The organism is Nocardioides sp. SYSU D00038 (assembly GCF_016924665.1).
GTDB lineage: Bacteria > Actinomycetota > Actinomycetes > Propionibacteriales > Nocardioidaceae > Nocardioides.
Window position 1 is genome coordinate 1 of sequence record NZ_JAFFJT010000026.1, and the last position, 113,650, is coordinate 113,650.

A 113,650-nucleotide genomic window follows, 5' to 3' on the forward strand; every position below is an offset into this window, starting at 1 on the left:
CGCCGATGTCCGGCGGCGGGTCTCGCTGGTGCTCGGCGACAGCCGCGAGGAGGTCGACGTCGTCGAGGTCGGGGCCGCGACCCGGGCCCGCGGGGGGGGGGGCGGGGGGGGGGGGGGCGGCGCCCGCCGGGGGGGGGGGGGGGGGGGGGGCCCCCCCCCGGGCCGGGGGGCGGGGGGGGGGGCCCCCCCCGCCGCCCGGGCAGCGGTGGGTGAGCCCCGGTCGAACGGCGGCGTGCTCACCGCTGCCCGCCCCGCCGCCCGGGCAGCGGTCAGCCCCCTCCGAACCCCGTCGAACGGCGGCGTGCTCACCGCGGCCCGACCCGCGCCCGGGCGCGAGTCGCCTCGCCACCCCCAACAGGGCCGGCCGCCGTGTCAGCCCCGCAGCCAGGTCAGCACGGCCGAGACCCGGCGGTCCGAGGCAGGGTCGAGGTCGAGCTTGGCGAAGATCCCGCCGACGTGCTTGCGCACGGCCGCCTCGCTCACCACGAGCTGCTCGGCGATCGAGCCGTTGGTCCGTCCCTCGGCCATCAGCGCCAGGACCTCGCGCTCGCGCTCGGTCAGCGCGGCGAGCGGGCCGTCGGCCCGACGACGGCCGAGCAGCTGGCGGACCACCTGGGGGTCGACGACGGTGCCGCCCTCGGCGACCCGGTCGAGGCTCTCGAGGAACTCGCGGACGTGCCCGACCCGGTCCTTGAGCAGGTAGCCCACTCCCCCGCCGGGGGTGGAGTCGAGCAGGTCGGCGACGTAGGCGTCGGCGACGTAGGCCGACAGCACCAGGATGGCCGTGCCCGGGTGGCGGAGCCGGATCGTGGCCGCTGCGCGCAGGCCCTCGTCGGAGTGGTCGGGCGGCATGCGGATGTCCGTGACCACCACGTCGGGCCGGGCGTGGGCCACGTGCGCGAGCAGGGCCTCGGCGTCGCCGACGGCCGCGACCACCTCGTGGCCGGCACGTTCGAGGATGCCGACGAGTCCCTCGCGCAGCAGCGCGCCGTCCTCGGCCAGCACGATCCTCAGGGCGCGTGCAGCGGGCACTCCATCCTCACCTCCGTCGGGCCACCGGCGGGGCTGGCGACGTCGAGCCGGCCGTCGAGCGCCTCGAGCCGCAGGGCCAGCCCCGCGAGCCCGGTGCCGCGCGCGGGGTCGGCGCCGCCGACCCCGTCGTCGCCGACGGTGAGCACCAGCCTGCCCTGCTCGACCCACGCGTGCACCTGCGCGCTGCGGGCGCCGGAGTGGCGGGCGACGTTGGTCAGCGCCTCGCTGACCACGAAGTACGCCGCCGCCTCGACCGCCGGCGGGAGCCGGCCGGGCAGGACCAGCCGGGTGTCGACCGGCACCGGCGAGCGGTCCGCGACCTCGTGGACCGCCGCGACCAGCCCGTGGTCGACCAGCACCCGGGGGTGGATCCCGCGGATGGTGGTCCGCAGCTCCTCGAGCGCGTCCTCGGCCTGGCGGTGCGCGGCCCGCACCAGGTCCAGCCCGGGGCCGTCGGGCACGTCGAGCTCGGCCCGGCCCAGGGTCATCGTCAGCGCGACCATCCGCTGCTGGACGCCGTCGTGGAGGTCGCGCTCGATCCGGCGCCGCTCGGTCTCGAAGGCGTCGACCAGGTCGACCCGCGACCGGCGCAGCTCGGCGACGGCGGCGCTGAGCCGGGCCTCCTGCGGGTCGAGGAGCACGCGCGCGAGAGCGGCCTGCCCGACCGCCAGGCCGGTGACCAGGTAGGCGCTCGCGGTGAGCGCCACCAGCCCCGGTCCGAGGGCGGCGAACCAGGCCTCGCCCGGGGTGTCGATCTGCCAGCCCAGCATCGCGAGCCGGTCGACGCGGGAGAGCCAGGGGGCGGCGAGGAGCACGACCGGGACGGTCACGCAGAACAGCACCACGACGGCGTCCACCGCCCAGAGCACGACGGCCAGCAGCACCAGGTGGCCCACCTCGCGCCAGGCCACCGGCAGGCTCCGACGCGCGCGGAGCAGGGTGCGCAACGACGGCACCTGCGCCTCTCCCGGTCGGGGCAGCACCAGCCGCAGCCGACGGCGCTCCAGGGCCGCCACCACCGCGGCGAGCAGCGGCACCCCGGCCAGCACCAGCACGCCGACCACGACCACGAGCGTCAGCAGCCCGACCCCGAGCACCAGCAGCAGCACCACGAGCGAGACCAGGCCCACGGGCACGGTCGTCACGAGGTAGGCCAGCGCGCGCCACGGCCACCGCGACAGCACGAGCCGCCAGGGGCGGCCGCGCAGGGCGGCCCAGGCGTCGTCGTGGGTCGTCACCTCCCGAACCCTAGGAGGATCGCGGCGTCCGCGGGGTAGCGCACGCGCTACCCCGGGAGTCGCGCGCGGACCAGTGCTGTTCGGGCGGCCACCCGGTGGGCTGGTCGCATGACCACCGCACCCCTCCCTCCACCGGCCCCGACCCCCCACGGCGTCCCCCACGGCGACCCCCACGGCGACCCCCGGTACGCCGAGGTGGCCGTCGCCCTCGACGGCGTCACCCGCACCTACCGCTCGCGGGGCGGCGACGTCGCCGCGCTGCGCGGCGTGACCCACGCGTTCCGGCGGGGCACGTTCACCGCCGTGATGGGCCCGTCGGGGTCGGGCAAGTCGACGCTGCTCCAGGTCGCCGCGGGGCTCGACCGGCCCACCCGCGGCCGGGTGACCGTCGCCGGCACCGCCCTCGACGGGCTCGACGAGACCGCCCTCACCCGGCTCCGGCGCAGCACCATGGGCTTCGTCTTCCAGGCCTACAACCTGCTCGACGCGCTCACCGCCCACGACAACGTCGCCCTGCCCGCGCGGCTGGCGGGGCTCCCGGTCCGCCGCGAGGCCGTGCTCGCCGCGCTCGAGCGGGTCGGCCTGCGCGACGTGGCCCGGCGCCGGCCCCCGGAGCTCTCCGGCGGCCAGCAGCAGCGGGTCGCGATCGCCCGGGCGCTGCACGCGCGTCCGGCCGTGCTGTTCGCCGACGAGCCCACCGGCGCCCTCGACCGCGCCTCGGGCCGTGCGGTCCTCGAGCTGATGCGCGGGGTCGTCGACGACGAGGCTCAGACCGTCGTGATGGTCACCCACGACCCGTTGGCGGCGTCGTACGCCGACGAGGTGCTCTTCCTCGGCGACGGGCTGGTCGTCGGGCGGCTGCAGGGTGCCGACGCCACCCGGATCGCCGCGGCGATGAGCGAGCTCGAGCGATGATGCGCCACGTGAGCCGGCACACCGTGCGCCGGTCGTGGCAGCCCTACGCCGGCGCGTTCGTCGCGCTGACGCTCGGCATCGTGCTCATCGGCCTGACCGCCTCGGTCATCGCCGCCGTGGAGGCCACCCGCGGCGCCGCCGGGGTCGGACCCGAGGACCGGCTGGAGCTCGAGGACCTCTCGGCGCTGTTCGGCATCATGTCGGCGGTCGCGCTGTTCATGGCGCTCTTCGTGGTCGGCAGCACCTTCGGGTTCGTGGTCGCCACCCGTCACCGCGAGCTCGGGCTGCTCCGGCTCCTGGGAGCGACCCCCCGGCAGGTGCGGCGCACCGTGCTGGGCGAGGCTGTGGTGGTCGCGGTCCCGGCCTCGGTGGTCGGCTGCCTGGCGGCCACCGTGCTGACCCCGGGGGCGCTCTGGCTGCTGCGCGACCGCGGCGTGACCTCGCTCGCGCTGGAGGCGCCGGCCCCGTGGATCGCCTGGGTGGCGGCGGTGCCCAGCGGGGTGGTGGTCGCCCTGCTCGGCGCACACCGGTCCTCCCGTCGGGCCGCGCGGATCGCGCCCGGCGCGGCGCTGCTCGAGGCGTCCGTGGAGCGGCGCCGGCCGAGCTGGACGCAGCTGGTCGTGGCGGCGCTCTGCGCCGGGGCGGTGGCCGTGCCGGTCGTGCTGGCCTCGTCGATGGCGCCGCTGTTCGCCCTGGTCACCTCGGTGCTGCTGCCCGAGGTGGTCGTCGTCGGCGTGATGTGCGTCGGCGGCCTCGTCTTCCCTGCGCTCGCCGGCCTGCTCGGCCGCCCGTTCGCCGGCCGCGACGTCGCCGCCCGGCTGGCCCGCGACCACGTCCGGACCGCGGTGCGCACGCCCGCTGCACTGGCCGCACCGGTGCTCGCGATCTCGGCGATCGGCGGCTCGATGATCGTCGCGCTCAGCTTCACGGCCGACTGGACCACGGCGCTCAACCGCGAGCAGCTGCGCGCGGCGCTGGTGGTCGACACCGCCGACCCCGCGACCACGGCCGCCGTCGGACGGACGCCCGGGGTCGACGTCGCCGATGTCCGGCGGCGGGTCTCGCTGGTGCTCGGCGACAGCCGCGAGGAGGTCGACGTCGTCGAGGTCGGGGCCGCGACCCGGGCCCGCGGGCTGGTGGCCGTGCGCGGCGACCTCGCCGCGCTCCGGGGCAGGGCGGTCGCCGTCTCCGAGACCTGGGCGACCGACTCGGGCACGGGGCTCGGCGAGACCGTGCGGGCCCGGGTCGACGGACGGCGGGTGCCGCTCCGCGTGGTCGCGGTGGTCCGCGACGCCCCGGACCTCTACGGCGACGTGGTCGTGCCGCCCACGGTCGCCGACGGCGCCCCTACGGCGAGCGGCCCGGTGTACGTCGTGCCGACCCCGGGCACCGACCTCGCCGCGCTCGCGCGCACGCTCGCCACCGACCTCCGCGGGCCGGACCGGGTGCTCACCGCGGAGACCTGGATCGAGGAGACCGACCGGGCGGCGCGCAGCGGCAACGCCCTGGGCCTGTGGGTCCTGCTGGGGCCGGCCGGGCTCTACGCCGGGATCGCGATCGTGAACGCCGTGCTGATCGGCGCCTCCCAGCGGCGACGGCAGCTGCGCGTCGTCCACCTGCTCGGCGCCACCCGCGACCAGGTGCGGCGGGCCGCCGTGTGGGAGGCGGCGCTGGCGGGCGGGGCCGGCCTGCTCGTCGGCGCTGCGGTGGTCGTCCTCGTGGGGTGGCTGGTGCGGCACGCGACCACCCGCGACGTCGGCGGGGTGGCGATGACCGTGCCGTGGCTGCCGCTGGGAGCGGTGGCCCTGACCTGTGCGGTGCTCGTCGTGGCCGCGGCCCTGGTCGGGGCGCGGGCCGCCACCCGCGCGCCCGGGCACGGGCTCAGAACATGACGGTCGAAAACCGGGCCGTCTCGTGGAAGCCGGCCCGGGCGTAGGCGGCGCGGGCCGGGGTGTTCCACTCGTTGACGTAGAGCGAGACCACCGGGGCGATCTCGGCGCGCACCAGCGCGGCGACCGCGGCCATCCCCCCAACGGCGAGGCCCTCGCCGCGGCGGTCGGCCGGCACGAAGACGCCCTGGATCTGGGCGGCGTGGGGTGAGGCGCAGGCCACCTCGGCCTTGAACACCAACCGGCCCTCGTCGAAGCGGGCGAACGACCAGCCCCGGTTGATCAGCTGGAGCACCCGTGCGCGGTAGAGCTCGGCGCCACCGCCGACCTCCGGCGAGACGCCGACCTCCTCGGTGTACATCGCGACGCAGGCGGGGTAGACCTCGTCGAGGTCGGCGCGGGTGGTGCGTCGCACCTGGGGGTCGGGCGCGACCAGCGGGTCGGCGTCGAGCACGAGGTGGGGCTGGCGCCAGCGCAGGTCGCGAGGCCGGTCCCAGCTCTCCGCGACGGTGTGCCAGAACGCGTCGACCGCGTCGTGCGGGCCGACGATCGTCGACACCGTGCGGCCGCGGGTCAGCGCCCGCTCGGCGAACGCGCGGGCGTCGTCGGGCCCGGCCTGCACCGGCACCAGGTTGGCGCCGACGTGGCAGGCCGCGACCAGCTCGCCGCCCTCGAACCGGCCCCACACCTCCCCTCCGAGCCAGCGCGGCTCGAGGTTGGTGGTGCGGGCGCGGTGCTCGGCGAAGACGTTGACCACCGGGTCGCGAGCGGTCAGCTCGAGGAAGGCGTCGAGGTCGGACGCCCCCAGGGGGCGCACCCCGTGGCGGGTGGTCAGCACGGGGCGAGCCTACGGCCCCGGCACCACAGCGTCACCAGACCGCGGGCCGGCTGTGGACGCCGGCGCGTCAGCCGACGGTGACCTGGGCCTCGGCGCCGTCGACGGCCTCCATGCCCTCGGCGATCCGCATGGCCTCCTCGATCAGGGTCTCCACGATCTGCGACTCCGGCACGGTCTTGATGACCTCGCCCTTGACGAAGATCTGGCCCTTGCCGTTGCCGGAGGCGACGCCGAGGTCGGCCTCGCGGGCCTCGCCGGGGCCGTTGACGACGCAGCCCATCACGGCGACCCGGAGCGGCACCTCGAGGCCGTCGAGCCCGGCGGTCACCTGCTCGGCCAGCGTGTAGACGTCGACCTGCGCGCGGCCGCACGAGGGGCACGAGACGATCTCGAGGCGGCGCGGCCGGAGGTTGAGCGACTCGAGGATCTGCAGTCCGACCTTGACCTCCTCGACCGGAGGCGCGGAGAGCGAGACCCGGATGGTGTCACCGATGCCCTTGCTGAGCAGCGCGCCGAAGGCGGTGGCCGACTTGATGGTGCCCTGGAACGCCGGGCCGGCCTCGGTGACGCCGAGGTGCAGCGGCCAGTCGCCCCGCTCGGCGAGCATCTCGTAGGCCCGCACCATCACGACCGGGTCGTTGTGCTTCACCGAGATCTTGAAGTCGTGGAAGTCGTGCTCCTCGAACAGCGACGCCTCCCACACCGCCGACTCGACCAGCGCCTCCGGCGTGGCCTTGCCGTAGCGCTCCAGCAGGCGCTTGTCGAGGGAGCCGGCGTTGACGCCGATCCGGATCGAGGTGCCGCGGTCCTTGGCGGCCCGGGCGATCTCCTTGACCTGGTCGTCGAACTGCCGGATGTTGCCGGGATTGACCCGCACCGCCGCGCAGCCGGCGTCGATGGCCGCGAAGACGTACTTGGGCTGGAAGTGGATGTCGGCGATCACCGGGATCTGCGAGTGCTGGGCGATGGCCGGCAGCGCGTCGGCGTCGTCCTGGCTCGGGCAGGCCACCCGCACGATGTCGCAGCCCGAGGCGGTCAGCTCGGCGATCTGCTGGAGGGTGCTGTTGACGTCGGAGGTCAGCGTCGTCGTCATCGACTGCACCGAGATCGGGTGGTCGCTGCCGACCCCGACCTTGCCCACCTGGATCTGGCGGGTACGGCGGCGGGGGGCGAGCACCGGCGGCGGGGCCGCGGGCATGCCCAGGCTGATCTCGGTCATGCCCCAAGGCTACTGGCGGGGTGTCGGCCGGGCAGAACCGGCGACGGCGGCCGGCAGGCTCAGAAGCCGAGCTTCACCGGCACCACGATGTCGCCGATGATCAGCACGCCGCCCATCGCGATCATGGCGAGCGCGACGACGTAGGCGACCGGCAGCAGCTTGGCGGCGTCGACGTAGCCGGGGTCGGGACGCCGGCGCAGCCGGGCCCAGCCGCGCCGGGCGGCCTCGAACAGCGCGCTGGCGATGTGGCCGCCGTCGAGCGGCAGCAGCGGCAGGAAGTTGAACATGCCGATGAAGAAGTTGAAGCCGGCCACCAGGGTGGCGAAGAACACCACCTTCTCGGGCACGTCGATCTCGTCGTGGGCGGCGACCTCGCCGGCCAGGCGGCTGCCACCGACGATGCTGACCGGGCTGTCCTCGGCGCGCTCCTCGACCCCCACGATCGCCTTGGCGACGCCCCAGACCTTGACGGGCAGCTGGGTCAGCGCCTGGGCGACGTCGACCGTCATGTGGCCCATCTGGCCCAGCGTGTACAGCGGGCCTCCGGTGACCCGGTGGGTGGTCGGCACCACGCCGAGGAAGCCGACCTCGACCAGGGTCTCGTCGGTCTCCGACTCCGGCCGGAGCTCGACGGTGGTGCTGGTGCGGCCGGTGCGCTCCTGGCCGTCGCGCAGGTAGGTGATCACCGCGTCGCCGTCGGCGTTGTCGCGGATCAGGCCGCGCAGCTGGCCCCAGCTCTCGACGTCGGTGCCGTTGAACGCGGTGATCACGTCGCCTCGCTGCAGCCCGGCCTCCGACGCCGGGCTGGGCCGGTCGCCGGGCTCGCACACGGTGCGCTGCTCGCGGTAGGGGATGACGCAGTCGGAGACCTGGTCGACGACCGGGCGGCCCTCGTCCGCCTCCACCTCGCCGGGGTTGCCGTAGAGGCTGAAGACGAGCAGGTAGCAGACGAACGCGATGAGGATGTTCACCGTCGGGCCGCCGCCCATGACGACGACCTTCTTCCACCACGGCATCTTGTAGAACAGCCGGTCGGCGTCGTCGGCCCCCACCAGCTCCCACTCCGCAGCGCGGGCGTCGGAGATCAGCTGGGTGAACATGCCGGTGTTGGACTTGCGCACCCGGGTGACGGGGTTGCCGTCGGCGTCGTAGGTGACCTCGTCGGCGAGGTCGGCGGCCGCGGGCGGCAGCATGCCGACGATCTTGACGTAGCCGCCGAGCGGGATCGCCTTGACGCCGTACTCGGTCTCGCCGACCTGCCGGCTCCACACGGTCGGGCCGAACCCGATGAAGTACTGGGTGACCTTCCCACCGAACCGCTTGGCCGGGATCATGTGCCCGAGCTCGTGCAGGCCGATCGAGACGAGGATGGCGACCAGGAAGAACGCGGCTCCCAGGAACCACACCAGCGCGTCCATCTACGTCTCCTCCAGGCCGAGCAGCTCGGCCGCCGTCGCTCGTGCCCACGCGTCCGCGGTGAGCACGTCGTCGACGGTCAGGGACCCGGGCTCCCCCGAGGGTACGTCGTGACGGGTGAGCACGTCGGCGATCGTCGGGACGATCCGGTCGAAGCCGAGCCGGCCGGAGCGGAACGCCTCGACGCACACCTCGTTGGCGGCGTTGTAGACCGCCGGGGCGGTGCCGCCGCGGGTGCCGGCCTCGCGGGCCAGCGCGACCGCCGGGAACGCCTCGTCGTCGAGCGGGTGGAACTCCCACGTCTCCGGCCGGGTCCAGTCGACCGGCGGTGCGGTGTCGGGCACCCGGTCGGGCCACGCCAGCCCCAGCGCGATCGGGATCAGCATGGTGGGCGGGCTGGCCTGCACCAGCGTCGAGCCGTCGACGAACTCCACCATCGAGTGCACGACGCTCGTGGGGTGCACCACGACCTCGATCCGGTCGAAGGGGATCCCGAAGAGCAGGTGGGCCTCGATGACCTCCAGGCCCTTGTTGACCAGGGTCGCGGAGTTGATGGTCACGACCGGGCCCATGTCCCACGTGGGGTGGGCCAGCGCCTGCTCCGGGGTGACGCCCGCGAGCTCGTCGCGGGAGCGGCCGCGGAACGGTCCCCCGCTGGCGGTCAGCACCAGGCGCCGTACCTCCTCCGGGGCCCCGCCCCGCAGGCACTGGGCCAGCGCCGAGTGCTCGGAGTCGACCGGCACGATCTGACCGGGCACGGCCCGCTCGAGCACCAGCGGACCGCCGATGATCAGTGACTCCTTGTTGGCCAGGGCCAGGGTGCGGCCGGCCTCGAGGGCGGCCAGGGTGGGGCGCAGGCCGACGGCGCCGGTGATGCCGTTGAGCACGACGTCGCAGGGGCGGGCCGCGGCCTCGGTGGAGGCCACCCCACCCAGCCCGGCGAACAGGTCGGGGCAGCCCGGCGCGAACTCCGCGACCTGGGCCTCGAACAGCTCGCGGTTGCCCCCGCCGGCGGTCAGCCCGACGACCCGGAACCGGTCGGGATTGGCGCGGACCACGTCGAGGGCCTGGGTGCCGACCGACCCGGTCGACCCGAGCACCACGACGTCACGGCGAGCTGTCACGGGGACGATCCTCTCAACCCGGCCGGCCGCGGTGCACACCGCGGGGCACGGGGGCCTACCGTGTGCGCATGAGCGGCGGACCCACCCTTCCCCAGCAGCGCAGGATCGTCACCGAGATCCCCGGCCCGGGGTCGCGGGCCAGGCTGGAGCGCAAGCGCACCCACGTCGCCGACGGCGTCGGCACCGTGCTCCCCGTGTTCGTCGTCGAGGCCGGCGGCGGGGTGCTGGTCGACGTCGACGGCAACGCGCTCATCGACCTCGGCTCGGGCATCGCCGTCACCACGGTCGGCAACGCCGCCCCGGCGGTGGTCGAGCGGGTGGTGGCCCAGGCGGCGTCGTTCACCCACACCTGCTTCATGGTCACGCCCTACGACGGCTACGTCGACGTGTGCGCCGAGCTGGCCGGGCTGACCCCCGGCGACCACCCCAAGAAGTCGGCGCTGTTCAACTCCGGGGCCGAGGCGGTCGAGAACGCCGTCAAGGTGGCCCGGGTCGCCACCGGCCGCGACGCCGTGGCGGTCTTCGACCACGCCTACCACGGTCGCACCAACCTCACGATGGCGATGACGGCCAAGAACATGCCCTACAAGAACGGCTTCGGGCCGTTCGCCGGCGAGGTCTACCGCGCCCCGATGTCGTACCCGTTCCGCGACGCCCTCAGCGGCCCCGACGCGGCGGCACGCGCGATCGACGTGCTGGAGAAGCAGGTCGGGGCGGGCAACCTCGCCTGCGTGGTCATCGAGCCGGTGCAGGGCGAGGGCGGCTTCGTGGTGCCGGCCGAGGGCTTCCTGCCGGCGGTCTCGCGGTGGTGCACCGACAACGGCGTGCTGCTGGTGGCCGACGAGATCCAGACCGGCTTCTGCCGCACCGGCGACTGGTTCGCCTGCGACCACGAGGGCGTCGTGCCCGACCTGGTCACCACCGCCAAGGGGATGGCCGGCGGGCTCCCGCTCGCCGCGGTCACCGGTCGGGCGGAGCTGATGGACGCCGTCCACGCCGGCGGCCTCGGCGGCACCTACGGCGGCAACCCGGTCGCCTGCGCCGCCGCGCTCGGCGCGATCGAGGAGATGCGCAGCCACGACCTGGTGGGCCGGGCCCGGGCGGTCGGCGAGCGGTTGGGCGCGCGGCTGCGCGCCATCGCCGAGGAGCACGACGTCGTCGCCGACGTCCGGGGCCGCGGCGCGATGATGGCCGTCGAGCTCTGCCGGCCCGGCACCACCGAGCCCGACGCCGCGCGCACCGCCGCGGTCGCCGCCCACTGCCACGCCCAGGGGGTGGTCACGCTGACCTGCGGCACCTGGGGGAACGTGATCCGGTTCCTCCCGCCGCTGGCGATCACCGACGAGCTGCTCGACGAGGGACTCGCCGTGGTGGCCGAGGCGTTCGCCGCCACCGCCTGACCCGGCCCGGCTCCGGGCCTGGCCTCCGGCCGACCCGAGGTACTTGACGCGCGTCAATCCGGGCGGTTCCATCACGGGGTGACCTACGACACGATCCTCCGCGACGGCCTGTGGTTCGACGGCACCGGCGCCGCCCCGCAGCGGCGTCACCTCGGCATCCGCGACGGCCGGGTGGCGACCGTGTCGTCGGCGCCGCTCGACGAGACCGGTTGCCCCGACGTCGTCGACGCCGCCGGCCGGTGGGTGCTCCCGGGGATGGTCGACATCCACACCCACTACGACGTCGAGGTGCTCGAGGGGCCCGCGCTCGAGGAGTCGCTGAGGCACGGCGTCACCACGATCCTGCTGGGCTCGTGCTCGCTCTCGACCGTGCACGTGGGGCCGGTCGACGCCGGCGACCTGTTCGGCCGGGTCGAGGCGATCCCCCGCCAGCACGTGATCCGCTCGGTGCAGGCCCACCAGACCTGGCGCAGCGCCGGCGAGTACGTCGACGCGCTCGAGCGGTTGCCGCTCGGGCCCAACCTCGCCGCCTTCGTCGGCCACTCCGACCTGCGCACGGCCACGATGGGCCTGGACCGGGCGACCCGCAAGGAGGTCCGCCCGTCCGGCGGCGAGCAGGCCCGCATGGAGCAGCTGCTCACCGAGGCCCTCGACGCGGGCTTCGTCGGCATGTCGGCCCAGCAGCTGCTGTTCGACAAGCTCGACGGCGACGCCTGCCGCTCGCGCACCCTGCCGTCGACGTACGCGAGGAGCCGCGAGATGCGGCGGCTGCGCTCGATCCTGCGCCGGCGGCGCCGGGTGCTGCAGGCCGGCCCCGACGCCAGCCACCCGCACACGATCCTGACCCAGGCGCTCGGATCGGTGGGGCTGTGGCGCCGGCCGCTGAAGACCAGCCTGCTCTCGGCCGCCGACATCAAGGCGATCCCGTTCGTGATCCACCTGATGCGCGGCCTGGCCGCCCTCGTCAACCGGCTGGGCGCGGACTTCCGGTGGCAGCACCTGCCGGTGCCGTTCGAGGTCTACGCCGACGGCATCGACCTGGTGATCTTCGAGGAGTTCGGCTCGGGCGCGGCCGCCCTGCACCTGCAGGAGAAGCTGGCCCGCGACCAGCTGATGCGCGACCCGGCGTACCGCGCCCGGTTCCGCAAGGACTACGAGAGCAAGTACGGCCCGCGGGTCTGGCACCGCGACTTCTTCGACGCCGAGATCGTCGCGTGCCCCGACGCCTCGGTGGTCGGCAAGTCGTTCGGCCAGGTGGGGGTGGAGCGCGGCGGGCAGCACCCGGTCGACGCGTTCCTCGACCTGGTGCTCGAGCACGGCACCGCGGTGCGGTGGCGCACCACGATCTCCAACCACCGCCCGGCGCTGCTGCGCCGGATCGCCCGCGAGCCCGGCATCCAGATGGGCTTCTCCGACGCTGGCGCCCACCTGCGCAACATGGCCTTCTACAACTTCGGCCTGCGGCTGCTCAAGCACGTTGTCGACGCCCAGCGCGAGGGCCGGCCGTTCATGACCGTCGAGCACGCCGTGCACCGGCTCACCGGCGAGCTCGCCGACTGGTACGGCCTCGACGCCGGCCACCTGCGCGAGGGCGACCGGGCCGACCTGTTCCTGCTCGACCCCGGCCGGCTCGACGACAGCCTCACCGACTACGCCGAGTCGCCGGTCGACCAGTACGACGGGCTCTCGCGGATGGTCAACCGCAACGACGCCACGGTGCCGCTGGTGATGGTCGGCGGCCGGGTGGTGCGCCGCGACGGGGCGGCCACCGACGTGCTCGGCCGCGAGCGCACCGGCCGGTTCCTGCGCCACGGCGAGGTCTCCCGCGACCCGCTCCCCCGCCGGGCGCGCCGGGTGCCCGCCTCGTGACCGCGCTCCCGGCCGATCCGGTGACGCGCTCGCCCGAGGAGGCGGTGCGGGGCCTGTGGCGCACCCTCTCGGACCGCGACTACGACGGCATCGCCGGCTGGGTCACCGACGACTGCATCTACCTCGACGTGCCGGTCGGGCCGACCCTGGCCGCCCGCGGACCCGGCGACATCGCCGCGCGGCTGCGCGTCGGCTGGGGCGAGCTCGCCGGCTACGAGAACCACGACGGGCTGCTGGTCGCCGACGGCGAGCACGTCATCTACGAGCACTCCGAGACCTGGACCTTCGTCTCGGGCGAGGTGCTGACCCTGCCGTTCTGCAGCGTCCACCGGGTGCGCGAGGGCCGGGTCAGCCTCTGGAAGGACTACTGGGACTACGGCGCGGTGATGAGCCAGGCCCCCGCCTCGTGGGTCGAGGGCCTCGCCACCGCCGACACGTCCTGGGTCTTCGACGCCACCGGCCTGGTCTGACCCGCGGGCTCCTCGCCGACCCGGCGCTTGTCGACGTCGCGGAACGCCGACCCGGCGTCCATCGACGCCGGGTCGGCGAGCCCTGGCCGCACCTGGCGCCGGGTCGGCGGCGGACGGGCGGGACCGTCAGAGCTCCTGGGTGCCGCAGGGACTGCCGTACTCGGTGAGCAGGTCCAGGAACGGCACGGCGTCGAACGCCTCCGGGCCCAGCACACCGGCTCCCGACCAGGTACCGCGGGCCAGCAGCTCGAGCGCGACCACGGGGTTGACCGCGGTCTGCCAGACCACGCACTGGTGGCCGTACTCGCGCATCGTCCACTCGTTGTCGACCACGTGGTAGAGGTACGTCGACCGCTCGGCACCGTCCTTGCCGCGGCCGGTGACCCACAGGCCGGCGCAGGTCTTGCCCCGCATCCGCGGGCCGACGGTGGCCGGGTCGGGCAGCACCGCGGCCACCACGTCGCGCGGCGAGACCTCGACGCCCTTGACCCGGACCTTCTCGGTGCGGTCCAGGCCGAGCGTGTGCAGCACCTTGAGGATGGTGATGAACTCCTCGCCGAGGCCGTACTTGAAGGTGGCCCGCTTGCAGTCCACCCAGCGCGGCATCAGCAGCACCTCCTCGTGCTCGACGTTGACGCACTCCACCGGGCCGATGCCCTCGGGGAAGTCGAAGACCTCCGGCTCGCTGAACGGCGCGGTGGTGTGCCAGTCGCCGTTGCCCTTGCCGTCGCCGGCCCAGATCACCGGCGGGTTGAGGCACTCCTCGATCGTGGTCCACATCGAGAACGACGGCGCGAAGATCTCGTTGCCGTCGTCGTCGGTGACCACGAGGTTCGCGCCGTCGCGGGTGCCGAGCTCGTCGATCTCGGAGAACAGGTGGTCGGCCGCGTAGCGCGCGAACACGTCGGAGAGGCCGGGCTCGACGCCCATGCCCACCAGCGCGAGGCGGCCGGCGGCCTCCCACTCCCCGGCCACGGCGAACTGCTCGTCGCCGAGCTTGACCCCGCACAGCTCGTGGGGCCGCTCCGGGTGCGGCTTCGACAGCGACATCGCCATGTCGAGGTAGTCGGCGCCCGCCTCGAAGGCACCGGTGAAGACCGGCATGTTGAAGACCGGGTCGACGGCGTTCATCACGTGGGTGATGCCGTGCTCGCGGCACAGGGCGGTCACCGACGCAGCGTCGGAGGCGTCGACCTGCGCAGCGACGTAGCGCGGGTCGGTGGCGGCCGCCCGCTCCGCCCGCGCCAGGTCGTAGTCGGCGACCACGAGCGCCTCGAAGAAGTCGCGCCGGGCCGCGATGGCCGTGAACGCGCCTCCGACGCCGCCGGCGCCGATGAGCAGGATCTTCATGAACAGGTTGCCTTTCGTCTCGCTGGGTCTCAGTCGGCCCGATACGACCGCGTTCGTCGGTTGTGGTCGCCGGCTCGATGCTCGCTGAGCGTCGTGAGATCGGTGTGCTGCCAAGGCGGAGGCACGAAGGCGGCCTTGGAGCGGAGCGGGCCGTCGAGTGCCGACAACGCCGGCAGCGCGCCGAGACCGCGGCGCTCAGTCGCCGATGTAGGACATGACATGCTTGATCCGGGTGTAGTCCTCGAGGCCGTACATGGAGAGGTCCTTGCCGTGGCCGGAGTGCTTGAAGCCGCCGTGGGGCATCTCCGCGACCAGCGGGATGTGGGTGTTGATCCACACGCAGCCGAAGTCGAGCTTGCGCGCCATCCGCATGGCCCGCCCGTGGTCGGTGGTCCACACGCTGGAGGCGAGGCCGTACTCGACGCCGTTGGCCCAGGCCAGCGCCTCGGCCTCGTCGGAGAACCGCTGCACGGTGATCACCGGGCCGAAGATCTCCTGCTGCACCTGCTCGTCGTCCTGGCGCAGCCCGGCGAGCACGGTGGGCTCGTAGAAGTAGCCGCGGTCGCCCTGCCGCCGGCCGCCGGCCTCGACTGTCGCGTGGTCGGGCAGCCGGTCGACCATGCCGGTGACCCGGTCGAGCTGGTCGGCGTTGTTGAGCGCGCCGTAGAGCACGTCCTCGTCGTCGGGCATGCCGGTGCGGGTCTCCTTGGCCTGCTCGGTGATCGCGTCGACGAAGTCGCGGTAGACCCCAGGCCCGGCGAGCACCCGGGTGGCGGCGGTGCAGTCCTGCCCGGCGTTGAAGTAGCCGGCCTCGGCGATGCCGGCCGCGGCCTTCTCGACGTCGGCGTCGTCGAAGACCACCACCGGCGCCTTGCCGCCGAGCTCGAGGTGGGTGCGCTTGAGGTCGCGGGCGGCCGACGACGCGACCTCCATGCCGGCCCGCACCGAGCCGGTGATCGAGACCAGCTGGGGCGTCGGGTGCTCGACCAGCGCGCGACCGGTGTCGCGGTCGCCGCACACGACGTTGAGCACGCCGGGCGGCAGGAACTCCTGGCACAGCTCGCCGAGCACGGTCGAGCTCGCGGGCGTGGTGTCGCTGGGCTTGAGCACCACGGTGTTGCCGGCGGCCAGGGCCGGCGCGATCTTCCAGATCATCATCATCAGCGGGTAGTTCCACGGCGTCACCTGGCCCACCACGCCGATCGGCTCGCGGCGCACGAACGACGTGTGGTCGCTCATGTACTCCGCCGCCGACCGGCCCTCCAGCACCCGCGCGGCGCCGGCGAAGAAGCGCACGTGGTCGACCAGTACGTCGAGCTCCTCGCTGCGGGTCAGCCCGAGCGGCTTGCCGGTGTCGCGCGACTCGACCGCGGTCAGCTCGTCGGCCCGCGCCTCGATCGCGTCGGCGATGCGGAGCAGCGCGCGCTGCCGGTCCTTGGGCGTGGAGTCGCTCCAGGTCTCGAAGGCGTCGGCGGCGGCGCGGTAGGCGCGGTCGACGTCCTCGGCGCCGGACATCGGCGCGGTCGCGTAGACCTCGCCGGTCGTGGGGTCGACGACGTCGTACGTCGCGCCGTCGGCCGCGGCCACGCGCTCACCGGCGACGATGTTGTGGAAGGTCTGGTCGGCCATGACCCGACCCTAGGGGGCCGGAGCCGCGGTCGGGAGCCCCGGGAGCCGGGATTGACGACGAAATCCGCAACAAATCGCGCCTGCTGCCACGGATCCATGCGCCTTCGGCTTGCTGGACCGCCGGTCGGGCGCGCACGATGACGCCATGACGCTCGACCACGACCACCTCCAGCGGGCCGCCAAGGACCACCTGTGGATGCACTTCACCCGGCACGGCTCCTACGCCGGGCCGGACGCCGCCGACGTGCCGGTCATGGTGCGTGGCGACGGGGTCCACCTCTACGACAGCCAGGGCCGGCGCTACCTCGACGGGCTCGCCGGACTGTTCGTCTCCCAGCTCGGGCACGGCCGCACCGACCTCGCCGAGGCCGCGGCCCGCCAGGCCGCCGAGCTGGCCTTCATGCCGCTGTGGTCCTACGCCCACCCCTCGGCGATCGAGCTCGCCGAGCGGGTCGCGGCGTACGCCCCCGGGGACCTCGACCGGGTCTTCTTCACCAGCGGCGGCGGCGAGGCCGTGGAGTCGGCGTGGAAGCTCGCCAAGAACTACTTCAAGCTCGTGGGCAAGCCGATGAAGCACAAGGTGATCAGCCGGAGCATCGCCTACCACGGCACCACCCACGGCGCGCTGTCGATCACCGGCCTGCCGGGCCTCAAGCAGCAGTTCGAGCCGCTGGTGCCCTCGACCTTCCGGGTGCCGAACACCAACCTCTACCGGGCGCCGCTGCACGGCGACGACCCCGAGGCGTTCGGCCGCTGGGCGGCGGACCAGGTAGGCGTGGCGATCGAGGCCGAGGGCCCCGACACGGTCGCGGCGGTCTTCCTCGAGCCGGTGCAGAACGCCGGCGGGTGCTTCCCGCCGCCGCCGGGCTACTTCCAGCGGGTGCGCGAGATCTGCGACCAGCACGACGTGCTGCTGGTCTCCGACGAGGTGATCTGCGCCTTCGGCCGGCTCGGGCACGTGTTCGGCGCCGAGCGCTACGGCTACCAGCCCGACATCATCACCTGCGCCAAGGGGATCACGTCCGGCTACGCGCCGCTGGGGGCGATGATCGCCTCGGAGCGGCTGATGGCGCCGTTCCTCGAGGAGGGCGCGATGTTCGCCCACGGCTACACCTTCGGCGGCCACCCGGTCGCCACCGCGGTCGGCCTGGCCAACCTCGACGCCTTCGAGGCCGAGGGGGTGCTGGAGCACGTGCGCGAGCACGAGGGCACCTTCCGCTCGACGCTGGAGCGGCTGCTCGACCTGCCGATCGTGGGCGACGTCCGCGGCGACGGCTACTTCTACGGCATCGAGCTGGTCAAGGACCGCACCACCCGCGAGAGCTTCACCGCCGAGGAGTGCGAGCGGTTGCTCTACGGCTTCGTCTCCAAGCAGCTCTACGCCGAGGGGCTCTACTGCCGCGCCGACGACCGGGGCGACCCGGTGATCCAGCTCGCGCCACCGCTGATCAGCACCCCCGAGCACTTCGAGGAGATGGAGCAGATCCTGCGCAGCGTCCTCGACAAGGCGTGGGGCCAGCTCTGAGCCGCTACGGTTGCGCCTCATGACCCGCAGGCAGGAGCGACCAGCGGTGCCGCTCGACGATGTGTCGAAGGGCATCATCGAGCAGCTGCAGCAGGACGGCCGGCGCTCGTACGCCGCGATCGGCAAGGTCGTGGGGCTCTCCGAGGCCGCGGTGCGCCAGCGCGTGCAGCGCCTGGTCGACGCCGGCGTCATGCAGGTCGTGGCGGTGACCGACCCGCTCGAGCTCGGCTTCGCCCGCCAGGCGATGGTCGGCATCAAGGTCAGCGGCGCCCTCGAGCCGGTGGCCGATGCGCTCGCCGACCTCGACGAGGTCGACTACGTCGTGATCTGCGCGGGCGGCTTCGACGTCCTGGCCGAGGTGGTCGCCGAGACCGACGAGCACCTGCTCGAGACCGTCTCGCAGCGGATCCGCCGCATCCCCGGCGTCGCCTCCACCGAGACCTTCATGTACCTCCGGCTGCGCAAGCAGACCTACTCGTGGGGCGTCCGCTAGGCCGACCCCACGCACCAGGGTGTCGCAGTCACGGGCGACCCGTGCGGTAGTCACGGACGTTCGGCACCCCGAACGGCGGGGACGACGTGCCGAACGTCCGTGACTACCGGGCCCCGCCGGCCCACGGACCGGACCGGCCGGCGCCAGCGTCCGCTCAGCCCAGGCCCATCGCGGCGGTGGCGGCCGGCTTCTTCCCCGAGAGCAGCCAGGCGGAGAAGAACGCGTCGAGGTCCTGGCCGCTGACCCGCTCGGCGACCGCCCGGAGCTGGGCGGTCGTGCCGGTGGACGAGCGCCGCTCGGCGAGCCAGGCCCGCACCACGGCCCAGAAGTCGGTCTCGCCGAGGCGGTTGCGCAGCGCCTGCACGGTGGCGGCGCCGCGGGTGTAGACCTCGTTGTCGAAGAGCCGACCGGGGCCGGGGTCGCCGATCCGGAACGCCCACGCCGAGGGCTCCCGACCGGCGTGGTAGGCCCGCAGTCGGGCGTCCGCCGTGCCCTCGCCGTGGGTCTCGGACCAGACCCACTCCATGAACGTCGCGAACCCCTCGTTGAGCCAGATGTCGCGCCAGGCGTGCAGCGCGACGCTGTCGCCGAACCACTGGTGCGCCAGCTCGTGCACGACGGTCTCGGTGCCGGTGGCGTAGGGCGCGTAGACCGGGCGGGTCTGGTTCTCGAGCGCGAACTCGGTCTGCACCCCGCTCACGACGCCGCCCATGGTCGAGAAGGGGTAGGGCCCGAGCCGCTGCTCGAGCCAGCGCACGATCTCCGGCGTCCGGCGCAGCTGCGACATCGCGCCCGCGCGCACCGAGGGGGGCAGCCGGGTCGAGACGGCGTGGTACCAGGGGCGGCCGTCGGCACGTCCCGACGCGACCTGGAACGACCCGGCGGTGAAGAAGGCGAGGTACGGCGCCATCGGCTCCGCGGCGCGCCACCGGGTGGTGGCGAGCCGGCCGTGGACGCGCCGCGACACCAGGCGCCCGTTGGAGATCACCCGCTTGTCCTTCGGCACCGTGATCCGCACGTCGACCACGGCCCGGTCGCGGGGGTGGTCGTTGGCGGGGAACCACCAGGGGGCGATGTGCGGCTGGTTGACCGCGGCGACCTCGGCGTGGTCGGCGAACCAGCTGCGCTCCCCCTGCCACGCGATCCGGTCCGGGTGGCCGTGGTAGCGCACCACCACGTCGACGCTGCGGCCGGCGGCCAGGGGCCGGCGAGGCATGATCCGAAGCTCGTGGCGGTTGGGCTTGCGCCAGGCGGCAGGCCGCCCGGCGACGGTCACCGAGTCGACGCCCAGCAGCAGGTCGAGGTTGAACCGGCGCAGCGTCGTGGTGGCGGTGAGCGTGATCCGGGTGCGACCGCTCAGCCGACCCGTGCGGAAGTCGTAGCGGTCGTGGATCCGGTAGCGGCGCACGTCGATGCCGCCGTTGCCGTCGAGCGGGAAGTAGGCGTCGCCGATCCCGGGGCTCCCCACCACCGGCGCCGGCACCCGCTCGACCGCTGCCGGCGCACTCGCACCGCCGAGGAGGGGCAGGGTCACCGCGGCCCCCACGACCGCGACGAGGGCGAGGGGGCGCACGGACGGTCGGGGCACTACGGGCACCGGCCGACGGTAGCCCACCCCGGCCCCGGTGCGGACCAGACCACCCGCAATTCGGTTGCGGTTGCGGCGGCCGTCCCCACCATGGACGGGAGCCGGGCACCGCGACCGCGGGCCCACCGCACCCGGAAGGAGAAGTGACATGACCACGACTGTCCTCGGCCTGCCCTCAGTCCGAATCCTTCTCACTTCCTGGAGCACCCCCAGCGATGACTCGCGACCTCACCCCGACCGGGGAGCAGTACCACTCCGATAACCTCGTCCGCCTGCCCGAGGTCGAGCGCCCCGACGCGCTCGCGGGCATCGACGAGCGCTTCGTCTTCGACTTCGACGCCTACGACGACCTCGAGGACGGCCAGCGCTGGTCGACCTGGTGGGACGTCGAGCCGCTGTGCCGCGGCCCGGAGCCACGCCCCGACTGGGTCGTGACCTCCCGCGGCGCCGTCGACACCGAGCTCGGCATCCTCAAGACCGGCAAGGAGGCCGACGTCTTCCTGCTGGAGCGCGCCGACCCCCACGACCCCGACGGCGCGGTCGTGATGGCGGCCAAGCGCTACCGCGGCACCGACCACCGCGACTTCCATCGCTCGGCGTCCTACACCGAGGGCCGCAGCATGAAGCGGTCGCGCGACGACCGCGCCATCAAGCGCAAGAGCACCTTCGGCCGCCTGGTCGCCGCCGGCGAGTGGGCCACCTCGGAGTGGACGGCGCTGAACCGCTGCTGGGAGATGGGGCTCCCGGTGCCCTACCCCGTGCAGATCGACGGCACCGAGATCCTGATGGAGTGGGTGACCGTCGACGGGGACACCGCGCCGCGGCTGGCCCAGACCCGCCCCGACCCGGAGCTGCTGGCGTCGTACTTCGACCAGCTCCGCGACGCGATGACCCGGCTGGTGGAGCACGGGCTGGTGCACGGCGACCTGTCGCCCTACAACATCCTGGCCGCCGGCGACCGGCTCGTCGTCATCGACCTGCCGCAGGTCGTCGACCTGGTCGGCAACGCCAACGGGATGGACTACCTGCTGCGCGACTGCACCAACATGTGCACCTGGTTCCGGGCCCGGGGGCTCGAGGTCGACGAGCAGGACCTGTTCGGGGAGCTGATGGCCGCGGCCTTCTGAGCACCGCCCGGGGTGGGGTGGGCCGAGCGGTAGGTTCGCCGCCGTGAGGCCCACCCACCACCGGATCACCCCGGCCGACGCCCCGCAGGTCGCCCACGAACCGCCGGTCGACGTGCACCGCACCACGCTCTACACCGCGGCCGAGCTCTACGACGACCCGTCCTACCCCGCCTCGCTCGACGCCCGCGCCTACGCGTGGGCCGCACTGCCCGCCTGCCGCGAGGACGCGCTGGCCCGGGCCCTGCACGACCACGCCATCGACCAGGCGCTCGAGGCGTGGGTGCGCCCGCGCAGCCTGGTGGGCGTGATGGGCGGCCACGCGCTGCGCCGCGGCACCACCGACTACGCCGCCGCGGCCCGGCTCGGCCACCGCCTCGGCCGCACCCACGTGGTGGCGACCGGCGGCGGCCCGGGCGCGATGGAGGCGGCCAACCTGGGCTGCTGGCTGGCCGACGAGCCGGCCGAGGCGGTCACCGAGGCGCTCGCCACGCTGGCGACCGTGCCGGGGTTCGCACCCGTCGAGCCGTGGGTCGCGGCGGCGTTCGCCGTGCGCGAGCGGCACCCGGAGGGCCGCGACTCGCTGGCGATCCCGACCTGGCACTACGGCCACGAGCCGCCCAACGTGTTCGGCACCGTGATCGCCAAGTACTTCCGCAACGCGGTGCGCGAGGCGATCCTGCTCGAGGTCTGCGACGCGGGCATCGCGTTCCTGCCCGGCGCGGCCGGCACCGTGCAGGAGGTGTTCCAGGACGCCTGCGAGAACTACTACGCCGACGAGGCCTCCGTGACGCCGATGGTGCTGGTGGGCCGGGAGTACTGGACCGAGGTCCTCCCGCTCTGGCCGATGCTGCGCTCGCTGGCCAGGGGCCGGGCCATGGAGCCGCACGTCCACCTCGTCGACACCGTCGACGAGGCCGCGGCGCTGCTCGGAGCGGGCGGCTGAGGGGACGGCGCTCGTCGTGCCCCGGACCGCCCCGCCTCCTCAGCCTGCCGGCGCCAGGCGGGTGGCCGCCGCCGCGACCACCTCGCGGTAGTGGTCGACGAGGGCGGCGTTGACCACGTCCCACGACCGGTCGCGGACGCTGCGCCGGGCGGCCAGGCCCATCCGGCGGCGGAAGAGCGGGTCGCGGGCCAGCCGGTCGACGTAGCCGCCGAGGTCGTCGCCGTCGCCCGGCTCGTAGAGGAACCCCGCGACGCCGTCGGCGACCACGTCGACCGGGCCTCCCGAGCGGGGTGCGACCACCGGCACGCCGGAGGCCAGCGCCTCCTGCGCCGACTGGCAGTAGGTCTCGTGGCGGCCGGTGTGGACGAACACGTCGAGCGAGGCGTGCGCCCGGCCCAGCTCCTCGCCGTGCAGGACGCCCAGGAACGTCGCGCCGGGCAGCAGGCGGCGCAGCCGGTCCTCCTCGGGCCCCCCGCCGACGACCACGAGCGCGTAGCGGGGGTCGCCGACGAGACAGGTGAGCAGCTCAAGCTCCTTCTCCGGGGCGAGCCGCCCGACGTAGCCGACCAGGAGCCGGCCGTCGGGGGCGATCCGTCGGCGCAGCGCGGGGTCGCGGTGCACGGGGTGGAACTGCTGCAGGTCGACGCCGCGCGGCCACAGCGCGACGTCCTCGACCCCGAGCGCCGCCAGCTGGGCGACGCTGGCCGACGACGGGGCGAGGGTGCGGTCGACGCCGGTGTGGATGCGCCGCGTGAGGTAGGACATCGCGCGGGTCATCGCCCGGCCGCCGCCGGCGACGTCGTAGCGCTCGGCGAAGCCGACCAGGTCGGTCTGGTAGACCGCGACCGTCGGGATCCCGAGCTCGCGCGCCGCGCGGGCCGCCTGGTGCCCGAGGGTGGCCGGCGAGGCGATGTGGACGACGTCGGGGGCGAACCTCGCCATCACCGAGCGCAGCCGGGCCCGGGTCTCCAGGCCGAGCCGGAAGTCGCGGTAGAAGGGCAGGTTCGCGCCGCGGGCGTGGTGCACCCGGAAGCCGGCGTAGGCGTCGGGCCCGGTGGGCGCGACGAGCTCGGCGGCGTGACCCTCGGCGGCAAGGTGGTCGAGCACCCGCCGCACCGACCCGGTGACGCCGTTGACCTGCGGCAGGAAGGACTCCGAGACCACGAGCACCCGGAGCGGGGACGGACTGGTCGTCATGGCCCGGACGCTAGGAACCGGGTCGCAACGGGCGGCGGTCCAGACGCGTCCGACACGTGAAGATCGCGTGACGTGACGTAGGCCACGGTGGCTCGTTGAGGCGGTGTGAAGCTGACCCGACGTGGCCTGATCCGTTCCGGCGCCGCCCTCGGCGGTGTCGCCGCCGCGAGCTCGCTGCCCGCCGCCCCCACGCGTGCCGCCGGCGTGCGCGCCGCCGCCGGCCGCACCCTGGCCGCCCTCCAGCGGACGACGCTGGTGCAGGTGCTGCTCCGCGGCACGCCCGACGCCCTGGGCTACCGCAAGGTCGTCACCGGTCCCGGCGAGCCGCACCTGCTGCGCACCGACCTCGGCGTCGCCGCGGTCGAGGGCCGGGTCGCGCGCCGCCGGCCGCTGATCGCCTTCGCCCAGCTCAGCGACGTGCACATCACCGACGTGCAGTCGCCGCTGCGGGTGGAGTGGACCGACCGCCTCGAGGACCCGCCGAGCCCCCTGCACACCGGGCTGCTCACCTCGGCCTACCGGCCCCAGGAGCTGATGTGCGGCCAGGTGGCCGACGCGATGGTCCGCGAGCTCAACGAGATCGGCTCCGGCCCGGTGACCGGGCTACCGCTGACCCTGGCCATCCAGACCGGCGACAACTCCGACAACTCCCAGTTCAACGAGGTCCGCTGGAACATCGACCTGCTCGACGGCGGCACGGTCAAGGTCGACTCCGGCAACCCCAACAAGTTCGAGGGCGTCGCCGACGACAACCCGCTCTTCTACGACCAGCACTACTGGCACCCCCACGGCACCCCGCGCGGCAAGATCGACGACGTCCCCCGGCGCAAGCGCGGGTTCCCGACCGTGCCGGGCCTGCTCGACGCCGTCCGGCGCCCGTTCCAGGCGCAGGGCCTGCAGATGGAGTGGTACTCGGCGTTCGGCAACCACGACGGCCTGGCCCAGGGCAACTTCCCCCAGTCGCTCCAGCTCGGCCTGGTCTCGACCGGCATCCTCAAGATCGTCTCGCCCCCGGCCGGCCTCGCGCCCGGGCAGGTGCTCGAGGCGTTTCAGGACGGCGACCCGGTCGCCCTGCTGCAGTCGCTGGCGCTGACCCCGGCGGTCCGGGTCGTCACCCCCGACGCGAGGCGGAAGCTGCTGACCCGCAAGCAGGTCGTCGAGCAGCACTTCCAGACCACCGGGCTGCCGGTCGGCCACGGGTTCACCCCCGAGAACCGCACCAAGGGCACCGCCTACTACTTCTTCGACAAGGGCGACGTGCGCTTCGTCGTCCTCGACACCGTCAACCCCAACGGCTACTCCGACGGGTCCATCGACAACGTGCAGTTCCAGTGGCTCCAGCAGCTGCTCGCCGCCTCGACGGACAAGATCGTGCTGGTCTTCAGCCACCACACCTCCGGCACCATGACCAACCCCCTCCAGCTCACCGGCCTCGACGGCCGGCCGCGCGTGCTGGGCGGACGGGTGGTCGAGGAGCTCCTCGAGCACCCGCACGTGGCAGCCTGGATCAACGGCCACACCCACAGGAACCAGATCTGGGCCCGCACCCGCGCCGACGGCACCGGTGGCTTCTGGGAGATCAACACCGCCTCCCACATCGACTGGCCGCAGCAGTCACGGCTGATCGAGATCGCCGACAACCAGGACGGCACCCTGTCGATCTTCACCACCCTGGTCGACCACGCCGGTCCCCCGGCCGCGAGCGGCACCGGCGACTCGCTCCAGCTCGCCGCCCTGGGTCGCGAGCTGGCCGCCAACGACTGGCACCACGCCGACGACAGCCACCGCGGCAACCGCGACTCCCGCAACGTCGAGCTGGTCGTCCAGGCGCCGGCGTTCCTGGCCGCCCGGGCGGCGTCCGCGCCGGCCGTCGAGGCCGGCGTCGGCGCACTGGGCGTGCTGGCGCGCGGCTGAGCCGGCGCCGCCCGGGGCCTCAGGCCTCGGTGGCGGCCAGCTGCCCGCAGGCGCCGTCGATCTCGCGGCCCCGGGTGTCGCGCACGGTCGTGGGGATGCCCCGCGCCTCGAGCCGGCGCACGAACTCGCGCTCGTCGGCCGGGTCGGACGCCGTCCACTTGCTGCCCGGCGTCGGGTTGAGCGGGATCAGGTTCACGTGCACCCAGCCCCAGTCGCCGCGCGCCTGCAGCACGTCGGCCAGCAGGTCGGCGCGCCACGCCTGGTCGTTGATCCCGCGCATCATGGCGTACTCGATCGAGACCCGGCGCTTGGTGGTCGAGGCGTAGGTCCACGCCGCGTCGACGGTCTCGGCGACCGAGAACCGGGTGTTGATCGGCACCAGCTCGTTGCGCAGCTCGTCGTCGGGCGCGTGGAGGCTCAGCGCCAGCGTGACCGGGATGCCCTCCTCGGCCAGCTGCAGGATCCGCGGCACCAGCCCCACGGTCGAGACCGTGACCCCCCGGGCCGACATGCCGAGGCCGTCGGGGCTCGGATCGGTGAGGCGTCGTACGGCCCCGATCACGGCTCGGTAGTTGGCCAGCGGCTCGCCCATGCCCATGAAGACCACGTTGGAGACCCGGCCGGGGCCGCCGGGCACCTCGCCGCGCGCCAGCGAACGGGCGCCGGCGACCACCTGCTCGACGATCTCGGCGGTCGACATGTTGCGCTGCAACCCGCCCTGGCCGGTGGCGCAGAACGGGCAGGCCATCCCGCAGCCGGCCTGGCTCGACACGCAGATCGTGGCCCGGTCGGGGTAGCGCATCAGCACCGACTCGACCAGCGAGCCGTCGAAGAGCTTCCACAGGGTCTTGCGGGTGGTGCCCCGGTCGGCCTCCATGGTGCGCAGCGGCGACATCAGCTCCGGCAGCAGGGTGCGCACGAGGTCGTCGCGCTGCGCCGCCGGCAGGTCGGTCATCTCCGCCGGGTCGTCGACGAGCCGGCCGAAGTAGTGGTGGGAGAGCTGCTTGGCGCGGAACGCCGGCAGCCCGTGCTCGCGCAGCAGCTCGGCCCGGCCGGCGGGGTCGAGGTCGGCGAGGTGGCGCGGCGGCTTGGCGCGACCGCGCGGCGGGTCGAGGACCAGCGGCAGCGCGGTGGCGCCCTCGGGCGGGGTGGGGGCAGGCGTGGGGGTCTCGGACATGACGCCGCCCATTCTCCCACCCGGCCCCCGGGCGCGCCGATTCGTCGCCGACGGCGCTGGTCAGGACTGGTTCTGGATCAGCAGCCAGAGCACCAGCCCGCCCACGGCGGCCACCACGACCGCCGAGAGCACCATCCCGAGGAGCATGTAGCGGCCGAAGCGGCGGGTGTGCGACCGCACCAGCAGGCCGAGCGGGATGGCGAAGATGACGAGCACGAAGGGGAACAGCGCCTCCACCCGGTCGCGCTCGAAGAGCCAGCGCAGCACCTGGCCGTAACCGGCCGGCACCACCACGATCGTGACCATGCCGGTGAAGAACGCCGCGATCGGCGTGAACGTCGGGTGGTCGCGGTGCCACCAGCCGAGCTCCGCGGCGTCGTCGTCACGGTCCTGGTCGCCGGCGCCGGCGTCCGGGTCGGTCGGGCCGGTCGGGTCAGTCGCATCCGGGTCGTGGTGCTGCTCCGGCGCTACCACCCGACGAGGGCGCTCCTCGTCGAGGGGGTGCGGGTTGCTCACGCCCCCGACCCTAGTCCCCGCGCGGCTGACCGGCCGGGAGGCGCGGCCCGGCCCGGGACAAGGCGCGGACCGCTCGGCTGGAAGATGGCCCGCTAGAAGACGGCGTAGTGGAGCAGCAACCAGATCGGCGCGATCGTGGCGAGCAGCGAGTCGAGCCGGTCCATCAGCCCGCCGTGGCCCGGGATCACCTGGCTCATGTCCTTGATGCCGAGGTCGCGCTTGATCACCGACTCGCACAGGTCGCCGAGGGTGGCCATCACCACGGCGATGGCGCCGAGCGCCAGGCCCACCCACCAGTCGCCGTCGAGCAGGAGCACCACCAGCGTGATGCCGGCCGCGACCGTGAACACCAGCGAGCCGGCGAAGCCCTCCCACGACTTCTTCGGGGAGATGACCGGGGCCATCGGGTGCCGGCCGAACAGCACGCCGGCGACGTAGCCACCGATGTCGGAGGCGATGGTGACCAGGATGAACGTGATGATGCCCTGCACGCCCAGGTCGTCGACGCCCGCGCCGACCTCGTCGAGGTTGGTGCCCCCCTCGCTCAGCATCAGCGCCACGAACGAGCCGAGGAAGGGCACGTAGACCAGGGTGAACACCGCCGCGGTGGCGTTCTGCACGTAGCCGTCGATGCCACGCTGGAGCAGCCACAGCATGACCACGAGGGCCGTGACCGCGGTGGCGGTGACGAGGGCCGGGGCGCCCCAGAAGTAGGCGACCACCACCATCACGACGCCGCCGACCATGAGCGGCTGCTCGGGCAGGTCGATGCCCTTGGCCAGCAGCCCCTTGCGCAGCTCCCAGATCGCGACGACCACGGCGGCCGCGACGATCAGCATGAACGCCGTCTTCCACACCAGCAGCGAGACCGCGATCGCCACGAGCAGGACGACGGCGCTGGCGACGGCGGCCTTGAGGTCGCGGCCGGCCCGCCCGTGGTCCTTCTGCTGCTCGGGCACGGGTGTGGCGGGGGTGTCGGTCATGTGAGGGGTGTCGAGCGGAGAGGCCTCAGACCTCGATCAGCTCGGCCTCCTTGTTCTTGAGCATCTCGTCGATGGCGTCGGTGTGGGCCTTGGTCATCGCGTCGAGCCGCTTCTCGGCGCCGGTGACGTCGTCCTTGCCGACCTCGCCGTCCTTCTCGAGCTTCTCCAGGCCCTGCTTGGCGGTGCGGCGCAGGTTGCGCACGGCGACCCGGCCGTCCTCGGCCTTGGCGCGGGCGACCTTGATGTACTCCTTGCGGCGGTCCTCGGTCAGCTCGGGGAACACGCAGCGCAGCACCTTGCCGTCGTTGGACGGGTTGACGCCGAGGTCGGAGTCGCGGATCGCCTTCTCGACGTTCGCCATCGCCCCGATGTCGTAGGGCTGCACCAGGATGGTCCGGGCCTCCGGCGCGGTGAACGACGCCAGCTGCTGGAGCGGGGTCGGCGTGCCGTAGTAGTCGACCAGGATCTTGTTGAACATGCTGGGCTGGGCGCGGCCGGCGCGGATCGCGGCGAACTCCTCGCGCGTGGACTCCACCGACTTGGTCATCTTGCCGTCGGCCTCGTTGAGGATGTCGTTGATCACGCCTGCTCCTGCGTCTCGTCGTGCTCGGTGGTGTGCTGCGGTGCTCTCGGGGGGGTGGGTCAGCCGGCGCTGACCCGCGTGCCGATCCTCTCACCCTGCACGACGCGCAGGATGTTGCCCTCGGGCTCCATCCCGAAGACGATCATCGGCAGCTTGTTCTCCCCGCAGAGGGCGAACGCGGTCTGGTCCATGATCCGCAGGCCGCGCTGGATCGCGTCGTCGTAGGTGAGCTCGTCGAACTTCGTGGCGGTCGGGTCGACCTTGGGGTCGGCGCTGTAGACGCCGTCGACGCCGCTCTTGGCGACCAGCACGACGTCGCACTTGCTCTCGAGCGCGCGCTGGACGGCGACGGTGTCGGTGGAGAAGAACGGCATGCCCATGCCGGCGCCGAAGATCACGACCCGGCCCTTCTCCATGTGGCGGATCGCCCGGCGCGGGATGTAGGGCTCGGCGACCTGGCCCATGGTGATCGCGGTCTGCACCCGGGTCTCCACCCCGAGCTTCTCCAGGAAGTCCTGGAGGGCCAGGCAGTTCATCACGATGCCGAGCATGCCCATGTAGTCGGCGCGCACCCGGTCCATGCCGCGCTGCTGGAGCTCGGCGCCGCGGAAGAAGTTGCCGCCGCCGGTCACCACGGCGACCTGCACGCCGGCGCGCGCGACGGCCGCGATCTCCTGGGCGATCTTCTGCACGACGTCGGGGTCGACGCCGACCTTGCCGCCCCCGAACACCTCGCCCGAGAGCTTGAGAAGGACGCGCTTGTAGGCGGTCACACCGGATCCCTTCGTGGCTGCCTCGGACGCGACGAGGCCGGTCCGATGTCCAGATGTGCTGTCATCGAACCGGCCTCCTCCGCTGGGTCTGTCAGGAACCTATCGCCCTCAGGCGCCGACCTCGAAACGCGCGAAGCGGGTCACGGTGGTGCCGGCGGCGTCGAGCACCTGCTTGACCGACTTCTTCGACTCGAAGACCGACTCCTGGTCGAGCAGCACGATCTCCTTGAAGAACGCGCCGATCCGGCCCTCGACGATCCGCTCGACGGCGGCCTCGGGCTTGCCCTCCTCGAGGGTCTTCTTGGTCAGCACGGCCTTCTCGGCCTCCACGACGTCGGCCGGGACCTGGTCGCTGGTGAGGAACTGCGCCTTGAGCGCGGCGGCCTGCTGCGCGGCCTGCTTGGCCGCGGCCTCGTCGCCCTCGTACTCGACGAGGACACCGAGGCTCGGGGGCAGGTCGGAGGCCTTCTTGTGCAGGTAGACCGTGGTGTTGCCGTCGAAGTACGCGACCTGGCCGAGCTCGATCTTCTCGCCGATCGTGATCGCCAGGTCCTGCACGACCTCGCCGACGGTCTTGTCGCCGAGCTGGACGGCCTTGAGCGCCTCGGCGTCGCCGATCTTGTTCGCGTCGGCCGCCTCGGCGATCTGCTGGGCGGCGGTCACGAACGCCTCGTTCTTGGCGACGAAGTCGGTCTCGGCCAGCAGGCTGACCAGAGCGTTGCCCGACGCGGCCACCAGGCCGGCCGAGGTCTCGCGCTCCGCGCCTCGGGCGGCGGCCTTGGCCGCGCCCTTGACCCGGAGCAGCTCGACGGCCTTGTCGAAGTCGCCGTCGGTCTCGTCGAGCGCCTTCTTGCAGTCCATCATGCCGGCCTGCGTCAGCTCACGGAGCTTCTTGACGTCGGCTGCGGTGTAAGCCATGTGTCGTTGTCCTCTTCAGGTACGTCGGAGTGGGATCAGGCCTCGGTCGTGGGCTCGTCGGCGGCCGCGGCGGGAGCCTCGGCAGCCTCCTCCGCAGGTGCCTCGGCGGCGGCCTCGACCGGAGCCTCGGTGGCGGCGTCGGCGGCAGCGGCGGCCTCGGGGGCCTCCGACGCGGCGCCGGTCGCCTCCGACGCGGGCGCGTCGGCCTCGGCGCCGGTGGCGGCCACGGCGGCCTGCTCGGCCTCGCCACCCAGGAGCTCGCGCTCCCACTCGGCCAGCGGCTCCTCGGCGGCCGGCGCGGCGCTGTCGGTGTTGCCACCGGAGCGGGCGATGAGGCCCTCGGCGACGGCGTCGGCGACCACGCGGGTCAGCAGCCCGACGGCGCGGATCGCGTCGTCGTTGCCCGGGATCGGGAAGTCGACCTCGTCGGGGTCGCAGTTGGTGTCCAGGATGCCGATGATCGGGATCCGCAGCTTGCGGGCCTCCTCGACCGCCAGGTGCTCCTTCTTGGTGTCCACGACCCAGACCGCGGCCGGGGTGCGACCCATCTCGCGGATGCCGCCGAGGGTCTTCTCCAGCTTGTCGCGCTCGCGCTTCATCTGGAGGAGCTCCTTCTTCGTGCGGCCGGAGCCGGCCACGTCGTCGAAGTTGACCTCGTCGAGCTCCTTGAGTCGGTTGATCCGCTGGTGCACGGTCTGGAAGTTGGTGAGCATGCCGCCGAGCCAGCGCTGGTTGACGTAGGGCATGCCGACGCGGGTCGCCTGCTCGGCGATCGCCTCCTGCGCCTGCTTCTTGGTGCCCACGAACATCACGGTGCCGCCCTTGGCGACGGTCTCCTTGATGAACGCGTACGAACGGTCGATGTAGGCCAGCGACTGCTGCAGGTCGATGATGTAGATGCCGTTGCGCTCGGTCATGATGAAGCGCTTCATCTTGGGGTTCCAGCGACGGGTCTGGTGCCCGAAGTGGACGCCGCTCTCGAGGAGCTGGCGCATGGTCACGACTGCCATGTGCGTGTCTTCTTCCCTGTGTGGACGCACGACCGTGTGCACGCCCTTGAACCAGGGCGCACCGGCCGGGTGTCCGGTCGTTTTCAGTTCCTGCGACCGACGGGTGCCGGTCGCCCTGACGCCTGCGCGCGACCCGACCCGGATCGCTCCGGGACCGAGGGTCGTCGCCCACGGGTGGCCGGGGCCTGGGGAGGCCCCGTCGCGGTCTGCGGACGTGCGAAGTCAGCCCCCGAGGGGACTGCGTCCGCCAGACTACGCGACCCCGCCCGTCCCGGGCCAATCCGCCCCGACCCGGCGAGGGGTCCGCGACCGGGCCGCCTCTCGTCCACAGGGCGGCCTCCGGCGCGCCCCCTCCCCAGGCCGGGCGACTCCGGCGGCGCCCGGCGGCGTCGCGGCCGATCGTGGAGGACATGTCCCCGCGTCCGTGCGCCCGACCGCCCGCCCGATCGCCCGCCCGTCCCCGCCCGTCCGCCGCGGCGCTGCTCTGCCTGGTGCTGGGGCTGGTGGGCCTGGTTGGGGGGCTGGTGCTCGTGGCCACGGCCCCGGCCCGGGCCGACACCGACCCGGTGGGCGTCTGGCCGCTGCTGCCGGTGCCCGAGGTGGTGCACGGCTTCGACCCGCCCGCGTCGCCGTACGGTCCCGGCCACCGCGGGGTCGACCTCGGCGGCCGTCCCGGCCAGGCGGTCCGCTCCGCGCTGCCCGGCACGGTGACCTTCGCCGGTCCGCTGGCCGGCCGCGGGGTGGTGGTGGTCTCCCACGGCCCTACCCGCACCACCTACGAGCCAGTGGCTGCCGCGGTCGGGGTGGGCGACGCGGTGGCCGCCGGCGGCCACCTGGGGGCGCTCCAGCTGCCGGGGTCGCACTGCTTCCCCCGGGCCTGCCTCCACTGGGGCTGGATCGAGGGCGAGACCTACCTCGACCCGCTTCGCCTGGTGGGTGCGGGACCGGTGCGGCTGCTCCCCCTGTGGCGCGACCGGCCGGCGGCCCGGTCGGCGGCGGCATTCCCCTACCTGGGCCTGGTGCGGCTGGCGCTGACCGCGCTCGCGCTGCCCGGGCCGATCCCGGGACCGATCCCGGGGCCGGCTCAGGCCCGCGGGTGCGCCTGCTGATAGGCCCGCCGCAGCCGGTCGGTGGTGACGTGGGTGTAGAGCTGGGTGGTCGCGAGCGAGGCGTGGCCGAGCAGCTCCTGCACCGAGCGGAGGTCGGCACCTCCCTCCAGCAGGTGGGTCGCGGCCGTGTGCCGCAGGCCGTGCGGGCCGATGTCGGGGGCGCCCGGCACCTCCGCGATCCGGCGGTGCACCAGCTCGCGCACCGCCCGCGGGTCGATCCGGCGCCCGCGAGCGCCGAGGAACAGCGCCGCGCCGGCGCCCTCGGTCCGGAGCCGCGGCCGGCCGGTCTCGAGCCAGGCGTCGAGCGCCGCTGCCGCGGGCGCCCCGAACGGCACCGTGCGCTCCTTGCGGCCCTTGCCCAGCACCCGCACGACGTTGCGACCCCGGTCGACGTCGTCGACGTCCAGGCCGACCAGCTCCCCGACCCGGATGCCGGTGGCGTAGAGCAGCTCGAGCATCGCGACGTCGCGCAGCCCCACCGGGCTGCCGTCGTCGGCGAGCGCGGTCGCGGCCCGGATCAGGTCGGCGGCCTCGTCGGCGCGGAGCACCGGCGGCAGGGTGCGATGCGCCCTGGGCGAGCCCAGGCTGGCGCCGACGTCGTGGGGCATGCGCCCGCTGCGGGCCAGCCAGGCGGTGAACACCCGGGCGGCGGTGGCCCGGCGCGCGAGCGTGGTGCGCGACCGGCCCAGCGACTGCTGCTTGGCCAGCCAGGAGCGCAGCGAGCGCAGGTCGAGGGTGTCGACACCCGTGTGGCCGAGCCGGGCGGCGTGGTCGAGCATCCCGGCCACGTCACCCAGGTAGGCCCGCACCGTGTGCGCGGTGAGGTCGCGCTCGGAGGCGAGGTGGCGCTCGTAGTCGCCCAGCACCCGCGCCATCGGCTCGGGCAGCCCGGGGTCGGCCTCCTCGACCGGTGGGGTCTCGCTCACCCTCCCAGCGTAGGGACGACCGCCGTGTGGCCGGGTCCGGCGCGCGGCACCGCGGCGAACGGGCCGGCGCTCAGGCCCGGGCCGCCTCGGCCAGCCGCCAGCCGGTCGGCACCGACTCCACCAGTCCCATCCGCAGCAGCGCACCCAGCGCGGCTCGGACCTCGACCAGCCCCAGGCCGGCGGTGCGGGCGATCGAGTCGACCGGGGCGGGCGAGGCGACCGGCACCGCCTCGATCACCCGCTGCTGGCGGTGGTCGAGCCGGTCGCGCGGACGCTGCGGGCCCCGCGGCTCCTCGGCGAGCGCGTCGCCCGCTACCCCGGTGGCCTCGAGCACGTCGCGGCCGGACGTCACCAGCAGGGCCTCGCCGCTACGCACCAGGTGGTGGGCGCCCTGCGAGGTGACGCTGGTGACCGGTCCGGGCACGGCGAGCAGCGGCCGGTGCAGCCGGCTGGTCCACGTCGCGGTGTTGAGCGCCCCGCTGCGAGCGGCGGCCTCGACCACCACGGTGCCGCCGGCGAGCGCCGCGATCACCCGGTTGCGGGAGAGGAACCGCAGCCGGGTGGGCGCGCAGCCCGGCGCCAGCTCGGAGACGACCGCCCCCTCGGCGGCGAGGTGGTCGAGAAGCGGTCGGTGAGGCGTGGGGTAGGGCCGGTCGACGCCGCACGCGAGCACGGCGACCGTGCGACCGCCCGCGGCCAGTGCGCCGCGGTGGGCGGCCACGTCGATGCCGAACGCCGCCCCGGAGACCACCACCCGGCCCGCGTGAGCCACCGACGCGGCGATCTCGGCCGCCACGTCGGCGCCGTAGGTCGTGGCGTTGCGCGACCCGACCACCGCGACCGCGCGGTCGAGCCGGTCGAGGCGCACCGGGCCGCGCACCCACAGACCCAGTGGCGCGCCGCCCACCCGCTGCACCGGCTCGGCGCGGTCGAGGTCGGCGAGGCAATCCGGCCACTCCTCGTCGCCGGGCACGACGTAGCGGATGCCGGCGCGCCCGGCCCGCTCGAGGAGCAGCTCCGGCTCGACCGAGGCGAGCCGGGTGGCCATCTCGCCGGCCAGCTCGAGGTTGGCCCCCTCGTCGGCCAGCAGCCGGCGCAGCCGGACCGCGCCGAGCTCGGCCACCAGCCCGGTGAGCCGCACGTCGCCGGGCTCGCCCAGCAGGCTGAGCGCCACCCGGGCGACGCGCTCGTCGTCCCGGCTCATCCGGCCCGCCGGCGCAGCGCGTCGAGCGTGAGCGACTGACCGTGCCGCAGGGCCAGCGCGGTCTCGACCTCGGCCAGGTCGGGTCGGTCGCGGCCGGCGAGGTCGGCCAGGGTCCAGGCGAGCCGCAGCACCCGCACCGCGCCGCGGGCCGTCAGTGACCCACCGAAGGTGTCGCTGTCGACGCGCCGCAGTGCCTGGTCGGTGGGCGGGTAGCGACGTCGCAGCACCGGGCCCGGCACCTGCCCGTTGAGCCGCCAGCCCTCCCCGGCGTAGCGGGCCGCCTGGCGGGCGCGTGCGGCGGTGACGCGCTCGCGCACCGCGGCCGTCGGCTCCGGCGCGGCCCCCGGGGTGGCCTGGGCGTGCGGGGCGATCGGCGAGAGGTGCCGGGTGATGTCGATCCGGTCGGTGACCGGCCCCCGCACCCGCGACTGGTAGGCGCGGACGGCCCGGGCCGGGCACTTGCACCGGCTCTCGGAGGCGGCCGCCCGGTAGTCGCCGCAGGGGCACGGGTTGGCGGCCAGCACCACCAGGCAGCGCGCCGGCAGCGTCACCGACTCCTCGGCCCTGGCGATGGTGATGTCACCGCTCTCGAGCGGCTGGCGCAGGGCGTCGATGAGGTCGGCACGGAAGAGCGGGAACTCGTCCATCCATTAGTTACGTTGGCACAATGCGAATATGAAGGCTGCCTATGCCCGAATTAGTGATGATGCCGACGCCTCAGGGCTGGGCGTGGGGCGACAGCTCAGAGACTGCCGCGGCTTGGCCGAGCTCCGTGGCTGGGAGGTCCGAGAGTACGTCGACAACGACCTATCAGCCTTCAAACGCGGGGTAAAGCGGCCCCAGTTCGAGACCATGCTGCGCGACCTGGCTAACGGGGTAGTTGACGGGGTCGTCGTCTACAACCTCGATCGACTCGCTCGTCAACCCGTAGACCTTGAGCGCGTAATCGAGGTCTACGAGACCAACCCGGGACTCACCTTCGCCACGCTCGAGGGGGACATCAACCTCGCCAGCGACGACGGGCTGACGATGGCCCGGGTGATGGTGGCTTTCGCCAACAAGGCGTCGCTGGACACTGGCCGGCGTACGCGGCGCAAGCATCGCGAACTAGCTGAGGCCGGGCAACCAGTTGGCCGCCGCACTTTCGGGTGGCAGTCGGATCTGCGAACCCTCGATCCGGCAGAGGCTCCGTTGGCTCGTCAGGCGGTGACGGAAGTCCTTGACGGCATCCCGCTAGCCCACGTCGTAAGGCGGTGGAACGACGCAGGCGTGACAACCACCACTGGCAACCGCTGGAGCAGCCAGACACTGCGGAAGTACCTCCAGAACCCGCGGCTCGTCGGCTTGCGCACGCATCGTGGCGAAGTGCTGCTCACCCCCACCGGAGAGCCAGTGCACGGTGCTTGGGAACCATTGATCGACGGGGAAACCTGGGAGCGCCTGTGTCTCCACTTCGAGGCTCGGAAGCTTTCAGAGCCCAGCGGAGCCCGACGAGGGGCCCGCAAGTACCTGCTGACTGGGTTAGTCCGCTGCGGGGTTTGCCACGGGCTGATGTTCGGCAGCAAGGCTCGAGAGGACGGCAGGTTCAACTACGTCTGCGACCGAACTGCGCAAGACGGACATCGTGTTGCCATCAGCGGCCACCCAACAGATCGAGCCGCCCTCAACCTCACCTTTCGCCGGCTGACTCTGCAGACCGAGATCAGTGGGCCGGAGCCTTGGGATGGAGAAGACGCCTTGCGAGAGGTCAACGAACAGATCGCCGAACTCATGCGTGCATACGACGAACACGAACTACCGGGGCGGCTCGTGTTCCCTAGAGTCGCAGCGCTGGAGGCGCTGCGAGAGAAGGCCGCCAGGGATCGCGAGGCGTGGCTAGTTGCAACGACCGGCCCCCGCCTGGCCCCAGTGTCGGCCGACGAGTGGGCCAAGCTCGACCAAGTGGAACTCAGGGCGCGCTTGGATGCCACATGGCAAGCCATCTACGTTCGCCCTGTCACGCAGCGGACTGGACGCTTCGATCCCGAACGGCTTGATTTCGTCGAGAGAGAAACTCTGACATCTGGCGCCGCCCCTCAGGGCTGAATGGCGGCATGGCGGCCACTTTGGCCTCAATCCACCGTGCCTCTTCGACACTGACGGGAAACGGGTAGACCACGCCCTCGCATTCTCCGCGCTCTTCACAGTGTGAAGTCATGCGGCTGCGGCCAAGTGCGGCTCAACATCCTGACGACGACGCAGTTCGACTACACAGCACGCGACTTCCGATCGCGGCCGCAGGTCGTTGGCCTGGGTCGCCAGCTTCTCGCAGGCGATAGCGAAGCGGCGGCCAACTGTCGCGTGGTTAACGCCAAGGAGCGTGCCCGCCTCCCGGTGTGTCAGGTCGAGAACGCCGACCAAGTAGGCCGCTTGTCGCTCACCATGGCTGAGGTCAGCTCGCGACCAAGCGGTCCGGATGTCCAGGGCCGGCCCTGAAGGCTCCCGGCCATTCTGGACCCACACAAAGACGTGATCGTCGAGCAACGGAAGAAGGTCTCGGACACGCTCTGCTGAATAAGTCCCACCTTCGCTGCGGTGCCGGCCTGGGCTCGACGTGACGGTCGCCTGAGCCAGGCCACCAACCTGACCCGTGTGCTCGAGGAAGCTGGCTGTGCCGCCCCCGTTTTCCGCATCTAGGAGCGCGTCGAGGGAAAGGTGCGGGGCTGACGCAGGATCAGAGTCCTTCTTGGGCAATCGGCTCTTGTAGCGGTCGTACAGGTCCCGCAGTAGGCGGTACTGGAGCAACCTGTACGGTCCCAGCATTAACTCGCGCAGATCTGCGGTCCGGGAAGTGTCGAGGAACAGCTCCCAGGCCGTCTGCACGAGGTCGTCGCGGCTAAGCAGCACATCGCGATGCAAGTCGTTCTCATCGAGAAGCGCAGACAGGTTGATCTGATCCCCGGGACGAATGGCTCGGTCGACCGTGATGGCGAATTGGCGAGTCAGTTCAACAACCAGCGGCACTTCAAGCCCGTCCACCATCACGGTGAGCTGGTCTAGGTCATGCAGTAGTTCTTGGTGCATTGGGGGGACCCCCTTCAAGCGCGCGACTTTAAGCGACGAGCAGGTTCCCGGAGGCGTGGATCGCTACGTGCGGGCGACCCGTCCGGGCAGTGGCTCGCCACCACCGTCGACAGGACTTGATTCTATGAGTCTGAGGGTCGCGCTGATGGCAGACCAGCACTGGAGCGCACCAAGAGCGGCTCTCTCAGCGACTATGTTTGTGAACCTCGGCGCGGGGAGTGACTGTCCTCATGCTCCCCGTCCCTTCGGGGCGACATCCGGTTAACCGGTTGACCATGTAACTCGGCTAGCCGCTGGTTCCTCCGTCCCTTCGGCGCGACATCCGGTTAACCGGTTGACCATGTAACTCGGCTAGCCGCTGGTTCCTCCGCCCCTTCGGGGCGACATCCGGTTAACCGGTTGACCATGTAACTCGGCTAGCCGCTGGTTCCTCCGTCCCTTCGGCGCGACATCCGGTTAACCGGTTGACCATGTAACTCGGCTAGCCGCTGGTTCCTCCGCCCCTTCGGGGCGACATCCGGCTACTTCCCCTTCGGTGCGCGCACCCGCGACGCCAGACCTCATGCCTCCGCTGTCCGCTCGCAGGCACAAACGCTTGTCCTAGGAGTTCACATGCCTGCTGGCGCAACGGTGATCGGCAAGGTCGCCATCAAGGTCGTCCCGGACACGGGCGACTTCCGTCGCGAGGCGGAGCACGACCTCGACCGCATTGAGCGGCAGATCGACGAGCTGCGCGTCAGCATCGTCCCCGACATTTCGTCGCCCGCGTTACGGCAGGTGCGGGGTCAGCTCAACGTGCTGTCCCGCCGCCGTGCGGCGACCATCGCTCCCACCATCGACCAAGCTGCGGCTGCCCGCACGGCTACCGCTCTGGCTGCCCTGTCGGGCGGTCGCGGTCTGGCGAACATCGGCAGCGACTTCGGCGAGTACATCGGCAACCTCGACAGGGCTCTGCCCAAGATCGCCGCCACCAACCTGGCGCTCGCCAACCTCGCCTCGTCTGCGCTCACCTCGAGCGCCAACCTGCTGTCGCTCTCCGGCTCTCTCGCCAGCACGGCAGGTGCGGCTCTAGCCCTCCCCGGGATCTTCGGCGGCATGGCGATCGGCCTCGGGGCCAGCGTCGCCGTCCTCAGGGACTTCAACACGGTCCTGCCCGAGGTCAAGGAGGAGCTCGCAGCCACCCAGGACCGCATGTCTGCGCGCTTCTGGGCGGTCGCTGAGGCCCCCATCCGCAACCTGGTGACCTCTCTCCTCCCCCAGTTCTCCCGGGGGCTGGAGAGCGCCTCTGAGAGCCTCGGAGGCTTCTTCGGGAACCTCGCCTCGTCTGCCACCGGCATCTTCGACGGCCAGCTCGACGGCATGTTCGACGACCTCGGGTCGTCCATCAACATCGCCAGCGGCTACACCGACCAGTTCGTCGGCGTGTTGGCCAAGCTGGGCGACGTCGGAGCGGGCAACCTGCCCCGACTGGCCACCTGGTTCGGCGAGATCACCACCGACTTCGACAACTGGCTGGCGGAGCAGGGGCCTGACGGCCTCCAGCGCTTCGTCGACCAGGGCGTCATCGCGCTCCAGGATCTGGGCGGGGTGGTCGCCAACACTGGCGGCATCCTGTCCGGCCTCGCGGAGGCCGCGGAGGAGTCCGGGGCTTCCACGCTGGCCACCCTCCGGGCCACCACGCAGTCCATCGAGGAGACGGTCAACGGACCGACCTTCCAGAACGCGCTGCGCAACACCTTCCGCGGGGCCCGAGAGGGCCTCGACGAGCTGACCGACCGCAGCGGTGAGCAGTTCGAGGGCTTCATGCTCCGACTGGCCGACGTCGCGTCCAAGGCGCTGCCCAAGGCGGGCAAGGCTGCCGGCACCGGCCTCGGGGCGATCTTCGACACCCTCGACCAGCCGAGCGTGCAGACCGCCGCACTGGGCTTCTTCGACGACCTGAACACGGCTGTCGAGGACATTGCCCCGTCGCTTCCGAAGGTCGCTGACGGGCTGGCTGAGCTGGTCGACGCTGTTGGCCAGGTCGGCACCAACCTGTCGCGTGCCCTCGGCACCGCGCTGGACGACCTGTCCCCCACGTTCGGCGACCTGCTGAACGACCTCGAGCCCCTCATCGACCAGCTTGGCGATGGGCTCGTCAACGCGGTCGAGCTGGCCACCCCGGTGGTCGACGACCTCGCTGGTGGAGTCGGCGTCCTTGCGAGCGCTGTGGCCGACGTGCTGGCTCCGGTCAACGGGTTCATCGACCTCATCCAGAAGGCGCCCGCGCCGGTCAGGGCCCTCGGGTCCGAGCTGGTTGCGATCGGCGCCATCGTTGCCGGCACCATGTGGCTGGGCAGCGCCGCTCGCCTTCGTGTCACCAGCTTCGCCGACAGTCTCGTGGTTGCTGGCACCAAGGCCAAGGTCGCCGAAGGCGCCTTCCTCAGTGCCGGTGTCGGGGCGGAGAACTTCGCTGCCCGCATGACCCGGGCCCGCCTGGGCCTGGTGGGTGCTGGCCTCGCTGTCGGCACCCTGGGCACCGAGGCTGCCGGGTCCAACAAGGCCCTCAGCGTCCTGGCGTCCACTGCCGGTGGAGCCCTCGTCGGCTCCGCCTTCGGTCCGCTCGGCACTGCTATCGGTGCTGCCGGTGGAGCCCTCGTCGGCCTGGTGTCCTCTGCGGGCGCTGCGGGAGACGCGCTGACCGAAGCCAAGCCTCCGGCTCTCGACTTCGCCAGCACGCTCGACCAGATCACCGGGGCTGCCACTCGCGCCACGCACGAGATGGCCTACCTCGGCCTGAGCCAGACCGACGCCTTCAAGTCGGCTGCCGATCTGGGCATCGGTCAGCGCGAGCTTGTGAACGCACTCGTCGGCACCGGTCAAGAGGGGAAGCGAGCTCGTGCGGAGATCGACGGCCTTTTCAAGTCGCTGATGGACGGATCTAGTGGACTCACGCAGGGCTCTCCTGAGTGGGAGGAGTGGCGCAACGACGTCCACAAGGTGCGGAACGCCCTTGCTGACGTGGGCTACGAGCTGAAAGAGGACCAGGTTGCGACTCGCGCTCTGGCCTCTGCCACCGCTCCGCTCTCCGAGCTGTACCGCGGCTTCCCGAAGGAAGTCATCACGCGCATCCAGGCTGAGGGTCAGGCTCAGACGCTGGCCGACGTCGACAAGATCATCGGTCGCTACAAGCTCACGCCGAAGCAGGTCCGCACGCTCGTCACCACCGAGGGCGTGAAGGCCACCAAGGCTGAGGTCGACACCTTCATCAAGCAGCTCCGCACCACTGACCGACTCAAGGTCCGACCCAAGGTCGAGGCCGACGTCAAGGGCGCTGACGATGCCGTCAAGCGCACCAAGGGCAAGGTCGAGGACATCGGCAAGCTCGACGGCGTTGCCAAGGTGTCCGTCAAGGACAACGCGACCAAGCCGCTCGAGGTCGTGACCAAGAAGCTCGTCACCTACAACAAGACGATCGTCACAGCCACGGCCAAGCTGCGGGACAACGCCTCCACGGCGTTGGCCACGCTCACCTCGCGGGTGAACGCCCTCGACGGGCGGGTCATCAACATCACCACCAACCACCGCACGGCCTACTCCTCCACTGGCACCCCCGGTGGCAAGAAGCAGGGTGGCCCCCTCGGGGGCAAGCGTGCCGGCGAGATGGTGGCCGAGCTGTTCAGCGAGGGCTTCGAGAAGCGCCTGGAGAAGCTGCTGGATCGGGTCAACGACCTGTTCGAGAAGCGACTCGACAAGGCTGGCAAGAAGGGCGCTGCGGCCATCCGCAAGCGCTTCGGCGACGAGGTGACCGCGTACCGCGAACTGGCCAAGCAGCACGAGAAGCTGATGAACCAGTACGACGTGGCGAAGGACAAGTTGGACGCGCTCATCGAGCAGCAGAAGGCTTACCGGGAGCAGGTCACCGCCACCGTCGTGGCGACCAGTGACCCCACGTCGATGGGTGTCACCACGTACGCGGGCATCGTCCGCGGCCTGGAGGACGCTCGCAACAAGGCGGTCAAGTTCCGCGACGTCATCAAGCAGCTCATCAAGGACGGCCTGAACAAGACAACCCTCCAGCAGATCCTTGCTGCGGGTCCACAGGCCGGCCTGGCTGTTGCCGAGTCCATCCTCAACGGTGGCGTCGGGCAGGTCAACGACCTCCAGGCCGAGATCGACAACGCCGCCGCGGGTGTCGGTGCTGCCGCAGGGCAGACCATGTTCGGCGACCTGGTGGCGTCCGCACAGAACGACGTGGACAAGCTCATCAGCCAGTTGGGCCCGCTCCAGCAGCGGCTCCGCAAGTTCGCCACCGATCTCATCAAGGCGCTCAACGACCAGCTCAAGAAGGAGCTGGGCAACGGCGCTGGGGGCAACGGCATCAATGCGGTGTTCACGCCGGCCAGCCCCACCCGGGGCAAGGTCGCCGGCCCGGTGAACGCCCCCACTGGGGGTGCTGCTGGCAGCACCTACGTCGGCAAGCAGCTCAACTACTACGCCGCACCGGGCTCCTCCATCAGCACCGAGGAGGACTTCTTCGCTGCGGCTGGACGTGCACGAGGAGACATCTGAGCGTCCGAAATCAACGAATTGCACACCACATAGGCCCCGAGGCCGCGCGCTCGTAAGCCAGCGCTTCCTCGGCATCCGGTAGGGCCCGAGCACCGTCACTCTCCGCGGCGCTCGGGCCCTACCTACTTCGATAGGAGAGACACGGATGACACGCACGCAGGAACACAAGAGCCTCAAGACGGCTGCCGACCAGGCGACCAAGGCTCGCGAGACAGCAGAGGCCACGCGCGACGCCGCCGCCGCAACGCTCCAGGACGCCGAGCAGCACGCGCAATACCTACGCGACCAGGCTCAGGCTGGAGCTGCTGTGCAGGCTCTCGAGCTTGCCGCGGCGGATGCGCAGGTCGAGCTTTCTCTCAAAGCGCTGACTGGCGCGCAGGAGTGCCTCGATGCTGCTGTCGAGGTCGAGCGAGAGCATGTCGTCAACCTGGTGGCCTATGAGGTCGGTGACGAATGGCTCCCGGATCAGGTAGACGCCGCGACCCAGGAGCTCACTGACTCCGTAGTGGCGGGCGTTCGGGCTCTACTCGATCTTCTGCTGGATCGAGACGCCGCGAGCGATGCCGCCGGGCAGCGCCTTGTGGATGCGGGTCTGGCGCCAGGTCAGACCCTCGGGCGAGTGTCGTACCGCAGGGTGGGCGTGACCGAGTTCTCCAACGGCCGGTATCAGCCCGGGATGTATAACCTCGTGCTTGATGGCGTACAGCTCTCGCCCCGACGGGCCAGCGGCTCGACGCGCTTTGAGGAAGGGCCCAACCTCATCTTCAATACGCTAGTGCGTGCCCTCGCCGAAGTCGGGTTCAAGCTCGGCCGAAAGGGCGGCGGCATCGGAATCGTGCGGAGGTAGGCATCCCGATGTCCGACACCCCAGCTCGTACGGCTGACTGCTCGTGCCCCTGCACCTGCAGCGCCGAACCGCGCCCCACGATCGACGACCACGACGCTCAGCGCCGTGCACGCGAACTGCGAGCCGGACGCCTAGGCAACGGCTCGATCGACTCAGTCAGGTAAGTGGAGGCACCCCCGACGCCAGTTCGTCGGGGGTGCCAACCGGGGTCTACTCGCCAGTCAGGTCAACGACGCTCGCGCCGTCGGCTGCACGCTGCACAGCCTCGGTACCGCCGATCGCACTCGCCTTAGTCGTGTAGCTCTCGCTCGAGGCCACCTGTTCTCCGTTCGCGGCCTTGAGCCTGAACCGGTATCCGCCGCTCTTGTCCTTGAAGATCTCGAACTTGCCTGCCATACGGGTGCAGTCCTCTCGCGTGAAGGGTCTCGCCCATAGCGTCACGCGCTACTCGTCCCGACTTCAAGGGGACAGCCGCCCCCATCCGGTCATGTCCTCGCCACCACGCCTCACCAAGGAGTCCGCATGCGCCTCGGCCACTACTACGAATTGCTACTCGAGCAGGACGGCGACCGATTGGGCGTCTTCCCATGGGGACCAGGGGACGAAGGCGCGCCCTTCTTCCCTACGACCTGCTTGTACCTAGAAAGGGCCACGGATGAGCCTGGCCACGGTGTCGTGTTCAGCCTCACACCCGGCAACGTTGACGCTCTAAAGCGGTTGCTCGAGCTCTCGCTGGACCAGAGCAAGCGCGCCGGTTGAGCCAGCGCATCGGCATGGATTTCGAGATGCCCTCCTCCTGGCGCGGCCACTACCGCCTTCTGGTCGCGCGGTACATGGACGAGGCCGGCTTCTGCGAGCAATGCCCCACGAAAGCAGCACTGGGTGGAGACATGCCAGTTCCGTGCGAACGCGACGAGAGGGACCATTGTGAGCGCCTCTAAGCCTTTTCAGACCCCCCAGACGGGGCAGGCCCTTTGCGGATACCGCGCTTGTCGGCGATGGCTCCCAGAACGGCGCAGTCGCGGCCCACGTAAAGGCTTCTGTACCGAGCAGTGTCGCTACCGCGAACGCCATGCGGTCGACCGAGAGCGACGGGCGCCGAGGGAGCGAACACCCCAGTCGCCGACTCGTCCCATGGCCCGACGCTTTGATGTCGGGCACCGCTTCGTCGACACCGAGCTCACCTTGATGGAGCACACGCCGTCCAACGGCCGTTCAGGCACCTACGCTCTGTTCTCCTGCACCTGCGGGAGAACGAAGGAGCTCCAACTTCGCTACGTCGCAAGCGCAACCACACGCACATGCGGCGATCGAAGCGCCCACCCACATCCTCGGCGAGTGGACAACCCGTCGGTCGGTGCAGTGCATCAACGACTTTCAAACACCGTTGCTCCTGCGCGCGAGCTGCCCTGCATGGTGTGTGAGCACGTAGGCGAGGGCAACGCGTGGGCCTACCGCCACAACTCCTCCGAGGCACGGTCGCAACTAGCCGGGAAGGACAGAGGGCAGGTCTACTCGATCCACCCCGGCGACTACGTCGTCATGTGCCGTCGCCACCACACGCGGTTCGACAGAGCACACGCCCGCACCACTCCACTCGGCACTCTGTCCCTGGCTCACGTCGCCCTAGCCGAGGCGTTCACTCCCGACTACGACGCGTGGAAGAAGGACCAACATGGCCAGACCTGTTGAACTGCAACTCGACGTCAGCGACGCGGCAGTGCAGCGTCGTGCTGCCGCGTGGCAGTGCCGAGCCTGTGAGTCTCCGCTAGACGACGGCCTGAAGGCCCGGTTCTGCAACTCCACATGCCGGATGCGCTTCACGCTCTGCTGCCGCCGAGCGAACGCCGATCATCGAGCCTCCTATACCCGACCATGAGACACATGCCGCCCCAACCACACTTCACGGTGGTTGGGGCGGTTTCGTGTCTTCGACGTCCTCTTAGCCCACCCAGATGGTCTGCTTGTGCTTCGTGGCCTTGAACGATCCGGTCACCACCCGGTAGCCCACGTTGGTCCAGCCGAAGAATGTCTTCTTGAAGCAGCGGGCGTTGATCTGATACTTGACCGTCTTCTTCAGCGCCACCTTGGGGTAGACGATGTTGTCGCCGTCGCGTTCCCAGTTGATCGTCCGGGAGCCGCCGCTCCACTGGAAGTTGGCCTGCACGTCCCGCACCTTCACCCCTGGTGTGCCGCACACCCTGTCGTTGACGACCACGTACACCCAGCCGTACTGGGTGGCGGCGTTGGCCGGTGGGGACAGCGTGACCAGCGCAGCCGTCAAGAGCATTGACGTTGCAAGCGAAAACGCACGAAAGAGGGTCATGTCGGGTCTCCTACGGGTCGCTGGATACGGTCAGACAAGTTACAAACTCGGACGCTGGGGTGCCCATCTCGTGACGCAGCTCGATGCCGTGGTCTAGGCCAACCTCAGGCACCCCAGTCACCGTCGTGACTGCTGGCTGATGGTCAGGGTCGACCTAGGCTGATGCGTCGCGTTCCTCGTTGCGGAAACCGGTCGTAGCCCTCAGCGTCGCCGTAGTAGTACTCCGTCTTGATGGAGATTCGTTTCGTCTGAAACTGCGATGACTGGAGACAGCGCTTGGGAATGATGAACGTGACGGTGGGCCTCCCAAGCTTGGCTCGGAAGCCGCTGCAGGGCACCGTGATGGGGTTGAACTCGCCGGGGTAGAAGCGGGCAAGCCACTTGCGGGGCCGCTCGCCCTCGATGAGTGTCTGATCGATCGCTGCCCAGTAGCCGGGGTCATCCCCTGATGCCCTGAGGAAGAGGTGCACGCTGAGCCGCTCACGAACGCTACTAGCCGGATCGAACGTGATCTTGGCCCGCACTTGGTGGCGGGTGATGCCAGCGCGCACCTTGCGAATGTCCGCATCCCACGCGCCGGTCTCGACACCGCCGCCGAAGACACGGAGTCTCACATCGTTGTTCTTGTCGGCGAATGTCTGCAATCTGGCAGAGGTCTTGAGTGGGTACGCCGTCGCGCTTGCCGCCTCCTGGGGCGAAGAGGCGACGCTCCCAGAACTAAGACCGCTGGCGACGATGACCCCAACGAGGGCTGCGGTTGCGAGGACCACGCGCTGATTGCGAATCATCGTTCTTCTCCTGTGCGGACATTCATGGACCAAGGTGGCGGGGTTTCGTGCGTCTAGGCGCGACCTCCCCCGGCGTTGACCCCCCACGCGCGTGGGCGGATCCGGGGGACGTCGCCTCGCCAGGTGTGTGGCACAGGAGCGGCGAGGCCGGGCCTAGGCGACCCGGTGCCGACGATTGTGCCCCGGCCGCGTGCGCTTGAACAGGGTTGGGGAACCAAACTGCCCATGTTGATCGACACCTACGTCTAGCGCGCCCGGTCGGGGTGAATGACATTCGGCGACCACGTCCTGGGCGCGCGGCCGATTTGACCGTGAGGGTCAGTGTTCGGAGTGCAGGCAGCGCGCGGTTCCCCTACTATCGCAGCGCATGGGGACTCGTAGAATCGCAGCTGGCGCACTAACACTCGCCGCCGCCGTCGCTGCCTCACTGGTAACAGCCGCCGCGCCCGCGGCAGCGCAACTCACAACGACCAGTTCGAAATGCGCGAGCCTGGTGGTGATCGGCGCTCGCGGTTCCGGCCAAGAGGCTTCATCATCGGGATCGACCAAGGGATTCGGACCTCAGGCGGCTGCGGGCATCAAGAGCGCCCTCACGCGGGTCAAGCGGACGGGCACAGTTCGGTTCCGTAGCCTGACGAAGTCTGAGTATCCGGCGATCTCGGTGAACTGGACTACGGCTTTCGACCGCGGCCCATACTGGAAGAGCGTCGGCGCGGGTGCTCGCAGCACGATGAGCAACGTGAAGAACATCGCGGCCGCATGCCCGAAGACAAAGTTCGCCCTCGTCGGCTACAGCCAGGGGGCCTCGGTCGTTAGGTGGGCCATACGCGACCTGCCGGATAGCCTGAAGGACAAGGTGGTGCTGGTTGGCCTGATAGGCGACCCGGAGCGCCGCGGATTCAACCAGACTACGCCGGAGATTGGCCACCACGTCTTCTTCACAAGTGGCACCACCATGTACGGAAGCGGCGCACTCGGGGCGGGTCCCGTTCTTCCCAAGCGGCGCGGTTCAGCCGTGGTCACGGCCTGCCACCTCAATGACGACATCTGCAACCGCAGCGGCGCCTTCTCGATGTCGGCACACACCGGCTACTACCAGTCGACGACCGGAGCTTCCAAGATCGGCAGCGGCTTCTACATCGCGCTGTTCAATAACGGGTTCCGGTAGGAGCAGCTGAGCCGGGCGGGTCGATGGGCGCGCCGACGGGCCGGAACTACTAGAGGCGGAGGGGTGGCGCGGCGGGCGAGCTCTGATTCAGACATCGTGCTTCAGGTGCCCTGTCATCGCCGCGGCCTGGCCGAGCCAGCAACCAAACGAGCCGAGCGGCTCGCAAGCCGCGACGTGCTCGGGTGACGGGGGACCAGCCAAGCCGTCTTACGACTGGGGCACGACCGGGGGCGCGACGCGGGAACAGAGTCGGCACGTCCTACGCCGCTGTCCCGGTCCTCAGGGCGACGGGCGCCACCAAGCAATTTCGCCGCCTTTCAAAGCCCTCAGGGCTATCCACACCACGAGTCCGACGGCCAGGCCAACGCCGTACCACCAGACGTCTTGCGGGTCGGTCTTGGTGCTCTTGATGTTGGTGACGATGAAGCTCACAACCACGCCGGAGAACAACGCACCGAACACTCCTGTCAGGTTGGCGACGCCGTGCTTCGGCATCCGGGCAACGAAGTACATGGCGATGTATGCGGCGACCGCCCCGACCGCGGCGATACCGATCTCAGCAGCATCCATGGTGACCTCCAAGCAGAGACGGACTGCTGCCGAGGGTCTGCCTGAGAGCCGGCCTACGCCATAGCCCATTTGGGCTGGCCTAGGCAGGGACGAGCCGCCCCGCCCACCCAGCGCGGGGGATTTGGGAGGGGGCGGGTCGTCCTTGGAACCCCATGGTTTGGGAGACGACCCGCACCCTCCTCGAAGTGGGGCAAGGCATTTGTCCAGACGCCGTGCCCAGTCGAGGAACGAGGGAGCCGGCGGATCGTGACGTGAAACCGACTGCTCTTCACGCGCTGTTCAACGAGCCTTGCCTCGAGCGCGAGGGCTTGAGCCGCTGGGTCCCTCACGACCGACGAGCCTCGGTTCGGGGCGAAGGGCAACAGCGACATGGGCGAGCTGAGGGCCTACGCCATCTGCGGGGCCGCGTACATCAACGCCCGTCTGCACCAGCAGTTTCATGACGATCTCGAAGAACTGGTCCAGGCACTCGCGCAGGAGCGACCTCGCCAGGAGGGTGGACGGGGCGGCAGCGGCGCATAGGCCCACCACATTCCTGCTCCAGGTGACCCGACGGAATCGTCAAGTTTCCGCCGCATCATGCCCGGGTACACGTTGTGCGTGGAACTGCCCTAGTCACCTAGGCGGTACGTCCGGTGCAGCCGCGGGGCGATGATCGCCACCCACGAAGCCAGCTCCCGAGGTGAGGCCCTCACCTGGGCCCACAACCTCGCCACCGAGCGGGGCATCGACCCCTGGCTGCTTTACGAGCTCGCCGACAACAAAGACGGCACCCTATGGTCGCAAGCAGCGCCGAGCTTGACCGCTGAGGCGGCGGAGGCCGCTAGGTCGCGTCCTGATGCCGCGCCTGGGTACTGGCGTGCCATGACCACTGCACCTATCGAGCCCGCGTCCGATCCTGCCCTGACACCCGATGCCGACCCGGCCGGCTCCCCCACGCCCGGCATCGACCCCCAGGGCCCCACCCCCGAGTTACCTGAGCCGGAACCGGCTGAGGAGTCCTAGACAACGCCCCGTCGTCCTAGGTTCAAGCATGCTGCGGGCTGCGAAGCGACTGTGATGCACCACGCACTCGTGGACTGCGGCGTCTCCAGGCCCTGAAGTTGCCCGGGCCGCGATCATCGCGGCGATCACCTCTCGTCCATGTCGCCACCGGCGTCGAGATCCTCACCGACAACCGCAGCAGGCACCCCTCCGGAGCGAGCGGAGGGGCGCCTGCTGCCCAAGGCGTTGCCCTAGTGCTTCGTGTCCCGAGCGGGACTCTCGTTGCGCGAGCCCGAGTCGCTGTCTCGCCACCGTCCATCACGACCCTGAATGCGCACCTCCCCGTCACCACCGAGGTTCTCCACGATCTCCTTTGCACGACCGATAGCTTCTGCCTGGGTGTCGAAGTGATCGGAGACCCGTTCGTGGTTCTCCTTCACCACGTCCCACCCACCGCGCTCCTGGTTTCTCACTACGTAGCGGTCGTTGTCGTTTCCCTTGCCCATCTCTGCTCCCAAGTTGTTAACGAATGCAGCCGAAGTCCTTGTAGGTCCGCCGGTACTTGCGCGTGGCCGGCACCATCACGCGGAAGCAAGATCCCTTCGGACCGGCGATCGGCACCCTGAACTTCCCGGTGCCGGGCTTGGTCCTGGTCCTGGTGAGGTAGCGCCATCCGCGCTTCTTAATGTTGCGCTGGATCTGGATTCGCTGGCCCTTGTAGGTCGTCACCTTGCCAACCGCTCGGAAGCGATTCGTGTTGCGGACCTCCTCGCCCCGCACCTGGATGTTGTGCTTCTTCTTGGCCCCACCGCCGGCGTGACCATCGCCGCCCCCGCCGCCCCCACCTGTGCTGTTGTTGCAGGGGCAGGGGTTCGACTCACAGGCGACACCGTCGCCATCAGAGTCCAAGCCGTCGGGGTCGCTGTGTGGGCCCCCGTGGTTCAGGAAGTAGTTCTGAGCGGCGGCTTGGGAATCGAAGTCGGTGCAGTTGGCGTCTCGAGCTTGCGCTGGAGAGGCGCTCACGAAGCCCATGAGAGCGCCTAGGGCGAGGATGAGACTTGCGAAGGCGGCGATGCGAACGCGCATGGGGTGCACCTCTCTCGATGTGACCCCCGTCACGGCGACGGGCTGCCGACGCTAGGTCGCGCTCGCCTTGAAAGCCATAGCGCAAGTGGGTGGGGCGAACTAGGTTGCCCGGGTCAGTCCTTTAGGGCGGCCAAACGCTCGGCCACGCCGGGAAATGTCGAGTCCTCCGCTAGCACTCGCTCAAAGTCCTTGCGCGCCATGGCCTTCTTGTTCTCCGCCAAGTAGCACAACCCACGCTCAATCAGCGCGTAGTGGCGGATAGCGTTGTCACGGGATCGCGACTTAAGCGCCTCTTTGAAGGCTTCGCGTGCTGCCGTGTGGTGTCCGAGCTCGCGAAGGGCGACCGCACGGAAAGCCACAACCAGAGCCGACGCGTCATCCTCGTTGCGCACCCCGTTGCTCACGTCCACCACGTCGTCATACCTGCCTGCTTCGAGGTAGAGCTCGCAAAGGGACACGGCGGCAACCAGGGACGGGTCTAGGCCCTCGGCCACCTCGATTGCGGCCGCGAGGTTGCCGGCCTCCTGCTCGAGTTCTGCGAGGGCTAGCCCAAGTGCGTCCCGAGAGATGGGGACCGAGGCGCTCACCCCACTCGCGACGCTCAAGGTCACGCTGCTGTTGCCGATGTACTTCTGGACGAAGGGATGTGCGGCAGCATCCACACCAGTTGACCAGGCCCAGCGACATGCCTGAAGGGCCCGTTCGTTCTCACCCGCTTGCATCGCCAGAAGCCCGTCGAAGGTGGCGACCAAACCTGCCTCCTCAGGGTAGGTCTGAGCGATGCGTGGCAAGTCACTGGCGTTCTGGCCGATGAGAGCCTTGTGCAGTTCTTTCTCCCACTTGGGCGCAAGAAGCCCCGGCTTCACGGGACGCGGGGACTGAACGGGCGGTCGGGCAGCCGGTGCCTGTCGACGTCCGCCGCCCCCGACGGTCTTGGTGTGCGACAGACCCGAGCCCGGGATGCCAACCGTGCGGGTGACTCGGCCCGATGCCGTGCGGGTGACCCGTGCTCCTCGTACGCCGGCCGAGGCACTTATCCCGCTCTTGCTCACCGTCATGCGTACACCCGGCATCACCTTGAAGCTCTTGCGTGCCCGGAAGCCCATCCTCGGAGGCTAACCGCTGCGCGACTGCCGTCAAGGGCCTTTTAAGGGCAGCTCAGCAAGGGTTCCAACATGTCGCGAGCTGGGAGACACGACTCGTGACCTCGTTGCTCGAGCATCTCGCTTACCCATGCGGAACCGTGTAGTGCGATGGTGCGATGGAAACTCTCCATCTCTCCCACGGGCACGACCAGCAAGCCCACGTCTCTTAAGGCCCCGAGCAATGCGTCCAGGCGCCCTGTCGGCTCACCCGGCGGTACGGCGGCCCGACCTGCTTCTTTGAGCCTCGGCCAGAGTTGCTGTCGATTGCACGGGTCTGCGAAGGCGACGTAGTCCCCGCGCATCTCCTCCGTCCAGGTACCTCCTAGGGATCGCACCAAGCGCACAACTGTCGCTTGATCGTTGAGCAAGTCGAAGTCGGCGATGGCGAAAGTCCTGACTCCTAAGGGCGTCAGGGCGCCAGCCATGGATGCCATTCTCTGTTTGCCGCCACTAGGGACAAAGAGAACGTCATCAGCGAGATGTGTTCGCCCACGGGTGCGCGCGACGTCGTCTAGGACGGCAGCGTAGAACCTACAGTCGCCGTCAGACTCGGTGATGACAACCGAATTGTGGAAGAGGCCTTGGAGCGCGTTTGAGTAGCGCATGACTGGGTCTGCCCAGAGGCTCAGAACTTCGCTGTGGTCAATGGACTGAATGTAGTTTCGATCACCTTCACGCCTCAGTCGCATGAGTCGCACGGGCGCCTGTTGAGCATCTACCAAACCGAGCACAAAGTCGCGATCGTGTGTCGCAACCACGACCTGTATGTCTCTCGCCGCTGACTCACGCGCAAGCCATCGTCCCAAGGCTCGCGCCTGCCCTGGATGCAGGAACGCCTCAGGTTCGTCCACCAACATAATTCCGTAGGCTTCGGTGAGCACTTGAACTGCTAGTCCAACGAAACTCCTCACCCCATCTCCCTGCCGTTCGAGAAGGGGGAGGGCAGCGACCGCGTCTGAGTACTCGGGTGTTGGCAGGTTGATGGGCGGCACGTCCGCCTCGGGCGTGCCCACGCGCAATCGGACATTGCCGTTCACCCTGTCGAGGGTTAGCGCGAGCCCAAACGTCTGCTCGGCCAAACTTGACAGCTCGCGCTCGAGGTGACCGTTCCGGAAGAACTTGACCAATGGGTGACCGGGATTGATCTCTACCCCGCCGTCGCCCACCCCGGAACTTGCGACGTATCCCAAGCTACCGGCCGAGGCGTGCCAGACGAACCAACCCTTCAGTAGCCCTACTCCATCCCCGTTTTGGTAAACCATCGAAAAGTCGTCTGGGCGAATGGCAGATCCCCCGCCGCGAGGAAACAAGTGACCATCCTGAGGACTCGATGGATCCGGGTAACCGTTGGCTCGCACGAAATCTACGACCTCCGCCGAGGAGGCAGGTGACTTCTTTACCTGCAAGTCCTCAAGGACTATGGGATTAAAGGCCGGCAACATCAAGCCTTCGATATCTCGCAGAAGTTGCGACTTTCCCACATTGTTGCCCCCGACTACGCAGGTCACACCCGCAGGGTTGAACTCGATCCTGTCGCCGCTTGAGAGCGTGGCCGAGCCAAGACGGACTCGCACAACCATGTGTCAGAGTCTCTCATTGCAGGTCGCGGTTGGGGCTCAAGGCAGAGCATCGATCTGCAGCTTCGTTAGAGGGACCCCCAGCGCGCGGGCCGAATCCTTGACGGCGAGGCTCGCGAGTTGGCCGACCGACTCCTGCAGAGTGGTGGCTGGCTGCGCGAAGAATCCCGTTGACGCGCTGACGGTTTCCATCTCTCGCAACAATCCAGCAACCGCGGTTTCAGGCGATCGACCGCCCCGTAGGGCGTCCTCGACGTTCGCTAGGTGCTCTACAAGGCGTGCCCGGCCTGTCGAGTGAAGTGCAGACGACTGCAAGGCCTCGGCCAATAGGTCTTGTATCAAGACCAACGCTCGACTCACGGCGGTCTCTGGGGGTAGGTGCTGCATCGCACCAGCCATACATCTCGGCGGCGGGTGCCCATCGATCTTCCCCGCGATGCGCCGGTTCTGATACCTGATGGACGAGAGGCCGGCCCTGGGGGTATGACCCCATTGGCAACTTCGCCCACCACCGCATGTGGTTAGCAAGCGAGATCCTGCGGAGGTTTCCAGGTCCGAGAAATTAACTCGTCACGTTCGCGCCAACGACTTGGCATAGTGCTTGACCTGCGAGAACGCCGTCCGGGTGGCACTGGATATCGCTTACTATCACATGAGCGAATCGGGTCGTCGACCCCGATCTGTCTATACAGATCCTATCATTCAGCGATGCCCCTTGGGAATGGCGAACATTCGTCATAGGCGCAATGGTCTGTATCCGGCAAAGTTCTCAATGTCGCACCAGGGACCAGCTCGGGGATACCGGGGGCGACAGGGCCCCGCATAGCCGCATCGCGCCTCTCGGAGGCGGCAACTTGGGCCGGCAGGCGACGAGACTGCCGGGCGGCTATGCGGGGCTTTCTCGTTCACCGACCCCCCAAGGAGCCCCCGAGCCCATGACCCTCTCAACTACGCCCTCCAGCGTGACCGCCCACCAGATCGATCTGCCGGCGGGCCGTACCACAACCCTGACAGTGGATGACGACCACGAGGACTACCGCGTGACGATCGTCCACGAGATTCACGGTCACGAGCTGGCCATCCTCGATAGCGAGCTCGCGCGGTTCGGCCTCGAGCTGCTTGATCCTGACGAGTGCCCGGCCAGACCGATCGGCGGCGGCCTGTGGGAGTTCTACGCTCGGAGAGTGACGCGCGATGAGTGAGACCCGGCTCGGAGTCGATCGGTATTGCCGGGTTGCCTCCTGCTCTGGCGAGCATGCAGACGACGAGGTGTGGCACGGCACCTTGAACGGCTACAAGAAGCACGCCTGCCGGTGTTACGAATGCAAGTTTGCCAAGCGGGATGAGTATGAGAAGTACCGAGAGGCCGACCTTGAGCGGTCAGCGCGCTACCGAGCGGAGAACGCCGACGCCATTCGGGTCTATAACCGCGAGCGGTACGAGCGCTATCGGGCGTCATGCTTGGCGATAGGCAAGGCGGCCTATTCGGAAACGGCGCGTCTCGCCCGCGAAAGAGCCGTGGTGTTTGGCGGCTACGCGCCCAGTGAGGACCAGTTTCTGATCGAGACCCACGAGACCCACACTCGAGTTCAACAGGCACTGGTACTTGGTCGGACGTACGGCTCCGTTCGGTCGCGCATTACGCGATTGCGCAAGGCTGGAGTCGTGGCGTGAAGGCAACCTCTACTGCGGGCCTGCCCGCGCAAGGGTGAGAGGGTCGCACGACGAACGTCCACCCGGCCCACTCACCGTCGAGCAGGAGCGTGCGCTACTGCTGTTCGGCAAGGTGCGCCCTCGTCCGAACGAGGATGGTGGCGATGGCTGAGCTGGAGTTCAGCGAGGCTTCCGAAGGGCTCGCCGAGCACCTAGCCAAGGCGCCCCCGCTCAGTCGTCAGCAGGAGGAGAACCTTGCTCGCCTGGATGCTCTCGCCATAGCGGAACTAGCCGCGAAGCGGTGTGCACGTGAGCCGTGATGAGTGGCTTAGACGCTGGCTGGCGAAGGCGCCGCCACTGAGCGGCGAGCAACGACGCAACCTCGCGGTCCTCCGCGACGCGGTGCGACGCCGGAAGGATCTCGAAGAGCGACCTAGGCAGTCCTGAAGCAGTGCGGCCGGGGCGCTCGTGCGCTCCTCTCTCGGGATCAACACTCCCTGGGCTGCGCTTCCAAGTCGCAGCGTGACACACGGTTAACGTGACTTGTCCATGAACAGCACGCCGGTGTGGGCCCGGCTGATCTCGCCGGGCCGGACCTGACCGGTGCCGCCGCCGACGACGCTCGCCTTGGTGGCGTCGTGGTGGGGTGCCGAGAACGGCGGCCGTACCAGCAGCCCGTCGCCGGGTTCGAGCGCCCCGGCCAGCGAGTGGATGGCCGTCAGCTCGAGCGCCTCCTCCCGGGACAGGTCGGGCAGGATGCCGGGCAGCCGCTCGACCAGGCTGGTCTTGCCCGACCCCTTGGGGCCGGACAGCAGCAGGTGGTGGCCGCCCGCGGCCGCCACCTCGAGCGCGAACCGCGCGTCGGCCATGCCGTGCAGGTCGGCGAGGTCGACCTCGTCGAGCCGGTCGTCGCCGCGCCACGACAGCAGCCGGGCCCAGGACAGCGGCGCCACCGGCGGCGCGGGTGGCACCTCGTCGCCGCGCAGCTCGGCCAGCACCTGCAGCAGCGAGCGCATGCCGAAGACCGCCATGTCGGGCACCATGGCCGCCTCTCCGGCCTGCGGCTCCGGCACGAAGACCCGGCGGATGCCGCGCTCGGCCGCGGCCAGCACCATGGGCAGCACTCCCTGCACCGGCCGCAGCCCGCCCGAGAGCGTCAGCTCGCCGATCATCGCGGTGTCGCGCAGCAGCTCCTGGTCGAGCTTGTCGTCGGCGGCCAGGACGGCCGTAGCGATGGCGAGGTCGAAGTGGGTGCCGGTCTTGGGCAGGTCGGCGGGCGAGAGCAGCACGGTCGTACGACGGGTCGCGGGCCAGTCGAAGCCGGAGTTGATCACCGCCATCCGCACCCGGTCGCGCGACTCCTGGAGGGTGGCGTCGGCGCGCCCGACCAGCACGGTCGCCACCTGCCCGGGGCTGATGTCGGCCTGGACGTCGATGAGGTGGCCCACCGCGCCGCGCAGCGAGACCGAGTGGGCGGTCGCGAAGCTCATCCGCCGAGCCCCCGCACGTGGTCGACGAGCGCGGCACCGCGGGGTGGGCGCACCACGGCGACCAGGTCGATGCGCACGTGGTCGCAGCGCACGCCGTGCTGCTCCATCCACAGCGCCGCGAGCCGCTGCAGCCGGGCCAGCTTGACCTCGTCGACGGCCTGGTGGGGGGTGCCGGCGGCCGTGCTCCGACGGGTCTTGACCTCGCAGACCACGAGCACGTCGCCGTCGCGCAGCACCAGGTCGAGCTCGCCCGCCGTGCAGCGCCAGTTGCGGTCGAGCACCACCATCCCCCGCTCCACGAGGTGGCGGGCCGCGATCGTCTCGCCGTAGGCCCCCAGGGCCCGTCTGCTTGCTGCCGTCGTCATGTCGTGACCTCCTGCCCCGAGCCTCGGGGAGTTCGGGCCCGGGCGGGGCGGAGCGGGGTCCGGCTGTGGAGATCGGCCGCGCGGGCATGGCCTGTGGAGGCCACGTGGACTATCCGATCGGTCGGACTCCCGCCACGAAGGGGTCATTTGCCCGCGGACCGGGGACCCGGGGGCCCGGCCGTCACTAGCCTTCGGGTGTCCGTCAACCGGGGAGGGTGTGAGGGATGTCCGCGCGTGTGCGCTCGGGGGCCCGCGGTGCCGTGGCGCTGGAGGCTGCGCTGGTGACCCCGCTGGTGATGCTGCTGGCCCTGGGCATCGTCGAGCTCGCCATGCTGGTCAAGAACGACGTCGCGCTCACCTCCGCCGTGCGCACCGGCGGCCGCACCGCGTCGGCCAACGCCGGCGCGGGCCCGGGCGGCACCGCCGAGGGTGGCGACTGCCTCTCCCCCTGCTCCCCAACCAACGCCCCGATGCTCGCCCAGCTGGCCGCCAACGCGATCGAGCGGGCCGGCACCGCGCTGCCCCGCGACTCCATCGAGGAGCTGTGGATCTACCGGGCCAACGACGAGGGCTACCCCGGCGCCGACGGCAGCAAGACGTGGACCTGCGCGAGCAGCTGCGTGCGCTACGTGTGGGTGCCGGCCAAGGACTCGTTCCGCTACTACGGCGGCAGCTGGGCCAGCGCCCAGATCAACGCCTGCCCCACGGTGGCCGAGAACGTCGGGATCTACCTGCGGGTCACCCACTCGTTCGTGACCGGGCTGTTCGTCGACGAGATCGACCTCGAGGACCACGCGGTCTTCACCTTCGAGCCGCTGCCGACCCTCACCTGCGCGCCGGGTAAGCACCCGTGACCCGATCGTCCCCCCGGCGGGCCCGCGACGACGCGGGCTACGCCGCCCTGCTCGTCGCCTTCCTGGCGGCGTTCGTCTTCCTCGGCCTGGCCGCGGTGGGCGTCGACACCGCCCGCTGGTACCTCGAGGCCGAGCGGGTGCAGAAGGCCGCGGACGCCGCCGCGCTGGCCGGCGTCACCTACATGCCCACCGACCTGGCCAAGGCGACCTCGGCCGCGCTCGCGGTCGCCGCCGACAACGGCTACGCACCCGGCGACGACGCCGCCGTGCAGGTCGAGCGCGGCGGCACCGCGAGCCAGCTGCGGGTCACGGTCACCAGCACCATCCCCAACACCTTCGGCGCCTACCTGGGGCTGAGCGAGTCGAGCATCAGCCGCTCCGCCACCGCCGACTACACCGCGCCCGCCCCGATGGGCAGCCCCTGCAACACCTTCGGCAACGAGCCGCCCAGCCAGCCCGCGCCCGCGCCGCAGCCGCAGGGGACGGCGCTGCCCGCGAGCCCGTTCACGACCTGCCCCAAGAACGCCACGACCGGCACCTCCTACCCCCAGTTCTGGGCGGCGCTGGAGGGCCCGAGCACCGACAAGGTGCAGGGCGACCGCTACGGCACCACCGACTGCACGGGCACGAGCAACAGCGGGACGACCTACCGGTGCGGCAGCGGCAGGAACTCCGAGACCCGGCCGGCCGGCTACTTCTTCACCGTGCACGTCGAGCCCGAGGCGATCGGCACGCCGGTGTCGGTGCAGGTCTACGACCCCGCCTACGTGCACACCACCATCGACTGCTCGCTGCTGCCGGCCAGCACCGCGGTGCCCAACGCCGCCAACCATTGGACGACCACCGACGGCAAGGCGCGCTACACCTCCGAGAGCACCGGCACCCGCTACTGCTCCGGCGACTACAACCCCGGCTCGTCCTCGGCGGCCTCCGACCCGCCCACCACGTCGTTCGTGCTGCGCCAGCAGACCTCCACCTACAACCCGCTCTCCGGCGCGGCGATCGCGGGCTGCACCAAGCAGTTCCGGGGCATCCGCCCGAGCGGCTCGAGCACCACCGACCAACGCACCTGGTTCACCAACGCCCTGCGCCGCTACACCACGACCGGCACGACCAACGCGGCGTACAACCCCGAGCTGGCCCGGGTCTTCCACCAGTGGGTCGAGCTGTGCACCTTCACACCGTCCCGCGCGGGCGACTACTACCTGCAGGTGCGCACGAACGTCGCCCTGGGCGGCTCCCCGGTGGTCAACAGGAACGAGCGGGGCACGACGTTCAGCTCGATGGTCTACGAGGACAACTCGGCCGTGGCCTCGGCGACCGGCAACACCCCCTCCGGCACGGGCCTCAACGCGTTCTCGGTGCGGGCGGTCCCGTCGAGCACGACGATGCGCACCCAGGTGTCGGTGTCGGGCTCGGACTCGATGCCGATCCTGCAGAACGTCGCCGGCTCCACCGCGGTCTTCAACCTGGTGCGGGCGCTGCCGGGCACCCACGGGCAGTACATCACCTTCGACGTCTTCGACGCCGCCGACGGGGCCACCACCAGCAGCGCCACGATCCGGGTGCTCAAGCCGCTCGACGCCACCGGCTCGCTGGCCTCCGCCGCCCAGGTGCCGGGCTGCCGCGGCGCCAAGAACGGCGGCACGTTCGCCGCGCTGAGCAACTGCACGGCGACCGTGCGCAGCTCGACCCACGACGGCGCGCTGCAGAACATCGTGGTGCCGATCCCCCACGACTACGGCTGCGACGCCACCACCCTCGGTGGCTGCTGGTTCCGGGTCGAGGTGAGCTTCCCGGGCACGGTCACCGACTTCACGACCTGGGACGCCAACATCGGTGGCGACCCGGTGCGGCTGGTCGACTGAGTCGCCCCCCGGGGGTCACCCCGGGCGTCGCCCCGGGACGGCGTTTGCGGGTGGGCGACCGGGTCGGCCGGCCCGGCCGGGCGCTCCCCCGGCCGGGTCGGCCGTCCCCCCGTGGTCGGGCCCCGTGGTCGGGCCCCGTGGTCGGGCCCCGTGGTCGGGCCCCGTCAGCCCCGCAGCACCGGCTGGTTGCACTGGGCAGCTGCGAGCACCCGGACGTCGGCACCAGCCAGGTGCAGGCCCAGCGCGTCGGCCAGCGGGCCGACCAGGCCGTTGACCCGCCCGATGAGCGGGTTGACCGTCGTGGTGAGCAGGTTGGCCACCGTGGTGGTGATCAGGCCGGTGGCGCCGAGCAGCCCGTTGACGACGCCGTTGACCGTGGTGACCACCAGGCCCTGCACGGCCTGCCCGAGCGGGAGGCCGAGGAGCCTGACGTCGGCCAGGGGGACGTTGGCGATCCGGATGTCGCTGATCGTCAGCGCGGTGGTGGTGCGCAGGGTGGCGTCGGGCAGCACGTGGTCGCCGCCGTCGACGGACTTCACCGAGCCGTAGGCGTCCGGCGGGACGGTCCAGGTCACGGTGGTCCCGGGGTTGGCGCCCTGGCCGAGCCGACTCTCGGCGGTCTGGCCGAGGTGGATGTCGGCGGTGATCAGACCGGTGAGCAGCGGGATGCCGAGCAGGTTCGCCTGCCCGATGCCGATGTTGTCGCCGGTGATGCCGAGCTCGGTCACCACGCTCAGGCTGGCCAGGGAGGTCACGACGTCGACCGGCACCACGTCGGGACTGCAGGTGACCTCGTCGAGGCGACCGGTGGCCTCGGCGGTGCGCACCGCCACGGTGAGCGGTCCGCCGATCCGGATCGTGCCGCCGAGCGGCACCGGCACCGTCGTGCCGACGGCGCCCGAGGCATCGAGCCGCACCTGGGCGGTGGTCGCCGTCGCGCCCCGCTTGCCGCAGGCCAGCCTCGGCCCCTCGATGATCGACAGCGACTGGGTCGTGCTGGCGAGGTTGGGCAGGTTGAGGTCGAGCCCGGGCACGGCGGCGAAGTGGTCGCCGTTCGCCACGAACACCGCACCGCCGATCAGGTCGAGCACGCTGAGCTCGGCGATCAGCGCGGCGTCGCCGGCGGTCGACAGCGCGAGCACGTCGGCGACGTCGATGACCGTCGAGGCCACCACCGACGTCTGCGCGAGTCCCTCGAGCACGGTGGCCTGCACGACGCTGGTGGCGTCGCCCCGGTCGCGCAGCACGTCGGCGGCGGCGAGCATCAGGTCGGCCACGGTGAGGTCGTCGAGCGCGAGCAGCTCGTCGACGCTGCCCACGCCGATGTGGTCGGACTGCACCAGCCCGAGCAGGTCGACGGTGGCGGCGGCCAGGCCCTGGTAGCCGACCACGTCGAGGTCGGTGTCGCCCAGCAGCGGGTTCAGCAGCGCGACCAGGGTGCCGGGGGCGCGGTTGAGGCCCACCGCGAACGAGCCGATCGTGAAGCAGGCGTTGCTGTCGGCGATGCCGACGGCCGAGCGCGAGGCGTTGCCGCGCCCGGGCATCAGCGCGAAGTCGATGCCCGACCGGGCGGTGACCTGCACGGCGGTGGGCGGGTCGACGCCGGGTGCGAAGACCCCGGCGTCGGTGACCGCGCCGAGCTCGTAGTCGACGACGAGGTCGTCACCGAGGGCCGAGCCCTCCTGCTGGGCCACGCTCTTGGTGCGCTGCGACTCCATCACCGGGGCCAGCGCGGCCGCCGGCCGCCCGTCGAGGTGGCGGGCGAGGTCGAGGGCCACGACGTCGGCGACGGCCTGCATGTCGCGCCGCACCACCCGCTGCATGCCGAGGTCGACGGCGAACGCCGCCACCACCACCAGGCCCACGACCATCGCCGCGACCACCGGCACGACCGAGCCGCGCTCGTCGCGCCGTGGCCGGGCCGGGGCGCGCATCAGCTGACCTCCGCGGCCGCGGTGTAGGACAGCTCGTCGGGCAGCACCAGCCCGACGCCGGGGACCGACGGGATGAGCGGGTGCGCGGCGTACTCGTGGACCAGGCTGACCCGCGCGCACGAGGCGGTGGGGGTCTGCTGGCAGGCCGCGATCGTCACCGTGCAGGTGCCGACGTCGGCGGAGTCGCGGCGCAGCGCCCCGGACGCCGAGGTGGCCGCCCCGGCGGCGGTGGCGGCGCAGCTGACGCCGTAGGAGCCGAGCGACTCGTTGACGGCGTTCACCGCGGCGGTGAGCTTCGCCCCCGACGTCGTGCTCGGCAGCGCGACCGCGGCGGCCCGCGCCCCCTCGGCGGCACCCTGGCTCAGCCCCTGGCGGTAGCTGAGCATGTAGCCGTAGTTGATGAGGCCGAACGTGAGCAGCAGCAGCACGGGCACGATCAGGGCGAACTCGACCGCTGCCGCTCCCCCGTCCGTGCGTCGCTGCTGGCGCTTCCCTCCACCGGACATGCGTGTACCCGCTTCTCGCTCCCTCGAGATGGCGATCCCTCAATCGCCGGCTGCGAATCTAGCCGCGCGGGGAGCCGGGCGTGGCCGAGTCGCGGAAACTCGACCGATCGGCCGAGCCGATGGTCTGGACCGGGGCGGGCTAGGACTTGGGGAGCTCGATCTCGCTCTGGTTGAGCTCCTCGACGTTGACGTCCTTGAACGTCAGCACCTTGACGTTCTTGGCGAAGCGGGCCGGTCGGTACATGTCCCACACCCAGGCGTCGGCCATCGAGACCTCGAAGAACACCTCGCCCGACTCGGTGCGCGCCTTCACGTCGACCTGGTTGCACAGGTAGAAGCGGCGGTCGGTCTCGACGACGTACTTGAAGATGCCGACGACGTCGCGGTACTCCCGGTAGAGCGTGAGCTCCATCTCGGTCTCGTACTTCTCGAGCTCCTCGGCGCTCATGCACTCTCCTGGTCGTGGGTGGCCGGGTCGGCGACCACGGACTCATTCTGCCCCTCGGGCAGCGGCTCGAGCCCGGCGGCCCGCCGCACGTTGACGAATCGCATCCGGTGCACCGGCGAGGGCCCGTGGCGGGTGAGCGCAGCCGCGTGCACGTCGGTGATGTAGCCCTTGTGGGTCTTGAAGTCGTACGCCGGCCACTCGGCGTCGAGCTCGGTCATGATCCGGTCCCGGGTCACCTTGGCCAGCACCGAGGCGGCGGCGACGCAGGCCGCGACCCGGTCGCCCTTCCAGACCGCGAGGCCCGGCACGCCGAGGCCGTCGACGGAGAACCCGTCGCTCAGCACGTACGACGGCGTGACGTCGAGCAGCGCCACGGCCCGTCGCAGCGCCTCGACGTTGGCGACGTGCATGCCGAGCCGGTCGCACTCCTCGTGGGAGACCACGACCACCGACCAGGCCAGCGCCCGTCGCACCACCTGGTCGTAGCAGCGCTCGCGGGCACGGGCGGTGAGCAGCTTGGAGTCGGCGAGGCCCGGGACGATGCCCGCCCTGCCCGGCGGCAGGATCGCCGCGCCGGCGACGAGCGGGCCGGCGCAGGCGCCGCGCCCGGCCTCGTCGACCCCCGCGACCAGGTCGATGCCGTGGCGGCGCAGCGCGCGCTCGTAGCCGTAGAGCCCGGCGTCGCGCCGGACCGTCGCACCGCGAGGGAGCGTGCTCACTTCTCCGGGTCGGGGACGTCGTCGAAGCTGTCGGCGCGGCCCACCCCGGAGAAGTGCGACAGCGGCCAGACCAGCGCGAACACCTTGCCGACCACGAGGTCGACCGGCACGAACTCCTGGCCGCTCACGCAGTCGGTCTCCTCGGGGGTGCACATGTGCACGGTCGAGTCGGCGGAGTCGTCGCGGTGGTCGCCCATCACGAAGACGTGCCCCTCGGGCACCGGGCCGGCCTGCCAGCTGCAGTTGCCGGTCATCGGGCCGTTGCACTTGGCCTTCTTGCGGTCGAGGGTGACGTAGTCGTCCTCGTCGAGCGCCTGGCCGTTGACCGAGATCCGGCCGTCGGCGTCGCAGCAGGTGATCACGTCGCCGGCGGTGCCGATCACCCGCTTCACCAGGTGGCCGCCCTCGGGGTAGAGGCCGACCTTCGCCAACAGCCCGGTGACGCCGCCCTCGGGGCCGGCGTCGGCGGCGCCCAGCCAGCCGCCGGGGTCCTCGAAGACCACCACGTCGCCGCGCTCGGGCTCGCCGAACCAGTACGACGGCTTCTGCACCAGGATCCGGTCGTTCTTGACCAGCCCGGGCTCCATCGACTCCGACGGGATGTAGAAGGCCTGCACCAGGAACGCCTTGATGACCACGGCGAGCACCAGCGCGAAGCCCAGCAGCAGCAGGCTCTCCTGCCACACGGGGAGGCTGGCGCGCTTGCGCTCGGCCGGGTCGCCGCCCGGGTCGGACGACGTGGCCGGCGGGGCCTGCTCTGAGGTCACCGGGTGAGTGTAGGCAGCGGTCGGAGGCCGGTGCGGGTGAACGCGCGGGGCGCTCAGGCCTCGCGGCGCTCCTTGATCTTGGCGGCCTTGCCGCGCAGGTTGCGCAGGTAGTAGAGCTTCGCCCGGCGGACGTCACCGCGGGTGACGACCTCGATCTGCTCGAAGATCGGGGAGTTCAGCGGGAAGGTCCGCTCGACGCCGACACCGAAGGAGACCTTGCGGACGGTGAAGGTGCGACCGACACCGGAGCCGTGGATGCGGATCACCACGCCCTGGAAGACCTGGACGCGGGAGCGGTTGCCCTCGACGACCTTGACGTGCACCTTGATGGTGTCACCGGCGCGGAAGGCGGGGACGTCGTCACGCTTGACGGCGTTGCCGATCTCGGCGATCACGTTGCTCATGATTTCTCCTCGCGAGTGCCACAGGTCAACCGCGGTGTGGATCGATGGTTCTCGTGTTGTGGTGCCCAGTCGTGGGGGCCGGCGGCGCCGTCCTCCCCCTGTGGCAGGAGGTGGCGCGGACCCCTCCGGACGTGTCCTCGGGCGGTCCCTGTTTGGCCGACTGGCCGAGGGATGAGTCTGCCACAGGGCCGCTGACCGGCGGAAATCAGCGCACCGGCTTGGTCAGCACCACGGCCGACGGCGGCGGGTCGAGGTCGGGGCGCAGCCGGAACCCGGCCCGCTGGTACATCCGGATGTTGCGGACGCTGCCGGCGCCCGTGAACAGCGTGTACGACGTGGTGGTGGGCGGCGCGACCCGCTGGGCGTGCTCGAGCAGCAGCCGGCCCAGGCCGCGGCCCTGCACGTCGGGCGCCACCATGATCCGGCCGATGTCCCACACGGTGCCGCCCGGCTCCGCCAGCCGGCCGCGCACGGCGCCGACCAGCCGGCCGTGGGCGCGCACGACGTACCAGTCCCAGGTCCGCAGCGACGCGCGCAGGTCGTCGAGCGACTCGTGCAGCGCGGGGATGTCGGTGATCGTGTCGTTGTCGATGGCCTCCTGCACCCAGCAGGCGCGCTGGAGGGTGAGCAGCTCCGCGGCATCGCCCGGCACGGCGGGCACCACCTCCCACTCCCCCGCGACGGTGCTGGCGTGGAGCAGGTCGGGACGCCGCTCGGCGGTGCGCTGCTCGGCCTGCCGGCGCCGCCAGTGCGCGATCGCGCCGTGGTCGCCCGAGAGCAGCACCGGCGGTACGTCGAGGCCGCGCCAGGAGGCGGGCTTGGTGTAGACGGGGTACTCCAGCAGACCGCCCTCGTGGCTCTCCTCGGTCAGCGAGCCGGGGTTGCCCATGAAGCCGGGCAGCAGCCGTACCACCGCCTCGGTGACCGCCAGCGCGGCGACCTCGCCGCCGTTGAGCACGTAGTCCCCGAGCGAGACCTCGAGCAGCTCGGCCCGCCCCGCGACGTGGTCGAGCACCCGCTGGTCGATGCCCTCGTAGCGCCCGCAGGCGAAGACCAGTCGGTCGCGGGTGGCCAGCTCGCGGGCGAGCGGCTGGTCGAACCGGCGCCCCGAGGGGGTCGGCACGACGACGGTCGCCCCGTCGACCTCGAGCGCGTCGAGGGCCTCGCCCCAGGGCTCGGGCCGCATCACCATGCCGGGCCCGCCGCCGTAGGGGGTGTCGTCGACGGTCCGGTGCCGGTCGGAGGTCCAGGTGCGCAGGTCGTGGACGTGCACGTCGAGCAGCCCGCTGCTCGCCGCCCGGCCGGGCAGCGAGAGCGCGAGCGGGGCGAAGAAGTCGGGGAAGATCGTGAGGTAGTCCAGGCGCACGGCGAGCCTCACTCCTCGTCGGGGAACGGCGTCAGCAGGCCGGGCCGGTCGGCGACGACCACCCGGCCGCCCTCGAGGTCGACCTCGGGGACCAGCGCGGTGACGAACGGCACCAGCGCGTCGCGGCCGTCGGTCGTGCGGACCGACAGCAGGTCCTGGGCACCGCCCGGCACCAGCTCGACCACCTCGCCGAGCGGCGTGCCGTCGAGGTCGGTGACCCGCAGCCCGACGAGCTGGTGGGCGTAGTACTCGTCGGGGTCGTCGGGCGTCGCGTCGGCGGGCAGGTCGGCGTGCAGCACGAGGCCGCGGGCCGCCTCGGCCGCCGTCCGGTCGGCGAGCTCGGCGAAGCGCACCAGCAGGGTGGCCTGGTGGCGGCGCGAGCCGGTGACCGTGAGCGTGCGCAGCGTGCTCGCCGAGCCCCGGGGCGTCTCGACCCGCAGCACCGAACCCGGGGCGAACCGTCGCTCGGGCTCGTCGGTGCGCACGTCGACGGTGACCTCGCCCCGGATGCCGTGGGGCTTGCCCACGCGGCCCACGACGACGTCCACGGTGTCGGTCACGGGTCCTCCTGGGCTGGGCTGGGCTGGGCTGGGCTGGGCTGGGCCGGGCTGGGCTGGGCTGGGCCGGGCTGGGCGGGCGGCGGTGGAAATGCCGAACGGGTGCCGCCCCCGCGAGGGGGACGGCACCCGTCCGAGCGGGTTCGGTGCCGAGCCGGTCGGCGCCGTCGGGGCTGGTCGGGCCTCAGCGACGCCGGTCGACGTCGACGAAGTCGACCCGCGCGCCGCCGCGGCCGGCGAGGGCGGAGACGACGGTGCGGAACGCCGTGGCGGTGCGACCGCCGCGGCCGATGACCTTGCCGAGGTCGTCGGGGTGGACCCGGACCTCGAGCAGCGAGCCGCGGCGCAGCTGCTTGTCACGGACCACGACGTCGTCGGGGTTGTCGACGACACCGCGGACCAGGTGCTCGAGCGCCTCGGCCAGCATCGCGCTCAGGCCTCGGCCTTGTCGGCGTCGGCAGCGGCGGGCTCGGCGGCCTCGGTCGACTCGGCGGCCGGGGCCTCCTCGGTCGACTCGGTCGCCTCGGTCGCCTCGGCGTCAGCAGCGTCGGCGGCCGGCGCCTCGGCGGCGGGCTCGTCGTCCTTCTTGGCCTTCTTCGCGGCGGCCTTCTTGGTGACGGCGTCACCGCGGGGCTCGCTCTGCGCGTCCTTGAGGGCCTCGTTGAAGACGTCGATCTTGTCGCGCTTGGGCTCGGCGGTGCGGAGGGTGCCCTCGGCGCCCGGCTCGCCCTTGTACTTCTGCCAGTCACCGGTGATCTTGAGGATCGCGGCGACGGCGTCGCTCGGCTGCGCGCCGACGCCGAGCCAGTACTGCGCCCGGTCGGAGACGACGTCGATGTACGACGGGTCCTCCTTGGGGTGGTACTTGCCGATCTCCTCGATCACCCGTCCGTCGCGCTTCTTGCGCGAGTCGACGACGACGATGCGGTACTGCGGCACCCGGATCTTGCCCAGGCGCTTCAAACGGATCTTGACGGCCACGTCTGTGGTGTCTCCTCGGATCTGGTGTGTGGGTGAAGCCGCCGTCACCAGGTGGGGAACACCGGGCCGGTTGCTTCGATGGGCCTCGCCGCGCCGGAGAGAGGGGCCGGACGCGCAGGACTCAGCGGGCAAGTCTGCCAGAACGTGCGCCCCCGTCGAAATCCGGCCGGCAGCCCCTCTGCCTAGGCCACCACCGCGCCGCGGAGCACCACCCGGGCCGGACGGCCGAGCACGGAGAGGTCGGCGAGGGGGTCGGCGTCGTAGACGCAGAAGTCGGCCTCGGCGCCCTCCTCGAGACCGCTCCAGCCGAGCCAGACACGACCCTGCCACGAGGCCTGGGCCAGCACGTAGTCGGCCGGCAGCCCCATCTCGCTCATCGCCAGCACCTCCCCCACGAGGTCGCCGTGGCGGGCCACGCCCCCGCCGTCGGTGCCGACGTAGAGCGCCACGCCCGCGTCGTAGGCCGACATCAGGGCCTCGCGGCGCCGGGCGTCCAGGTCGTCCATGGTGGCGGCGTAGGCGGGGTACTTCTCGCGGCCGGCGTCGGCGAGCTGGGGGAACTTCGCGGTCTGCTGCACGGTCGGCACCAGTGCGACCCCGGCGGCGGCCATCTGCTCGACCTGGTCGACCGAGAGGCCGGTGCCGTGCTCGATGCAGTCGATGCCGGCGTCGAGCAGGCCCTGCAGCACGTCGTGGCCGAAGCAGTGCGCCGTGACCCGGGCGCCCTCGGCGTGGGCGGCCGCGATCGCGGCGGCGAAGGCCTCGGCGGGGAACGACGGCGCCAGGTCGCCCTCCTCGCGCGAGATCCAGTCGCCCACGAGCTTGACCCAGCCGTCGCCGGCCCGGGCCTCCCGGGCGGCCGCGGTCGGGAGGTCGTCGGGCTCGACCTCGTCGGCGTAGTTGCGGATGTAGCGGCGGGTGCGGGCCAGGTGGCGGCCGGCCCGGATCAGTCGCGGCAGGTCGTCGCGCTCGTGCACCCACCGGGTGTCGGCCGGCGACCCGCAGTCGCGCAGCAGCAGGATGCCGGCGTCGCGGTCGAGCAGCGCCTGCTGCTCGGTCTCCTCGTCGTCGACGGCGCCGCCGTCCTCGAGCCCGAGGTGGTTGTGGGCGTCGACCAGGCCCGGCACGATCCAGCCGCGCGCGGCGGTCTCGGCGCCGGGCTGGCGCTCGTAGGTGACCCGCCCGCCCACGACGTAGAGGTCGCGGGTCTCGCCGTCGGGCAGCACCGGGCCGGTGAAGCGGAGCGCCGTCATGGCGGCGACGCTACCGGGCCGGCGCGCGGGGTCACCCCGGTGCACTTCGTCACGGCCCTGACGCAATGAGCTGCCGATCGGAGCGTTTTCATCCCCTCCCCGGAGGAATACCATCGACGGATGGTCAGTCCCGGCTCGCTGGAGCGCCTGCGCGCGGGCAACCGGCGGGCGATCACCTCGCTGCTGGCCGGCGAGGGGCCGATGAGCCGGGCCGACCTGGCCCGCGGCACCGGTCTGTCGCGCACGACCGTGTCGAGCCTGATCGCCGACCTGATCGCGACCGGCCACGTCACCGAGACCGCCGCCCGCGGCAAGCCGCACAAGGGAGGCAGCGGCCGTCCGCCCCTGCTGGTGACGCTCAGCGCGCCGGCCGGCGGCGTGGCCGGCGTCGACCTGGGGCACGGCCACGTGCGGGTGGCGGTGGCCGACCGGACGGGCACGGTGCTCACCGAGGAGCACGTGCTGCTCGACGTCGACGCCCAGGGCACCGCGGCGCTCGACCGGGCCGCCGCCCTGGTGCGCGACGGCCTGGCCCGCGCGGGGCTCGAGGAGGCCGATCTCCAGGCCGTCGGCATGTGCGTGCCGGCGCCGGTCGACCGGCGCTCGGCCCGGGTCAGCACCGGGATCATGCCGCGCTGGAGCGGCCTGCAGCCGGCCGAGGAGCTCGAGCGCCGGCTCGGCGTCACCGTGGTCGCCGACAACGACGCCAACCTCGGCGCCCTGGCCGAGCTCGGGCACGGCGCGGCCGGCGGCGCCCACGACGTCATCTACCTCAAGATCGCCAGCGGGGTCGGCGCCGGCATCGTGCTGGGCGGGCGGCTGCACCGCGGGGCCAGCGGCACCGCCGGCGAGATCGGCCACGTCCAGATCGGCGAGGACGGCCAGGTCTGCCGCTGCGGCAACCGCGGCTGCCTGGAGACGCTGGTCTCCGCCCCGCGCCTGGTGGCGCTGCTGCAGCCGGCGTACGACGAGGTGCTGAGCGTCGAGCGGGTGCTCGAGCTCGACGCCGCGGGCGACGTCGGCGTGCGGCGGGTGCTGTCGGACGCCGGCCGCACCATCGGCCGCGCGGTCGCCGACCTCGCCAACAGCCTCAACCCCCAGCTGGTCGTCGTCGGCGGCTCGCTCGGCACCTCCGCCTCGCTGCTCGAGGGCCTGCGCGGCGCCATCGACCGCTACGCCCAGCCCGCCACCGCCGCCGCCGTCTCGGTCGCCCCCGGCCGCCTCGGCGACCGCGCCGAGGTCGCCGGCGCCGTAGCCCTCGCCATCGCCCGCGTCTCCGCCTGACCCCGCCCACCGCGCGGTGGTCGCGGCCGCCGCGCGGTGGTCACGGCCCGGCGCGGGCGATAGTCCGTGACGTTTCGCACCCACCGAAGACCCGAACGTCACGGACTACCGCGGCCCGATTACCCGAAACCGGTAGTCCGTGACCTTTCGCACCCACCGAAGACCCGAACGTCACGGACTACCGCGGCCCGATCACCCGAAACCGGTAGTCCGTGACCTTTCGCACCCACCGAGGACCCAAACGTCACAGACTACCGCGCCCCGACCCTCGAGCAGCGCGGTAGGCCTCAGTCGAGCTGGTCGAGCAGCCAGGAGGGGCTGAGGGCGAGGGCGCCGGCCCCCTCGACGCGGGCCTGGAGCATCCGGTCAGCGGTGACGACGGTGACCCGGTCGCCCCGCTCGGTGGCCTCGCTGGCGGCGGCGACGATCGCGTCGTCGCCGGAGCGGGGCGCGTGGACGGTGCGGACGTGGGCGTCGCGGCCGGGGCGGACGCCGCCCTTGGCCCCGCCCTCCAGCACCAGCACGACCTCGTCGTGGGGCAGGTCGGCGACCAGGAGCCGCTCGTGGAGGCGGCGAGCCGCGCCCGCGCGGTCCTTCCACCAGCCGTCGGGGCGCGAACCCACGACGTTGGCGCCGTCGACGACGAGGACGGTGGCCACCGGCCTACTTGAGGAACTTGGAGAAGTCCTTGGGCAGGTCGAGCGCGGCGGCCGCCTTCTCGTAGTCGACCTCCTCGCCCCCCGGGTTGCCGAACGGGTTGGCGGCCGGGCTGTCGACCTTGGACTTCTCGGCCGCCGCCTGCTGGGCGGCCTTGGCGGGGTTGCCGGAGACCCGGCGGCCCTTGCCCTTCTTGGCCTGCGCCTTCTGCTTGCCGCGCTTGCCGACGCCGGCCATGCCGGGCATGCCCGGGAGCCCAGGCATCCCGCCGCCCTTGGCGAGCTGCATCATCATCTTGCGCGCCTCGAAGAACCGGTCGACGAGCTGGTTGACGTCGGACACCTGGCGGCCGGAGCCCCGGGCGATCCGGGCCCGGCGCGAGCCGTCGATGAGCTTGGGGTTGGCCCGCTCGGCCGGCGTCATCGACTGGATGATGGCCTGGATCCGGTCGATCTCGCGCTCGTCGAAGTTCTCGAGCTGGTCGCGGAACTGCCCCATCCCGGGCAGCATCCCCATGATCTTGGTCATCGAGCCGAGCTTGCGGACCTGCTGCATCTGCTGCAGGAAGTCGTCGAGCGTGAACTCCCCGCCCTTGCCCTGGAGCTTGTCGGCGGCCTTCATCGCCTGCTCGGCGTCGAAGGTCTTCTCGGCCTGCTCGATCAGGGTGAGCATGTCGCCCATGTCGAGGATGCGCGAGGCCATCCGGTCGGGGTGGAAGACGTCGAAGTCGGTCATCTTCTCGCCGGCGCTGGCGAACATGACCGGCTTGCCCGTGACCGAGGCGATCGACAGCGCGGCGCCACCGCGGGCGTCGCCGTCGAGCTTGGTGAGCACGACGCCGTCGTAGCCGACGCCGTCGAGGAACGCCTGGGCGGTGGTGACGGCGTCCTGGCCGATCATCGCGTCGACGACGAACAGCACCTCGTCGGGCTCGACGGCGTCGCGGATGTCCGCGGCCTGCTGCATCAGCTCCGCGTCGACGCCGAGCCGGCCGGCGGTGTCGACGATGACCACGTCGTGGAGCCGGCGCCCGGCCTCCTGCACCGCCGAGCGGGCGACCGCCACCGGGTCGCCGACGCCGTTGCCGGGCTCGGGTGCGAAGACGGGTACGCCGACCCGCTCGCCGTTGACCTGCAGCTGGTTGACGGCGTTGGGCCGCTGGAGGTCGCACGCCGCGAGCAGCGGCGACTTGCCCTGGTCCTTGAGCCAGAGCGCGAGCTTGGCGGCCAGGGTCGTCTTGCCCGCACCCTGGAGGCCGGCGAGCATGATCACGGTGGGGCCGGTCTTGGCGTAGCGCAGCCGCCGCGTCTCGCCTCCGAGGATCGCGACGAGCTCCTCGTTGACGATCTTGATGATCTGCTGGGCCGGGTTGAGGGCCTGGCTGACCTCCTCGCCGCGGGCCCGCTCCTTGACCGCGCCGACGAACTCCTTGACCACGGGCAGCGCGACGTCGGCCTCGAGCAGCGCGATCCGGATCTCGCGCGCGGTGGCGTCGATGTCGGCCTCGGAGAGCCGGCCCTTGCCCCGCAGGTTCTTGAAGGTGTCGGCGAGGCGGTCGGAGAGTGTGGCGAACAAGGGAGTCCTCAGGAATCGAGTCGTGGAGAGGACTCCAGCCTAACGGCGGCGGCCCACGCCCGAGGAATGGCCGCCGCCGCTCAGGGCTGCCCGGCCGTCAGCGCCGCGCGTACGGCGTGCGCGGCCTCGGCGGCGCGTCCGTCGGTGAGCGCGCCGGCAGCCGGCTCCTGCACGTAGAACACGTCGACGGCCTGCGGGCCCAGGGTGGCGACGTGCGCCGAGCGCACGGCCAGGTCGAGGCGGGCCAGCGCGGCGCAGACCAGGTGGACCACACCGGGGCGGTCGCTCGCGCGCACCTCGATCACCGTGGCCTGCTCGGAGGCCTCGGGCCGCACCTCGACCGCGGGGGGCAGGCCCCCGGCGTCGCGCGGGGCGAGCCGGGCAGCGGGGTCGACCCGCCCCTCGACGATCGCGTCGAGCCGGTTGCGCAGCAGGGCGGCCTGGACGTGGTCGTCGGCGACCTCCCACACCGAGATGCCGCAGCCGTCCTGCGACCAGGCCCGGGCCGCCCGCACCCCCACCCGCTCGAGCGCGAACGTCGCCGCCAGGTCGGCCAGCAGCCCGACCCGGTCGGGCGCCAGCACGCTCACCCGGGCGCCGTCGCCGGTGGGGTCGACCACGATCGACGTGCCGCCCGCGCGCACCTCGGGCGGCAGGTCGACGTGCTCGTGGGTCACCGGCGGCAGCCGGTGGCCGGCGCCGAGCGCGGCCCGCGCCCGCCGGGCGAGGTCCTTGACCAGACCGGCCCGCCACGCCGACCAGGCCTTCGGCGAGGCGGCCCGGGCGTCGGCCTCCGAGAGCACCGTCAGCAGGTCGAGCGCCTCGGCGGTGCCGATCCGCGAGACCACGGCCTCGATGGTCGCGGGGTCGTCGGGGTCTCGCGTGGTCGCGGTCTCGGCGAGCAGCAGGTGCCAGCGCACCAGGGTCGCGACCAGGTCGACGGCCTCGGGCTCGAAGCCCATCCGGACGGCGACCACGCGGGCGATCGGCTCACCGGCCACGCTGTGCTCGGTCAGGCTCCCCTTGCCGATGTCGTGCAGCAGCGCGGCCACCATCAGCACGTCGGGACGCGACACCTCGCGGATCAGCGCGGCCGCCTCGACGCAGGTCTCGACCACGTGGCGGTCGACCGTGAACCGGTGGATCGGCGAGGCGTGCGGCAGCAGCCGGATCCGCTCCCACTCCGGGAGGAGCAGGTCGAGCGCCCCGGTCTCCTCGAGGGTCTCCCAGGTGCCGAGCAGCCCAGGACCGGCGGCCAGCAGGCGCACCAGCAACCGTCGTGCCTCGGCTGGCCACGGGTCGGGCAGCGGGGCGGCCTCGCGGGCGAGGCGGGCCGCCGTCGCCGGGGCGAGCACCGCGTCGTTCTCAGCCGCCGCGGCGGTCGCCCGCAGCAGCAGCAGGGGGTCGTCGGCGGGTCGGGCGCCCCGGTCGAGCACCACCTCGCCGTTCGACAGGGCCACGCCCTCGGCCACCGGCACCATCGGCGGACGACGCGGACCACGACGCCCCGCAGGCGTCGCGAGCACGTGCTCCACGCGGCGCCAGGTGAGTCGCGACAGGTGGGTGATCCGTCGGCCGATCTCGCGCACGTGCACCTGTGCCGCCCGGGCGTCGGGTACCTCCAGGCGGACGGCCAGCTCGTCCCACAGCTCCGGTGCCACCCGGTCGGTGGCCCGCCCCGCGAGGTCGTGCACGTGGTCGCGGACGTCGAGCAGCGCCAGCCGGCTGCTCTCCAGCGCGACGTGCGGCACGTCGACGAGCCAGGTGGCGACCAGCGCCTTGAGGGCGGTCGCGTCGCGCAGCCCGCCCTCGGCCTCCTTGAGGTCGGGCACCGAGACGTGGGCCAGCTCGCCGATCAGCTCGTGGCGCGACCGGACCATCCGGTGCAGCTCCGGCAGCCGCTCGCGGGCCTGCCGGCGCCAGTGCGCCAGCATCGTGGTGCGCAGCCGCAGCGTCAGGTTGGGGTCGCCGGCGAGGTGACGCAGGTCGAGCATGCCCAGCGCGACCCGCAGGTCGCCCTCGGCGGCGGCCAGCACCTCGCTGTGCGTGCGCACCGAGTGGTCGACCTTGGAGCCGGAGTCCCACAGCGGGTACCAGATCCGCTCGGCCAGCTCCCCGGGCCGCACGTCGTCGTTGCTGACCAGCACCACGTCGAGGTCCGACCACGGCGCGAGCTCGCCGCGACCGTAGCCGCCGACGGCCACCAGCGCGGTGCCTGTGTCGGGACCCTCGCACGAGGCGTACGCCGCCTGGCACAGCGCGTCGGCCTCGGCTGTCCGGCGCACCCGATCGGCCGCGGTCACCGGGCGTCCTTCCCCGGGGTGCTCAGAGGGCTGCGGAGTCGCGGTCGCCGGTGCGCACCCGCACCACGCTCTCCACCGGCGACACCCAGACCTTGCCGTCGCCGATCTTGCCGCTCTGCGCGCTCCCCAGGATCGCGCCGACGACCGCCTCGACGTCACCGTCGTCGACGACGATCTCGATCCGGATCTTCGGCACCAGCGCGACGTCGTACTCCGCGCCGCGGTAGACCTCGGTGTGCCCCTTCTGGCGCCCGTAGCCGCTGACCTCGGCCACGGTCATCCCGGTCACTCCGACCGCCTCCAGGGCGACCCGGACGTCCTCCCACTTGTGCGGCTTCACGACCGCCGTGACGAGCTTCATCCTCTGTCTTCCTCTCCCCCGCCCGAGGCGGGAGTCCGTGGCCGCGCGAGCGGTGCCGTCGATGATGCCCGACCGGGGGATCGCCGGGGGGTGGGTCGGGGGGTGGTGGTTTCCCCGGTGCACCGGGGAAACCCCGACCACTCGGCCGGAACTCTGGCCGACACGGTGTGGTTCTGGGCGCGAAGTCCGGCCAGGAGTCGCCCAGAATCCGGCCGGAGCCCGGCCAGGGGTACGGCACCGCGACCGACCCGGTCACCGGGCTGCGGGCCGCCCCTCGCCGCCGTGGACGTGACCGGTGCCCCGCACGCCTGGACGTGCGGGGCACCGGTGCCCGGGTGGTGGCGCCGGTCAGGGCGCCGTGGGTCAGAGCGCGGCGGCGTCGCGGTCGCCGGTGCGGACCCGGACCACCGTCTCGACCGGGCTGACCCAGACCTTGCCGTCTCCGATCCGGCCTGTCTGCGCGGTCTTGACCACGATCCCGACCACGTCCTCGGCGTCGTCGTCGTCGACGACGATCTCGATCCGGATCTTCGGCACCAGCGCGATGTCGTACTCCGCGCCCCGGTAGACCTCGGTGTGGCCCTTCTGGCGCCCGTAGCCGCTGACCTCGCTGACGGTCATGCCCGTCACCCCGAAGGTCTCCAGTGCCTCGCGGACGTCCTCCCACTTGTGCGGCTTGATGACCGCGGTCACGAGCTTCACGCGTTCGCTCCTTCCGAGCTGGTGGCCGGGCTGGCGGCCGGCGTACCGCCGACCAGCGGCGAGCGACGGCTGCCGCTGCTGCTCGCCAGGTCGTACGCCGACTCGCCGTGCTCGAGGAAGTCGATGCCGTCGACCTCGCTCTCCTCGTCGATGCGCAGACCGATCAGTGCCTTCACCGCAAGGCCCACGATCAGCGTGGCGACGCCCGACCACAGCATCGCGAACAGCGCGACCAGGACCTGCACGACGAGCTGCTTGATGCCGTCGCCGTAGAAGAGTCCACCGCTGGTGGCGAGGAACCCGATGCCGACGGTGCCGACGAGGCCACCGACCAGGTGGACGCCGACCACGTCGAGCGAGTCGTCGTAGCCGAACTTGTACTTGAGGCCGACCGCGAGGGCGCAGAGGGCACCCGCGACGAGTCCGAGGATGATCGCGCCCACCGGCGACAGCGCGCCGCACGCCGGGGTGATGGCGACGAGGCCGGCGACGACGCCGGAGGCGGCGCCGAGCGAGGTGGCCTTGCCGTCGCGGATCTTCTCGATGACGAGCCAGCCGATGATCGCGGCACAGGTGGCGACGGTGGTGTTCAGCCAGACCAGGCTCGACTCCTCGAGCCAGTAGGCACCGGCGTCGTCACCGGTCAGGTCACCGGGCACCCAGGAGCCGACGTTGAAGCCGAACCAGCCGAACCACAGGAGGCCGGCGCCGATCATCGTCAGCGTCAGGTTGTGCGGCTTCATCGGCTCCTTGCCGAACCCGAGCCGCTTGCCGAGCAGGATGGCCAGGACCAGGCCGGCCACACCGGCGTTGATGTGCACGACCGTGCCGCCGGCGTAGTCGATCGGAGCCACCTCGGCGCCCCCGTCACCGGAGAAGACCAGGTCCGCGAGGCCGTTCTGCACCCCGCTGAGGAAACCGCCACCCCAGACCATGTGGGCCAGCGGGAAGTAGGAGAGCGTCACCCACAGCGGGAGGAACAGCAGCCAGGCGGAGAACTTGAGCCGGTCCGCGACCGCGCCACTGATGAGCGCGGCGGTGATCACCGCGAAGGTCAGCTGGAAGCCGACCCCGAGGTACGTCGCGCCGGAGACGTCGCGGAGGCCGAAGAGCTCGAAGGGGTTGGCGAACAGCTTGCCGACGTCCTCCGAGCCGTAGGACATCGACCAGCCCCACAGCACGTAGACGATGCCGACGATGCCCAGGGCCGAGAACGACATCATCATCATGTTGAGCACCGACTTCGAGCGGCTCATGCCGCCGTAGAACAGTGCGAGGGCCGGCGTCGTCATCATCAGGACGAGCGAGGCCGAGGCCAGCATCCAGGCTTGCAGCCCGTACTCCATGGAACCTCCAGGGTAGTTCTCGGGGGCCGGTCCGCCGATGCGTGACGTCCCTGTCACCAGCGGCCTGCCGTTGCCGAGAACCCTCGGAGCCGGAGGTTTCGCTCCCGCTGTCGCCGTGTTGCGGGGAGGAAACGAGTTCCTGGCCCGTGTAACGAGCGTGTTACGAAGCGCCTGCCGGAGGCGGGGCCGAGAACTCCGTCGCGCTCCCGTGCGTCCCTTAGGGTGGGGCGTCGTCCCGACCGCGCGACCCGCCCCGTCCTGCCCCGCCGTCCTGCCCAGCCCACCCACCACTGCCGAGGTGACATGCCTTCCCGCCTGATGCGCCGCGTGCGCAGCACCGTCCGCGCATCGGCCCCGGGCCGGGCCGGGGGGGTCGGCCGCGACGGGCAGGTCGCGGCGCTGCTGGCCTCGGGGGTGTTCGACCGCGAGTTCTACGAGGCGCAGGTGGGCCTGACCTTCGAGTCGGACGCCGAGGCCGCCGCCCACTACGCCGCAATCGGCACCGGCCACTACTCCCCCCACCCGCTGTGGGACCTGAGCCGCTGCTCCCGCCGCCTCGTCGACCGCCTTCAGGGCGACAACGGCGTCTCGGTGCTGGTCGACCACCTGCGCACCCGTGGCGCCAACCGCTCGCTCAGCCCGGTCTTCGACGCCCGCCGGCTGACCTACCGCGAGCGCGCCTACGGCAGCCACCCCGGCGGCGTGCTGGGGCTGTTCCTGGAGCGCGAGGGGGCCGACGCCCCGCTGCCCGGCACCGACGGCGTCACGCTCGCCGACGTGCGGCCGGCGATGCTGGAGTACGCACGGCAGCGCGCCGCCGACCGCGACCAGCAGGGCACCCGGCTGCGCGAGGACTGGGACGAGGCGGCCGAGCAGCGCTGGCGCGCCCGGTGGGAGGGCGCCCCCCTGCCGGACGGCGACGGCCCGCTGGTGTCGGTCGTGATGCCGGTGCGCAACCGCCCCGACGTCGTGCGCGCGGCCATCGACTCGGTGCGCGCCCAGACCCTCGACCGTTGGGAGCTGGTCGTCGTCGACGACGGCTCCACCGACCACACCCTGGAGGTGCTGCGCGGACTGGCCGAGGAGGAGCCGCGGCTCACGGTCGTCGCCCAGCCCTGGGGCGGCGTCTGCGCGGCCCGCAACACCGGTCTCGAGCACGCCCGCGGCGACTACGTCGCGTTCCTCGACTCCGACAACACCTGGCGGCCCGACTTCCTCCGGCTCGCCGTCGCCGCGATGCACGCCCAGGACCTCCCGGCGGCGTACGCCGGCATGCGGCTCACCGACCCCCGGACCGGCGAGACCTCCTACCGCGCCTACGAGGGCGGCCTGGCCGACCTGCTGGTGGTCAACCACGTCGACCTCAACGTCCTCGTCGTCCGCCGCGCCCTCGCACTCGAGGTCGGCGGCTTCGACCCCGCCCTGCGGCGCTGGGTCGACCACGACTTCGCGCTGCGGCTGGCCAAGGTCGTCGACCTGACGCTGCTGCCGTTCATCGCCGTCGACTACGACGACAGCCGCGAGTCGCTGGAGCGGATCACCACCACCGAGTCGGATGCGTGGCAGTTCGTCGTGCTGGGTCAGCACTGGGTCGACTGGGACGCCGTCCGGGCCGGCGTGGCCGAGCGGGTCGCGGGACGCGTCTCGGTGGTGATCCCGACGTGGAACGACGCCCGGATGACCCTCGACGCCGTCACCGCCCTGGCCCGCAACACCCCGGGCGCCGACCTCGAGGTCGTCGTCCTCGACAACGGCTCCCGCCTCGACATCGGGCTGAGCCTCACCGCGGGGCTGGTCGGCACCGGCACCGCCGACCTGGTGCGCGTCGAGCGGCTCCCCCGCAACCTCAACTTCGCGGTCGGCTGCAACGTCGGCTTCGCCCGCAGCACCGGCGCGACGGTGGTCTTCCTCAACAACGACACCGAGGTGCGGCCCGGCTGGCTCGACCCCCTCGTCGCCGCGCTCGACGACCCCGAGGTCCTCGGCGCCCAGCCGCTGCTCCTCTACGGCGACGACACCGTGCAGGCGGCGGGGACGGCGTTCCCGGTCGAGGGTGCGCTGCCCGTGCACTTCCTGGCCCGCCACCCCGTCGAGGACGTGCTCCGCGCCGGCCAGCGCGACTTCGCGGTGGTGACCGCGGCCGCGCTCGCGATGCGTGCCGACGACGTCGCGGAGCTGCGCGGCTTCGACCCGATCTACGTCAACGGCATGGAGGACATCGACCTCTGCCTGCGCGCCGCCGAGCGGCGGCCGGGCACCTTCCGGGTCGTCACCGAGTCGCTGGTGACCCACCACGAGAGCAAGACCCCCGGCCGCTCCACCCACATCGCGACCAACCGGGTCACCTTCATGCAGCGCTGGGCCGGCCGCCTGCCGGCCGCCGAGCCGGAGCGCTGGACCCGCGCCGGATTCGACATCGCCCACGTGCACGGCGACCAGGCGAGCGTCCCGGCCCCCCGGCTGCTGCTGACCCGGCGTCCGCTCGACCCCGGGCCGGACGGCCGGCCCACGCTGCGCTGGGGGCTCCGCAGCCCGGCCCCGGGCGGCGAGGTCGGCGACCTCTGGGGCGACACCCACTTCCTGGCCTCGCTGGGGGCCGGCCTCACTGCGCTCGGCCAGCAGGTCGTGACCTTCCGCCACGACGCCCACTCCGACCCGGTGACGGCGTACGACGACGTGGTGCTCGGCATCCGCGGCCTCGACGTGATCGCCCCGGTGCCGGGCAAGACCAACGTGCTGTGGGTGATCAGCCACCCCGACGAGGTCGCGACCTGGGAGCTGATGGGCTTCGACCTGGTCTACGCCGCCTCCGAGGCGTGGGCGCGTGCGATGACCGCGCGCAGCGGTCGCCGGGTCGACGTTCTGCTGCAGGCCACCGACCTCGCGCGGCGCGCCGACCTCTCGACCCCGGTCGGCGACGGCAGCCACCCGGTCTTCGTGGGCGGCGCCCCGCGGCAGCGGGTGCGCCCGATCGTGGCCGACGCGCTGGCCGCCGGCGTCCCGCTCGTGGTGCACGGCCCCCACTGGCAGGGCAAGGTGCCCGACGCCGTGCGGGGTCGCGAGTACGTCCCCAACCACCTGCTCATGCAGACCTACCGCGACCACGGTCTGGTGCTGGCCGACCACTGGGCCGACATGACGGCGGCCGGCTTCCTGGCGAACCGGCTCTTCGACGCCGTCGCCTCGGGCGCCCGGGTGGTCTCGGACGCCGTGCCGGGGCTGGAGATCTTCGAGGGGGCCGTGCAGCCCTACCACTCGGTGGAGGAGCTGGCGCTGCTCTGCTCGCCCGAGGGTCGCGACCGGTTCCCCGACGACGAGCAGATGGGTGAGATCGCCGACCGGGTGGCCCGCGACCACTCCTTCGACGCCCGGGCCGCGACGCTGCTCGACGACGTGCTGCGGGTGCGGTCGGAGCGGCACACCGGCTAGCCGGTCACCCGGTAGAGGCGCAGGTGCTTGTCGCGGGCGCGGAAGGCGTCGACCTGGTCGAGGCAGTCGCCGTCGAGGCGGCTCTCGGCGACCACCCAGCCGGGGTCGACGAGGTCGAGCAGCACCGGTGAGCAGGGGTCGACGGTCAGCTGCATGAAGGTGCCGCGCACCGGGTCGATCCGGGCGTCGCTGCCCGCCGCGCCCGGCGCCCACTGGTACTGGGCGTAGTTGTTCCACTCCCGGCGCTCGTCGGGCACCAGCGCCTCCATGACCTCCTCGGAGGGGTAGAGGGTCTGGCCCGAGACGCTCTGGAAGCCGGCCGCGCGCACCAGCGCCACCACGTCGAGCCCGCCGTAGACGGCGACCCGCGGATTGGCCCCGGCGTCGGCGTGCCGGTGGAGGGCGGTCGCGACCCGGCTCTGCAGGAGCGGTGCGGCGCCGTGCTGCAGCGGGTTCACCAGGGCCCAGCCGACGAGGGCCGCGACGCCCAGCACGGCGGCGCAGACCCGGGTGGCCAGGCCGCCGGCGAGGACGCCAACCACCACGGCCGCCAGCCCCGCCCCGCTGAGCACCACCAAGGCTCCCGGCACCAGGTCGACGTCCCAGCTCAACCGTCGCGACGCCGACCAGGCGACCCAACCGCTCGCGACCACGGCCACCACCGCCCCACCGGCCAGCACCGGCCGCCACGCGCGGGGGCCGGTGCGGCCCGCGAGCACGGCCACCAGCAGCAGGAACGCCGTGCCCAGGGGCAGCGGCAGCCGGCCCGGCGGGACCATCGACAGCAAGGTCACCTTGCCGACCGCCTCGGGCAGCGGCAGGAAGGCCCAGGCCAGCAGCACCAGCACCGCCACCGTCAGCGCCGCCGCGGTGGCCGGACCGGCCACCGGTTCCCCGGCCTGCGCCACGGGCCGGTCCACGGGCCGGTCCACGGGATCCACCGCCGCCGGGCTGGCGGTCCGGCGCCGGGCCGACCGCCCCCGCAGGGCGAGCACCAGCGCGAGCGCCATCACCAGGCCGAGCACCGGTAGCGGCAGCCACGACGACGCGCTCTCGGAGAGGTTGTCGTAGGGGCCGGCACCCGGTGACCGGCCCAGCGTCGCCCCGGCGTCGCCTGCCAGCCACGGCGCCAGCGGGCCGGTCGAGAGCTGCACCCACGAGCCGGTGCCGGCCTCGGAGACCCGCTGCCCGGGGTAGTAGGTGGCCCGGGTCGCCGCGATCGCGTCGTGGTGCTGCACGTACCACACCCCCAGCGGCGCCAGCATCGTCACCGCGGCGACCCCGACCGTCAGCACCACCCGACGCCACGGCACCCGGCCGTCGAGCAGCACGCCGACGCACAGCGCGGCCAGCACCACCCCCAGCGGTACCTGCCAGCCGGGGTAGAGCAGCAGGGCGAACGACGCACCGACCAGGCCGGCCACCGCGGCCAGTCCCACCGCCCCCCACCGGCGCCGGCACGCCCACGCCGCCAGCAGCAGCTCTGCGGCAAGCACCGCGTAGCCGACGAACGGTGCCGGCGCGGGGGCCGACCACCAGGCGGTGTAGGGGTTGAACGTGATCGCCGCCGCGATGCCGAGGGCGAGCACCGGCGACCGGGTCAGCCGCAGCACCAGCAGGAACGACGCAGCCAGGCACACCGCGAACGACCACCACCAGGTCCAGGCCAGGCCGCGGCTCGGCCCGAGCAGCAGGTAGCCCCAGTTCTGGGGGGTCAGCGCCGCCTCCCAGCCACGGGTCGGCCCGGCATGCGCCGCGGCGGCGTTGTCGACCTCGGAGAGGCCGACCCACGAGGTGGCCGGGAAGTCCTGCCGGGCCGCGGAGAGCGCCAGCGGGGTGCGCAGGGCGTACTCGTCGCTGCGGATCGGTCGCGGCTCGCCGGCCACCACCCCGTCGTCGCCCCGGCGCTCGGCCAGCACGCCGATCGAGGAGCCGCTCACGTCGAGGGCGACCAGCACGAGGAAGGCCGCGGCGACGACCCCGAGCACGGCGGGCCGCACGGGGTCCCACCAGCGCCGGTCGTGGCGCGGCAGCGGGGGTGTCACCCGCCGTCCCGCTGGTCCTCGCGCTCGCTCAGGATCGCGATCTCCTCCGCGAGCCGCTGCACCTGGCGCTCCACCGTGGTCAGCTCGGTGGAGTGCTGGAGGTTCACCATGAGCAGCAGCCCGTACCCGACGAAGAACAGGAAGTTCGAGGGCACCTCGAAGCCGGCCAGGTCGGAGATCCAGGCCACGCTGCTGGGGATCAGGGCCATCACGACCATCACCGTGCTGACGACCAGCCACAGCACGGCGTACTTCACGACCAGGCGGCGGCGGGAGACCATCCGGAGCACCACGGCGATCGCGACCAGGGCGAGCAGGCCCGCGAACAGCTCGGCCTTCACGACGACCTCCTCCGGGCCCGGACCAGGCGCATCAGCGCCAGCCCGAGCATCACCAGGACCCGGCCCAGGTACAGCGCCGAGCGCAGCCCGCGGTGGCTGACGACCCCACCCTGCCGCACCCGCATCGTCACCGCGACCTGGCCGACCCGCAGCCGGTGCTCCTTGGCCACCACGAGCGCCTCGACGGTGTCGCCGAGGTACTCGCGCGGCATCTCGGCGCACAGCACGGCGACCGCCCGCGGCCCGAAGGCGCGGAAGCCGGAGGTCACGTCGGTGAGCGGCGTGCGGTGCACCCGGGTCATCACCGTGGCCAGGAACCGCATCGCCAGGGCGCGCAGGCCCCGGACCCGGTAGTCACCCTCGCCGGCGAACCGGGCGCCGATGACCAGGTCGTTGCCCGCCAGCGCCGCGAGCAGCCGCGGGATCTCGGCAGGCGGGTGCTGGCCGTCGGAGTCGCACTGCACGACGACGTCGTAGCCCTCGCGCCGGGCCAGCAGCAGGCCGGCGCGCAGCGCGCCTCCGACGCCGACGTTGAACGGCAGCCGGAGCACCCGGGCGCCGCCCCGGCGGGCCACCTCGGCGGTGTCGTCGCGGGAGCCGTCGTCGACGACGAGGACGTCGACGCTCGGCAGCGTCTCGTGCAGCTCAGCGAGCACGCCCGGCAGCGCCTCGCGCTCGTTGTAGGCAGGCAGCAGCACCAGCACCCGCGCCGTCGTGCCGGTCATGCCGGGCGCTCGTCGTGGTGGAAGACCCAGCGGCGGTAGGCGACGGTGTTGAAGAGCAGCAGCACCGCGACCACGCACGACTTGGCCACCAGCACCGAGGCGTCGTCACCGAGCCCGTCGAGCAGGCCGGCGACGCGCGGCACGGTGAGACTGGTGACCACGAGGTTCACGCCGAACAGGGCGACGTAGCGCCGGCCCTGGCGGGCGAGCTCACCACCGCGCGCGACGAAGACCCGGCGGTTGAGGCTGAAGTTGACCACCGCCGAGAGGGCGAACGCCGTGCCGGCCGCCAGCCAGCCGACCACGTCGAGCCGCACCGCGAGCACCCAGAGCAGGGCGTAGTCGACGACCAGCCCGGCCCCACCGGCGAGACCGACCCCGACCAGCTCGCGCAGGTGGGGGCGCGAGAAGAGGTCGCCGCGGGTGCTCATGACGTCGGGCATCATCCGGCGCGGCGCCGGACGACCGCAAATCCCGGTCCGGTGGTCGCCGGCGGGGGACGCCGGGCGGCAGCGGACCTCAGCCGCGCCCGAGCAGCCGCCCGGCCCGGCGCCGTACGCCGCGGGCGACCCGACGCGCGGTCCAACCCGACCCGGCCGCCTCCAGCTGCCGGCGCAGCCGCTCCGTCTCCGCCCGCGAGTCGAGCAGCCGGCCGCGGACCAGGGTCAGCTCGTCGAGCGTGGCCTCGAAGGCCCGGGCCAGCCCGGTGGGGGTGGGGTCGACCTCCAGCGGGGGCGGCACCGCGGCGTTCGCGCTGGAGCGCACGATCCAGACCAGCTCGTCGGGGACGACCTTGAGCCAGGTGCACATCCGCTCCCCCAGCACCGAGCGGGGCGTGACCCGGGTGAAGGCGAGCCCGGACTCCACGAGGCGGTCCTCGAAGTCGTCGCCGTAGTAGCGCACGTGGTCGCGCTGCCCGAAGCGGCGCAGCCGCTCCTCCTCGTCGGCGCTCGGGTCCTCGTCGGTGCGGGTGCCGGGGCGGAACGGCACCTGCACGAGGCCGACGCCCCCTGAACCGAGCACCCGGGCGATCTCGCGCATCGCGCTGCGGTCGTCGGGCACGTGCTCGAGCACGTGGTAGCAGACGAGCAGGTCGACCGACGCGTCGGGCAGCGGCAGCTCGGTGAGGCTGCCGAGCACGTCGACCAGGCGGTTGTCGGCGCCCAGGTCGAGCCGCACGTGGTGACGCGGCCCCAGCCGCGCCAGCAGCGGGGTGACGTGGGGGGTGGGCGCGACGTCGAGGAGCACGCCCAGGTCGGGCATGGTCGGCTGCAGCGCCGAGAGCAGGAGCGCCAGGAACCGGTGCCGCTCGAGGCTGCCGCAGCGCGGGCACGAGGCGTCGGGACGACCGCCCGGGCCGGGCTTGAACTCCCGGCGCACCACCCGGCCGCACACGCCGCAGAAGCGGCGCGGGAACTCCTCCAGGCGCTGCGCCGGGGGTGCGTCGGCGTGCCGGTCGGTGCTGGGTGCGGTCACGGCGGCTCTCCTCAGTGGCGGTGGGTGCGGGCTGGCGTCCGGCTCGGGTCGGGTCGTCGTTCGGGTCAGGCGTTCAGCCGAGCAGTGCGTCGACGAACGCCTCGGGGTCGAAGGGGGCCAGGTCGTCGGGCCCCTCCCCCAAACCCACGAGCTTGACGGGCACGCCGAGCTCGCGCTGGACGGCGACCACGATGCCGCCCTTGGCCGAGCCGTCGAGCTTGGTCAGCACGATGCCGGTGACGTCGACGACCTCGCTGAAGACCCGGGCCTGGATCATGCCGTTCTGGCCGGTGGTGGCGTCGAGCACGAGCAGCACCTCGGTGACCGGCGCCTGCTTCTCGATGACCCGCTTGACCTTGCCGAGCTCGTCCATCAGGCCGGCCTTGTTCTGCAGCCGGCCGGCGGTGTCGACGATGACGGTGTCGACGCCGTTCTCCGCACCCGAGCGCACCGCCTCGAAGGCCACGCTGGCGGGGTCGGAGCCCTCGGCCCCGCGCACCACCTCGACGCCGACCCGCTCGCCCCAGGTCGCCAGCTGGTCGACGGCCGCCGCGCGGAAGGTGTCGGCCGCGCCGAGCACGACCGAGCGGTCGTCGGCGACCAGGATGCGCGCGATCTTGCCCACGGTGGTGGTCTTGCCGGCGCCGTTGACACCGACGACCAGGACCACCCCCGGGGTGTCGCCCTCACCGCTGACCCGCAGGCTGCGGTCGAGCTCGGGCCCGACCAACGTGACGAGCTCCTCGCGCAGCACGGTGCGCGCCTCGGCCGGGCCGGTGCCCTCGACGCGCATCCGGGTGCGCAGGCGGTCGACCAGCTCCTGGGTGGGGGTGACGCCCACGTCGGCGGTGATGAGGGCGTCCTCGATCGACTCCCAGGTGTCCTCGTCGAGCCGGTCGCGGCTCAGCAGGCTCAGCAGCCCCCGGCCGAGCCCGCCCTGCCCGGCCAGCCGCTGGCGCAGCCGGACCAGCCGTGACTCCCGGCCCTCCGGCCGCTCGACCGTGGGGGTCGCCGGCCCGGCGACCGGCTCGGCCACCGGCTCCACGGGCTCGGCCGTCGGCTCGACCGCGGGGGGCACGATCACGTCGGTGCCGCCCGCCGGCGGGACCGGCGGCGTCCGGCGTCCGCGGCCGATGCTCAGGCCGATCGTGACGGCCAGGGCCAGCACCGCCACCGCGGCGATGATGAGGACGAGCGCGACGGTCGTGGTCATGGGCTCAATCCAACCAGAGCCGCCGGGCCCGGCTCGGGGTCAGGGGCGGTGCGGGGGCGCTGGGGGTGGCTCAATCGACCACAACTCCGCAATTGCGCGGTTCCGGACGGTTTCCCCCACGCCCAACCGACCACAACTCCTCGATCGCGCGGTTCCGGTCGATCCACCCCACGCCCAACCGACCACAACTCCTCGATCGCGCGGTTCCGGTCGATTCACCCCACGCCCAACCGACCACAACTCCGCAATTGCGGAGTTCCGGTCGATTCACCCCACGCCGTTGCCAGCACCCCCCGGCCGCAGCAACCTCGAGACGACGTCGCGCACGACGTCGGGCATCGCGGTGACCGGCCGGGCGGGGTCGGTGTCGTCGACGTAGACGTGCACGAAGCGGCCCTCCGCGGCGGCCTCGTCGCCGTCGCCCTGGAACAGGCCGATCCGGTAGACCACGCTGGAGCGGCCCACCTTGTCGACGACCAGGCCGGCCTCGATCGGCGCGGGGAACCCGAGCTCGCGGAAGTAGCGGCAGCCGGTCTCGGCCACGACGCCGATCTGCGGGAGGCGGCGGATGTCGAGCCCGGTCGCCTCGTAGAGGTAGGCGTTGACCGCGGTGTCGAACAGCTCGTAGTAGGTCGCGTTGTTGAGGTGGCCGTAGGCGTCGTCGTCGCGCCAGCGCGTGGTGATCGTGCGCCAGTGGACGTAGTCGCCGCGGCCCGGACGCGCGCTCACGCCGAGGCGGTCTCGCGCAGCCGCTGGCTGATCACGGCCGACACGCCGTCGCCGCGCATCGTGACGCCGTAGAGGGCGTCGCCGACCTCCATGGTCCGCTTCTGGTGGGTGATCACCAGCAGCTGGGAGTTCTCCCGCAGCTCCTCGTAGATCTCCAGCAGGCGGCCCAGGTTGGTGTCGTCGAGGGCGGCCTCGACCTCGTCGAGGATGTAGAACGGCGAGGGGCGCGCCTTGAACAGCGCCACCAGGAACGCCACCGCCACCAGCGACCGCTCGCCGCCGGAGAGCAGCGACAGGCGCTTGACCTTCTTACCGGGCGGACGCGCCTCGACCTCGATGCCGGTGCTGAGCATGTCGTCGGGATCGGTGAGCACCAGGCGTCCCTCGCCGCCGGGGAACAGCCGGGCGAAGGTCTGGTCGAAGGCGTTGGACACGTCGGCGTAGGCCTCGGTGAACACCTGCTGCACCCGGTCGTCGACCTCGCGGACGATGTCGAGCAGGTCGCGGCGGGTCTTCTTGAGGTCCTCGAGCTGCTCGGTGAGGAACTTGTGCCGCTCCTCCATCGCCGAGAACTCCTCCAGCGCCAGCGGGTTGACCCGGCCGAGCATCGCGAGCGCGCGCTCGGCGGTGCGCAGCCGCTTCTGCTGCTCCTCGCGCACGAACGGCACCGGTTCGGGGGCCGGCGCCTCCTCGTCGGACGCAGCGCCGTCGGCGTCGGGCAGCACCGTGACCGGCACCGGCTGGTCCGGGCCGTAGTCGGCGACCAGGGCGTCGGCGTCGAGGCCGAGCTCCTCGAGCGCCTTCTCCTCCAGCTGCTCGATCCGCATCCGCTGCTGGGTGCGCGCCATCTCGTCGCGGTGGACGGAGTTGACGAGCTCGTCGTGCTCCTTGCCGAGGTCGCGCAGCCGGGAGCGTACGTCGAGCAGCTCGCGCTCGCGCCCCGAACGCGCCTCCTCGACCGCCGAGCGGGCCAGCGCGGCCTGCTCGACCGAGGTCTCCAGCCGGCGCAGCACCCAGGCCACGGCGGTGTGGACCGCCTCCGCGGCCCGACCCTCGCGCAGCAGCCGGGCCCGGCGCTCGGCCTCGCGGGCCCGCGTCTCGCGCTCGGCCGCGGCGGCCCGGAGCAGCTGGTCGGCGCGACCGTGCAGCGCCCGGGCCCGCTCCTCCGACGTGCGCAACGCGAGCCGGGCGTCCATCTCGGCCTGCCGGGCGGCGCGGGCGGCCTCGGCCAGCCGCTCCCGCTCGTCGACCTCGGGCTCTGCCTCGGGCGACTCCTCGGCCCGGGCCAGCCGGCCCTCGAGCTCGGCGAGCCCGGCGAGGTCGCGGTCGCGCGCCTCCTCGGCCTTGGCGATCGCCTCGCCGAGGCGCTCGGCCTCGCCGCGCGCGGCGCGGGCCTGCGAGCCGTACTGACCGAGCTCCTCGGCCACCGCGGCCAGCGTCGCGTCCGACTCGTGCAGCTTGGCCAGCGCGACGTCGGCCCGCTTCTGGGCCTCGAGGCGCTCGCTCTCCAGCCGCGACATGTCGAAGCCGAGCCGCTCGGCCGAGGCGACGGCCTCGGCGAGCATCCGGTCGGCCTCGTCGACGGCGGCCTGGATCTCGATCAGGCTGGGCTGGTCCGACGAGCCGCCGGCGGCGTAGTGGGCACCCAGCACGTCGCCGTCGCGGGTGACGGCGGTGACGTCGGGGGTGCTCGCCACCAGGGCGCGTGCGGCGTCGAGGTCGTCGACGACGGCGACCTTGCGCAGCAGCCGGGCCAGACCGGGGCGCAGCGTGTCGGGGCACTCCACCACGTCGACGGCGTACGTCGCGCCGCCCGGCAGCCCGGGCCAGCCGGAGGTGTCGGCGTCCCCGGGGGCGCCGCCGAGCAGCAGCCCGGCCCGGCCGAGGTCGTCGGACTTCAGGTGCGTGATCGCCTCGACGGCCGCCTCGGGCGAGGCGACGGCCACGGCGTCGGCGGCCTGGCCGAGGGCTCCGGCGACGGCGGCCTCGAAGCCCGGGCGCACCGAGAGCAGCGCGGCCACCGAGCCCATCAGCCCGGAGACCCGGTCGCTGGCGGCGAGCAGCGCGCCGGCGCCGTCCTTGCGGTTGAGGCCCATCTCGAGGGCGTCCTTGCGGGCCATCAGCGTCGAGCGGTCGCGGTCGGCCTGGAGCGCCTCCTCGCGCGCCTTGGCCAGCCGCTCCTCGACGTCGTCGAGCGCGGCGACCGCCGCCTCGTGCTCGGCGTCGAGCCCCTCCTCGCCGGCGTCGAGGCCGGCGACCTTGGTCTCGAGGGCGGTGAAGTCGCGCTGCGCGCGCTCGGCGCGGGCCACGGCCTCCTCGCGGGCCAGGCTGAGCCGGCCGACCTCCTCCTCGGCGGCCGCGGCGCGCGACTTCAGCGCGTTGACCTGGCCGTGCAGGCGGGCAAGGCCCTCGCGGCGGTCGGCCGCGGCACGCTGCAGCCCGGCGACCCGGCGGTCCTCCTCGGCCGCGGCGTCCTCGGCCTCGCGGCGCGCGGTCACGGCGTCCTCGAGCGCGACCCGGTGGCCGGAGACCTCGGCGTCGATGCGCTGCTCCTGCTCGCGCACCTCGGCGGCCTCGGCCTCGAGCTGCTCGGGGTCGCGGCCCGAGGCCGCTGCCTCCGACGACGCGGTCGAGTCGGCGTTGCGGATCCGCTCGGCGGCGAGCGACTGGGTGCCGCGCAGCTTCTCGCGCACGCCGGAGAGGGCGAACCAGGTCTCCTGGGCGCGGGCCAGGGCGGGCAGGTCCTCGCGCAGCGCGGCCTCGAGCGCTGCCTCCTGCTCGCGGCTGCGGGCGATGGCTGCCTCGACCTGCTCGCGGCGCTGGACCAGCACCGACTCGTCTGCCATCTCCTGCTCGAGCGCGGTGCGGGCAGTCACCAGGTCGTCGGCCAGCAGTCGGGCCCGGGCGTCGCGCACGTCGGCCTGCACGGTCGCGGCCCGCCGGGCCACCTCGGCCTGCCGGCCCAGCGGCTTGAGCTGGCGCCGGATCTCGTTGAGCAGGTCGTTGAGCCGGTTGAGGTTGCCGTCGGTGGCGTCGAGCTTGCGGAGCGCCTTCTCCTTGCGCTTGCGGTGCTTCAGCACGCCGGCGGCCTCCTCGATGAAGCCGCGCCGGTCCTCGGGGGTGGCGTGCAGGATCTGGTCGAGCTGGCCCTGCCCGACGATGACGTGCATCTCGCGGCCGATGCCGGAGTCGCTGAGCAGCTCCTGGACGTCGAGGAGGCGGCAGGTGTTGCCGTTGATGGCGTACTCCGAGCCGCCGCTGCGGAACATGGTCCGGCTGATCGTGACCTCGGCGTACTCGATCGGCAGCGCGCCGTCGGTGTTGTCGATGGTCAGCACCACCTCGGCACGCCCCAGCGGCGGCCGGCCCGAGGTGCCGGCGAAGATGACGTCGTCCATCTTGCCGCCGCGCAGCGACTTGGCGCTCGCCTCGCCCATCACCCACGCGAGCGCGTCGACGACGTTGGACTTGCCGGAGCCGTTGGGGCCCACGATGCACGTGATGCCGGGCTCGAGCTGGAGCGTCGTCGAGGAGGCGAAGGACTTGAACCCCTTCAGGGTCAGGCTCTTCAGGTACAACGGTGGCTCCCTCGCCGTCGGTGGTCGAGCGGACGCGCGGGTCGTGTCGGATCACGGCGCTGCGCGGGGGAAGCTCAGCGGGACGAGCATACCCGCAGCGAGGTCCGGCGGAGCACATCCGGTCGCGCGCCGCCACCGCCGCGCGACCCCGCGGGTCGCGGGCCTGGACTGGCGAGCCGCCCGGTGGGGACGCCGGGGGTCCGGACCGGCTCACGCCGTCCGGGTCGGGCGACCGGTGGCCGGCCGCCGGGTCCTACGCCGTCAGGCGGGCTGCATCTCCTGCAGGGGAGCCGTGTCGAGCAGCTCGGCCGCGCGGGCGACGAGCCGGTCGTTCTCCTCCGAGAGCTTGAGGACGAGGGCCTCCAGCTCGGCCACCCGCGCGCGCAGCCGAGCGTTCTCGACGGTCGCGTGGGAGGGGGTTCGCAGGTCGCTGTCCAGGTAGCCGATCAGCGCCTTGGCCATGGATGAACCTTCCGGGTTGTGCGGGAGTGTGATCGCGGTGGCGACCGTCTTCAAGAGTCCCACCTGCGCCGCGCCCGGTCAATCTGGCGCGGGGCGCGCCCGCCGGGCCCGCGGGACGGGCTGGCAGGCGGGGCAGAAGTACGACGAGCGGTTCATGAACGCGACCCGCCGGATCGGCGTGCCGCACCGGTCGCAGGGCTCGCCCTCGCGGCCGTAGGCGTGCAGCGAGCGGTCGAAGTAGCCGGACTCGCCGTTGACGTTGACGTAGAGCGAGTCGAACGACGTGCCACCCTGCCCCAGCGCCTGGGCCATCACGTCGCGGGCGTGGCCGAGCAGGGTGCGGACCTGGGCGGCGGTGAGCCGGTCGCCCGGCCGGTCGCCGTGCAGCCGAGCGCGCCACAGCGCCTCGTCGGCGTAGATGTTGCCGACGCCGGAGACCAGGCCCTGGTCGAGCAGCTGCCGCTTGATGCCCGAGGTCCGCCGGCGCACCCGGCGGACGAACAGGTCGTCGTCGAACTCCGGGTCGAGCGGGTCGCGGGCGATGTGGGCGATCTCGGGCGGCAGCTCGGCGCCGCCGGCGGAGATGCTCAGGCCGCCGAACATCCGCTGGTCGACGAAGCGCAGCTCGCGACCCTCGGCCGCACCCTCGAGCCGCAGCCGCACCCGCAGGTGCCGCTCGTCGGGCGCGTCGGGAGGCTGCACGAGGAGCTGGCCGCTCATGCCGAGGTGGCCCAGCAGCGCGTCGCCGTTGTCGAGCGGCACCCAGAGGTACTTGCCGCGCCGGCGGGCGCCGACCAGCCGGCGGCCCGTCAGAGCGTCGGCGAAGCCGGCCGGGCCGCGCGGGTCGCGGCGCACCGGCCGCGGGTGCAGCACGTCGACGCCGACGACCCGGGCGCCCAGGACGTGGCGGGCCAGGCCGTCGCGGACGACCTCCACCTCCGGAAGCTCGGGCACCGGTGGCTCAGCGGCTCAGGAGCGGGCGGCGGGGTCCTGCGCCGCGTCGTCGGTGGCGCCGGCGGCGGCCTCGACGGCCGCCTCGGTGACGGTCTCGGTGCCGGGCTCGGGGTCGGGCACGGGCAGCGCGGCGACGATGTCGCCGTACGCCGTCTCGGCGGCGGCCTGCTCGGCCTCCTTCTTGGAGCGGCCGTGGCCGTTGCCGTAGAGCTGGCCCCCGACCCGCACCTGGGCGGTGAAGGTCTTCATGTGGTCGGGCCCGTCGTCCTCGATGACGTACTCGGGCACACCGAGGCCGTGCTCGGCGGCAAGCTCCTGCAGCGAGGTCTTCCAGTCCAGGCCGGCGCCCATCGCGGAGGCGGCCTCGATGAGGGGGTCGAAGAGCAGGTGGACGACCTTCGAGGACTCCTCGATGCCGCCGCTGAGGTGGACGGCGCCGATCACGGCCTCGACGGTGTCGGAGACGATCGAGGCCTTCTGGCGACCGCCGGTGGCCTCCTCGCCGCGACCGAGCTTGATGTGGTCGCCCAGGCCGATGCCGCGGCCGACCTCGGCCAGCGCGCGGGCGTTGACCACCGCGGCGCGCAGCTTGGCCAGCCGACCCTCGGAGAGGTCGGGGTGGGCGAGGTAGAGCGTCTCGGTGACGACCACGCCGAGGACGGAGTCGCCGAGGAACTCCAGCCGCTCGTTGGTCGGCAGCCCGCCGTTCTCGTAGGCGAAGGAGCGGTGCGTGAGGGCGCGGTCGAGCAGCCCGGGGTCCAGCTGGGGATCCCCGAGGGCGGCACGCAGCGCGTCGTAGCTCAGCGGCCCGACCCGGTCACAGGACCTGGCGACGGTCCGATCGGGCGCCGTACTGGCCGCACTCGCCGCACGCGCGGTGCGGGAGGTGCTTGGCACCGCAGGCGGGGTTCGCGCAGTCGACCAGGGACGGCGCCACGGCCTTCCAGGCCGAGCGACGGTGGCGCGTGTTGCTGCGCGACATCTTCCGCTTCGGGACAGCCACTTCTTGTCTCCTCTACCAGGACCGGCCGGGGGCCGGTCTCACGACTCTTGCTCTGGGTCCTGCTGGTCCTGCTGGTCCTGCTCGAGCGTGGTCAGCGCCGCCCACCGCGGGTCGATCGCCGCCTCGTGCGCATGGTCCGGGTCGTCCGCGAGCCGGGCCCCGCACTCGGGGCACAGTCCCGGACAGTCGTCCATGCACAGCGGCTGGAACGGCAGTGCGAGCACCACCGCGTCCCGCAGCACGGGCTCGAGGTCGAGCAGGTCGTCCTCGAGCACGCTGGCCTCGTCGTCATCCTCGGAGTCGAGCACGTGGTCGGGGTAGAGGTACAGCTCCTGGAACCGGACCGACACCTCGTCGGTGATCGGCTCCAGGCACCGCACGCACTCGCCCTCGAGGGCCGCTTCCGCGGTCCCCGTGACCAGCACTCCCTCCATGACCGCCTCGAGGCGCAGGTCGAGACCGACCGGCGACCCCTCGGTGACCCGGAGGACTTCGATGCCCAGATCTGCCGGTGCCGGGACCGTGAGCTCCACCTGACGCTGGGACCCCGGGCGGCGGCCGAGCTCGCGGGTGTCGAGCACGAGCGGCGCTCTCGGGTCCAGGCTGTTCAGGATGTCTCTCCCGGTTCCGGGCACTTGCAGATCAGCGAGAAGCGTAACCGGCGGGAGGTACGGCGGGCAAAACGCGCCGCCGCGGGGGGCGCGGCCTGCTCAGCCGCCCGCCGCCCGGCGCTCCGCCAGCCGATCGGTGAGCGCGGTCAGCACGGAGGGCGGCACCAGCGCGGAGACGTCGCCGCCGAACGCCGCGACCTCCTTGACCAGCGAGGACGCGACGAACGAGTAGTCCTTGCCCGTGGGCAGGAACACGGTCTCGACCCCCGTGAGGTGGGAGTTCATCCGCGCCATCTGCACCTCGTAGTCGTAGTCGGAGGGGGCGCGCAGCCCCTTCACGATCGCGACCGCGCCCACCTCGGCGCAGAACGACGTCACCAGGCCCGAGAACCCCTGCACCCGGACGTTCGGCAGCCCGGCGACGGCGTCGGCGAACATCCCGATGCGCTCGTCGTCGGTGAACAGCCGGCTCTTCGAGGGGTTGGTGCCGACGCCGACGACGACCTCGTCGAAGAGGCCGGCGGCCCGCTCGACGATCTCGAGGTGCCCGAGGGTCACCGGGTCGAAGGTGCCGGGGCACACGGCTCGCTTCACGGCTGGTCCTCCCTGGTCGCCCGCTCCGGTTCGGCTGCGTGACCGTACCAAAGCACCGTCTCGCCGTAGGCACGCCGCCGCTGCGGCTCGACGCCCCCGGGCCAGGCCGGCTCGGGGCTGCGAACCGACCGCTCGACCACGACCAGCGCGCCGGGCGCGAGCCACCCGCCGGCCGCGAGCGCGGCGAGGTCGGCGGCGACGGCCGCGTCGGCCAGCGGGTACGGCGGGTCGGCGAACACCACGTCGTACGCCGCCGACGGGGGCCGGCCGAGCACGGTGGCCACCGACGCGGCGACCACCTCGACGTCGGCCCCGAGGGTGCGGGCGTTGGAGCGCACCAGCGCGGCCGTGGGCCGGTCGGACTCCACCAGCGTCACCGCTGCGGCGCCGCGCGACCAGGCCTCGAGCCCGACCGCCCCCGACCCGGCGTAGAGGTCCAGGACCCGCAGGCCGGTCCACGAGCCGGCCCAGGCCTCGATGCTGGAGAACAGCGCCTCCCGCACCCGGTCGCTGGTGGGCCGGGTCTGCTGGCCCCGCGGGGTGACCAGCCGACGCCCCCCGGCCCGGCCGCCGATGATCCGGGTCACGACCGCTCCAGGAAGTCGCCCCGGGTCGAGGCCTCGAGGTCGGCCACCGCGAGGGCGAGCGGCGGGTGCGAGAGCAGCTCGGGGTCGTCGTCGAGCAGCCGCTCGGCGGCCTCGCGGGCGGCCACGATGGTCTCCTCGTCGCGGAGCACCCGCAGGCTGTGGAGCTGGGTGCGGCGCCCCGACTGCGAGGCGCCCAGCACGTCGCCCTCGCGACGCAGCTCGAGGTCGACCCGGCTGAGCTCGAAGCCGTCGGTGGTGGCGGCGACGGCCTCGAGCCGCTCGCGGGCGCCGCCCTCGTTGCCCGTCCTGGTCACCAGCAGGCACAGGCCGGGGAGGCCGCCCCGCCCCACCCGGCCGCGGAGCTGGTGGAGCTGACTCACCCCGAACCGCTCGGCGTCGAGGATCACCATCGTGGTGGCGTTGGCGACGTCGACGCCCACCTCGATCACCGTCGTCGAGACCAGCACGTCGACCTCGCCGGCCGCGAAGGCGCGCATCACGCGCTCCTTCTCCTCCGGCGGCAACCGCCCGTGCAGCGCGGCGATGCGCAGCCCGTGGAGTGGCCCGGCGTCGAGGTCGGCGACGACGTCCTCGACCGCGGAGAGCCCCGGCCGGCCCTGCACGACGACCAGGTTGCCGTCGTCGTCGATCTCGAGCTGGTCGACGTCGCCGGGCTCCTGCTCGTCGCCGCGGATCCGCGGGCACACGACGTAGACCTGGTGGCCCTTCTCGACCTCCTCGCGCACCCTCGACCAGGTGCGCCCCAGCCAGTGGGGCTGCTCGGCGACCGGCACGATCGTGGTCTGGATCGGGGCCCGGCCGGCAGGCAGCTCGCGCAGCACCGCGGTCTCGAGGTCGCCGAAGACCGTCATCGCGACCGTTCGCGGGATCGGGGTCGCGGTCATCACCAGCACGTGGGGCGGGGCCACGGACTTCTGGGTGAGCGCGGCGCGCTGCTCGACGCCGAAGCGGTGCTGCTCGTCGACGACGACGAGGCCGAGGTCGTCGAAGATCACCTGGTCCTCGAGCAGGGCGTGGGTGCCGACCACGATGCCGGCCTCGCCGGTCGCCAGGCGCAGCAGCGGCTCGGTGCGCTGGGTCTTGGTCATCGACCCGGTGAGCAGCTCGACCCGGGTGGCGCCCTCGGCGCCGCCCAGCATGCCGCCGCCGGCGAGGTCGCCCATCAGGGCGGTGATCGAGCGGTGGTGCTGCTGGGCCAGCACCTCGGTGGGGGCGAGCAGGGCGGCCTGGCCGCCGGAGTCGACCACGCGCAGCATCGCGCGCAGCGCCACCAGGGTCTTGCCGGAGCCGACCTCCCCCTGGAGCAGTCGCTGCATCGGCCAGTCGCGGGCCAGCTCGGCCTCGATGGTCTCCCCCACCGAGCGCTGGCCCTCGGTGAGCGTGAACGGCAGCCGGGCGTCGAAGGCTGCCAGCAGCGTCCCGTCGCCGCCGTCGCGCGGCGTCGCCCCGAGCGCCCGGACCGCGCGGCGCCGGCGTCCGAGCACGAGCTGGGTGACCAGCGCCTCCTCGAAGCGGAACCGCTGCCGGGCCCGGGTCACCTGGGCGTGGTCGGCGGGCAGGTGGACCCAGTCCAGCGCGGTGCGGGCGTCGAGCAGCCCGGCCTCCTCGCGCACCGCCTCGGGCACCAGGTCGGGCACGTGGTCGACGACGGTGCGGGCGAAGGAGACCGCCCGCTGGAGGTCCCACGAGTCCACCCCGGCCGTGAGGGGGTAGATGGGGTAGAGCTCTCCCATCGTCTCCAGCGACAGCGAGGCGAGGTCCTCGCCGGAGGTGCCGAACAGGATCATCCCGGGGTTGGTCAGCTGCCACTCGTCGCGGAACCGGCTGGCCTTGCCGATGAACAGCCCCCGGCGTCCGGGCGGCAGCCGGCCCTCCTGCCACTGCGCGACGTTCTGGCTCTTGGCGAAGAACGTCATCTTCAGCGACGGCCCGTCGGTGCGCAGCACGGCCTCGAGGCGGTACGCCGTGCGGCCGGTGCGGCGGTCGCGGTAGGTGTGGGTGGCGCTGCGCGCGATCTCCCCCACCAGCGTCAGCAGCTGGCCCTCCTCGAGCTCGTCGAGGCGGGTGAGCTCGGCGGTGCGCAGGTAGCGGCGCGGGTGGTGCCCGAGCAGGTCGCCCACGGTGCGCAGCCCCAGCACCTCGACGATCCGGTCGCGCTTCTTCTTGCCGACGTCGCCCAGCACCGACTCGACCGGGCTCTCGAGCGTGATCACCGCTCCCCCTTCACTCCACCGCGACGAGGAGCGGGTAGCGCTCCTGCCCCCCGTCGTACACCACGACGTCGACGAGGGGGTGGTGCTCCTCCAGCCAGGCGGCGCACGCGGCGGCCAGCGCGCCGTCGGCGTCGTCGGCGCCGGACACGATCGTCGCGAGCTCGCCGCCGCCGCCGAGCAGCCGGTCGAGCACGGCGGTGCCGACGGCCAGCAGGTCGTCGCCGACCACCACGAAGTCGCCGCCGAGCACGCCGAGCACGTCACCGGGCTCGCACGGGCCGGCCATGGTCATCGCCTGCCGGGCCGCGATCGTGACCGCCCCCTGCCGGGTGTGCCGCGCGGTCGCGGTCATCTCCAGCACGTCCTGGTCGAAGCTGCGGCCGGGCTCGTGCACGGCGAGGGCGGCCAGCCCCTGCACCTGGGCCTGGGTGGGGATCACCGCGACCCGCACGTCGGTGTCGCTCTCGGCGGTGCGGGCGGCGACCTCGGCGGCACGCACCGAGTCGTTGTCGTTGGGCAGCACCACGACCTCGCTGGCCCCGCAGCCGGTGATCGCCTCGAGCAGCTGACCGGTCGACGGGCGGCGTCCCGGGCCGCCCTCGACCACCACGGCGCCGGCCTCGGTGAAGAGCCGGGTCAGGCCGGGGCCGGCCGAGACCGCCACCACCCGGCGGCCCTCGCGGTCTGCGGCACCGAGGGCGGCCGCGGCGACCTGCTCGGCGAAGTGGGTGACCCGCACCCGGTGGGGGCGCCCGGCCTCGATGCCGGCCTCGATCGCGGCGCCCACGTCGTCGACGTGCACGTGCACGTTCCACAACCCGTTGCCGCCCACCACCACCAGCGAGTCGCCGAGGGCCGCCAGCCGGGCGCGCAGCCCGGCGATGACGTCGTCGCCGGCGTCGAGCAGGTACATCACCTCGTACGACGGACCGTCGGGACTCAGCCCGTGCTCGCCGTCGGCGTGCGAGAGCGGCTGCGGGATCGGGATGGTGTGGGTGCCGCGGCCCACGGGCGCGGGGCGGCGGCCGGTGAGCACGGTCTCGGCGGCGTCCAGGATCACGGTGAGCCCGCGACCGCCGGCGTCGACGACTCCGGCCTCCTTGAGCAGCGGCAGCTGGTCGGGGGTGCGCAGCAGCGCGGCGCGCGCTCCCGCCGCGGCCGCCTCGAAGACGTCGCGGGCCCGGGCGCCCTCGCGCCCGGCGCGCTCGGTGGCGGCGGCCGCGGCCTCGCGGCAGACGGTGAGCATGGTGCCCTCGACCGGGGTGCCGACGGCGGCGTACGCCGCCTCCGAGGCCAGCCGCAGCGCGTCGGCCATCACCGCGGCGTTGCGCTCCTCGGCCCCGGCCTCGTCGACCCGGCGCACCACCGCGCGCAGCATCTCGCTGAGGATCACCCCGGAGTTGCCGCGTGCCCCCAGCAGAGCGGCCCGGGCGAAGCCGGCCAGCACCGACGACCGGTCCCCACCGGCGGCGGCGAGCTCGCGCACGGCGTCGCGGGCGGCGGAGATGGTGAGGAACATGTTGGTTCCCGTGTCGCCGTCGGGCACGGGGTAGACGTTGAGCGCGTCGATCTCCTCGCGGGCGTCGGCCAGCGCGTCGGTCGCGACGTCGACGAAGCGCAGCACGACCTCGAGCTCGATGCCGCCGCCGTCGCGTGGTGCCCTCACCCCGACTCCCTTCCCGCCGCCCGACCGAGGTGTCAGGCTAGTGGGCAGCGGCCCGGACCGGTCGCTGACACCACCACAGTGCACGACGACACTCTCGGGAGCCCCTCGTGTCCACCTCCGTCCTCCGGCCGCGCCGTCGCGCGGCCCTCCTCGCCACCGCCCTCCTCGCGAGCGGGCTGGTCCTCGCCGGCCCGGCCTCCGCCCCGGCCGGGGCCGCCGAGGGACTGACCAGCCGGGCCTACTTCAACGACCCCTACGCCGAGGGCGACGCCAGCAACAGGACCCGCAACCTGGTGATCGACCGGTTCCGGGGCGCGCCGGCGGGCTCGGTGGTGAGGATGGTGACGTTCAACATCACCGACACCGCGATCAGCTCGGCGATGGTCGCGGCGAAGAAGCGCGGCGTGCAGGTGCGGGTGGTGCTGGCCCGCAAGAACTGCCGGGCCACGGCCGCCAAGCAGCTGAGACGCGCCCTCGGCACCCAGAAGCGGAAGCCGTCCTACGTCGTGTGCGCGACGGGCTCCACCCGCACGCCCGGGGGCAGCGTCCACCAGAAGTCGATCACCTTCTCGAGCACCGGCGGCAGCCGCTACGTGACCCTCGTCGGCTCGGCCAACCAGACCGTCGAGGGCTACGCCGACCAGTGGGTCGACCTCTACCAGTACGCCGGCCGCAAGGACGTCTACACCGTCTTCAACGACGTGTTCCGGCTCCAGAAGGCCGACCGCGACCTTGCCCAGCCCTACGTCGACCGGGTCTACAACGGCGGCAACGGGCGCTCGCAGTTCTTCCCGCTCGCGCCCGACCAGCGCACGGCGGCGTACGACCCGGTGCTGGCCCGGATCAACGAGATCCCGCGCGGGCCGGGCACCGACATCCAGGTGGCGTCGTACGCCGTGCACGGGCCGCGCGGCCGCTGGCTCACCGACGCGCTGGTGGCGCACAAGGCGGCGGGCTCCAAGGTGCGGGTGCTGGTCGGGCAGCCCGCTGGCGAGGACGTCATCGCCCGGCTCAAGGGGGCACGGATCCCGGTGCAGCGCGCCTACGACCCCGGCTGCCCCAACGACCCCGACGCCTCGACCTGCAACTACATCCACCTCAAGCTGATGACCGCCACCTGGGTCGGAGCCGCCGGGCGCCAGCACGCCGTGTGGACCGGCTCGGACAACTGGGCCGACAAGGCGCTCGGCAACGACGAGGTCAACCAGCAGATCGGCGGCCAGGAGGCTTGGTCGCAGTACGTACGATTCCTCGCGAAGGTCCGGGCGCACTACAAGCGGGCCTGACCCGCTCCGGGCGGGTCCGCTCGATTTCGGGAAGCCCGTCCGGATCGGATACTCTTCTTCGGTTGCCCGCACGCTCGGGCCCCCCAGACAACATCGAGTTCCAGGAGTTCACCCGTGGCTGCCGTCTGCGACATCTGCGCCAAGAAGCCCGGCTTCGGCAACAACCGGCCGTGGTCGCGCAAGATCACCAAGCGTCGCTTCAACCCCAACATCCAGCGGGTGCGGGCGACCATCAACGGCACGCCCAAGCGACTTAACGTGTGCACCGGCTGCCTGAAGGCCGGCAAGGTCAGCCGCTGACCCCCTGACGCGTCCGCCGAGGCCGCCGCTCCCCGCTCGGGGGGCGGCGGCCTCGCTGCTTCTGGGGTCGGCCCCGGCCCGGTAGTCCGTGACGTTCGGGCCCCGAAAAGAAGCTCCCAGGGGCCGAAACGTCACGGAGTATCGCTCCGGCCCGGTAGTCCGTGACGTTCTGGTCCCGGAAAGCGACTCGGAGGGGCCGAAACGTCACGGACTACCGCGCCCCCGCGGCCCTAGAAGTGCGTCCAGCCCGTCTCGCCGTCGTACGCCGAGCCGTCGACGGTGACGCCCTCGCCCTCGGCCACCCGGCCGACGACCTGCCAGCCGGCCGGCACGTCCTGCTCGGCGAAGGTGGCCAGCAACGAGTGGTCGTCGCCACCGCCGAGGATGAAGCGCAGCGGGTCCGACCCGGTGGCCTGGGCCACGGCGTGGAGCGGCTCGGGCACCTCGAAGGCGCCGGAGCGGACGTCGATCGCCACCCCGGAGGCGGCCGCGAGGTGGCCGGCCTCGGCGAGCAGCCCGTCGGAGACGTCGATCATCGAGGTGGCCCCGGCCGCGGCGGCCGCCGGCCCGGCGTCGTACGGCGGCTCGGGGCGCCGGTAGGCCTCCACCAGCACCCGGGGCGACCGGAACCCACGAGCCAGCACCGCCAGACCGCCCGCGGCCCAGCCCTGCCGGCCGCAGAGGGCGAGCACGTCGCCCGGGCGGGCGCCCGAGCGCAGCACCGGGTGCTGGGTGACCGCGCCCAGCACGGTGACCGCGACCACCACCTGGTCGGCCCGGGTGAGGTCGCCGCCCACGACGCTCGCCCCCACGAGCGAGCACTCCTCGGCGAAGCCGCGGGCCAGGTCGAGCGCCCACCGCACGGGCAGGTCGGCGGGGGCGGCGAGGCCGATCGTGAGGGAGTGGGCGGTGCCGCCCATCGCGTTGATGTCGGAGAGGTTCTGAGCGGCCGCCCGGTGGCCGACGTCGACCGCCTCGGCCCAGTCGCGCCGGAAGTGCCGGCCCTCCACCATCAGGTCGGTGGAGACCACGACGTGGCCGGTGCGGATGCGCAGCACGGCGGCGTCGTCGCCGGGGCCCACGAGCACCTGCTCGCCCTGCTCGAAGAGCCCGGTCAGCTCGCCGATCAGCCCGAACTCCCCCACCTCGCCCAACGTCGCGTCGGCCGACGGTGCGGACTGCCGGGTGGTCGGTCGGGGGGTCGGCTCGGGCACGGACCCATCCCACCATGACACCCACCAGCGGGCGCGATAGGTTGACCGACGGCAGTGCAGCCGAGTCGACAGCAGGGAGAGCACGATGGTGGTCCAGGCCTACATCCTGATCCAGACCGACGTCGGGAAGGCCGCGGAGGTCGCCCGGGCCATCGCCCAGGTCAAGGGCGTGACGCTGGCCGAGGACGTGACCGGCCCCTACGACGTCATCGTCCGCGCCGAGGCGCGCAACGTCGACGAGCTCGGCAAGCTGGTGGTCGCCAAGGTGCAGACCCTCGACGGCATCACCCGCACCCTCACCTGCCCCGTCGTCCACATCTGACCCACCTCCGGTGGGCCCGGTCCGACGCCGACGCCCCGTGTCCCTGCGGACGCGGGGCGTCGTCGCGTGTGCGGCGCTGTCGGTGGCCGCGCTGACCGGCTGCGGCAACGACACCGGCCCGGTCGACGTCCCCGCCGAGGAGCTCTCCCCCGACGACGCGACGGCCTGCGCCGCGCTGGTCGACGCCCTGCCCGACGAGCTGGCCGGGGCGGCGTCGCGGCCGGTGCGCCCCGACCAGCGTCGGACGGCGGCCTGGGGCGACCCGGTGGTCGTGCTGAGCTGCGGGGTGCCCTTCCCCGACGTCCAGGACCCGTTCGCCAGCTGCGTCGAGGCCAACGGCGTCGACTGGTACGTCCCGCCGGAGCAGGACGCCGACAACGAGGCCGACCTGAGCCTCTACGTCGTCGGCTACCAGCCCACGGTGCGCCTCGACGTGCCCGGGGAGCGACGACCCGAGGGCGCCTCGGCGGCGATCGCCGAGCTGGCCGGCCCGGTTCGCGAGACGCTCGCCCAGTCCGAGCCCTGCAACTGACGCCGGGCAGTGAGAAGGCCGGCGCCCACCCTGCGGGCCGGACCCCGGCGGTGTGGGACGCTGGTCCCATGTCTGCCGAGGAGATCCAGGGCCCCGTCGCCGTCATCGCCGGTGGGCTCAGCCACGAGCGCGACGTCTCGCTGGCGAGCGGCCGCAACCTGGTGCGCGAGCTCGGCGCGCTCGGCGTCGAGGCCCACGCCTACGACTTCGACCGCGGCCTGCTCGGCGCCCTGGAGCGCGACAAGGTGGTCGCCGCCCTGCCGGCGCTGCACGGCCAGTTCGGCGAGGACGGCGAGATCCAGACGCTGCTCGAGCTGATCGGCATGCCCTACGTCGGTTCGCGGCGCCACGCCTGCCGGCTGGCCTACGACAAGGGCGCGGCCCGCGAGCTGCTGCGTCGGGCGGGCATCCCGGTGCCCGACAGCGTGGGGCTCTCCTCGCCGACGTTCCGCGACATCGGCGCGGCCGCGCTGATGGAGCACGTGATGGTCCGGCTCGGCACCCGCGTGGTGGTCAAGCCGGCCCGCGGCGGCAGCGCCCTCGGCGTCACCGGCGTCGACGGCCTCGCCGCGCTTCCTTCGGCCCTCGTCGGCGCCTACGCCTACTGCGAGGACGCCCTGATCGAGCGCTTCCACGACGGCGTCGACGTCAGCGTCGTGGTCATCGAGTCCGACGAGGGGCTGCGCGCGCTGTCACCGGTCGCGATCGAGTACGAGAAGGGCCACGAGTTCGACTTCGACGCCCGCTACACCGCCGAGTTCGTCTCCCTCGACCGGCCGGCGCTGGCCGAGGACCAGCTGGTCCGCCTCGGCGAGGTGGCCTGCGAGGCCCACCGGGTGCTCGGGCTGCGCGACATCTCGCGCTCGGACTTCATCGTCTCGGCCGACGGCGACTTCGTGCTGCTGGAGGTCGCGATCACACCTGGCACCACCGAGACCTCGGTGTTCCCGTTCGCGTGCACGCTGAGCGGCACCTCGCTCGGCGAGGTCGCCCGCGACCTGCTGGTCCGTGCGGTCGGGGCCGGCCCGGCCCGCTGAGGCCCGCTGAGGTCCGCTGAGGTCCGCTGGGGCCCGCTGGGGCCCGCTGGGGCCCGCTGAGGCTCAGCGCAGGCCGGTACGGCGTTCGAGCGCCAGCTGCACCAGCTCGTCGATCAGCTCGGGGTAGGAGACCCCCGAGGCCTCCCACATCCGCGGGTACATGGAGATCGGCGTGAAGCCCGGCATCGTGTTGATCTCGTTGACGACCACGCGGTGCTCGGGCGTCACGAACACGTCGACCCGGGCGATGCCCTCGGCGCCGATCGCCTCGAAGGCGCGGACGGCGACGTCGCGCACCTCGTCGGCGACCTCGTCCGGCAGGTCGGCGGGCGTCTCGAGGCGCACCGGCCCCTCGTCGATGTACTTGGCCTCGAAGTCGTAGAAGTCGCGGGCGGCGTGGTCGACCACGATCTCGCCCGGCACCGAGGCCCGCGGCGGCGCGTCGCCGCGGCCGCCGAGCACGCCGCACTCGATCTCGCGGCCCTCGATGCCCTCCTCCACGATCACCTTCGGGTCGTGCTGCTGGGCGTCCTCGACGGCTCGCTCGAGGTCGGCGAGGTCGTCGACCCGGGTCACGCCGAGCGACGAGCCGGCGCGGGCCGGCTTCACGAAGACGGGCAGCCGCAGCTGCCCCACCCGGGCCACGACGTCGTCGCGCCGCTGCGGCCAGTCGCGCGGCGCGACCACCACGGAGGGGCCGACCGGGAGACCGTGCGCGGCGCAGACCAGCTTCATGTAGTGCTTGTCCATGCCCACGGCCGAGGCGAGCACGCCCGAGCCGACGTAGCGCACGTCGGCGAGCTCGAGGAGCCCCTGCACCGTGCCGTCCTCGCCGAACGGCCCGTGCAGCACCGGGAACACGACGTCGACCTGGCTGAGCACCTCGGGCACGGCACCGGGTGCGAGCACCTGCAGCTGGGGTCCGTCGGCGGCCGACGACAGCACCACCTCCGAGCCCGCGGCGGCCGTCACCTCGGGCAGCCGGTCGGAGCGCAGCTCCCACACGGCGGGGTCGTCGGAGGCCACCACCCACCGGCCGTCGCGGGTGATCCCGACCGGCAGCACCTCGTACTTGTCACGGTCGATCGCCTTGAGGACGCCGGCCGCGGTGGCGGCCGAGATCGCGTGCTCCCCGGACCGTCCACCGAACAGCAGGGCGACCCGGACCTTGCGCTGGCTCATGGGTCGGGACCCTACTGAAGGGCGGCGGCCACCTCGTCGAGGCGCGCGCCCCGGGACGCCTTGACGAGAACTGCGTCACCTTCGCCCAGCTCGGCGCGCAGCCAGGCGACGGCGGCGGCGTTGTCGTCGACCAGCACGCTGGGGGTGCCGGCTGCGGTGGCGCCGGCGTGGATCGCGGCGGCCGCGGCACCGACCACCAGCACCTGGTCGACCCGCGCGGCGGCGTAGGCGCCGAGCTCGCGGTGGCTGGCCTCGCTGTCGGCTCCGAGCTCGCGCATCTCGCCGAGCACCGCGATCGTGCGGCGCACGCCGGCGCCGGCGCCGATCGCGGCGAGGGCGTCGACGGCCGCCCGCATCGACTCGGGGTTGGCGTTGTAGGAGTCGTCGAGCAGCACTACGCCGCCGGGCAGCTCGTGCAGCTCCATCCGCCACCGCGACAGCGTCGTGACCCGCGAGAGCGAGGCCGCGGCCTGCTCGAGCGTCACTCCGACGGCGAGGGCCGCGGCGGCCGCCGCGGCGGCGTTCAGCGCCTGGTGGGCACCGACCACCCCCAGGCCGACCTCGGCGCTGGCGTCGTCCGCGGTGAGCCGGAACGTCGGGCGGCCCAGCCGGTCGAGGGCGACGTCCTCGAGGCGCACCTCGGCGTCCGGGCCGGTGCCGAACGTCGTCACCCGGCCGGGCGCCAGGGTGGCCATCGCGGCTACCTTCTCGTCGTCGGCGTTGAGCACCGCGACCCCGGTGGGCCGCAGCCCCGAGACCAGCTCGCCCTTGGCCTCGGCGATCGCCTGGCGCGACCCGAACTCGCCGAGGTGGGCGGAGCCGACGTTGAGCACGATCGAGACGTCCGGGGCCAACAGCGCGGTGAGCTCGGCGATGTGGCCGCGGCCGCGCGCGCCCATCTCGAGCAGCAGGAACCGGGTGTCGGGCTCCACCCGCAGGGCCGTCAGCGGCACGCCCAGCTCGTTGTTGTAGGAGCCCCGGGTCGCCACGGTCGGGCCGGCGTCGGCCAGCACGGCGGCGAGCAGGTCCTTGGTCGAGGTCTTGCCCTGCGAGCCGGTCACCGCCAGCACCGTGAGCCGCTCGTCGCGACGCACCCGGGCGACGACGTGGGTGGCCAGCCGCTGCAGCGCGTCCTGCGGGTCGTCGACGACGACCGTCGGCAGGTCGGTCGCTCGGGTGCCGAGCACCGCGACGGCCCCGGCGGCGGCCGCCTGGGGGGCGTGGTCGTGCCCGTCGGAGCGCTCCCCGACGAATGCCGCGAACAGGCTCCCCGCGCCGGCCTCGCGGCTGTCGATCACCACCGGGCCGTCGACGACGACCCCCTCGCCGTCCCCCTCGATCCTGCCACCGACGACCTCGGCGACCTCCTCGAGCGACAGTGCGATCACCCGGTCGACCCTACTGGTCGCTGGTCGAGGCGGGACGAAGTCCTTCACCCGCTACGCGATGGGACGAACGCCCTCCGGTGGGGACGGCTGCCAGCGAACCCTCCTCAACCAGCGTTGCCGGCCAGCGCGCTGTCGAGAGCCTGGGCGAGGTCGGCCCAGAGGTCCTCGACGTCCTCGATGCCGACCGAGAGCCGGACCAGCCCCTGGGGGACCTCCGGGGCCTCCGAGGCCCACCGGGTGCGGCGCTCCAGGGTCGACTCGACGCCGCCGAGGCTGGTGGTGTGCACCCACAGGCGGGTGGCCCGGGTCGCCGCGTCGGCGGTGGCGGCGTCCGGGAGGTCGATGGCGACCATCGCGCCGGAGCCGGGGTAGCGGACCCGGTCGACGGCCGGGTGCTCGGCCAGCCGGCGGGCCAGCTCGGCGGCGTTGGCCGAGGCCCGTTCCAGCCGCAGCGGCAGGGTGCGCAGGCCGCGCAGCGCCAGCCACGCCTCCAGGGTGCCGGGCACCGCGCCGAGCAGGTCGCGACGGCCCTTGAGCACCGTCCAGATCTGCTCGTCGGCGACCACCACGGCCCCCATCAGCACGTCGCTGTGGCCGGCGAGGTACTTGGTCGCGCTGTGCACGACCAGGTCGGCGCCGAGCGCGAGCGGCTGCTGGCCGAGCGGGGTCGCGAAGGTGTTGTCGACGACGACGCGGGCGCCGGCTGCGTGGGCCGCCGCGACGATCGCCGGCACGTCGGAGACGTCGAGCATCGGGTTCGACGGCGTCTCGAGCCACACCAGGGCGGCGTCCTCGCACGCCTCGACCCAGGCCGCGGTGTCGGTCACCGGCACCAGCGTGGTCGAGACCCGGCCCCGCGCCTCGAGGTCCGCCAGCTGGAGCAGGGTGCCGTTGTAGCAGGCGGACGGCGCCACCACCTTCTCGCCGTTCGCCACCAGGTCGAGCACCACGTCGACGGCCGCCAGGCCGGAGGAGAACGCCAGCGCCCGGCCGCCCTCCAGCCGGCCCAGCGCCTCCTCGAATGCCTGCCAGGTCGGGTTGCCCCAGCGCCCGTACTCGCGCCCGCCGCCGGCCACGAACGTCGACGCCATCGTGATCGGCTGGTTGAGCGGCTGGTCGGGGTCGTGGGGCGGCCGGCCGCTGTGGACGGCGATGGTCGCGGGGCGCAGGTCGTCGGAGGATTCCACGTTGTCACGCTAGCCCGGTGGCGGGTCGGGGCCGCACCCGGCGGCGGTGAGCAGGCCCCCGAACGCGCTGCGTCAACGGAGCCTCAGGCACCGCAGCCCCGCCGCACCACCGGGCGGCGGTGAGCAGGCCCCCGAACCCACCACGCCAATGGAGCGTCACTCACCGCCGCCCCGCCGCCCCACCCGGCAGCGGTGAGCACGCCCCCGAACGCGCGACCCCAACCGAGCCCCACTCACCGCCGCCCGGCGGACCGGGGCCAGCCCCGGCTCAGTCGGTCTCGGCCTTGGTGTCGCGGGCCAGGATCGAGTCCATCATCTCCTGCGCGGTGAGCCGGCCACCGACGACCTCGTCGACGTACTGGGCCACCGGGGCGTCGACGCCGGACTGCTCGGCGAGCGCGCGCAGCGACGAGCACGACTTGGCTCCCTCGGCGACCTGCCGGGTCGAGGCGTAGATCTCGTCGGTGGTGAGGCCCTGGCCGAGCTTCTCGCCGAAGGTGCGGTTGCGCGACAGCGGGGAGGAGCAGGTCGCGACCAGGTCGCCGAGGCCGGCGAGGCCCATCAGCGTCAGGGGGTTGGCGCCGAGCCGCATCGCCAGCCGGGCGGTCTCGGCGAGGCCGCGGGTGATCACCGAGGCGGTGGTGTTGTCGCCGAAGCCGAGCCCGACGGCCATCCCGACGGCCAGGCCGACGACGTTCTTGTAGGCGCCGCCGAGCTCGCAACCCAGCACGTCGACGCTCGTGTAGGGCCGGAACGCCGGCGAGTGGCAGCGCTGCTGGAGCCGCTTGGCGACGTCCTCGTCCTCACAGGCCACCACCGACGCCGCGGGCTCGCGGCCGGCGATCTCCTTGGCCAGGTTGGGGCCGCTCACAACCGCGATCCGGTCGGGGCCGGCGCCGGTGACCTCGGCGATCACCTCGCTCATCCGCTTGAGGGTGCCGAGCTCGACGCCCTTCATCAGCGAGACCAGCACCTGGTCCGAGGAGAGGTACGGCGTCCACTGCACCAGGTTGTCGCGCAGCGTCTGCGAGGGCGTGGCGAGCACGACGACGTCCGCGCCGTGCAGCGCCTTCTCCACGTCGTGGGTGGCGCCCACGCTGGGCGGCAGCTCGACGCCGGGCAGGTACTCGGCGTTCTCGCGGCGGTCGTTGATGTCGGCGGCGACCTCCTCGCGGCGCGCCCACATCGTCACCTCGTTGCCGCCGTCGGCGAGCACCACCGAGAACGCCGTGCCCCACGAGCCGGCCCCGAAGACCGCGACCTTGCCTGCACTCACGACGGGTCCTCCCCCGGCTCGGACCGGTGCGGGTTGCCGATCTGGCGCGCCCCCAGCGTCTTGATGTCGAACCGCTCCGCCGGCGGCTCCTCGCCGCGGATCTCGGCGACGAGCGCGGTGATCGCGTCCATGATCCGTTCGGTGGCCTCGGCGATCACGGCCGGGGTCAGCTCGGCGGCGGTGAGGTCGGCGAGGTCGACGGGGTCACCCACCTTCATGGTGATCCGCTTGCGCGGGAACAGGTCCGGCTTCCTCGCGTACGGCGCCAGCAGCTGCTGGGCGCCCCACTGCCCGATCGGGATCACCGGGCAGCCGGTCGCGAGACCGATCCGGGCGGCGCCGGACTTGCCGGTCATCGGCCACAGGTCGGGGTCACGGGTGATGGTGCCCTCGGGGTAGACGACCACGCACTCGCCGGAGGCGACCGCCTCGACCGCGGCGTCGAACGCTCCGGCGGCGTTGCGGCTCAGTCGCTCGACGGGGATCTGCCCGGCGGCCCGCAGGAAGAACCCCAGGAACCGGTTGCGGAAGAGACCGGCCTTGGCGAGGTAGCGGGGGATCCGGCCGTGGTCGTAGACCACGTGGGCGGCGGTGAGCGGGTCGACGTGGGAGAGGTGGTTGAGCACCAGGATGCAGCCACCGGTCTCGGGGATCTTGTGGCCGTCGATCCACTCGTGCGTCGTCGTCGCCAGCAGCGCCGGCTTGACGATCGAGACCGCGAGGTTCCACGCCCAGCCGCGCTTCTGCTGCAGCCTGCGGACCTTCACCCGCACCCTCCTCGTCTCCCGCCCGGTCGCCCCTGCGGCGTCCCGGTGCCGGACCCCGCCCGGCGAGGTCCGCAGAGCAGGCTATCGCCCGCGGACCCGCGGACGCCGCCTGAGAGGATCGGGTCGATGACAGAGCTCTCCCGGCCCGCTGCGCGCTTCGCGGTCGTCGTGCCCGTCAAGCCGCCGTCCTACGGCAAGTCCCGGCTCGGGGTCGATGACGAGGCGCGGCGCGACCTCGCTGCGGCGTTCGCCCTCGACACCCTGGCGGCCTGCCTGTCCAGCGACCGCGTGGCGCAGGTGCTGGTCGCCACCGACGACGTCGGCTTCGCGGGCGAGCTGGTGGCCCTGGGCTGCGTGGCGATCCCCGACGGCGTCAGCAGCGACCTCAACGGCACCCTGCGCCAGGCCGCCGCGGAGTCGCGGCGCCGCTGGCCCGGGCTCGTGCCCGTCGCGCTCTGCGCGGACCTGCCCGCCCTGCGCGCCGCCGACCTCGATGCGGCGCTCGATCACGTCGGGCCGGGCGAGGCGGCGTACGTCGCGGACGCGGCCGGGATCGGCACCACGCTCTACACCGCCGCCCACGACGGGTTCGACCCGCGCTTCGGGCCGGGCTCGGCACTGGCCCACGAGGCGACGGGCGCGCGTCCGATCGCCGGTGACCTCATCACCCTGCGCCGTGACGTCGACGACCTGGACGACCTCCGCGCCGCGCTGGCCCTGGGGGTCGGACCCCGGACGCGGCAGCAGGCCGGCCTCCTGGCGGAGACCGGCCTGCTGGCCGACTAGCGGTGCGGGACCGTCAGGACTTCTTGGCGGTCTTCTTCGCGGTGGTCTTCTTGGCCGGAGCCTTCTTGGCGGGGGCCTTCTTCGCCGCCGGAGCCTTCTTGGCGGTGGTGGTCTTCTTCGCCGGGGCCTTCTTGGCGGGCGCGGTCTTCTTGGCGGTCGCCGTGGTGGTCTTCTTGGCCGGCGTGGTCTTCTTCGCCGGCGTGGTCTTCTTCGCCGGGGCGGCCTTCTTGGCGGTGGTCTTCTTCGTGGCCGCGGTGGTGGTCTTCTTGGCGGTCGACTTCTTCGCCGCCGGCGCGGCCTTCTTCGCGGGCGTGGCCTTCTTCGCGACCGCGGCGGCCTTCTTCGCAGGAGCGGCCGCGGCCTTCGGGATCTCGAGCTTCGGCAGCTTGCGGGCGCCGGAGATGATGTCCTTCAGGTTGGCGCCGGGCGTGAACTTCGGCACCGCGGTCTTCTTGGCCTTGATGCGGTCGCCGGTGCGCGGGTTGCGCACCCAGCGGGCGTCGCGGACCTTCTTCTCGAACGAGCCGAACCCGGTGATCGCGACCTTCTCGCCCTTGGCCACCTCGCGGGTAATGGTGTCGAGCACGGACTCGAGCGCGTGCGCCGCGGCCTTCTTGTTCCCCTCGTAGCGCGCCGCGAGCGCATCGATGAGCTGAGACTTGTTCACGAATTTCCCCTTCACTGGAGACTCTGTATTGCACGACCGAGCACGGAACGGCGCGGTTTCTTCCATGCACGCTAGGGAATCGTTGCCGTTGTCACAATCACCACGCCGTACGACATTGCGTGTTTTTCAGCGTGGCCGAGGCATTCCGCCCCCGGCTCAACACCTCTTTCAGACCGCGCACGGCCATTCCCGGCGGGGTATCCGTCGCGAAATGTGCAACAGGACAAAGGAAAACCGGCCCACGGCACGTAGTGCCACGGGCCGGTCGCCGAGGTCGGTTCAGGCGCGGATGGTCGCGGGCTTCCAGGCGGGTCGACCTGCCTCGTAGGAGACGATGTCCTCCTCGTGCGACAGGGTGATCCCGATGTCGTCGAGGCCCTCGAGCAGCCGCCAGCGCGTGTAGTCGTCGATGTCGAAGGAGTCCTCGACCGCGTCGGGCCCGCTGCCCGCGCGCACGGTGCGCGACTCGAGGTCGACGGTGACCTGGGTGCCGGGCTCGGCCTCGATCAGGTCCCAGAGCCGCTGCACAACCTTCTCGTCGACCTGCGCGGCGAGCAGCCCGGCCTTGCCGGAGTTGCCCCGGAAGATGTCGGCGAAGCGCGGCGAGATGACGACCCGGAAGCCGTAGTTCTGCAGCGCCCAGACGGCGTGCTCGCGAGAGGAGCCCGTGCCGAAGTCGGGACCGGCCACGAGCACCGAACCGCCGGCGTACGCCGGCTGGTTGAGCACGAACGACGGGTCGTTGCGCCAGGCCGAGAAGAGCCCGTCCTCGAAGCCGTCGCGGGTGACCCGCTTGAGGTAGACGGCCGGGATGATCTGGTCGGTGTCGACGTTGCTGCGCCGCAGCGGGACGCCGATGCCGGTGTGGGTGGTGAACTTGTCCATGTCAGTTGGCTCCTGCCGGGACGGGCTCGAGGTCGGCGGGCGACGACAGCGTGCCGCGCACGGCGGTCGCGGCCGCGACGGGCACCGACACCAGGTGGGTGCGGCCGCCCTTGCCCTGCCGGCCCTCGAAGTTGCGGTTGGACGTCGAGGCGCTGCGCTCTCCGGGCTCGAGGGTGTCGGGGTTCATGCCCAGGCACATCGAGCAGCCGGCGCCGCGCCACTCGGCCCCGGCCTCCTTGAAGATCACGTCGAGGCCCTCGTCCTGGGCCTGCATCCGCACCCGCACCGAGCCGGGGACGACGAGCAGGCGGGTGTCGGGATCGACCTTGCGGCCCTTGATGATCTCGGCGGCCAGCCGCAGGTCCTCGATCCGGCCGTTGGTGCACGAGCCGACGAAGACCGTGTCGACCTTGACCTCGCGCAGCGGCGTGCCGGCCTCGAGACCCATGTACTGCAGGGCCTTCTCGGCGGCGATCCGGTCCTGGTCGTCGTCGAAGTCCTCGGGCGACGGCACGCTGGCACCGAGCGGGACGCCCTGGCCGGGGTTGGTCCCCCAGGTCACGAACGGCGTCATCTCGCCGGCGTCGAGCACGATCTCCTTGTCGAACACCGCGTCGTCGTCGGTGCGCAGGCTGCGCCAGTGGGCCACGGCGGCGTCCCAGTCGGCACCCTTCGGCGCCTCGGGGCGGCCCTCGATGTAGGCGAAGGTCGTCTCGTCCGGCGCGATCAGCCCGGCCTTGGCGCCCCACTCGATGCTCATGTTGCACACCGTCATCCGGCCCTCCATCGAGAGCTCCTCGATGGCCTGGCCGCGGTACTCGACGATGTAGCCCTGGCCGCCGCCGGTGCCGGTGTGGGCGATCAGGGTCAGCACCAGGTCCTTGGCGGTCACGCCGGCCGGCAGGCTCCCGTTGACGGTGACGGCCATCGTCTTGGGCTTGGCCTGCGGCAGCGTCTGGGTCGCCAGCACGTGCTCGACCTCGGAGGTGCCGATGCCGAACGCGATCGCCCCGAACGCGCCGTGGGTGCTGGTGTGGCTGTCGCCGCACACGATGGTCATGCCCGGCTGGGTCAGCCCGAGCTGCGGCCCGACCACGTGGACGATGCCCTGCTCCACGTCGCCGAGCGGGTGCAGCCGGACGCCGAACTCCTCGGCGTTGCGGCGCAGCGTCTCGACCTGGGTGCGCGACACCGGGTCGGCGATCGGCTTGTCCCAGTCGAGGGTCGGCACGTTGTGGTCCTCGGTCGCGAGCGTGAGGTCGGGGCGGCGTACGGTGCGACCCGAGAGGCGGAGGCCGTCGAAGGCCTGCGGCGAGGTCACCTCGTGGATGAGGTGGAGGTCGATGTACAGCAGGTCCGGCTCACCCGGGGTCGATCGGACGACGTGCTCGTCCCACACCTTCTCCGACAGGGTCCGGCCCATGTCGACGCTCCTCACCTGTTGCGGCCACGACGGCGTGGCCTGTTCCTCGGACGCGTCCCACCTTACCCCTTGCATCCCATGGAGTGAGACGGCAGTATTGCTATATGGACAACTCCAGTGGTGTCGGCGTCCTCGACAAGGCCGCCCTCGTGCTCACCGCCCTCGAGTCCGGGCCGGCCACGCTGGCCGGCCTGGTCGCCGGCACCGGACTGGCCCGCCCCACCGCGCACCGCCTCGCGGTGGCGCTCGAGCACCACCGGCTGGTCGCCCGCGACATGCAGGGCCGCTTCGTCCTCGGCCCCCGCCTGGCCGAGCTCTCCGCCGCCGCCGGCGAGGACCGGCTGCTCGCCACCGCCGGCCCCGTGCTCGCCCGGCTGCGCGACATCACCGGCGAGTCCGCGCAGCTGTGGCGCCGCCAGGGCGACCACCGCGTCTGCGTGGCGGCCGCCGAGCGCCCGTCGGGCCTGCGCGACACCATCCCCGTCGGCTCCCAGCTCACCATGCGCGCCGGCTCCGCCGCCCAGGTGCTGCTCGCCTGGGAGGACCCCGAGCGGATGCACCGCGGCCTCCAGAACGCCGCCTTCTCCGCCGCCGCCCTCTCCGGCATCCGCCGCCGCGGCTGGGCCCAGTCGGTGGGCGAGCGCGAGCAGGGCGTGGCCTCGGTCTCGGCCCCGGTGCGCTCCCCCAGCGGCAAGATCATCGCCGCCGTCTCGGTCTCCGGCCCCCTCGAGCGGCTCTCGCGCCAGCCCGGCCGGATGCACGCCCCCGCGGTGCTCGCCGCCGCCGAGCGACTCTCGGAGTCGCTGCGCCGCGCAGCCGCCGACGGCTGACCCGTCCCGTCGAGTCGTCGTTACTGCAGTGCAGTAACGACGGCTCGACGTATGTGGGGAGGGCTCGGGGATCACCGGCGGGGAGACCCGATCGCACATCGAGAGGACTCCCCCATGCCCAGCTCGCTCGAAGGCCGGACCGTCGCGTTCCTCGTCGCCCCCGAGGGCATCGAGCAGGTCGAGCTCACCGAGCCGTGGCAGGCGGTGGCCGACGCCGGCGGCTCGCCGGTGCTGCTGAGCACCGAGGCGGGCGAGGTGCAGGCGTTCAACCACCTCGACAAGGCCGACACCTTCCCGGTCGACCACGTGGTCGCCGACGTCGACGTCGACCAGTTCGACGGTCTCGTGCTGCCCGGCGGCGTCGCCAACCCCGACGCGCTGCGGATGGACGAGGCGGCCGTCGACTTCACCCGGGCGTTCGTCGCCTCCGGCAAGCCGGTGGCCGCGATCTGCCACGCGCCGTGGACGCTGGTCGAGGCCGACTGCGTGCGCGACCGGCGGCTCACCTCGTGGCCGAGCCTGCAGACCGACATCCGCAACGCCGGTGGCGAGTGGGTCGACGAGGAGGTCGTGGTCGACGGCAACCTGCTGACCAGCCGCAAGCCCGACGACCTCCCGGCGTTCAACCGCGAGCTGACCACGCTGCTCGGCGGCTGACCCCCGGGGGCCTCAGAACAGGGCGTCCTGGCGCTCGAGGTCGAGCAGCAGCTGCTTGCGCTCGAGGCCACCGGCGTAGCCGGTGAGCGTGCCGTTGGCCCCGATCACCCGGTGGCACGGGATGACCACCGGGATCGGGTTGCGCCCGTTGGCCAGGCCCACCGCCCGCGACGCGGCGTTGGTGAGGCCGAGCCGCAGCGCCACCGCGCCGTACGACGCGGTCTCGCCGAACCCGATCGCGCACAGCTCCTTCCAGACCCGCTGCTGGAACTCGGTGCCGGCCGGCGCGAGCGGCAGGTCGAACTCGGTGAGCTCGCCGGCGAAGTACGCGCGCAGCTGGCGTGCACACTCGACCAGCACGGGGTGGTCGTCGTCGCGCTCGCCGCGCGGC

Annotated in this window: 105 protein-coding genes (1 of these 105 cut by a window edge); 30 read left to right on the forward strand and 75 right to left on the reverse strand. The window is 72.4% G+C overall.

The genetic code is table 11. The features are described 5' to 3' along the window. Positions 1–372: 372 nt before the first annotated feature. Positions 373–1,032, reverse strand: coding sequence for a response regulator (locus JT721_RS15600; protein ID WP_374220891.1), 660 nt, complete (start codon positions 1,030–1,032; stop codon positions 373–375). Continuing rightward, positions 1,011–2,270, reverse strand: a complete 1,260-nt coding sequence (locus JT721_RS15605; RefSeq protein ID WP_205474184.1) for a sensor domain-containing protein — start codon at positions 2,268–2,270, stop codon at positions 1,011–1,013. The genes JT721_RS15600 and JT721_RS15605 overlap by 22 nt, the downstream gene beginning before the upstream one ends. 108 nt (positions 2,271–2,378) lie before the next feature. On the opposite strand from JT721_RS15605, the gene JT721_RS15610 reads away from it, so the two are divergent. Together JT721_RS15610 and JT721_RS15615 are read left to right on the forward strand one after the other, a co-directional pair. Next, positions 2,379–3,185: an ABC transporter ATP-binding protein gene (locus JT721_RS15610; protein ID WP_205474185.1), complete on the forward strand. Its 807-nt coding sequence runs from the start codon at positions 2,379–2,381 to the stop codon at positions 3,183–3,185. 8 nt (positions 3,186–3,193) lie between these two features. After that, positions 3,194–5,077 carry an FtsX-like permease family protein gene (locus tag JT721_RS15615; RefSeq protein WP_205474186.1) on the forward strand — a complete coding sequence of 628 codons (1,884 nt, stop codon included), beginning with the start codon at positions 3,194–3,196 and terminating at the stop codon, positions 5,075–5,077. Here JT721_RS15615 and JT721_RS15620 read toward each other — a convergent pair. From JT721_RS15620 to JT721_RS15635, 4 genes are all read right to left on the reverse strand, one after another. Further along, positions 5,067–5,912 carry a GNAT family N-acetyltransferase gene (locus JT721_RS15620; RefSeq protein WP_205474187.1) on the reverse strand — a complete coding sequence of 282 codons (846 nt, stop codon included), beginning with the start codon at positions 5,910–5,912 and terminating at the stop codon, positions 5,067–5,069. The two genes, JT721_RS15615 and JT721_RS15620, sit on opposite strands and share 11 nt — an antisense overlap. Before the next feature lie 67 nt (positions 5,913–5,979). After that, positions 5,980–7,131 carry a flavodoxin-dependent (E)-4-hydroxy-3-methylbut-2-enyl-diphosphate synthase gene (ispG, locus tag JT721_RS15625; RefSeq protein ID WP_205474188.1) on the reverse strand — a complete coding sequence of 384 codons (1,152 nt, stop codon included), beginning with the start codon at positions 7,129–7,131 and terminating at the stop codon, positions 5,980–5,982. Positions 7,132–7,190: 59 nt separating this feature from the next. After that, positions 7,191–8,549 carry an RIP metalloprotease gene (locus tag JT721_RS15630; protein ID WP_205474189.1) on the reverse strand — a complete coding sequence of 453 codons (1,359 nt, stop codon included), beginning with the start codon at positions 8,547–8,549 and terminating at the stop codon, positions 7,191–7,193. Next, positions 8,550–9,671, reverse strand: coding sequence for a 1-deoxy-D-xylulose-5-phosphate reductoisomerase (locus JT721_RS15635; RefSeq protein WP_205474190.1), 1,122 nt, complete (start codon positions 9,669–9,671; stop codon positions 8,550–8,552). 68 nt (positions 9,672–9,739) lie between these two features. Here JT721_RS15635 and gabT point away from each other — a divergent pair, with 68 nt between their 5' ends. From gabT to JT721_RS21825, 3 genes are all read left to right on the forward strand, one after another. Continuing rightward, positions 9,740–11,071: a 4-aminobutyrate--2-oxoglutarate transaminase gene (gene gabT / locus JT721_RS15640; RefSeq protein ID WP_205474191.1), complete on the forward strand. Its 1,332-nt coding sequence runs from the start codon at positions 9,740–9,742 to the stop codon at positions 11,069–11,071. Positions 11,072–11,149: 78 nt separating this feature from the next. After that, entirely contained in the window at positions 11,150–12,940 is a 1,791-nt protein-coding gene (locus JT721_RS21820; protein ID WP_205474192.1) for an amidohydrolase family protein, read from the forward strand. Further along, positions 12,937–13,410 carry a limonene-1,2-epoxide hydrolase family protein gene (locus tag JT721_RS21825; protein ID WP_205474193.1) on the forward strand — a complete coding sequence of 158 codons (474 nt, stop codon included), beginning with the start codon at positions 12,937–12,939 and terminating at the stop codon, positions 13,408–13,410. Before JT721_RS21820 ends, JT721_RS21825 begins: the two co-directional genes overlap by 4 nt. A gap of 126 nt (positions 13,411–13,536) precedes the next feature. Here JT721_RS21825 and JT721_RS15655 read toward each other — a convergent pair whose 3' ends face one another. After that, positions 13,537–14,760 (reverse strand): saccharopine dehydrogenase family protein, encoded by a 1,224-nt coding sequence (locus JT721_RS15655; RefSeq protein ID WP_205474194.1) that lies wholly within the window; start codon positions 14,758–14,760, stop codon positions 13,537–13,539. Between the two features lie 195 nt (positions 14,761–14,955). Continuing rightward, positions 14,956–16,389 (reverse strand): gamma-aminobutyraldehyde dehydrogenase, encoded by a 1,434-nt coding sequence (locus JT721_RS15660; protein WP_205474195.1) that lies wholly within the window; start codon positions 16,387–16,389, stop codon positions 14,956–14,958. A 145-nt stretch (positions 16,390–16,534) separates the two neighbouring features. On the opposite strand from JT721_RS15660, the gene JT721_RS15665 reads away from it, so the two are divergent. Then, positions 16,535–17,914, forward strand: a complete 1,380-nt coding sequence (locus tag JT721_RS15665; protein ID WP_205474196.1) for an aspartate aminotransferase family protein — start codon at positions 16,535–16,537, stop codon at positions 17,912–17,914. Positions 17,915–17,933: 19 nt separating this feature from the next. Further along, entirely contained in the window at positions 17,934–18,407 is a 474-nt protein-coding gene (locus JT721_RS15670) for an Lrp/AsnC family transcriptional regulator (protein ID WP_205474197.1), read from the forward strand. A 154-nt stretch (positions 18,408–18,561) separates the two neighbouring features. Here the strand turns inward: JT721_RS15670 and JT721_RS15675 are convergent, their stop codons facing one another. After that, complete coding sequence (locus JT721_RS15675; RefSeq protein ID WP_205474198.1) at positions 18,562–20,004, reverse strand: M1 family metallopeptidase; 1,443 nt, start codon at positions 20,002–20,004, stop codon at positions 18,562–18,564. A gap of 206 nt (positions 20,005–20,210) precedes the next feature. Here JT721_RS15675 and JT721_RS15680 point away from each other — a divergent pair, with 206 nt between their 5' ends. Beyond that, entirely contained in the window at positions 20,211–21,122 is a 912-nt protein-coding gene (locus JT721_RS15680; RefSeq protein ID WP_205474199.1) for a serine protein kinase RIO, read from the forward strand. A gap of 43 nt (positions 21,123–21,165) precedes the next feature. Then, positions 21,166–22,065: an LOG family protein gene (locus JT721_RS21830; protein ID WP_205474200.1), complete on the forward strand. Its 900-nt coding sequence runs from the start codon at positions 21,166–21,168 to the stop codon at positions 22,063–22,065. Positions 22,066–22,104: 39 nt separating this feature from the next. Here the strand turns inward: JT721_RS21830 and JT721_RS15690 are convergent, their stop codons facing one another. Continuing rightward, positions 22,105–23,262: a glycosyltransferase family 1 protein gene (locus tag JT721_RS15690; RefSeq protein ID WP_205474201.1), complete on the reverse strand. Its 1,158-nt coding sequence runs from the start codon at positions 23,260–23,262 to the stop codon at positions 22,105–22,107. A 105-nt stretch (positions 23,263–23,367) separates the two neighbouring features. Here JT721_RS15690 and JT721_RS15695 point away from each other — a divergent pair, with 105 nt between their 5' ends. After that, positions 23,368–25,176, forward strand: coding sequence for a TIGR03767 family metallophosphoesterase (locus JT721_RS15695; protein ID WP_205474202.1), 1,809 nt, complete (start codon positions 23,368–23,370; stop codon positions 25,174–25,176). Positions 25,177–25,195: 19 nt separating this feature from the next. Here the strand turns inward: JT721_RS15695 and rlmN are convergent, their stop codons facing one another. The 7 genes from rlmN to rpsB form a co-directional block, all read right to left on the reverse strand. Next, positions 25,196–26,353 (reverse strand): 23S rRNA (adenine(2503)-C(2))-methyltransferase RlmN, encoded by a 1,158-nt coding sequence (gene rlmN / locus JT721_RS15700; protein ID WP_240340878.1) that lies wholly within the window; start codon positions 26,351–26,353, stop codon positions 25,196–25,198. 60 nt (positions 26,354–26,413) lie between these two features. Beyond that, complete coding sequence (locus tag JT721_RS15705; protein WP_205474204.1) at positions 26,414–26,869, reverse strand: hypothetical protein; 456 nt, start codon at positions 26,867–26,869, stop codon at positions 26,414–26,416. Positions 26,870–26,961: 92 nt separating this feature from the next. Next, the gene (locus JT721_RS15710; RefSeq protein WP_205474205.1) at positions 26,962–27,852 is read right to left on the reverse strand and encodes a phosphatidate cytidylyltransferase; all 891 of its coding nucleotides are present in this window, start codon (positions 27,850–27,852) and stop codon (positions 26,962–26,964) included. Positions 27,853–27,877: 25 nt separating this feature from the next. Next, complete coding sequence (gene frr / locus JT721_RS15715) at positions 27,878–28,432, reverse strand: ribosome recycling factor (RefSeq protein WP_205474328.1); 555 nt, start codon at positions 28,430–28,432, stop codon at positions 27,878–27,880. A gap of 62 nt (positions 28,433–28,494) precedes the next feature. Further along, positions 28,495–29,208: a UMP kinase gene (pyrH, locus tag JT721_RS15720; protein WP_205474206.1), complete on the reverse strand. Its 714-nt coding sequence runs from the start codon at positions 29,206–29,208 to the stop codon at positions 28,495–28,497. 108 nt (positions 29,209–29,316) lie between these two features. After that, a complete protein-coding gene (gene tsf / locus JT721_RS15725) occupies positions 29,317–30,126 on the reverse strand; it encodes a translation elongation factor Ts (protein WP_205474207.1) in 810 nt (269 codons plus the stop codon). Between the two features lie 35 nt (positions 30,127–30,161). Then, positions 30,162–31,136 carry a 30S ribosomal protein S2 gene (rpsB, locus tag JT721_RS15730; RefSeq protein ID WP_205474208.1) on the reverse strand — a complete coding sequence of 325 codons (975 nt, stop codon included), beginning with the start codon at positions 31,134–31,136 and terminating at the stop codon, positions 30,162–30,164. Between the two features lie 410 nt (positions 31,137–31,546). On the opposite strand from rpsB, the gene JT721_RS15735 reads away from it, so the two are divergent. After that, positions 31,547–32,245, forward strand: coding sequence for a M23 family metallopeptidase (locus tag JT721_RS15735; protein WP_205474209.1), 699 nt, complete (start codon positions 31,547–31,549; stop codon positions 32,243–32,245). Here the strand turns inward: JT721_RS15735 and JT721_RS15740 are convergent. The 3 genes from JT721_RS15740 to JT721_RS15750 form a co-directional block, all read right to left on the reverse strand. Continuing rightward, on the reverse strand, positions 32,221–33,120 hold the full coding sequence (locus tag JT721_RS15740; protein WP_205474329.1) for a tyrosine recombinase XerC: 900 nt from the start codon (positions 33,118–33,120) through the stop codon (positions 32,221–32,223). The two genes, JT721_RS15735 and JT721_RS15740, sit on opposite strands and share 25 nt — an antisense overlap. A 121-nt stretch (positions 33,121–33,241) precedes the next feature. Continuing rightward, a complete protein-coding gene (gene dprA / locus JT721_RS15745) occupies positions 33,242–34,375 on the reverse strand; it encodes a DNA-processing protein DprA (protein WP_205474210.1) in 1,134 nt (377 codons plus the stop codon). Beyond that, positions 34,372–35,022 carry an ATP-binding protein gene (locus JT721_RS15750; RefSeq protein ID WP_205474211.1) on the reverse strand — a complete coding sequence of 217 codons (651 nt, stop codon included), beginning with the start codon at positions 35,020–35,022 and terminating at the stop codon, positions 34,372–34,374. Before JT721_RS15750 ends, dprA begins: the two co-directional genes overlap by 4 nt. Before the next feature lie 28 nt (positions 35,023–35,050). On the opposite strand from JT721_RS15750, the gene JT721_RS15755 reads away from it, so the two are divergent. Next, positions 35,051–36,460, forward strand: coding sequence for a recombinase family protein (locus JT721_RS15755; protein ID WP_205474212.1), 1,410 nt, complete (start codon positions 35,051–35,053; stop codon positions 36,458–36,460). Between the two features lie 108 nt (positions 36,461–36,568). Here the strand turns inward: JT721_RS15755 and JT721_RS15760 are convergent, their stop codons facing one another. After that, on the reverse strand, positions 36,569–37,399 hold the full coding sequence (locus JT721_RS15760; protein WP_205474213.1) for a hypothetical protein: 831 nt from the start codon (positions 37,397–37,399) through the stop codon (positions 36,569–36,571). Between the two features lie 651 nt (positions 37,400–38,050). Between JT721_RS15760 and JT721_RS15765 the strand changes: the two genes are divergently transcribed. Continuing rightward, the gene (locus JT721_RS15765; protein WP_205474214.1) at positions 38,051–41,989 is read left to right on the forward strand and encodes a hypothetical protein; all 3,939 of its coding nucleotides are present in this window, start codon (positions 38,051–38,053) and stop codon (positions 41,987–41,989) included. A 145-nt stretch (positions 41,990–42,134) separates the two neighbouring features. Beyond that, entirely contained in the window at positions 42,135–42,836 is a 702-nt protein-coding gene (locus JT721_RS15770) for a hypothetical protein (protein ID WP_205474215.1), read from the forward strand. Between the two features lie 210 nt (positions 42,837–43,046). Here the strand turns inward: JT721_RS15770 and JT721_RS15775 are convergent, their stop codons facing one another. From JT721_RS15775 to JT721_RS15785, 3 genes are all read right to left on the reverse strand, one after another. After that, complete coding sequence (locus tag JT721_RS15775; protein ID WP_205474216.1) at positions 43,047–43,232, reverse strand: DUF1508 domain-containing protein; 186 nt, start codon at positions 43,230–43,232, stop codon at positions 43,047–43,049. Between the two features lie 1,546 nt (positions 43,233–44,778). Continuing rightward, positions 44,779–45,162, reverse strand: coding sequence for a hypothetical protein (locus JT721_RS15780; RefSeq protein WP_205474217.1), 384 nt, complete (start codon positions 45,160–45,162; stop codon positions 44,779–44,781). A gap of 143 nt (positions 45,163–45,305) precedes the next feature. After that, entirely contained in the window at positions 45,306–45,950 is a 645-nt protein-coding gene (locus JT721_RS15785) for a hypothetical protein (RefSeq protein WP_205474218.1), read from the reverse strand. A 367-nt stretch (positions 45,951–46,317) separates the two neighbouring features. Here JT721_RS15785 and JT721_RS15790 point away from each other — a divergent pair, with 367 nt between their 5' ends. Further along, on the forward strand, positions 46,318–47,118 hold the full coding sequence (locus JT721_RS15790) for a cutinase family protein (protein ID WP_205474219.1): 801 nt from the start codon (positions 46,318–46,320) through the stop codon (positions 47,116–47,118). Between the two features lie 279 nt (positions 47,119–47,397). Here JT721_RS15790 and JT721_RS15795 read toward each other — a convergent pair whose 3' ends face one another. From JT721_RS15795 to JT721_RS15815, 5 genes are all read right to left on the reverse strand, one after another. Continuing rightward, positions 47,398–47,688, reverse strand: coding sequence for a hypothetical protein (locus JT721_RS15795; RefSeq protein WP_205474220.1), 291 nt, complete (start codon positions 47,686–47,688; stop codon positions 47,398–47,400). 1,235 nt (positions 47,689–48,923) lie between these two features. Beyond that, positions 48,924–49,178 carry a DUF2188 domain-containing protein gene (locus JT721_RS15800; RefSeq protein WP_205474330.1) on the reverse strand — a complete coding sequence of 85 codons (255 nt, stop codon included), beginning with the start codon at positions 49,176–49,178 and terminating at the stop codon, positions 48,924–48,926. Between the two features lie 16 nt (positions 49,179–49,194). Beyond that, positions 49,195–49,758, reverse strand: a complete 564-nt coding sequence (locus JT721_RS15805) for an excalibur calcium-binding domain-containing protein (RefSeq protein ID WP_205474221.1) — start codon at positions 49,756–49,758, stop codon at positions 49,195–49,197. Between the two features lie 113 nt (positions 49,759–49,871). Next, on the reverse strand, positions 49,872–50,864 hold the full coding sequence (locus JT721_RS15810) for a DUF4236 domain-containing protein (protein WP_205474222.1): 993 nt from the start codon (positions 50,862–50,864) through the stop codon (positions 49,872–49,874). A gap of 41 nt (positions 50,865–50,905) precedes the next feature. After that, positions 50,906–52,483, reverse strand: a complete 1,578-nt coding sequence (locus JT721_RS15815; protein ID WP_205474223.1) for an ATP-dependent endonuclease — start codon at positions 52,481–52,483, stop codon at positions 50,906–50,908. Positions 52,484–53,442: 959 nt separating this feature from the next. Here JT721_RS15815 and JT721_RS15820 point away from each other — a divergent pair. From JT721_RS15820 to JT721_RS15830, 3 genes are all read left to right on the forward strand, one after another. After that, positions 53,443–53,682 carry a hypothetical protein gene (locus JT721_RS15820; RefSeq protein WP_205474224.1) on the forward strand — a complete coding sequence of 80 codons (240 nt, stop codon included), beginning with the start codon at positions 53,443–53,445 and terminating at the stop codon, positions 53,680–53,682. Then, positions 53,675–54,154, forward strand: a complete 480-nt coding sequence (locus JT721_RS15825; RefSeq protein ID WP_205474225.1) for a hypothetical protein — start codon at positions 53,675–53,677, stop codon at positions 54,152–54,154. Before JT721_RS15820 ends, JT721_RS15825 begins: the two co-directional genes overlap by 8 nt. 143 nt (positions 54,155–54,297) lie before the next feature. Then, entirely contained in the window at positions 54,298–54,453 is a 156-nt protein-coding gene (locus tag JT721_RS15830) for a hypothetical protein (RefSeq protein ID WP_205474339.1), read from the forward strand. A gap of 213 nt (positions 54,454–54,666) precedes the next feature. On the opposite strand, the gene JT721_RS15835 is transcribed toward JT721_RS15830, so the two are convergent. Continuing rightward, positions 54,667–55,623, reverse strand: a complete 957-nt coding sequence (locus JT721_RS15835) for a YifB family Mg chelatase-like AAA ATPase (RefSeq protein WP_240340879.1) — start codon at positions 55,621–55,623, stop codon at positions 54,667–54,669. Next, positions 55,620–55,988, reverse strand: coding sequence for a YraN family protein (locus JT721_RS15840; protein WP_205474226.1), 369 nt, complete (start codon positions 55,986–55,988; stop codon positions 55,620–55,622). The genes JT721_RS15835 and JT721_RS15840 overlap by 4 nt, the downstream gene beginning before the upstream one ends. A 224-nt stretch (positions 55,989–56,212) precedes the next feature. Here JT721_RS15840 and JT721_RS15845 point away from each other — a divergent pair, with 224 nt between their 5' ends. Together JT721_RS15845 and JT721_RS15850 are read left to right on the forward strand one after the other, a co-directional pair. Continuing rightward, positions 56,213–56,842, forward strand: coding sequence for a TadE/TadG family type IV pilus assembly protein (locus tag JT721_RS15845; protein WP_205474227.1), 630 nt, complete (start codon positions 56,213–56,215; stop codon positions 56,840–56,842). Further along, complete coding sequence (locus JT721_RS15850; protein WP_205474228.1) at positions 56,839–58,710, forward strand: pilus assembly protein TadG-related protein; 1,872 nt, start codon at positions 56,839–56,841, stop codon at positions 58,708–58,710. The genes JT721_RS15845 and JT721_RS15850 overlap by 4 nt, the downstream gene beginning before the upstream one ends. Positions 58,711–58,874: 164 nt before the next feature. Here the strand turns inward: JT721_RS15850 and JT721_RS15855 are convergent, their stop codons facing one another. The 11 genes from JT721_RS15855 to JT721_RS15905 form a co-directional block, all read right to left on the reverse strand. Then, the gene (locus JT721_RS15855; protein ID WP_205474229.1) at positions 58,875–60,644 is read right to left on the reverse strand and encodes a pilus assembly protein TadG-related protein; all 1,770 of its coding nucleotides are present in this window, start codon (positions 60,642–60,644) and stop codon (positions 58,875–58,877) included. Further along, a complete protein-coding gene (locus JT721_RS15860; RefSeq protein ID WP_205474230.1) occupies positions 60,644–61,150 on the reverse strand; it encodes a TadE family protein in 507 nt (168 codons plus the stop codon). Before JT721_RS15860 ends, JT721_RS15855 begins: the two co-directional genes overlap by 1 nt. Before the next feature lie 139 nt (positions 61,151–61,289). Continuing rightward, entirely contained in the window at positions 61,290–61,598 is a 309-nt protein-coding gene (locus JT721_RS15865) for a DUF2469 domain-containing protein (RefSeq protein ID WP_205474231.1), read from the reverse strand. Then, complete coding sequence (locus JT721_RS15870; protein ID WP_205474232.1) at positions 61,595–62,317, reverse strand: ribonuclease HII; 723 nt, start codon at positions 62,315–62,317, stop codon at positions 61,595–61,597. The genes JT721_RS15865 and JT721_RS15870 overlap by 4 nt, the downstream gene beginning before the upstream one ends. Further along, positions 62,314–63,084, reverse strand: a complete 771-nt coding sequence (gene lepB, locus JT721_RS15875) for a signal peptidase I (protein WP_205474233.1) — start codon at positions 63,082–63,084, stop codon at positions 62,314–62,316. The genes JT721_RS15870 and lepB overlap by 4 nt, the downstream gene beginning before the upstream one ends. Positions 63,085–63,137: 53 nt before the next feature. Then, a complete protein-coding gene (rplS, locus tag JT721_RS15880; RefSeq protein WP_205474234.1) occupies positions 63,138–63,488 on the reverse strand; it encodes a 50S ribosomal protein L19 in 351 nt (116 codons plus the stop codon). 205 nt (positions 63,489–63,693) lie between these two features. Further along, a complete protein-coding gene (trmD, locus tag JT721_RS15885) occupies positions 63,694–64,854 on the reverse strand; it encodes a tRNA (guanosine(37)-N1)-methyltransferase TrmD (RefSeq protein ID WP_205474235.1) in 1,161 nt (386 codons plus the stop codon). 8 nt (positions 64,855–64,862) lie between these two features. Beyond that, positions 64,863–65,414, reverse strand: a complete 552-nt coding sequence (gene rimM, locus JT721_RS15890) for a ribosome maturation factor RimM (protein ID WP_307828090.1) — start codon at positions 65,412–65,414, stop codon at positions 64,863–64,865. Between the two features lie 181 nt (positions 65,415–65,595). Continuing rightward, positions 65,596–65,838, reverse strand: a complete 243-nt coding sequence (locus JT721_RS15895; protein WP_205474236.1) for an RNA-binding protein — start codon at positions 65,836–65,838, stop codon at positions 65,596–65,598. A gap of 5 nt (positions 65,839–65,843) precedes the next feature. Beyond that, positions 65,844–66,392, reverse strand: coding sequence for a 30S ribosomal protein S16 (gene rpsP / locus JT721_RS15900; RefSeq protein WP_205474237.1), 549 nt, complete (start codon positions 66,390–66,392; stop codon positions 65,844–65,846). A gap of 182 nt (positions 66,393–66,574) precedes the next feature. Then, positions 66,575–67,645: an amidohydrolase family protein gene (locus tag JT721_RS15905; RefSeq protein ID WP_205474238.1), complete on the reverse strand. Its 1,071-nt coding sequence runs from the start codon at positions 67,643–67,645 to the stop codon at positions 66,575–66,577. Between the two features lie 120 nt (positions 67,646–67,765). On the opposite strand from JT721_RS15905, the gene JT721_RS15910 reads away from it, so the two are divergent. Beyond that, a complete protein-coding gene (locus JT721_RS15910) occupies positions 67,766–68,929 on the forward strand; it encodes an ROK family transcriptional regulator (protein ID WP_205474239.1) in 1,164 nt (387 codons plus the stop codon). A 287-nt stretch (positions 68,930–69,216) separates the two neighbouring features. On the opposite strand, the gene JT721_RS15915 is transcribed toward JT721_RS15910, so the two are convergent. From JT721_RS15915 to JT721_RS15940, 6 genes are all read right to left on the reverse strand, one after another. Then, on the reverse strand, positions 69,217–69,588 hold the full coding sequence (locus tag JT721_RS15915; protein WP_205474240.1) for an NYN domain-containing protein: 372 nt from the start codon (positions 69,586–69,588) through the stop codon (positions 69,217–69,219). Positions 69,589–69,592: 4 nt separating this feature from the next. Continuing rightward, entirely contained in the window at positions 69,593–71,161 is a 1,569-nt protein-coding gene (ffh, locus tag JT721_RS15920; RefSeq protein ID WP_205474241.1) for a signal recognition particle protein, read from the reverse strand. 80 nt (positions 71,162–71,241) lie between these two features. Then, on the reverse strand, positions 71,242–73,464 hold the full coding sequence (locus tag JT721_RS15925) for a [protein-PII] uridylyltransferase (RefSeq protein WP_205474242.1): 2,223 nt from the start codon (positions 73,462–73,464) through the stop codon (positions 71,242–71,244). A gap of 22 nt (positions 73,465–73,486) precedes the next feature. Next, the gene (locus tag JT721_RS15930; protein ID WP_205474243.1) at positions 73,487–73,825 is read right to left on the reverse strand and encodes a P-II family nitrogen regulator; all 339 of its coding nucleotides are present in this window, start codon (positions 73,823–73,825) and stop codon (positions 73,487–73,489) included. A 363-nt stretch (positions 73,826–74,188) separates the two neighbouring features. Beyond that, positions 74,189–74,527 carry a P-II family nitrogen regulator gene (locus tag JT721_RS15935; RefSeq protein WP_205474244.1) on the reverse strand — a complete coding sequence of 113 codons (339 nt, stop codon included), beginning with the start codon at positions 74,525–74,527 and terminating at the stop codon, positions 74,189–74,191. Further along, on the reverse strand, positions 74,524–75,873 hold the full coding sequence (locus JT721_RS15940; protein WP_205474245.1) for an ammonium transporter: 1,350 nt from the start codon (positions 75,871–75,873) through the stop codon (positions 74,524–74,526). Before JT721_RS15940 ends, JT721_RS15935 begins: the two co-directional genes overlap by 4 nt. 303 nt (positions 75,874–76,176) lie before the next feature. Here JT721_RS15940 and JT721_RS15945 point away from each other — a divergent pair, with 303 nt between their 5' ends. Continuing rightward, a complete protein-coding gene (locus JT721_RS15945) occupies positions 76,177–79,302 on the forward strand; it encodes a glycosyltransferase (protein ID WP_205474246.1) in 3,126 nt (1,041 codons plus the stop codon). On the opposite strand, the gene JT721_RS15950 is transcribed toward JT721_RS15945, so the two are convergent. From JT721_RS15950 to JT721_RS16030, 17 genes are all read right to left on the reverse strand, one after another. Continuing rightward, on the reverse strand, positions 79,299–81,347 hold the full coding sequence (locus JT721_RS15950) for a hypothetical protein (protein WP_205474247.1): 2,049 nt from the start codon (positions 81,345–81,347) through the stop codon (positions 79,299–79,301). The genes JT721_RS15945 and JT721_RS15950 overlap by 4 nt on opposite strands. Beyond that, on the reverse strand, positions 81,344–81,688 hold the full coding sequence (locus JT721_RS15955; RefSeq protein WP_205474248.1) for a DUF2304 domain-containing protein: 345 nt from the start codon (positions 81,686–81,688) through the stop codon (positions 81,344–81,346). Before JT721_RS15955 ends, JT721_RS15950 begins: the two co-directional genes overlap by 4 nt. Beyond that, positions 81,685–82,413, reverse strand: coding sequence for a glycosyltransferase family 2 protein (locus JT721_RS15960; RefSeq protein ID WP_205474249.1), 729 nt, complete (start codon positions 82,411–82,413; stop codon positions 81,685–81,687). The genes JT721_RS15955 and JT721_RS15960 overlap by 4 nt, the downstream gene beginning before the upstream one ends. Then, complete coding sequence (locus JT721_RS15965; RefSeq protein WP_205474250.1) at positions 82,410–82,844, reverse strand: GtrA family protein; 435 nt, start codon at positions 82,842–82,844, stop codon at positions 82,410–82,412. Before JT721_RS15965 ends, JT721_RS15960 begins: the two co-directional genes overlap by 4 nt. Before the next feature lie 88 nt (positions 82,845–82,932). After that, on the reverse strand, positions 82,933–83,889 hold the full coding sequence (locus tag JT721_RS15970) for a class I SAM-dependent methyltransferase (protein WP_205474251.1): 957 nt from the start codon (positions 83,887–83,889) through the stop codon (positions 82,933–82,935). Positions 83,890–83,962: 73 nt separating this feature from the next. Next, the gene (ftsY, locus tag JT721_RS15975; protein WP_205474252.1) at positions 83,963–85,102 is read right to left on the reverse strand and encodes a signal recognition particle-docking protein FtsY; all 1,140 of its coding nucleotides are present in this window, start codon (positions 85,100–85,102) and stop codon (positions 83,963–83,965) included. Between the two features lie 267 nt (positions 85,103–85,369). Beyond that, a complete protein-coding gene (locus JT721_RS15980; RefSeq protein WP_205474253.1) occupies positions 85,370–85,831 on the reverse strand; it encodes a thioesterase family protein in 462 nt (153 codons plus the stop codon). After that, positions 85,828–89,409, reverse strand: a complete 3,582-nt coding sequence (gene smc / locus JT721_RS15985) for a chromosome segregation protein SMC (protein ID WP_205474254.1) — start codon at positions 89,407–89,409, stop codon at positions 85,828–85,830. Before smc ends, JT721_RS15980 begins: the two co-directional genes overlap by 4 nt. A gap of 261 nt (positions 89,410–89,670) precedes the next feature. Beyond that, positions 89,671–89,871 (reverse strand): hypothetical protein, encoded by a 201-nt coding sequence (locus JT721_RS15990; protein ID WP_205474255.1) that lies wholly within the window; start codon positions 89,869–89,871, stop codon positions 89,671–89,673. 78 nt (positions 89,872–89,949) lie between these two features. After that, positions 89,950–90,825, reverse strand: a complete 876-nt coding sequence (mutM, locus tag JT721_RS15995) for a bifunctional DNA-formamidopyrimidine glycosylase/DNA-(apurinic or apyrimidinic site) lyase (RefSeq protein ID WP_205474256.1) — start codon at positions 90,823–90,825, stop codon at positions 89,950–89,952. A gap of 15 nt (positions 90,826–90,840) precedes the next feature. Beyond that, positions 90,841–91,629 carry a ribonuclease III gene (gene rnc / locus JT721_RS16000; RefSeq protein WP_240340901.1) on the reverse strand — a complete coding sequence of 263 codons (789 nt, stop codon included), beginning with the start codon at positions 91,627–91,629 and terminating at the stop codon, positions 90,841–90,843. A gap of 13 nt (positions 91,630–91,642) precedes the next feature. Next, positions 91,643–91,828 (reverse strand): 50S ribosomal protein L32, encoded by a 186-nt coding sequence (gene rpmF, locus JT721_RS16005; protein ID WP_205474258.1) that lies wholly within the window; start codon positions 91,826–91,828, stop codon positions 91,643–91,645. Between the two features lie 38 nt (positions 91,829–91,866). Continuing rightward, positions 91,867–92,409, reverse strand: a complete 543-nt coding sequence (locus tag JT721_RS16010; RefSeq protein ID WP_307828091.1) for a YceD family protein — start codon at positions 92,407–92,409, stop codon at positions 91,867–91,869. Between the two features lie 129 nt (positions 92,410–92,538). Further along, on the reverse strand, positions 92,539–93,033 hold the full coding sequence (coaD, locus tag JT721_RS16015; protein ID WP_205474259.1) for a pantetheine-phosphate adenylyltransferase: 495 nt from the start codon (positions 93,031–93,033) through the stop codon (positions 92,539–92,541). Continuing rightward, complete coding sequence (gene rsmD, locus JT721_RS16020; protein WP_205474260.1) at positions 93,030–93,620, reverse strand: 16S rRNA (guanine(966)-N(2))-methyltransferase RsmD; 591 nt, start codon at positions 93,618–93,620, stop codon at positions 93,030–93,032. The genes coaD and rsmD overlap by 4 nt, the downstream gene beginning before the upstream one ends. After that, positions 93,617–95,854: an ATP-dependent DNA helicase RecG gene (locus JT721_RS16025; protein WP_205474261.1), complete on the reverse strand. Its 2,238-nt coding sequence runs from the start codon at positions 95,852–95,854 to the stop codon at positions 93,617–93,619. Before JT721_RS16025 ends, rsmD begins: the two co-directional genes overlap by 4 nt. Before the next feature lie 10 nt (positions 95,855–95,864). Further along, on the reverse strand, positions 95,865–97,520 hold the full coding sequence (locus tag JT721_RS16030; RefSeq protein WP_307828092.1) for a DAK2 domain-containing protein: 1,656 nt from the start codon (positions 97,518–97,520) through the stop codon (positions 95,865–95,867). Between the two features lie 107 nt (positions 97,521–97,627). Here JT721_RS16030 and JT721_RS16035 point away from each other — a divergent pair, with 107 nt between their 5' ends. Both JT721_RS16035 and rpmB read left to right on the forward strand, forming a co-directional pair. Beyond that, the gene (locus JT721_RS16035) at positions 97,628–98,806 is read left to right on the forward strand and encodes a phospholipase D-like domain-containing protein (protein ID WP_205474262.1); all 1,179 of its coding nucleotides are present in this window, start codon (positions 97,628–97,630) and stop codon (positions 98,804–98,806) included. 114 nt (positions 98,807–98,920) lie between these two features. After that, the gene (rpmB, locus tag JT721_RS16040) at positions 98,921–99,106 is read left to right on the forward strand and encodes a 50S ribosomal protein L28 (protein ID WP_205474263.1); all 186 of its coding nucleotides are present in this window, start codon (positions 98,921–98,923) and stop codon (positions 99,104–99,106) included. A gap of 230 nt (positions 99,107–99,336) precedes the next feature. Here rpmB and JT721_RS16045 read toward each other — a convergent pair whose 3' ends face one another. Next, positions 99,337–100,320, reverse strand: a complete 984-nt coding sequence (locus JT721_RS16045) for a thiamine-phosphate kinase (RefSeq protein WP_205474264.1) — start codon at positions 100,318–100,320, stop codon at positions 99,337–99,339. 88 nt (positions 100,321–100,408) lie between these two features. Here JT721_RS16045 and JT721_RS16050 point away from each other — a divergent pair, with 88 nt between their 5' ends. The 3 genes from JT721_RS16050 (at position 100,409) to JT721_RS16060 (ending at position 102,211) form a co-directional block, all read left to right on the forward strand. After that, positions 100,409–100,642, forward strand: coding sequence for an Lrp/AsnC family transcriptional regulator (locus JT721_RS16050; protein WP_205474334.1), 234 nt, complete (start codon positions 100,409–100,411; stop codon positions 100,640–100,642). 37 nt (positions 100,643–100,679) lie between these two features. Beyond that, positions 100,680–101,174 carry a DUF3515 domain-containing protein gene (locus JT721_RS16055; RefSeq protein WP_205474265.1) on the forward strand — a complete coding sequence of 165 codons (495 nt, stop codon included), beginning with the start codon at positions 100,680–100,682 and terminating at the stop codon, positions 101,172–101,174. A 68-nt stretch (positions 101,175–101,242) separates the two neighbouring features. Next, entirely contained in the window at positions 101,243–102,211 is a 969-nt protein-coding gene (locus JT721_RS16060; protein ID WP_205474266.1) for a D-alanine--D-alanine ligase, read from the forward strand. Between the two features lie 63 nt (positions 102,212–102,274). Here JT721_RS16060 and JT721_RS16065 read toward each other — a convergent pair whose 3' ends face one another. From JT721_RS16065 to JT721_RS16085, 5 genes are all read right to left on the reverse strand, one after another. Next, complete coding sequence (locus tag JT721_RS16065; protein WP_205474267.1) at positions 102,275–103,393, reverse strand: D-alanine--D-alanine ligase family protein; 1,119 nt, start codon at positions 103,391–103,393, stop codon at positions 102,275–102,277. 11 nt (positions 103,394–103,404) lie between these two features. Continuing rightward, positions 103,405–104,781 (reverse strand): UDP-N-acetylmuramoyl-tripeptide--D-alanyl-D-alanine ligase, encoded by a 1,377-nt coding sequence (murF, locus tag JT721_RS16070; protein ID WP_205474268.1) that lies wholly within the window; start codon positions 104,779–104,781, stop codon positions 103,405–103,407. 104 nt (positions 104,782–104,885) lie between these two features. Beyond that, a complete protein-coding gene (locus JT721_RS16075) occupies positions 104,886–105,968 on the reverse strand; it encodes a PLP-dependent aspartate aminotransferase family protein (protein ID WP_205474269.1) in 1,083 nt (360 codons plus the stop codon). Between the two features lie 268 nt (positions 105,969–106,236). Then, positions 106,237–107,244, reverse strand: coding sequence for an NAD(P)H-dependent glycerol-3-phosphate dehydrogenase (locus JT721_RS16080; protein ID WP_205474270.1), 1,008 nt, complete (start codon positions 107,242–107,244; stop codon positions 106,237–106,239). Next, positions 107,241–108,011, reverse strand: coding sequence for a 1-acyl-sn-glycerol-3-phosphate acyltransferase (locus tag JT721_RS16085; protein WP_205474271.1), 771 nt, complete (start codon positions 108,009–108,011; stop codon positions 107,241–107,243). Before JT721_RS16085 ends, JT721_RS16080 begins: the two co-directional genes overlap by 4 nt. Positions 108,012–108,137: 126 nt before the next feature. Between JT721_RS16085 and cofC the strand changes: the two genes are divergently transcribed. Continuing rightward, positions 108,138–108,797: a 2-phospho-L-lactate guanylyltransferase gene (gene cofC / locus JT721_RS16090; protein WP_205474272.1), complete on the forward strand. Its 660-nt coding sequence runs from the start codon at positions 108,138–108,140 to the stop codon at positions 108,795–108,797. 13 nt (positions 108,798–108,810) lie between these two features. Here the strand turns inward: cofC and JT721_RS16095 are convergent, their stop codons facing one another. From JT721_RS16095 to leuC, 3 genes are all read right to left on the reverse strand, one after another. Then, entirely contained in the window at positions 108,811–109,464 is a 654-nt protein-coding gene (locus JT721_RS16095) for an HU family DNA-binding protein (RefSeq protein WP_205474273.1), read from the reverse strand. A 279-nt stretch (positions 109,465–109,743) separates the two neighbouring features. Further along, positions 109,744–110,349, reverse strand: coding sequence for a 3-isopropylmalate dehydratase small subunit (leuD, locus tag JT721_RS16100; RefSeq protein WP_205474274.1), 606 nt, complete (start codon positions 110,347–110,349; stop codon positions 109,744–109,746). Position 110,350: 1 nt separating this feature from the next. Continuing rightward, positions 110,351–111,772, reverse strand: a complete 1,422-nt coding sequence (gene leuC / locus JT721_RS16105) for a 3-isopropylmalate dehydratase large subunit (RefSeq protein ID WP_205474275.1) — start codon at positions 111,770–111,772, stop codon at positions 110,351–110,353. A 104-nt stretch (positions 111,773–111,876) separates the two neighbouring features. On the opposite strand from leuC, the gene JT721_RS16110 reads away from it, so the two are divergent. Beyond that, the gene (locus JT721_RS16110) at positions 111,877–112,602 is read left to right on the forward strand and encodes an IclR family transcriptional regulator (protein WP_205474276.1); all 726 of its coding nucleotides are present in this window, start codon (positions 111,877–111,879) and stop codon (positions 112,600–112,602) included. A 114-nt stretch (positions 112,603–112,716) separates the two neighbouring features. Further along, the gene (locus JT721_RS16115) at positions 112,717–113,259 is read left to right on the forward strand and encodes a type 1 glutamine amidotransferase domain-containing protein (protein ID WP_205474277.1); all 543 of its coding nucleotides are present in this window, start codon (positions 112,717–112,719) and stop codon (positions 113,257–113,259) included. 12 nt (positions 113,260–113,271) lie between these two features. Here JT721_RS16115 and JT721_RS16120 read toward each other — a convergent pair whose 3' ends face one another. Next, a protein-coding gene (locus tag JT721_RS16120) for a methylated-DNA--[protein]-cysteine S-methyltransferase (RefSeq protein ID WP_205474278.1) crosses the window boundary here: on the reverse strand, positions 113,272–113,650 show its 3' portion. It continues 104 nt past the right edge of the window; only the last 379 of its 483 coding nucleotides appear in the window; the start codon falls outside the window, past its right edge — the gene reads right to left on this strand; it ends in the stop codon at positions 113,272–113,274.

What these genes read in the sequence shown, in the direction of transcription:
- JT721_RS15610 (WP_205474185.1), top strand. Translation starts at nt 2,379, where the DNA reads ATGACCACCGCACCCCTCCCTCCACCGGCCCCGACCCCCCACGGCGTC.
- ispG (WP_205474188.1), bottom strand. Translation starts at nt 7,131, where the DNA reads ATGACCGAGATCAGCCTGGGCATGCCCGCGGCCCCGCCGCCGGTGCTC.
- JT721_RS15630 (WP_205474189.1), bottom strand. Translation starts at nt 8,549, where the DNA reads ATGGACGCGCTGGTGTGGTTCCTGGGAGCCGCGTTCTTCCTGGTCGCC.
- gabT (WP_205474191.1), top strand. Translation starts at nt 9,740, where the DNA reads ATGAGCGGCGGACCCACCCTTCCCCAGCAGCGCAGGATCGTCACCGAG.
- JT721_RS15655 (WP_205474194.1), bottom strand. Translation starts at nt 14,760, where the DNA reads ATGAAGATCCTGCTCATCGGCGCCGGCGGCGTCGGAGGCGCGTTCACG.
- JT721_RS15660 (WP_205474195.1), bottom strand. Translation starts at nt 16,389, where the DNA reads ATGGCCGACCAGACCTTCCACAACATCGTCGCCGGTGAGCGCGTGGCC.
- JT721_RS15665 (WP_205474196.1), top strand. Translation starts at nt 16,535, where the DNA reads ATGACGCTCGACCACGACCACCTCCAGCGGGCCGCCAAGGACCACCTG.
- JT721_RS15670 (WP_205474197.1), top strand. Translation starts at nt 17,934, where the DNA reads ATGACCCGCAGGCAGGAGCGACCAGCGGTGCCGCTCGACGATGTGTCG.
- JT721_RS15680 (WP_205474199.1), top strand. Translation starts at nt 20,211, where the DNA reads ATGACTCGCGACCTCACCCCGACCGGGGAGCAGTACCACTCCGATAAC.
- JT721_RS15690 (WP_205474201.1), bottom strand. Translation starts at nt 23,262, where the DNA reads ATGACGACCAGTCCGTCCCCGCTCCGGGTGCTCGTGGTCTCGGAGTCC.
- rlmN (WP_240340878.1), bottom strand. Translation starts at nt 26,353, where the DNA reads ATGTCCGAGACCCCCACGCCTGCCCCCACCCCGCCCGAGGGCGCCACC.
- JT721_RS15710 (WP_205474205.1), bottom strand. Translation starts at nt 27,852, where the DNA reads ATGACCGACACCCCCGCCACACCCGTGCCCGAGCAGCAGAAGGACCAC.
- tsf (WP_205474207.1), bottom strand. Translation starts at nt 30,126, where the DNA reads ATGGCTTACACCGCAGCCGACGTCAAGAAGCTCCGTGAGCTGACGCAG.
- rpsB (WP_205474208.1), bottom strand. Translation starts at nt 31,136, where the DNA reads ATGGCAGTCGTGACCATGCGCCAGCTCCTCGAGAGCGGCGTCCACTTC.
- JT721_RS15735 (WP_205474209.1), top strand. Translation starts at nt 31,547, where the DNA reads ATGTCCCCGCGTCCGTGCGCCCGACCGCCCGCCCGATCGCCCGCCCGT.
- JT721_RS15740 (WP_205474329.1), bottom strand. Translation starts at nt 33,120, where the DNA reads ATGGCGCGGGTGCTGGGCGACTACGAGCGCCACCTCGCCTCCGAGCGC.
- dprA (WP_205474210.1), bottom strand. Translation starts at nt 34,375, where the DNA reads ATGAGCCGGGACGACGAGCGCGTCGCCCGGGTGGCGCTCAGCCTGCTG.
- JT721_RS15750 (WP_205474211.1), bottom strand. Translation starts at nt 35,022, where the DNA reads ATGGACGAGTTCCCGCTCTTCCGTGCCGACCTCATCGACGCCCTGCGC.
- JT721_RS15755 (WP_205474212.1), top strand. Translation starts at nt 35,051, where the DNA reads ATGAAGGCTGCCTATGCCCGAATTAGTGATGATGCCGACGCCTCAGGG.
- JT721_RS15765 (WP_205474214.1), top strand. Translation starts at nt 38,051, where the DNA reads ATGCCTGCTGGCGCAACGGTGATCGGCAAGGTCGCCATCAAGGTCGTC.
- JT721_RS15770 (WP_205474215.1), top strand. Translation starts at nt 42,135, where the DNA reads ATGACACGCACGCAGGAACACAAGAGCCTCAAGACGGCTGCCGACCAG.
- JT721_RS15775 (WP_205474216.1), bottom strand. Translation starts at nt 43,232, where the DNA reads ATGGCAGGCAAGTTCGAGATCTTCAAGGACAAGAGCGGCGGATACCGG.
- JT721_RS15780 (WP_205474217.1), bottom strand. Translation starts at nt 45,162, where the DNA reads ATGACCCTCTTTCGTGCGTTTTCGCTTGCAACGTCAATGCTCTTGACG.
- JT721_RS15785 (WP_205474218.1), bottom strand. Translation starts at nt 45,950, where the DNA reads ATGATTCGCAATCAGCGCGTGGTCCTCGCAACCGCAGCCCTCGTTGGG.
- JT721_RS15790 (WP_205474219.1), top strand. Translation starts at nt 46,318, where the DNA reads ATGGGGACTCGTAGAATCGCAGCTGGCGCACTAACACTCGCCGCCGCC.
- JT721_RS15795 (WP_205474220.1), bottom strand. Translation starts at nt 47,688, where the DNA reads ATGGATGCTGCTGAGATCGGTATCGCCGCGGTCGGGGCGGTCGCCGCA.
- JT721_RS15800 (WP_205474330.1), bottom strand. Translation starts at nt 49,178, where the DNA reads ATGGGCAAGGGAAACGACAACGACCGCTACGTAGTGAGAAACCAGGAG.
- JT721_RS15805 (WP_205474221.1), bottom strand. Translation starts at nt 49,758, where the DNA reads ATGCGCGTTCGCATCGCCGCCTTCGCAAGTCTCATCCTCGCCCTAGGC.
- JT721_RS15810 (WP_205474222.1), bottom strand. Translation starts at nt 50,864, where the DNA reads ATGGGCTTCCGGGCACGCAAGAGCTTCAAGGTGATGCCGGGTGTACGC.
- JT721_RS15815 (WP_205474223.1), bottom strand. Translation starts at nt 52,483, where the DNA reads ATGGTTGTGCGAGTCCGTCTTGGCTCGGCCACGCTCTCAAGCGGCGAC.
- JT721_RS15825 (WP_205474225.1), top strand. Translation starts at nt 53,675, where the DNA reads ATGAGTGAGACCCGGCTCGGAGTCGATCGGTATTGCCGGGTTGCCTCC.
- JT721_RS15830 (WP_205474339.1), top strand. Translation starts at nt 54,298, where the DNA reads ATGGCTGAGCTGGAGTTCAGCGAGGCTTCCGAAGGGCTCGCCGAGCAC.
- JT721_RS15835 (WP_240340879.1), bottom strand. Translation starts at nt 55,623, where the DNA reads ATGAGCTTCGCGACCGCCCACTCGGTCTCGCTGCGCGGCGCGGTGGGC.
- JT721_RS15840 (WP_205474226.1), bottom strand. Translation starts at nt 55,988, where the DNA reads ATGACGACGGCAGCAAGCAGACGGGCCCTGGGGGCCTACGGCGAGACG.
- JT721_RS15845 (WP_205474227.1), top strand. Translation starts at nt 56,213, where the DNA reads ATGTCCGCGCGTGTGCGCTCGGGGGCCCGCGGTGCCGTGGCGCTGGAG.
- JT721_RS15855 (WP_205474229.1), bottom strand. Translation starts at nt 60,644, where the DNA reads ATGCGCGCCCCGGCCCGGCCACGGCGCGACGAGCGCGGCTCGGTCGTG.
- JT721_RS15860 (WP_205474230.1), bottom strand. Translation starts at nt 61,150, where the DNA reads ATGTCCGGTGGAGGGAAGCGCCAGCAGCGACGCACGGACGGGGGAGCG.
- JT721_RS15865 (WP_205474231.1), bottom strand. Translation starts at nt 61,598, where the DNA reads ATGAGCGCCGAGGAGCTCGAGAAGTACGAGACCGAGATGGAGCTCACG.
- rplS (WP_205474234.1), bottom strand. Translation starts at nt 63,488, where the DNA reads ATGAGCAACGTGATCGCCGAGATCGGCAACGCCGTCAAGCGTGACGAC.
- JT721_RS15895 (WP_205474236.1), bottom strand. Translation starts at nt 65,838, where the DNA reads ATGCTGGCCGAGGCGCTCGAGCACCTGGTCCGCGGTGTCGTCGACAAC.
- JT721_RS15905 (WP_205474238.1), bottom strand. Translation starts at nt 67,645, where the DNA reads ATGACGGCGCTCCGCTTCACCGGCCCGGTGCTGCCCGACGGCGAGACC.
- JT721_RS15910 (WP_205474239.1), top strand. Translation starts at nt 67,766, where the DNA reads ATGGTCAGTCCCGGCTCGCTGGAGCGCCTGCGCGCGGGCAACCGGCGG.
- JT721_RS15930 (WP_205474243.1), bottom strand. Translation starts at nt 73,825, where the DNA reads ATGAAGCTCGTCACGGCGGTCGTGAAGCCGCACAAGTGGGAGGACGTC.
- JT721_RS15940 (WP_205474245.1), bottom strand. Translation starts at nt 75,873, where the DNA reads ATGGAGTACGGGCTGCAAGCCTGGATGCTGGCCTCGGCCTCGCTCGTC.
- JT721_RS15945 (WP_205474246.1), top strand. Translation starts at nt 76,177, where the DNA reads ATGCCTTCCCGCCTGATGCGCCGCGTGCGCAGCACCGTCCGCGCATCG.
- JT721_RS15960 (WP_205474249.1), bottom strand. Translation starts at nt 82,413, where the DNA reads ATGACCGGCACGACGGCGCGGGTGCTGGTGCTGCTGCCTGCCTACAAC.
- JT721_RS15965 (WP_205474250.1), bottom strand. Translation starts at nt 82,844, where the DNA reads ATGAGCACCCGCGGCGACCTCTTCTCGCGCCCCCACCTGCGCGAGCTG.
- ftsY (WP_205474252.1), bottom strand. Translation starts at nt 85,102, where the DNA reads ATGACCACGACCGTCGCGCTCGTCCTCATCATCGCCGCGGTGGCGGTG.
- JT721_RS15990 (WP_205474255.1), bottom strand. Translation starts at nt 89,871, where the DNA reads ATGGCCAAGGCGCTGATCGGCTACCTGGACAGCGACCTGCGAACCCCC.
- JT721_RS16060 (WP_205474266.1), top strand. Translation starts at nt 101,243, where the DNA reads ATGTCTGCCGAGGAGATCCAGGGCCCCGTCGCCGTCATCGCCGGTGGG.
- JT721_RS16065 (WP_205474267.1), bottom strand. Translation starts at nt 103,393, where the DNA reads ATGAGCCAGCGCAAGGTCCGGGTCGCCCTGCTGTTCGGTGGACGGTCC.
- cofC (WP_205474272.1), top strand. Translation starts at nt 108,138, where the DNA reads ATGACAGAGCTCTCCCGGCCCGCTGCGCGCTTCGCGGTCGTCGTGCCC.
- leuD (WP_205474274.1), bottom strand. Translation starts at nt 110,349, where the DNA reads ATGGACAAGTTCACCACCCACACCGGCATCGGCGTCCCGCTGCGGCGC.
- leuC (WP_205474275.1), bottom strand. Translation starts at nt 111,772, where the DNA reads ATGGGCCGGACCCTGTCGGAGAAGGTGTGGGACGAGCACGTCGTCCGA.
- JT721_RS16110 (WP_205474276.1), top strand. Translation starts at nt 111,877, where the DNA reads ATGGACAACTCCAGTGGTGTCGGCGTCCTCGACAAGGCCGCCCTCGTG.
- JT721_RS16115 (WP_205474277.1), top strand. Translation starts at nt 112,717, where the DNA reads ATGCCCAGCTCGCTCGAAGGCCGGACCGTCGCGTTCCTCGTCGCCCCC.